The organism is Pseudomonas sp. ACN5 (genome assembly GCF_002303975.1).
In the GTDB taxonomy this organism is placed as follows: Bacteria; Pseudomonadota; Gammaproteobacteria; order Pseudomonadales; family Pseudomonadaceae; genus Aquipseudomonas; species Aquipseudomonas laurylsulfatiphila.
Map to the genome: position 1 here is coordinate 1 of NZ_MRCP01000015.1, position 115343 is coordinate 115343.

Consider the following 115343-nt stretch of genomic DNA (forward strand, 5'->3'; position numbering starts at 1 on the left):
GTCGAGGGCACTGCTGTCTGGGCATGGGTGGCGTCCACCACCTTTTTGTGCACCCGCACCTGATGGTCTGCACCGCTGACGAGCGAGGTAAACCGGTGGTCGTCAATGCGGTCGCCGGTGTAGTTGCACATGGGGAAGTAACGGACTCGACCTGATGGCAGAAACTGCTGATTCATCACCTGATCGAAGTAGCTCACCACCTCCGCGCCGGAGGCCAGCTCATACAAGCCCTCGTTCAGTGCCGTCGTATCTTTCGTTCCGCTACCCAGTTCCCTTGAGTTGACGCCATAGAAGGCCGAGGGCTGGTGCAACCGTACAAAGGGGTAGGCATCATTCCAGTGCCCGCCAGCTCGTTCGTGTCGGTCCACCATCACGATGCGTGCATTCGTTTCCTTGAGTAGCGTATCGACGAAGGCCATGGCCGTCGCGCCAGCACCGATGACCAGGTAATCGGTTTCGATCGGATTTTCGTCCATATGGCTGCACCGCCCTGAAGGTTGTCCCCTCAACTTCCGTAGATTAGCCACCAATGCCGCGCTCAATAGAACGAATGCTGCTCACCTCCATAACCAATGGAATTAATGGCTGCAGCCCGCGCGCCAGACGGACGCCCCATCAACCGCCGGGCTCGAGTGTGGTGAGCGCCGGTCGAATCCATAGCCGATTGCTGCCTGTCACGAAGGACTCGGTCGACTGGCTTGAAGGCACTGATTCACCCTGCATAAAAATCCGTCATGACATGTTATGACCTCCCTGAAAAACGGACTTTAACCAACAAATTCAGGGGTTTTAGGACGAATGGTCGAGAGGCGTCAAGCGCGGGGAATTGCAGGGAGTTTGCAGCCACTACAGGCTTTTCTGACGGGCGCGTTCGTCGCGGTGAAGTGAACTTCACTTTCATGACGTGTCACATTAAGTCCTTGTCAAGTGAACTTCAGTGGAGGTACAGCCTTATGAGCATGGCCACGATAGTCAGTGCCGTGATTTCCAGTCTCGCACCCAGTGTCTTTGACCAGAACAATCTGCAAGACCCCGGTGCACATGTCTCAGCCGTCGAATACCACTACGGTATGGACATCGATGTGAAACGGGTATTGCAGCGCACCGATACATCCGACAAGACCGGCGTCGTACCGGTGACCCTGGTCTACGAAGACAGCGAGGGCGAGATTCACAAGATCCGTTTCCTCGAATGGGGTGGAAGCCCTGCCGACCCTACCAGCATTGCCTGATCAACTCCTCGATCGGGTTCCGGGCCTAGCCGCCCCCTAACAAGAAGCGGAAGTTGAACCTCCTGTGCACTCAGTGCGATTGAGGTTTTGTGTTACCTGAAAATGGACATATTCGAATGACTGAAAGTTCATTCGCGAAACTCACTATTATCTTGGTGGCGTGTTGCCCCAGGATTAATTGATAACAATGGCTGGATCTGAATGGCAGTCAGCAACGGTAATCAAGCCGTGCCAAGAGCCAAGTTGATTCACTATTGAATAAAAGAGGTCACCATGGAACTTAGTATGTTTTCTTCGTCCACCGTGGAATATGTGCGTTTGGGCGTTGTCTATTTTCATCTTATCGCCTGTTGCGTGGCAATCGGGCTGGTCTTGACCAGTGACATCGCAATGGTCAAGCAACTCCTGAAGGGGGATGCGTCAGGTCACCAAGATGACGCGCACATGGAAAGCCTTCAAAAAACCGTATCGCTTGCACTTGTAGCGCTTTGGATTACTGGCATTGGTATTGTCGGGATCGATTATGCCGGTAAAGGGATGGAGTATTTCCTCAATCCAAAACTGCAAGCCAAAATCGGCATCGTCGTGCTGCTGACCTTTAACGGCTTCCTGTTGCATAGCGCTGTATTGCCGGCGCTGAAAAAAGCCGGTTCGTTACTCAAGCTCTCCTTCAGCCTGCGCATGCTGGCGCTGTTCTCCGGCGCTCTCTCCGCCGTGTCCTGGTTCTATGCCGCCATGCTCGGTGTCGGTCGTCCGCTGGCCTGGAAATACTCGCTGGTTGAGTTGCTGGCAGCCTATCCGGTTCTCATCGTCGGCGGTTTCGGGATGATGGTCCTGCTCACTGCCTGGGCAAAAGACAGAGACACCGAAGCGCGTAGGGAGCAAGGCTTCAGGACTCCAGGAAACGCCGCCCTCGCTGGATGGTGAAGCCAGGCTGAACAAGGAAGTTCGGCTTCAGCCAATAAAACTCGCTGTTAGCAGTTCCGAAACGGTGCTGCTAACGCCGGTTTAAACGAGATCCAGCGGCCTCTATCGTTTCCCCTTCATGCAGACTACGGAAAGATAAGCCCCCCAAAGAACACCACATACGGCAAGTATCAGCTCCGGATTGAAAATACTCTGATCGACCGGTGCCACCAGGATTTCGCTGTAAAGGCACAGGGCGCCCGCGATCAACGCAATAAAGTAGCCAGTCTGTGTTCTGGTCCGGCGCAGCAATAGAACCTTTTTCAGACCCTCTTCTTTCCAATCCTGACGGGGCATGAGTTGGATTTCCTCCAGCAGCACCACACCCCACAGTAATGCGCATAACCCATAACCTATCATCATGACGCCCTCCAGTTTGAACGTTGATTCAACATGAATGCAGCGTGCACTCAGTGCTCAACTTGTGAATATCCATTCCGGAGTCTTTTCTGACTCGTTGACGAAGACAACTCCATTGAGCAGACCAATATATTCCGAGGGGTAAATATGCTTGATTGGGACGGCCCCCGCTATCGACGTTAGCAGGAGTTCTTTGTGGAGATATCAGCCAAAAGCTTGTAGTGGTTCCACTACAAGCAGCCACTCTAGGTTAACAAGCCGTTTTCAAGTGCATAGCGGGCCAGTTTCGCGTTGCTGTCCATCCCGGTTTTTTCCAGGATGCGTGCCCGGTACGTCGTGACGGTGCTCGGGCTCAAGTGCAGTATCTGAGCGATGCGCACAATTCTTTCGCCTGCAGCGAGGAGCTTCAGTACTTCAAGCTCCCGGTCGGAGAGCGCTTCGTGGGGTGCCTCGTCGCCTCTGCCAATAGCATTGACCAGTTTTTCCGCCAGCTCGGGACTGACGTGCTTGCCGCCCGAGGCCACCTTGCGAACGGCCGCCACCAGGGTGGCTGCGCAAATATCCTTGGTGAGGTATCCCGCTGCGCCGTGCTTGATTGCGCGTAACGCATAGGCCTCGACCGAATGCATGCTCAACATCAGAACGGCGAGCTTGGGCTTGTGCGCGCGCATGAGTTTGAGGAGTTCGAGGCCGTTCTTGTCGGGAAGCTGAATATCGACCAGCGCCACGTCGAAATCCTGCTCGCGGACCAGGAGCATGGCGTCTTGTGCCGTCTCGGCTTCACCCGTTACGTCGATCTCGCCGGCCGTCTCCAGCATGCGTCGCACACCGCTACGAACGATGCTGTGATCATCCACCAGCAAGACTCTGATTTTGTGGTCAGTCATCTGTTTTTTCCATTCGCACCCGCAAGGCCCTGGCCGTTTCGTGTCTCGATGTACAGATGATGTTGAACCCGCGAGCCCCGCCGACACAGATGCGCGTGCTCATGCATTCCCACACCCACCCTGCGGCCAGTGGCCAGCAAGCCATTGCATCGGCTGTCGGGTTCTACGTTAGCAGGTCGGGATTGCACTGCAAGATGACAATTCCCCCCGGGATCCGGGGCATTGCGCCAACCTTGCTAGTATTTCGTAAGCCAGCGCTCAGTGTTCGACAGGGTAAACACTGCGAAGCCGGCTCCTGCGGCAAGGGGTAATGCCTTGCCCGCGGCATCCATTTTGACTGGACACAGACATGGCCACAGTGACGACACCGATCGAAGTATTGGACATGAAGACATTGCTGGCAGCGCTGAAATCGTTGCGCAAAGGTGACTTCACCACGCGTATGCCGGAAGACTGGACCGGCATGCCGGGCAAGATCGCCGACACGCTCAACGAGATCATCGACATGGCGGCCGAGACCACCACCGAATTCGAACGCGTGGCGCAACTGATCGGCAAGCAGGGCAAGGTCGACGAGCGAATCCAATTGCCGATGATGAAAGGCTCGTGGCAAAAGATCGTCAACTCCAGCAATGCGCTCACCAGTGACCTCATCAGCCCGATGAACGAGATCATTCGCGTGGTCGGTTCGGTGGCCGAGGGTAATCTGAGCCAGCAGGTACCGCCGGTACTCGACGGTCTGAAACTGCGGGGCCAGTTCCTCAAATCCGCCGAGATCGTCAACACCATGGTGACGCGCCTGGGCTCCTTCGCTTCCGAGGTCACCCGCGTGGCGCGGGAAGTCGGCACTGAGGGGATTCTCGGCGGGCAGGCCAATGTCAAAGGGGTATCCGGCACCTGGAAAGACCTGACCGACTCCGTCAACGACATGGCCGCCAACCTGACCACCCAGATGCGCAACATCGCTTACGTGACCACGGCAGTGGCCAAAGGCGATCTGGGCAAGACGATTACCGTCGAAGCCCGGGGTGAGATTCTCGAACTGAAAAACACCATCAACACCATGGTCGGCCAGCTCTCGAGTTTCGCGGCGGAGGTGACCCGCGTGGCGCTGGAAGTCGGTACCGAAGGCAAGTTGGGCGGCCAGGCGGAAGTGCGCGGCGTCTCGGGCACCTGGCGCGACCTGACCGAATCGGTCAACGGCATGGCGGCCAACCTGACCACCCAGGTGCGCAACCTCGCCCAGGTGACGACGGCGGTGGCCCGTGGCGACCTCGGCAAGAAAATTACCGTAGAAGCCAAGGGCGAGATTCTCGAACTGAAAAACACCATCAACACGATGGTCGACCAGCTCTCCAGCTTCGCCTCGGAGGTGACACGGGTCGCGCTGGAGGTCGGTACCGAAGGCAAACTGGGCGGACAGGCCGAAGTCACCGGCGTGTCCGGTACCTGGAAGGACTTGACCAATTCGGTCAACGGCATGGCGGCCAACCTGACCACCCAGGTGCGCAACATTGCCGACGTGACGACGGCGGTGGCCAACGGCGACCTGTCGCGCAAGATCACCGCCGAAGCCAAAGGTGAAATTCTCCAGCTCAAGGAAACCATCAACACCATGGTGGACCAGCTCTCGACCTTTGCCGACGAAGTGACGCGCATGGCTCGCGAGGTGGGGACGGACGGCAAACTCGGTGGCCAGGCCAAGGTGACGGGCGTCGGTGGGACCTGGAAAGACTTGACCGACTCGGTCAACAGCATGGCGGCCAACCTGACCAACCAGGTGCGCAACATCGCCGACGTGACGACGGCAGTGGCCAAAGGCAACCTGGGGCGCAAGATCACCGTGGAAGCCAAGGGCGAAATCATGGAGCTGAAGAACACCATCAACACCATGGTGGACCAGCTCAATAGCTTCGCCGCCGAAGTGACGCGGGTGGCGCGCGAAGTCGGCACCGAAGGCAAGCTCGGGGGGCAGGCACAGGTGCAAGGTGTATCCGGCACCTGGAGGGATCTGACCGAAAACGTGAACTTCATGGCAGCCAACCTGACCAGCCAGGTGCGAGGCATCGCAAAAGTGGTGACCGCCGTCGCCAACGGCGACATGAAGAAGAAGCTGACACTGGAAGCCAAGGGCGAGATCGCCGAACTGGCCGACACCATCAACGGTATGACCGATACGCTGGCGCTGTTCTCCGACCAGGTGACCTCGGTGGCGCGTGAAGTGGGCGTCGAGGGCAAGCTGGGGGGCCAGGCCAACGTGCCGGGTGCTGCCGGCACCTGGCGCGACCTGACGGATAACGTCAACGGTCTGGCCGCCAACCTGACCAACCAGGTGCGTGCAATTGCCGATGTGGCGACGGCCGTGACCAAGGGCGATCTGACCCGTTACGTGGAGGTGGAAGCCAAGGGTGAAGTGGCGGAACTCAAGGACAACGTCAACGAGATGATCCGCAACCTGCGCGAAACCACGCGGCAAAACGCGGAGCAGGACTGGCTCAAGAGCAATCTGGCGAAATTCAACCGCCTGCTGCAGGGCCAGCGCGATCTGGCGGCAGTCTCCAAGATGGTGCTGTCTGAACTGGCGCCGCTGATCAACGCCCAGCACGGTGTGTTCTACATGATGGACGAGAACCCGCCGGATCCGGCGAAACTCAAGCTGCTGTCCGCTTATGCGTACAAGGGCAACATCAATGTGAACGATGAGTGGCGGCTCGGCGAGGGCCTGGTCGGGCAATGCGCCTACGAGAAGCGGCGCATCCTGCTGACCGATGTACCGGCCGATTACGTCGCGATTTCATCCGGTCTGGGTGCTGCCGCCCCGCTGAATATCATCGTGTTGCCGATCCTGTTCGAGAACAAGGTCAAGGCCGTCGTCGAAATGGCTTCGTTCACGCGCTACAGCATCATTCATCAGACCTTCCTTGATCAGCTCGCCGAATCGATCGGTATCGTGCTCAACACGATCGAAGCCAATATGCGGACCGAAGAACTGCTCAAGCAGTCGCAATCGCTGGCGCACGAACTGCAAAGGCAACAGGAGGAACTGAGACAGACCAACGAGGAACTGGAGGACAAAGCCGGCCTGCTGGCGGAGCAGAAAGCCGAAGTCGAGCGCAAGAACCGTGAAGTCGAAATCACCAAACTGTCGCTGGAGGAGAAGGCGGAGCAGCTGACGCTGACCTCGAAGTACAAGTCCGAATTCCTCTCCAGCATGTCCCATGAACTCAGAACGCCCTTGAACAGCTTGCTGATCCTGGCCCGCCAGCTCAGCGACAACGCGGAACACAATCTCACCCCCAGGCAGGTCGAATATGCCAAGACCATCCGCAGCGCGGGCAAAGACCTGCTGGAGCTGATCGACGAGATTCTCTACCTGTCCAAGATCGAGTCGGGTACGGTCACACTGGATCTCAATGAAGCGCGGTTCGCCGATCTGCACGACCAGATCGAACGCACCTTCAGGCCGGTCGCCGAAAGCCGCGGCCTGACCTTCACGATTGAACTGGCACCTACCCTGCCCCCCGTCTTGTGGACCGACGAAAAGCGCCTGCTGCAGGTGGTCAAGAACCTGCTGTCCAACGCCTTCAAGTTCACTGAACAAGGCAGCGTCAAGATCAGCATCGAGCCCGTTGTGTCCGGGTGGAGTGTGGATCACAGCGAACTGAATCGCGCCGATGCGGTGGTCGCCTTCGTGGTCACCGACACCGGCATCGGCGTATCGGCCGGCAAGCAGAAGCTGATCTTCGAGGCGTTCCAGCAAGCCGATACCGGAACCTCACGAAAATACGGCGGCACCGGCCTCGGCCTGTCGATCAGCCGCGAGCTCGCACACCGGCTGGGCGGTGAGCTGCGGCTGATCCCCGGTGAGATCGGCAAGGGCAGTACTTTTGCGCTGTACGTGCCCTTGCGAACACAGGATGCCCAGCGTCAGACGCTGGACGAACCCGCAACAGAGGCAGTACCTGGCCAGGTCAGGCGCGACCTTATGTCCGGCCCTTCTGCACAGATACTCGACGACCGCGAGTCGGTCCAACCCGGCGACCAGGTGCTGCTGATGCTCGAGGCCGCGCATCAGAAGGGATTCAGGGCGATCGTCACGACCCGTGGCGCGGATGCGCCGGAGCTGGTCGAGCGCTTCAATCCCGCCGCAATCACACTGGACCCGGGCCTGACGGACATCGATGGCTGGTTGCTGCTCGAGCAGTTGAAGGGAAATTTCGCCACGCGTCACATTCCGGTCCAGATCATCTCGAACACTGACGACCGCACACGCGGGCTGCGCTATGGCGCATACGACTATCTGCTCAAGCCAGTCACAGCCGACGAGATTCAACATGCGCTGGTGGGCATCGTCGCATTCGCAGGGCGCAACACCAGGAACCTGCTGCTGATCGACGCTGACGAAGCGAACCGCGCCCGCCTCCTCGATCTGCTCGGCAACACCGACCTGAAGATCGAAACGACCGCCAGCGGCGCTGAAGCCTTGAAGAAACTGGCAAAGAAACGCTACGACTGCATGGCAATCCATCTCGAACTGCCCGACGCATCCGGCATCGAGCTGCTCGAGGCGTTGCAGGAAGACCAGGCCAGGCGTGAACTGCCGATCGTCGTCTACGGTGCAGAGACACTGACCAAGCCGCAACACGAGCGTTTCCGGACACTGCTGGGCAAGGGCGTGATCAAGGCCGTTCAGTCTCCCGAGCGCATACTCGACGAAACCGCACTGTTTCTACACCGGGTCGTCGACAGGCTGTCGCAGACCCAGCGCAGGATGCTGGAAAAACTCTATGAGGGGTCGGACAGCCTCGAGGGCAAAAAGGCCCTGGTGGTCGACGACGACGTGCGCAATATCTTTGCCCTGACCAGCGTGCTCGAGAGCAACAACATGCGGGTGGCCACGGCGGAAAACGGCCGGACCGCCATAGAACTGCTGCAGCAGCAGCCCGATACCGACATCGTGCTGATGGACATCATGATGCCCGAGATGGATGGCTTTGAAACCATGCGCCAGATCCGTACCTTCAAACGATTTGAAGCCCTGCCCATGATTGCGCTGACGGCCAAGGCGATGATGGGTGACCGTGAAAAGTGCATCGAGGCAGGCGCCTCGGACTACGTCAGCAAGCCGGTGGATACCGACCAGCTGCTGTCACTGATGCGCAGATGGCTCTATCGATGAAGCAACCTCCGGTATTCAAAGAGAGCGCCCAGGTGCGGCACCCTGCCCCGCCTGATGGCGTGCCAGCATCGGTGTTGCTAGTGGATGACAACCCCGCCAAGCTCACCGCGCTCGCCGCAGTGATTACCGACATGGGCCTCGATGTCGCCACGGCGACTTCCGGACGCGAGGCGCTGCGCCTGCTATTGCAGCGCGACTTCGCCGTCATACTGCTCGACGTGAAAATGCCGGCGATGGACGGTTTTGAAACCGCTGCACTTATTCACGGCCGCCCGAAGTCGGCCCATACACCCATTATCTTCGTCACCGCGGAGGCCGACACCGATTCCGAGCGTTTCCGCGGTTACACGTCCGGCGCCGTGGATTACATCTTCTCGCCGATTGTGGCCGAAGTGCTTCGCGCCAAGGTCCAGGTGTTTGTCGACCTGTTCTACTTGCAGCGCAAACTGACGATGCAGGCCGAAGAATTGCAGCAATCGAAACGGCAGCTGCGTGAACTGGCCTCCTATCAGGAGCACCTCAAGGAAGAAGAGCGAAAGCGCATCGCTCGCGACATCCACGACGAGCTGGGACAAAGTCTGCTGGCGTTGCGAATCGATGTCTCCATGCTGCAGGCGCGCACCCGTACCATGCACCCCAGGCTCAACGAAAAGGCCAGCGATGCGCTGAATCACCTCGATACAGCCATCCGCAGTGTGCGCAGTATCATCAATGATCTTCGGCCCCCCGTACTCGACCTGGGATTGCAGGCCGCGATCGAGTGGCAACTTGAAGAGTTCCGGCAGCGCAGCGCGATCGATTGCACGATGTCGGCCAAAGACGAAAACTTCCGTTGCGACCTGAATGAAAAATCCGCCACGACGCTGTTCCGCATCGTGCAGGAATCACTGTCGAACATTGCCCGGCACGCGCATGCGACACAGGTGCACATCGAACTCTCCAGGGAGGGTCGCCGGCTTTACCTGCAGATCAAAGACAACGGCGTAGGCATGACGGATCGCAAAAAACTGGACTCGTTCGGGCTGGTGGGCATGAAGGAACGCATCAGCATGCTGGGTGGGGAGTTCACGATCGACAGCGCACCGGACAAAGGCACGAGATTGAGCATATCGCTGCCCATCGACTGACGCGGATAACAATTTCAAGCAGTACATCCAGCATCGAAGCTCCATGGCATCATCCATTTCAACATGATGACGATCGTAGTTTGGGACCCGCCGGAGAAAATGTCCGGACCGGACTCGCTCATCCTGCAGCCCTGCCATACTGTTCAGCATGACCAGTGCAACCTTTCGCTTCTACGAGGAGCTCAACGATTTCCTGCCGGCCGAACGGCGGCGGCAGTCCTTCACTTGCAAATGCGCGCGAGGGGCGACGGTCAAGCACATGATCGAGGCGCTCGGGGTACCGCACACCGAGGTCGAGCTGGTGCTGCTCAACGGCGAGTCGGTGGGCTTCGAGCGGGTGATCCTCGACAGTGACCGGCTGGCGGTGTATCCAAAGTTCGAGGCGCTGGACATCAGCCCGCTGCTCAAGGTTCGTGCGCAACCTTTACGGGTGCTGCGCTTCGTCGCTGATGCGCACCTTGGCGGGCTGGCCAGCCTGCTGCGCATGAGCGGCTTCGACACTCTCTATGACAATGGCTTCGAGGATGGCCAGATCGCCGAGATCGCTGCGCAGCAAGGACGCATCGTGCTAACCCGCGACCGCGAACTGCTCAAGCGACGGATCATCAGCCATGGCTGTTATGTGCATGCCCTGAAACCGTCGCTGCAGCTGCGCGAACTGTACGAGCGCCTCGATTTGGCGCGTAGCGCACGGCCATTCAGCTTGTGCCTTCATTGCAACCTGCCGCTGCACGAGATCAGCCCGGAACTGGCTCGGCCGCAGGTGCCGCCACGCGTTGGCGCCCTCTATTCGCACTTCCTGCGCTGCGACGCCTGCAAACGGGTTTACTGGGAGGGTTCGCACTGGCGCGGTATGCGTGCATTGCTGGCACCTCTGCTGGACCGATAGCCGCGCGGGCCGGCTGCGTGCCTGGGATAACTGGCTTTTGCATCAAGCAGATAACGGCCAGAAGCCCATCCCGACTGGCACAACGGCTCCGAACACGATCCCGAGGAATCGGTTCGCGTTCGAGTCCGCCTGCTACAGGAAGCGGCGGCGAGCGGCGAGCTGTTCGCCATTTCTACGCTATGGCGAAGGCCCCCGCTGCAACCCCATGTAGTCAGGGCCCGGCATCCGGGCCCTCAGGCTCAGGCCTGCTTCAAGGCGCCATCGAACGCTGGCGTCAACCCCGACAATTGCAGCTTGCGGACAAAATCGCCAAGACGCTGCTGCTTGTAGGCTTCCACGTCCATGTCACGGTAGTCGTAGAAACCCTGGCCATCTCGCAAGCCATTGCGACCGTTTTGCATGTTGTCGGCGATCACCTGTGGCGATTCGAAGCGCGGTGACAGCGCTCCACTCAGGTAGCGCGAGGCGTAGTACAAAATGTCGCCGCCGCCCCAGTCGATGAATTCAAGCAGGCCCAGCACCGAGAAGCGCAGCCCGAAACCGACGCGCACGGCGGTGTCGATATCTTCTGCGCTGGCCACGCCCTCCTCCACCATCCGTGCGGCTTCGTTCATTACCAATGCCTGAATGCGCGGCACGATGTAGCCAGCCACCGGATTGCACACCACGGGCACCTTGCCGATCCGCTTGAGCAGTTGCAGCAGCCGTTCGACGACCTGAGGGCAGGTCGCTTCGCTGCGGCTGACTTCCACCAGCGGCATCAGGTACGCGGGATTGAGCCAGTGCGCGTTCACGAAGCGCGCAGGCGTGCTGACCATTTCGCTCAACTCGGTGACGAGAAACGTCGACGTCGTCGAGGCGATGATGGTCGACGCCGGGACATGCTCGCTGACCCAGGCGAAGGTCTCCTGCTTGACCGCGATGACCTCCGGCACCGCTTCGAACACCAGGTCGCACTGAGGCAGTGTCGCCGCGGCCTGGGATTTTGATTGCACCGTCAGCCGGGCTATCGCGATGTCCGCCTGATCCCCCTCGAGCACACCAAGGCGTACCAGCATCTGCAATTCGCTGCGGATGTTGTTGCGCACACGCTCGAAGTAGCCATGTCGCTCATCCTCCGCGCGATCCTTTATATCGATGAGGGTGACCGGCAAGCCCGCATGGATGAACGCCAGGGCAATGCCCTCGCCCATCCGGCCGGCGCCGACCACGCTGACGTGGGGCAGCGCGGCGTTCATCAGTTGTAGCCCTTGGTCAGCAGTTCGGTCATCTGCGCCCGACTCAGTTTGGCCAGACCGAGGTTTTCCAGGGTGCGGCCTTCGGCGTAGAGATCCCGTGCAGCAACAACCGAGGCAATGCTCAGCAGACCCTGCGCGACCGGAGTCGGCACACCGGCCCAGCGGCCGACGGACACCAGGAAGGACAGGCCCAGGCGTGTGTCTTCGAGCATGTAGCGGTGCTTCTGCAGGTCGATGTCTTCGCGCCAGTCGCCGCTGTCGGTCAGCTTGCCGTGGGCACCGCGACCGTACATCCACTCATCGCCTTCGGTGGTGTTGTAGTGGTCGGCCAGGGGGAAGTGCGGAGCGCCGTAGGTCAGTGCTTCGCGCACGGCCATGCGCTCGGCATCGAGCTGGTTGGTCACGCGGCGGATCGACGGTTGGGTACCTTCGTTATGAATGTCCCAGGCCTCGAAATGCTCCAGGGGACCGGCGTTCATCATGATCAGCGGCGGATGGATGATGGGGCCAGCGTTCATCAGCGCACCACTCAGGGCGTCTTCAATCGGCTCGACGCTCGGGTAGGCTTCGCGCAGTACCGCGAAAGCATGCTCGGACAGGTTGCTGGGGAATACGCCGGTTGGCAGGCGGGTGGCGTAACCGCTGATCACCAGGTCGCTGGCGCCATGCTTGCGTACCAGATACGGCAACGTACCGGTTTCAGCGAAGGCGACCTTGCTCCGGTTGCCCGCATCGGCCATGGCCTTGGCGAACACGAAGCTGCCGAAAGTGCCTGGCGGCAAGAACACCACCTGACCGTCGTGCAGGTGCGGTGCAACATGTTTAGCCAGGTCTTCGTGGGAGGTCGACGGCAGCGGGATGATCACCAGTTGCGCATCACCCAGGGCTTCGGCCAGGTCGTCGGTGAACGAGAGCTTGTCGCCCTGCTGGCCGACGGACAACTGGCGAGTGCCCTTGTAGTCCTTGATGGTCAGGCTGCCGATGGCCAGCAGCTCCTTGAGCGCGGTGGAGTCTCGACGCCACAGGCGGGTCGGGTGCCCCTTTTCAGCCATTTCGACAGCAGCGGCGTAACAGCCGTGACCACCACCCAGCACAGTAATATTCATGCAGATACTCCTTTTTGTCAGTGACTCGATCCTATCGAGCCGCACCGCCGCAGACTCTTCCGATTGCGCAGCCGACTGACGGATTGCGCAGGAGTCTCAATGCTTCTGCCGCCGCAGGGTGTCCGACGGCAGACAGCCGTAGCGTTGCCGATAGGCGCTGGAGAAATGCCCGAAACTGTTGATGCCATGACGCAACAGGATATCGGTGACGGTTTCACCGGCCCTGCCCTGCTTGAGCGACTCGTGGATCACCGCCAGGCGCCGGTCACGGATGTACTCGACCGGCGCCTGCTGAAGGAACTGGTTGAAACCGTTTTGCAGGGTGCGCACCGAGACGCCACACAGTTCGCTCAAGGTCGTCAGGCTGATCGGTTCGTCGAGGTGTTCCTCGATGTAGTCACGGGCCTTTTTCACGTGGTGCGGCAGCGGCGCGCGCGAGTCGATCAACAGATCCGCCGAGTAGTTGTGCGGCAGCTGTGTGAGCAGCAGTTGCATCAGGTATTCGGACAAGCCGCTGGCGAGACGCGAACCGTCCACGCCGCTGCCGTACAGCCGGCAGATGTAGTCCAGGGTGTGATAGAGGCTGACGACGCCCGCGCCCAGGTGGTCGACGCTGACATCAAAGATCACCGACTGCCGCAGACTGCGGCCAAGCAGGCGTTGCAATTGTGTCTCCAGGGCATCACGGTCGACCCGCAGGATCAGGTTGCGGCACTCGCCATCGGTGACGATGCGGCTTTGCGCGAAAGGTGAGGAAACGCTCAGGTAGCCCGACTGCATCGCCGCGCTGCGCCGCCCGTGGGCCACTTCGCAGTGCCCCTGCAAGGTAATGCGAAACAGGTACTGATCGGCAATGTCGCCGATGGTGATTTCCACCGGCGCGCCATAGCGCAGGTCAAGCAGTGCCGAATCGCCGAAAAACACCCCGTTGAGCCGAGTGTGGATGGGCTCGTCACGCAGCACGTTGAAGCTGTGCGGGCACAGGTATTGGCTGACCTTGTCCTTGATCTCGCGGTAATCGGCCGAGCTGAGCAGGCTGTGCCGTTCCAGCAGGTGTACATCATTCAACATCACGGGTTCTCCTGTCCTGGAGCACCTCGGCCCCGCGCCCTTCAAAGGGAGCGAGGCCGAGGCGCCGATCGTGGACTATGACCAATCAGGCCCGGGTCGGATACTCCCGGGCATAGCTTTCCCGAAAACGACGGCAGCCACGCCAGAGCAGTAGCACCGTCAACGCCGATGCACCGGCGATCACCAGCGACATCGACGAACCCACCGCCGCGGGCGATCCGAAGTAGCGGTCGGTCAACAGCGCCACCAGCGTGGTGCCCAGGCCCAGGCCCAGCAGATTGCTGATCAACAGGAACACCGCCGAGACCTGTGCGCGCACCTGGTTCGGCGCGAGGATCTGCATCGCCGCCGTGGACGCCGGCATCGGGAACGAAGCGAAGAACATCGCCGGCACCAACAGCGTCACCGACAGCCACAGTTGATCGACTTGCGGGAACAGCACGGCCGGCACCGCCATGCCGAGGGCACCGATGACGCCGGTGCGCATGGCGGCGTCCTGATGACCTTTCCTGGCCAGGTAGTCGGTGAGCCATCCGCCGAACAGCACGCCTGCGGTATTGGCCACCAACAGCACGGTGCCGAGCATGTAGCCGGCCTCCATTGGCGACAGGCCGAACTTGCGGATGTACAGCGCCGGGCTCCAGCTCATCATGCAGAACAGGGCCATGGCGTAGAACGAAAAGCCCAGGTAATGGCAGGTGAAGGTGGCACGGTGGCGACCGAGGAAACGCAAGCCATCGCTCATCGCAACCTTCTTGGCCTGACCCTGTGCATCGACCTGCAGCCCCTTGCGCGCCGGGTCGCGCACGGTAAGCCAGATCAACAGGCCGACCACGATACCGGGCAGGCCGACAATGAAGAACGCCAGTTGCCAGGCCTTCATCGCACCGAGAACGGCGACTTCGATGGTGTTCATGTCCTTGAGCATCGCGATCACATAGCCACCCACCAGGAAGGCCAGGCCACCACCGACGAACGAGCCGATCGAGTAGATGCCCACGGCGCGGCCAAGTTTTTCCTTGGGGAACATGTCGCTGAACATCGAGTAGGCCGAGGGCGACAGGGCCGCTTCGCCGACACCGACGCCAATGCGGGCGAGGAACATGTGCAGGAAGTTCTTGCTCATGCCGCAGGCAGCCGTCGCCAGGCTCCAGAACACCACGCCGACGGCGATGATCTTCGGCCGGGAGAAGCGATCCGCCAGGTAGGCGATGGGCATGCCCATGAACGCGTAGAACAACGAAAAGGCCAGCCCGTGCAGCAAGCTGAACTGAGTGTCGCTGATCTGCAGATCGGCTTTGATCGGCTCGATCATCAGCGCCAGGATCTGCCGATCCACAAATGAAAAGATGTAGGCGATCATGCACAGGCCGACCACGTACCACTCGTAAATGTAGGTTTTCTGCTTCTGCTGTTGCAGGACCGCGTTATCGACCTGGATATTCACTCGTGTTTGCTCCTCTTGGAATCCACTCATGGGCGCAGCGCGCCGGGTGACGGTGCACAGGACACCGACTGGGAAGTTGCGGGGCAGATGTAAAGGACAAAGGGTTCGAACATGGTCAGGCCTCTTATTGTTATGGGGTCAAACCCCGGATGGACCGGGCTTACCAGAACTTCCAGGTGTAGGTCGTGGCGAAACGGAATTCGTTGTAGTCGTAGCCGTACTTCTGTTTCACGTCGATGTTGCGCAGGTCCAGCCCCAGGCCTTGCAGCGCCCCGCTCTGCACCACGTAGCTGAGCCCCAGGAAGCGTTCGCTTTCCTGGTTGTCGCTCAGGTTGGCGCCACGGTCCCAGTGGGTTCCCTTGATGTAGCGGGTGTAGAGCTTCAGCCCCGGCATGCCCATCCCGGCAAAGTCATAGCTGTAGCGCGCGCCCCAGGACTTTTCATCCGGGCGGACAAACCCCAGGGACGACCAGTGCACCAGATAAGGTTGCGGGATAAACCCGTTCATCGTCGGGAACACGCTGTCACCGAGCATGCGCTGGTAACTGAGGCCAAACATGTGGGCGCCTTTGAGCAAGGTGAACAAGCCACCGTAGGAACGGTTGTCGATCTCACCGTTCAAGGCACTACCATCTTCATTGTTATTGAAGTAGCGCAAGTCGGTCTTGAGTTTGTAGCCATTACCCAAGTCAGCCATATGCATCAGGCCGAAATAGTGCTGCTGATAAATATCATGCAACACGCCATAGAAATAACTGGCTTGCAGGGTCTTGGTAATGTCGTAAGTGGCGCCGCCAAAGTCCAGGCCGTCACTGTCGAGATTATCGGTGGAGCCAAACTTGTACAGCTTCTCGTGGTTGGAAGATTCCCGCGTCACGGCAGACCAGAACCGGCCACCGGTCATCGTCAATCCATCGACTTCCCTGGACTCGACCACCGCCCCTTGATAGATCGTATCCAGTTGCCGACTGGTGTCATCGTACGCCACCGGCAATTGAGGGCGAAGGTCACCGACCTTCAACTCGGTCTTGCTGTAGCGCATCTTGAAGGTTGCACCGGCGCGACTGTAGTCATCCGCCGTCTGCTGGTCACTGACGCTGAAAGGCAGCGAACCGTCGTTGCCCGATGAATCCAGGCGCACGGCGTATTGCGCATCCACATCAAGGCCGATCGCCAGAGCCGTGTCGGTGTAACCGGACGTAAACTGTGCATCGAAACCCTGAGACCAACTATGCACTTCAGAAACCGGCGCATTGTTATTGGTGTAATTACGGTGCAAATAGAAGTTACGCGTATCCACTTTCAAGTGACTATCATCGACAACATCGGCATAGGCTGCCAATGGCGAACAGATCATTCCCAACACGCCGGCAACACCAAGCCCACGGCAAGATTGTTTTACCTGAAGCATCTAACTTCTCCACATCTGTATGTGCTGGGCACTGTATTTATAGGAGCAGATTCGAACTAAAAGTTAAAAATGCCGGCAGCCGAACACCGAGCCTTCTTGCGCAGGAAGGCGAATTGCATCAGGGATATAAAGAACGATGGGTTCGAGCATTGTCAGGCCTATTGTTGTTATGGGGTAAAACGCCAGGCGGGCTCAATGCAACAGCCAGCCAAGACGACACGCCTCTTGCCTACCCAAGGTAAGTCAGTAGGCGCCGCGCCGATATCGAGATGAACAGCATCCGTTGGGGGGAAAACTTCAACCCGGCTAAAGGTTTCCCTTAGTCAACTCAAAAGCGCAGGGCGAACAGTGCGAGATGGCAAGCCCGTAATGCATAAGCCTTCCTATAGCGAGGTCTTGTGGTTGGATGGGCCCTAAACTAGCGATTGCGCCGCCTGCCAACCTCCCCGATTGCGCAGGCGATTCTCCAATTACGCAGCCTGATGCAGACCCTTGGATGACAGGCGGAAAACGGCCTGAGCAGCCAGTCGCGAATGTCCACGAAACCATGGGCGTTTCACTCTGGGGCGCACAGGTATTCAGCTTCCCTGCGCTCCCGGTTCCCGACTGGGAGCGCGGCGCCTACAAAGTTGCCATTGTCATTTGTCGTCCATCTTTGTTGACGATTGTGGCCGGCGCTCAGTGTTCTCTTCGGCGTTGGGCGCTTCTGGAAAACTCCCTGGCGTGAACACATGGGTCTGCAGGTCGCTGGCATCGACTTCGGCGACACCATGAACCGAACGGGCCAGATCAATGGCCTGTTCACACTGTCTATGAGTGTTGACGCGGCCACTTAACCCCACTATGCCCGCATGGGTTTTGACATTGATATGCAGGCTAAGGGTCGGATCGGAAAATGCCAGGGCCGACTTCACCTTGGCAGTAATCCATGCATCGTGAACGGCCATTTCCAGACCATGAGAGTAATGCTGGAAGGAGTGAATTTTCATGGCTGAACCCTCTCTCGAGTAATCAGACGTATTGTCCATCCCTTTTGCTGTGCTGCCCTTTGCCTGTCAGGTGAACGCTATGGATACCTGATTCGTTTTGGCGCGCTCGCCACACAAACATTGACAGACATTAATTATAGTACGGCCGTTGCCTGCGGTCAGATCGCGGCCCCCGTGAGCGTCCGCCTTGTTCGCTCGGTGCCAGGCGCAATGCCTGCAGAGCCTCCAAACAGTCCTTATCGCGATCAGCCCTGATCAACCCATCGCTGCCGATGTCGACCGACAGAAAACGGCCGATTCTGTTGAAAAAGTCGGTTCGCCCAAACAGCCTGGTCATTGACTGGTTAAAACGCCTTTTTTGCACACCGCTACGTGAAATCTGAGTCCGGAAGCCTCTGCCGAAAGTAAAGATTTCAATCTCGGACGCATACTTTTCTGCTGCGGAAACCATGGTCGACTTTTTCAACAGAATCGGCCAACAGTTGCCGCTGGCTGGAGCGATGGCAAATGTGCACCTATGCTTGGGTCGGCTGGAAGAACTGATCGAGCATTCCGTGCTGCTCCGTCACCTGTGCGCAATTTCCGTCAATGGTCATCCGGGCGTATCAGTTTCAGCACACCTTCGATGATCTGGAACCAGGCTGTGGTTGGCCTGGCTTTCGAAAATCCTTGCGCCATGCCCTTCCTCAGTTTGAGTCATCAATACTTCAAACTTCCCCCCCGGGAGACACCCATGGCGCACCTTCTCAAACCCATCGCCGTACTCACGTCCTTTTTTACCCTGATGTTGCCGGTGCTGACCTCGGCGCAGGCGGCCACCGACACTCCACCCGCCGTCAAGACGCCGGACCGTGTCGAGACCCGAATCGGCGTGCTGGAATTCAAGGATGGCGCGCCAAGCGCCGAAACCGCCCGGAATGTCTATGACACACTGGCGTTCACTCGGGGTGTCGATGCCTTCGTGAACAGTTTTTCGGGTGCCTCGGCCTATGCGATTCGCGAGGGCTTCCACAGCATTGGCGCTGAAGACAACTCGGTGGTCATTTTCTCCGAGCTGATGGACTCCAACTCGCTCTTTCTCACGGCCAACGCCGATACGATCTACTCGGTGGCAACGCTCGACCTGACGAAAGGACCGTTGGTGATTGAAGTGCCACCCAAGGCCCTCGGCACGCTGAATGACATGTGGTTTGGCTGGATCATCGACATCGGCGCGCCCGGACCCGATCGGGGTGAAGGGGGTAAATACCTGGTTCTGCCACCCGACTACGAGGGTCCTGTTCCTGATGGCGGCTACTTTGTCGGTCGCTCCAAGACCAACCATGTGCTCTACGCCGTTCGCGCCTTTATGGAGAACAACGACCCGAAACCTGCCGTTGATCTGATCAAGGACAAACTGAAGATCTACCCCTACACACCGGGTGGCCACGGCACCAGCATTGCCACGGCACTCGAAGGCAACATCCGCTTGGAGCCCATTCCCCCGATCCCGCCAACGAAGTTCATCGAGGGCAGTGGCAAATCCTTCAACACCATCCCGCCCAACGATTTTTCCTACTTCGAGATGCTCGACAAGCTTGTACAGCTGGAACCCGCCACCTCGTTCAGCCCGGAACTCATGGGGCAATTGGCGGCCATTGGTATCGTGAAGGGCAAGCCCTTTGCTCCGGACGAGCGGATGAAGAAGATCCTCAGCGACGCGGCCGCCGTGGGCAACGCCGCTGGACGAGCGCTGAACTGGCGGGCCGCCGAGTATCCCGGCTGGTCCTATTACCCGAACTCGATGTGGGCCAACATGCTGTGGCAAGGCGGTTTCAATTTTGAAACACCGCCGCCGTTGATCACCAAGGAAGGCCTGTTCAAGCCATTGCCACCGACTGGCGCGCGCACGCTTGATTCGCGCACGGCGTTCTACTACGGCTACACCATGGATTCGCCGGGCATGATCATGCGCGTGCCCAACGTGGGCTCGCAGTACCTCATGGGTTTCACTGACGCCGACAAGAACCCCTTCGATGGCGCAAAGACCTATAAGGTGACCCTGCCACCCAAGATCCCTGCGGCGAAATTCTGGTCCTTCACCGTCTACGACAACCAGACGCGCTCCATGCTCCAGACACCACAGCGCTACCCCCGTGCCGGCAGTCAAACCTACCCTTCACCGGCGGCCGTCGAAAACGCGGATGGTTCCATGACCATCTACTTCGGCCCTTCCAGACCCGCGGACGCCAAAGCCGGCAACTGGATACAAACCATGCCGGACAAGGGCTGGTTCATGCTCCTGCGCCTCTACAGCCCGCTTGAGTCGTTCTTCACGAAAGCGTGGCGCCCGAGCGAGGTCGAACTGGTTCGGTGAGATAAACACCGGCCGGTCAGCACTACTTCCCAGTCGGTGCTGACCGCCCTGTTAATGCCGACGCAATCAACTGTCCGGAATGTGCTTTTTTCGAAAAAAAATGGCAGTGCATTGCACTGGTTTTTTACCCCGACCAGGGCTTTTTTGATGGCTGATTGGCTTATACCCCCCGATTTTTACCCTGGAATATGCAAAAAAAGACGAAAAAATCGACGGGGCTTTTATCCGCCCCCCGACTCGCTGAAAGCCAGTCATGGTGCTGGCTGCGCCCTCCTGTGATAGCAATATGCGACCAGTTTCGGCACTGCCGTTGGTCAGCAAAATTGATCAAAAAATGAACGGAGACGGCTTTTTTCGTTCAGAATACGCAACAGGTCACACGGGCTCCGATGCTCAGCTGACTCAAGAAGCGGAAGTTAAACCTCATATAGACGCCCAGTGCGAATGAGGTTTTTTGTTACCTGAAAATGGAACTAACCGAATGATAAAAAAGTTCATTCGCTAAACTCGCTTTTTTCTTCGCAGCACAACGCCGCAAGATTAAACAATAGAAATTGCTGGATCCTGACTGCAGTCAGCAACGGATAAATTCAACTAGCCGTGCTGAAGTCATGTTGATCCACTAAGAGTACAAAGAGGTAATCATGGAACTTGGTATACTGACTTCGCCAGCCGCGGAATATATTCGCTTGGGCGTTGTATATTTCCATCTTATCGCCTGCTGCGTGGCAATCGGGCTTGTGTTGACCAGTGACATTGCCATGGTCAAGCAACTCCTGAAGGGGGATGTGTCGGGTCACCATGATGACGCGCATCTGGAAAGCCTTCAAAAAACCGTATCGCTTGCACTTGTAGCGCTTTGGATTACGGGCATTGCTATTGTCGGAATAGATTATGCCGGCAAGGGGATGGAATATTTCCTCAATCCAAAGTTGCAAGCCAAAATCGGCATCGTTGTGCTGTTGACCTTTAACGGTTTCCTGTTGCATAGCGCTGTATTGCCGGCACTGAAGAAAGCCGGTTCGATACTCAAACTCTCCTTCAACCTGCGCATGCTGGCGCTGTTCTCCGGCGCGCTCTCTGGTGTGTCCTGGTTTTATGCCGCCATGCTCGGTGTCGGTCGTCCGCTGGCCTGGAAATACTCGCTGGTCGAGTTGCTGGCGGCCTATCCGGTTCTCATCGTCGGTGGCTTTGGAATGATGGTGCTGCTCACCGTCTGGGCGAAAAACAAAAACGCTGAAGGCCGTATGGAGCAACGCACCTGGGGAACCGGAAACGCTGCTCTGGCTGGCTGGTGAAGTCAGGTTGAACAAGCCCGTTCAGCCTTTGCCAATGAATTCCGTTTTTAACTATTTACCCATCTCACTTTTCTCACTTGAGGATATCCAAATGAAATCCATGAAAGCTCTCTTCGTAATCGCCGCTCTGACCGCTTCTTCTCTGGCGATGGCCACCGGTGGTGGTGACAAGACATTCAATCGCATGGAGTCGGCCCGCAAGGTCTCGATGGAAGCCTTCCAGGTTGCGCAGAAGCAGAAGGCTGAAGCCGCTGTCGCTCAAAGCAAGGCCAAGGCGACCAATCGCAGCAACGGCTGATCGGTGTAGCGCGACCGCGCAACACGATGGCAAAAAAGGGACTTCACGGAGTCCCGGGGCACACAAATAACGAAATATCTGTAGGAGCGAGCTTGCTCCGGGCGGCGTTCCGACGAAAAACCTGAGAGCACCGCGGGGTGTCAGGCTCCCCGCATCATCGTTGACCTCCATCGCGAGCAAGCTCGCTCCTACAGGTATCGGTGTTCCCCGCCATTACGTGAACAACCAAAAAAAGTCGCAAACCCTGCAGGGTTTGCGACTTTTTTTTCGATACGTCCTTCAAATTCCCGGGACGTTTTCTACGGGTATGCCTGCCATGTGTAGCGTGCAGGCCTAGTTCTGTACCTCAACCACGTCGACATCCGGCGCGTCTGGGGCATCCGGAGCATCCGGGGCGTCTGGAGCGTCAGGGGCATCCGCCACATCCTCTCTGGCGTCCCTCTTCTGGGCCTTGGCCGCCTCTCTGGCCGCGTTCGCATCAGCCTTGGCGTCGTTCCTGGCAGCATCTGCAGCAGCCCGGGCTGCATCTCTGGTAGCATCCGCGTCTGCCTTGGCAGCGTCCCTGGCGGCATCTGCGGCGGCCCTGGCAGCATCTCTGGTTGCATCTGCACCCGCTACACCTGCAGCTTTTGCAGCGTCACGGGCAGCATCCGCCGCAGCTCTGGCGGCATCTCGGGTTGCATCTGCATCCGCTTTCGCAGCATCCCGGGCTGCGTCTGCATCAGCTCTGGCAGCGTCTCTGGCTGCATCTGCGTCATTTTTGGCAGCGTCCCTGGCTGCATCTGCGGCATTGTTGTCAGCCCTATTAGCCTTATCGGCTCTATCGGCTCTATCGGCTCTATCGGCTCTGTCGGCCTTATCAGCCCTATCAGCCTTATCGGCTTTATCGGCTTTATCGGCCTTATCGCCACGGGCATTGCCTTGGCCTGCGTTTCCGGCAACACCACCATGGTCAGCATCGCCGCGGCCCATGCCACCATGTCCTGCGCCACCGTCACCGCCACCATCGCCATGGCCACCGCCAGCGTTACCGCCTCCGCCATTACCACCGTGACCACCGCCTCCGGAGCCACTGCCGCCACCGTGACCACCACTGTTACCACCACCGCCGCCACCGTGGCCGCCTCCGCCGTCACCACCATGACCGCCGCCTCCGGAGCCACCGCCGCCGCCACCACCGTGACCGCCACCGCCACCGCCTCCGTTGCCTCCTCCGCCTCCTCCGCTGCCGCCACCACCGCTGCCGCCATCTTTGGCATGCACGCTGGAGAAGCTACCGACATAATCGGGCACCAGCACAGTCGATGCAGACAGGACTGCGCCAATTGCCAGGGCCAACAAACATTTTTTGAGAAGCATGATGCACCTCCGCTTGGAGTTGCGTAGTCATGTCCGTATCGAACGCAATGTCCAGTGAGTTCCCGGCCGCCCATTGGAGCGGCCAGCCAACCGGCACGGCCATTAATTTGCAGCAAAAACAAGCAACTGCGGTTTCCGAACGATCCTTCAGAGCCAGTCGGCATCTGTGCGTGGGAAATATTCCCACACCTATAGATTAGTTCTGTCAGCCCGTGTGTCAACGACCGAACATCAGGACTGGAGCAGGCGCAGGCCTGGGTTGAAACGACTAAGCGCATCAGGGCCGGGAAACAGGCGAGTATCAGTAGGTGTGGGTGAACACCAGTCCAGCCTCGCCATCCGGGCTCGCATCGGAATACCCCTTGACGGCATACAACTGAAATTTCCAGTTCTGATTGAGCTTGTGCGTGAGGAAGAGGGTGAGTTCCTTGATCTGGTCGCCCGTGGATACGACCTTCTGCCGCCAGTCGTAGGACACCCCCGCCGAAGTGCGCGCGAACACGGGCATGGCGAAGCCGAGGCCGGCGAATATCGGGTTGTCGAAGTCGGAGCCCGACGGATCGCCGAATTTTTTCCAGCCCAGCGTGGCGAACCCGGTCACCCGGCCGAAGGCTTTGGCGACATCGACCTGGGCGGAATAGTCGGTTTTTCCGGTGCCCAGGCACTTGTCTTCGTCGGCGGTGGGCAACTTGACCTTGCCGATCAGGTCCACGAACAGCCCGCCAATATTGCCGTCAAGCACGGCATAGTCGGCACCGGCAACAGTGTCGCCCAAACCGCTTTCCACTTTGTCGCAACCGCCGGGCAACGGCTCGCCGTCAGGGCCGACCGAAGGATTGGTGATCCGCAGCCAGGGCACCGTGAGCTTGTAGGTCATGGGACCGGTTTCGTATTTGCCCACCAGCGGGACGTACCAGGTTTCGGAAGTGGTGCCGGTGCCATAATCGCCCCGGGAGTAGTCGGTTCCGATTGAGGTCGAGAAGGTATCAGCCAGGGCCGGCAAGGCCAGGCTGGCCAGCCAACCGACGAGCAGGATGCGCTTGGGGTCCATGTTCACCTCGTGTCTTGCGTCATCGAAGTTCACACGCAGGCTTTGTTGCGTGACTTACACAGCCTAGTGACTTATGGCGCAAGTGCATCATGCCTTCACTGTTTAACCCGACTTGCCAGAGCGGTCGACTTTTTCAACAGTCTCGACTTTTTCGACTTTTTCGACTTTTTCTGGCCGATCAACCTTGTCTACTTTCTCAACCTTTTCTGGCCGATCGACTTTCTCGACTTTCTCCGGACGTTCAACTTTTTCGACTTTTTCGACTTTTTCGACTTTCTCTACCTTCTCTACCCTCTCCACTCTCTCGACTTTGCCGGATTGCTCGACCTTCTCGATTCGCTCCGACTTGCCGGACTTGTCCACGTCCACATCCACGCGTTCGATCCTGTCGCCACCGCCATGACTGTCATTGCCCCCGTGGCGAGTATCGTCGACGACGCTGCCACCGCTCTCGGAACGGCCGCTCCTGTCACTGCCCGAGTTCCCCGAATCCCGCGAGTTGCCGGAGCTGTTGGAGCCGCTCGAGTCGCCGGCGCTGTTGAAATCCTCCGAGCGGCCCGAATTGCCCGGGCCACTTGAGTCGTCCGTGTTTTGCTCGCTGTTTCGAAGCCGCCCGTGCTGGTTGCCGGCTGGCGAATCGGAGCGCTCGCGGGGCAATTCGATACGCGTGGCCTGCACGTCCCGTGCGCCGCTGAAGACGCCGGTGATCCGCACGCGTCGATCCAGCGTCAGCTGCGATGACTGCACACCGACAAACACGGTGTCGCGCGCCATCGTCACGTTAAAGCCGCCCACCACCAGGCGACGGTCTTGTCGGCCCTGTACCAGGCCCTCGATCACCGCATTGTGTGCACGGCCAATGAATGGCAGGCTCGGGTCGGGGCGACTTTGGCTCACCTCCAGCTCGCGGCCCGACCAGTGGCCGCGCACCAGCATTTCCTGCGCCGGTCCCGGATGGTTGCCGAGTTTGAGGCCCTGCAGATAACCGCTGCGATCGACCGGGCCGATGGCGCTGGCCTCCTTGAGGCCGGGCGCACGGTCGATGCGGCTGGCCACCACTTCACCCCGGGCATCGCGCAGCCCACTGACCCGAACAGGATCACCTGCACGCAGACCGGGAGCGACTTGAGCACCGTTGGCCAGGCGTACCGGTTGACCCATGACACGCATAGGCAGGGAGTCTCTGGGCAGGGCAGTCAAAGGTCCTTCGTAGACATGCAGGATAGCAATGCGCCCGGCCTCCAGACCGCGCCGGGAATTGAACGCTTGCACGGCAACCACTTGGCCAACTGCCAGGCGGGTGCTGGTGGCGGCAATGCCGTTCTCGCTGACAGGGACATTTTTGTTGAAGTGCACTTCCATGCCATTGACGCAGATCGAGGCGAACCCGGTGATGGTGCCGACAATCCCGGTGCCACCGATCCCGCCGTTGTCGTTGTCGTTGTTGATGCCCGTGCCACCCACGCCGCCGGCAACGGCACCGGTGCCGCCAATGCCGCCGGGGCGTTTGTTCAGCGGTGCGCCGGTACCGCCCACCCCGCCGTTGTCGGTACCGATGCCCGTACCGCCCATGCCACCAGGCGCCGCGCCCGTACCGCCGGTGCCACCCGGAGCCTGGATGAGCGGCACTTCACTGCTGCCCGCGTCATTCTGGCTGACACAGGCCGGCGCGGCTTGCAACACAATCGCATGCCCGAGGCCCAGAGCGAGGGCGGCTGCTCGAATCAGGCGCAGATTGATGGTCATGGCTTGGGAGCCGTCGGTGAGTTGGGGTCGCAAGCTTCAGTGTAGAAGTACAGGCCGACCGTAATGCGCTGACGCGGTTCGAGGCTGGGCAGGTCGCGAAATTCCAGCTCGGCGGCGAGTCGGTTGAAGCTCAACAGGGCCTGCATTCCCTCGCTGGCAACGGCCTCGCGCAGCGCCTCGACGCTCATCGGGGCCAGTGCGTCATAGTGGACGCTGCGTTCAAAAAAGGCCGGGGCTTCGCCGCTCAAGTTGTGTACCGCAGCGCAGGCATGATCGTGCAGGTTATGCCCCAGGTAAGCCGCTTTCTCATCGAAGCCCTTTTGCGGCACGAAGGCCTGGGCTTCCAGGTGTACACGCTCCTGTTCGTCAAGGCGCACGACGCCCAGGCGCAGCCATTCGTCCAGTACCACCCGCGCCCGGATGTCCGTGCTGACCTTCGCCACCAGCGCATCGAAGGAACAGTCGCCGCCGACACTGGCCAAGCGAGGCAGCGGCAACGGCTGGCCGGCGTCGTTGCAGAAGGGTGTGCGGGTCCAGGCGTTGACCAGTTGCGCACCGAAGGTGATGTTTTCCGGAAGCGTGGAAGTAGCGGGGTCGCCGCTGTTGCGCAAACGCCGTACGTCCTTGCGATGCACGCCGGTGAGCAGGCTGATGCGGCTGTCGGTCGGTGCCTTGTCGTCCAGACGGAACTCACGGTCCGCCACATCGACGAAAACCTCCTTGAGCAGGTCGGCGAAAACCAGGTACGTGACGCCTTTGCGCAGCATCAGGCGTACCAGCGGCCGCATGACATGGCGCAAGGCTTTGAGGAGCGAGGTGGGCAAGGTAGACGATTGCATTCAGCGCATTCCTGGACAGTTAACCCAAGTATAGCTGCGTGGGAAATATTCCCATGAATGCAGGCAGTATCTTTTGCGTGCTCCCTTGCAGAACCGGTTCCCCGGGTTTTGCATGGGGCATCAGGCCGCTTCAGGTCCGGCTGTCGTCGTCGCCGCCGACGTGGACACCATGATCGTCCCCCGCTTCTGCATGGATACCCACTGCGACCTGTGGCGGGGGAGCAAGCTCCCTCACCACAGGTTCAGGGTCTCGGCTTAGTCTCGGCTCTCGGCACCCGCGATCAGTCGTGATGTTTGTGTTTATGTTTATTCTTGTGTTTATTCTTTTGCTTGTAGCCGGAATCGTGGTGGTCGTCGTCATCGGCCAGATTGTTGCCGATCGCACCACCTGCTGCGCCGCCCAGACCCGCACCGATCAGGCCGCCGGTGGAACCACCGACACTGTTGCCGATGACCTGGCCACCCGCTGCACCGAGACCTCCGCCAATAGCCGACTCGGTCTTCTTGCCACTCTTGGCGGTCATTGCGCCCCCGGCCGCGCCACCGACGCCGGCTCCGATTGCAGCGCCGGTGCTACCTCCCACAGCCTGACCGACCACGCTGCCAAGGGCGCCGCCGACACCGCCACCGATAGCCGTATTGGTGGTTTCGCCAGCGAGGGAGTACTGCGATACAAGAAGGCTTAATGCCACGACAGTGAATGACTTACGCATCAGACAGACCTTTAGGAATACACAAAAGGGGAAAGTCTGTTGGTACGAAACAGTCTGGTCAACAGATATTCGGCCGGGCTTTACAAACAAAGGCGCCCCGCCACTGCGGGGCTCCCTTCGGTCTAGCCCCTGGGCTGCGGATTGAGCACCGTAACGGCCTTGGTTTTCCTGAAGAAAATACCGTAGACAACCGACAGCACCAGCAAGAACGGCACACCGAACACCAGGGTCATCTTGAAGGCTTCAGTGAAGTAGGTCGTGACCATCACGGCCCCCATCAGGACCAACCCCAACAATGTGCTGTAGGGAAACAGACGCATGCGGAACGACAGTTTACGGTTGCCATTGCGTTCATGAAAACGACGGAAACAGTAGTGAGTGAGGAAGATCATGAACCAGGTAAAGATCGCGCCGAACATCGAGATTGCCATCATCAGGGTGAACGAACTTTCCGGGTACAGGATGTTGAGCAAGGTCGCCAGGGCGATCCCTGAACTGGAAAGCAACAGCGCGTTCAACGGGATCCCGGTCTTGCTCAATGCCCCCATGGATTTTGGCGCGTAGCCGGCTCGAGACAGGCTGAACATCATGCGCGTGGTGATGTACAACTGGCTGTTCATCGCCGACAACGCCGCAATCAGGATCACGAAGTTCATCACACCGGTGGCGCCGGGAATACCGATGGCCTGCATGACCGTGACGAACGGACTCTGGGCATGGCCAGCCTGGACCCAAGGCACGATCGCCAGCATCAATGCCAGGGTCAACAGGTAGAACACCACCAGGCGCACAATAGTCCCGCGAAAGGCTTTCTTCACCGCCTGCTCCGGATCCTTCGCCTCACCGGCAGCCACCGCGATCATCTCCACGCTCAGGTAGCTGAAGATCGACACGATCACCGCGATCCACATCCCTTGCAGGCCATTGGGGAAAAAGCCGCCGTGAGCGGTGTAATTGTGCACACCGTATTCCGGATTGCCGGAACCGAACACCACATACACCGCCAGGATAATGAAGCCGACAATCGCGCCGATCTTGATGGTCGAGAACCAGTACTCGAAGGTACCGAAGGTCTTCACGCTGATGGCATTGAGCACGATCAACACGCTGGAGAACGAGACGATCCAGATCCATTCCGGCACGTTGGCAAACCAGTACTTCATGTACATCGCCACCGCCGTCACTTCCGTACCGACCGCGAGCACAATCGCCGCCCAATAGGCATAGCGCACCAGGAACCCGGCCAGCGGGCTGACATAAAATTCGGCATAGGCGCCGAACGAACCCGAGGTCGAATGGGCCACGGTCATTTCCGCCAGGCAGCCCATCAGCAGCAAGGTGATGATTGCGCCAATGGCATAGCTCAACAGCACGCTCGGCCCGGCATAACCAATGGCATAGGCGCTGCCCATGAACAGCCCGGTGCCGATTGCACCCCCAATGGCGATCATGCTCATCTGCCCCGACGTCAATTGACGCCGCAGGCCATGTTCACGGTTGGATATCGTTTCGAAACCGCAGTTATCGGTCATTTCTATGTCCTCTGGATTTTGTCTTTCTTGAAGAGCACGTCGTGGGTTTAACGGTGGGGATCAGCCACGCACAGCAGGACACGGATCAGAAAATACTCAGTGGATACTCGACGATCACCCGGATTTCGTTGTTGTCCGTGGTGTCGGCCCGGGCGACTTGCGCGGTGGAGCGCACACTGGCCTGACGCACGCGTATTGATAGGTCCCTGGCCTTGCCCGACTGCACGACATAGCGCGCCTCGAGGTCGCGTTCCCAGCGCTTGCCGTCATCGCCGTAACGTCCATAGGCGCCATTGGGGCCGCCGTCGTAATGGCTGTCATCGATGTGGTCGCCACTGACGTAGCGCGACATGAAGCTCAGCCCCGGCACGCCGAAAGGCGCCATGTCCAGGTCATAGCGCAGTTGCCAGGAGCGTTCGTTGGGGGCGTTGAAGTCGAGGACCTGAATCGAGTTGGCGAGAAAAATCGACGTGCCCGGTTGCTGGTCGAAACCCAGGTAATCGAACGGCTCTTCGCCATCGACCCGCTGGTACGCCAGGGTCAACCGATGGGCGCCGAACCTGTAAGCGGTGGCAAACGACCAGGTGGTGTTGTCGATCCTGCCGGCCAGGCTGTCGCCGTTATCGTGGGTGCGGTAGAGATTGAAATCCAGGTTCAGCGACTGGTCTGGCGTCAGCACATGGGTGTAATTGACGTTGCCGTAGTACTGCCGCCAGATGTCGGTGAACTGCGAACCGTACAGGCTGACACTCAACTGATCGCCCAGCGCATAGCTGCCGCCCAGGTAATCGACGCTGCGGGTTTCCACCCCGGCGTACAGCGCTTTAAGGGCGCCATCGGCATTGGTCGAATTATTGTCGTTGCCGGCAGTGAAGTGGCCAATGTCCAGTTGCAATGCCTTGAGCTCATTGCTGGTCAGCTGGAAGCCGGTGGCACTGCTGGTGAACAGTCGCGCATTGCCGGTGCCGAACACCGGATTGAGCGGTGTCAGGTTGCCGTACTTGAGCTCGGTCTGCGAAATCCGCGCCTTCAGCGCACCACCGGCTTCGGAGTACTCATCCTCGGGACGGCCATCGGAATCGACCGGCAACAACCCTGTGCCCGTGCGCCCCTTGCCACTGTCGAGCTTGATGCCCAACTGCGCGTAGGCATCGACCCCAAAACCCACCGTTCCCTGGGTGTAGCCGGAGCGGTAGTCGAGGATGATCCCGTGGGCCCACTCGTCCCGATAGTTCTGACCGCCCGGGTTGTTGAGGTTGTTGCGGTAGAAATAGAAGTTGCGATTGGTCAGTGTCAGGCTGCTGTCTTCGACAAATCCGTTGTCAGAGGCGGCACAGGCCATTTGGCCAAGGCAACTGGAGATGGCGAGCGGCAAGGCAGGCCAGAGGGACAGTTTCATTCTGCGTGCTCCTTATTATTGTGATTGCAGAACTGGTTATTGCCGGCGACCGAACGCCCGCCGCGGGAAAATGCCCGCAGCTGGACCAGGACGCCGCAGGTTTCAAGTCACGCTGTGGCGAACCTGGTATCGCGCTTGCGACCAGATGTTCCGGTCGAGGATCTCGCCGAGGATCTGCACCGCGTCCCAGACTTCGGTGAAGGTTGTGTACAACGGGGTGAAACCGAACCGCATGATGCGCGGCTCGCGATAGTCACCAATCACGCCACGGTCGATCAGGGCCTGGATCACCGCATAACCTTCGGGGTGTTCGAAGCTGACATGACTGCCGCGTCTGGTGTGCTCACGCGGGGTGATCAACTTCAGTTCGTGAGCCGCGCAACGCTGCTCGACCAGTTCGATGAACAGGTCCGTCAGGGCCAGGGATTTGCGGCGCAGGCTGGCCATGTCGGTCTGGGCGAACACGTTCAGGCCGCACTCGACCATCGCCAATGAGGTGATCGGTTGAGTGCCGCACAGGTAACGCGCGATGCCGCTGCTTGGCTCGTAATGCGACTCCATGGCGAATTGCCGCGAGTGGCCGAACCAGCCGGACAAGGGTTGTGGCACCAGATCGCACAATGACGGCGAAACCCAGACAAAAGCCTGCGAGCCCGGCCCGCCATTGAGGTACTTGTAGGTGCAGCCGATGGCGTAGTCGGCACCGGCCTGGTGCAGGTCGACCGGTACTGCGCCTGCGGAATGCGCCAGATCCCAGATGGCCAGCGCGCCACATTCGTGGGTCAGCGCGGTCAGGGCCTGCATGTCGTGCATGTAGCCGGTCTTGTAATTGACGTGGGTGAGCATGACCACCGCCGTGTCCTGGTCAATGGCTTGCGGCAAGGCTTCAGGACTGTCGACCAGGCGCAGGGTATAACCCTGCTGCAGCATCTGCGCGAGGCCTTCGGCGATGTACAGGTCGGTGGGAAAATTGCTTGATTCGCTGACGATCACTCGCCGCTGCGGTGACCTTGTGGCCTGTACGCGCAAGGCAGCGCTCAGCACTTTGAACAGGTTGATCGAGGTGGTATCGGTCACCACGACCTCCCCCGCCCCCGCGCCGATCAAACCCGCCAGGCGGTCGCCCAGACGCTCGGACAGCTCGCGCCAGCCGGCACTGTTCCAGCTGCGGATCAAGCCATTGCCCCATTCCTCGGCGACCACCGCTTGTGCCCGCGCCAATGCCGCGACCGGCCGCGCACCGAGGGAATTGCCATCGAGATAGATAATCCCTTCGGGGAGCGCGAATTGCTGGCGCAGGGGCGCCAGAGCGTCCTGGGCATCAAGCGCCAGGCAACTGTTTCTTGTCGTCATCGGGTGTCCTGTTTTTTGTTTTGGGACGCCATCCGGGCGGGTTGCATCAGCCGGATCAGGCGCCCTGGTTCAAGGCGATCAACCTGCCTTTGGGTAGAGAGATAATGAACGAATCTTTGGAGAATTTTCGTGCAAAGTAACCAGCCATGTAGTAGTTATTTCGCAGATAATTCGAACCTGACCTCAATAAACGCGGATTTATTCAAACCATGAATCTTGACTCGACAGACCTGCGAATCCTGCATCAGCTGCAACAGGATGGCCGAATCAGCAATCAGGAACTGGCGGAGAAAGTCGCCTTGTCACCGTCGGCCTGTCTGCGTCGGTTGCGCCTGCTGGAAAGCGAAGGAATCATCACCGGCTATCGCGCGGTGCTGAATGCCGAGCGGTTGGGCATCGAGCTGGAAGCCATCGTCCATGTGTCGTTGCGACAGGACGTCGAGGACTGGCACGAGACCTTCATCAAGAAGGTCCAGCAGTGGCCGGAGGTGGTCACCGCCTATGTCATTACCGGGGCGAGCAACTATGTGTTGCGGGTCCAGGCCCGCAACCTCAAACACTTCTCGGATTTCATCGTCAATCACCTCAACCGCACCGCCGGCGTCACCGACATACGTTCGGAGATCGTCCTGCAGAAAATCAAGGAGCGCGAGCAGTTGCTTGATCTGGTGGTACGCAAGTAAGAGCGCAGCGTTCTTCAGAGCCCGTGCAGGCGCCGGGCCTCCTTGCGCTGCAACGTCATGCTCGGGGTCTCGTCGAACAGTTTGCGGTACTCGGTGGAAAAACGCCCCAGGTGCATGAACCCCCAGCCCATGGCTATCCCGGAAATGTTGCGTGACGAGCCGTGCTCGAGAATCTCCTGGCGTACGGCATTCAGGCGATACTTTTTCAGGTAGGCCATGGGCGACAAGGCGAAGTACTTCCTGAATGCGTCGAACAATTTGAAGCGTGAAACGCCGGCTGCGGCTTCGATGTCCTCCAGGTGCAACGCTTCGCGGGCGTTGTCATGGATGTACTGTCGAGCCCTGACCAGGTAGTGCGGCAACTTCACGCCCAACGCGTCCCGCAGTTCCTGCGAATAGTTGTTGGGCTGGGCGAGGATCAAGCCTTTGATCAGCGAGCTTTCAATGTCCCGGGTGAAGGCCACCTGCTCGAAGAGTTCACTGCTTCGTTCCATCTCGTCGATGAAATAACGCGCCATGCGCCACCACGACGCCGATGCCCCTTCGATCGCATCCATCATCGGTTCGAAGCGCAGCGGCGCATCCAGCGGCCGTTGCAGCATCCCTTCCAGAGCCTCGCTCATCGCCACTCGGGTAATCACCACCTGGACCTTGCGACAGTCACCGGAAATTGCCAGCAGTTGGTGTTCATTGGGGGAAATGATGACCCCTTGATCGCGGTCGGACCTGACCACGCTGCCCGCCTTGCTCAGCTCCTGTTCGCCCGACAACGGCAGGCTCAGGCTATAGCTGCTGAAGTGCTCGGCGTCTTCGATATCGATGGTGACGTCGGTACCGTATTCGATGGTGCCCAGGGTGGTGGCCATCGATTTGAACATGTTGGCGTTGTGATGAAAGCGGATCCGTTCGGGGGTCGCGCTCACGAGTCGATGGGGTCCGCAGATACCGGACATCCAGCTTCTGGCAGCCTCCAGGTCATCGCTGTCGACACGAATGTCGCGAAACTGCGGATCCACTTTGCTACTCATCAGGGTGCACTCACGGAGTTTGGTTCTGCGCGCTCTGGGGGCGCTTGTCAGGCTGCAAAGGAGCAACTTCCACGCCATAAAACGTCGGCGCCCACTTAACGGATAGTGATTGGCAACTAAGCGGACAAGACATGGCTGGCGAAGCCGCAAAAGCCCTCGATCCGCACTCGACGTCGTGCAAAACAGTATCTGATTGGCGCCATCAGGTGCAGCCGTTTATCACCTGGTGGCGGATTTGTGTCATCGCTGCCCAATCGACTGTTACCTGCCCCCCAATTTTACGGACTGCCTTCGCCAACTTATCGGATAGACCATCACCCGCCCCGCTTCTCTAATGAGCGCACCGATTAGCCGAATAAAAAAAGGTGCACACCATGAGTGGCGAAAGAAACGTCGAGCAATGGAAAACGTTTATCGAAAGCTGCCTGGACTTCCGTCCCGCAGAAGGTGTTTTCCGCATCGCCCGGGAGATGTTCACCGAGCCGCAGCTGTTCGATCTGGAGATGGAACTGATCTTCGAGAAGAACTGGATCTACGCCTGCCACGAAAGCGAACTGGCCAACAACCACGACTTCGTGACCCTGCGCGCCGGCCGCCAGCCGATGATCATTACCCGCGACGGTGAGGGTCAGCTCAATGCACTGATCAATGCCTGCCAGCATCGCGGCACGACGCTGACCCGCGTGGGCAAGGGCAATCAGTCGACCTTCACCTGCCCGTTCCATGCCTGGTGCTACAAAAGCGATGGCCGCCTGGTCAAGGTCAAGGCACCGGGCGAGTACCCGGAAGGCTTCGACAAAGCCACGCGCGGTCTGAAAAAAGCCCGCATCCAGAGCTACAAGGGTTTCGTCTTCATCAGCCTGGATGTGCACGCCGACAACAGCCTGGAAGACTTCCTCGGCGATGCCAAAGTGTTCTTCGACATGATGGTCGCCCAGTCGCCCACCGGTGAGCTGGAAGTACTGCCCGGCAAATCGGCCTACACCTACGACGGCAACTGGAAGCTGCAAAACGAAAACGGCCTCGACGGTTATCACGTCAGCACCGTCCACTACAACTACGTCGCCACGGTGCAGCATCGCCAGCAGGTCAACAGCGAAAACGGCAACGCCGCCAGCAGCACCCTCGACTACAGCAAGCTCGGCGCCGGCGACGCCAATACCGATGATGGCTGGTTCGCGTTCAACAACGGTCACAGCCTGCTGTTCAGCGACATGCCCAACCCTTCGGTACGCTCCGGCTACGCGACGATCATGCCGCGGCTGATCGAAGAACATGGCCAGCAAAAGGCCGAGTGGATGATGCATCGCCTGCGCAACCTGAACATCTATCCAAGCCTGTTTTTCCTCGATCAGATCAGCTCGCAATTGCGCATCATCCGTCCGGTGGCGTGGAACAAGACCGAAATCATCAGCCAGTGCCTGGGGGTCAAGAACGAGTCGGACGCCGACCGCGAAAACCGCATTCGCCAGTTCGAGGATTTCTTCAACGTCTCGGGTTTGGGCACGCCGGATGACCTGGTGGAATTCCGTGAAGCCCAGCGTGGCTTCCAGGCGCGCCTGGAACGCTGGAGCGATATCTCCCGCGGCAGTCACCGCTGGGCCAGCGGCGCCACGCCCAACAGCGAAGCGATCGGCATTGCCCCGGCCATGACCGGCACCGAATTCACCCATGAAGGGCTTTACGTCAACCAGCACAGCAACTGGCAGACATTCCTGCTCGACGGCCTGGACGCCAAATCCCTGAAACTCCGTGAGGTGCAATGATGAATGCGCAACTGCAGTACCGCATCGAACAGTTTTTCTATCGCAAATCCGAACTGTGCGACGCCCAGGACTGGGATGCCTATGTCCAGCTGTTCGCCGAGCACAGCGAGTTCCACTTGCCGCAATGGGACTCCGAACACGTCTACACCCGCGACCCCAAACGCGAAATGTCGCTGATCTACTACCCCAACCGTTCAGGCCTGGAGGACCGCGTGTTCCGCCTGCGCACGGGCAAGTCCGCGTCCTCGACGCCGATGCCGCGCACCCTGCATCAGATCAGCAACGTGCGGATCGCCCCCCTGGAAAACGATGAACTGCAAGTGCAGTTGAACTGGCACACCCTGTATTACCGCCTGGCCACGGCCGAACAGTTTTTCGGCCGCGCGACCTACCGCCTCAAGCCCCACGCCGATAGCTGGCTGATCGTTCGCAAGCATGTGTTGCTGCTCAACGACACCATCAATTCGGTACTCGACTTCTATCACCTCTGAACCCAGGGAGACCGGGCATGAACCATAAAGTCGCGTTCAGCTTTGCCGACGGCAAAACGCTGTTCTTCCCTGTGCAGGCCAATGAAATCCTGCTCGACGCCGCCCTGCGCAATGGCATCAACATACCCCTGGATTGCCGCGAAGGCGTCTGCGGAACCTGCCAGGGGCGCTGCGAGTCGGGCGATTACAGCCAGGACTATGTGGATGAGGAAGCCCTCTCCAGCCAGGACCTGCAACAACGCAAAATGCTCACCTGCCAGACCCGGGTCAAATCCGACGCCGCGTTCTATTTCGACTTCGCTTCCAGTCTGTGCAACGCCGCTGGCCCCGATCAACTCACGGCAACGGTCACCGAGGTCAAACAGGTGTCGGCCAGCACGGCGATCCTGCATCTGGATCTGGGCGATGTGGGCCAGTCGCTGGATTACCTGCCCGGGCAGTACGCCCGGCTGCAGATTCCGGGGACCGAGAACAAGCGTTCCTACTCCTTCGCCAACCGGCCGGGCGTCAGCAATCGGCTGCAGTTTCTGATTCGCCTGCTGCCCGATGGCGTGATGAGCAACTACATCCGCGACCGCTGTCAGGTGGGTGACCCCATCGTTCTGGAAGCACCGCTGGGGGCTTTTTATCTGCGGCACGTCGCCCGGCCACTGATCCTGGTGGCTGGCGGCACCGGACTGTCTGCCTTGCTGGGCATGCTCGACGAACTCGCTGAACGCGGCTGCGAGCAACCCGTGCATTTGTACTACGGCGTGCGCGATGCGGCCGACCTGTGCGAACAGGCGCGCATCCAGGCGTATACGCAACGCCTCCCGGGGCTGCGATACACCGAGGTGGTCAGCGAACCGTCGCCGCACTGGACCGGCAAGCGCGGCTACATCGCCGAACACTTCGACGTCGCCGAACTGCGCGACGGCCCGGTCGACATGTACGTCTGCGGGCCGCCGCCGATGGTTGAATCGATCAAGACCTGGTTGCAGGCACAAGCACTGGAAAGCGTGCAGCTGTACTACGAAAAATTCACCGAGAGTAACGCCTGACACCCGCTACCGGAACCGGCGCCCGGTTCCGGTGGCCGAAAGGGTCACTCGCGTTGATGTGTACCCAACGGCCGCAAAATCGCCCGGACCGGGCTGGCGTCGAGGTTGGCAAAACGTAGCGGCAACGCGATCAACTCGTAATCCCCTTCCGGCACGTCATCGAGCACGACCCCCTCAAGAATGGCCATGCCGTGACGGGCCACGGCTCGGTGCGAATCCATCGTTTTGGATTGCTGCGGGTCCAGTGACGGCGTATCGATGCCGATCAACCTCACACCCAGGCTGGCCAACAAATCGATGGTTTCCCTGGCAACGGCCGTGAACGCCGGATCCCAGGCAGCCAGCGGTGCCTGGCGATAGGTCCGCAGCAGCACACGCTCGGGCACATCGTGCAAACGCCCTTCCAGTTGCCCGGGCTGCACCAGGTCGCCGCTGTCCAGACAATGCAAAACGCGGCAAGGCCCGATATACACATCCAACGCGACCTCACCAATCGCCGCGCCGTCAGCGCTGTAATGCAGCGGCGCATCGACGTGGGCACCGGTGTGCGGTGACAGGGTGATGCGTCCGACATTCACCGGGCACTCGGGACCGTAGGTCCAGACCCGCTCTTCCAGAAAAGGCGTGTCCCCCGGCCAGGTCGGTGTTTTGCTACTCAAGGGTGGACTGATGTCCCACAGTGTCGTGTTTTTTGTCATCGCAAATGCTCAGCGTTTTTACCGAGTGAAATGATACGAGCGACAACGGTGCAGATTCGTGCAAAAACCCTGGGCAAACGAGCGGGTTTTCGCACAAAGCGCCATGGATGAGTGTGATGGCGGCAGGAAATTTCAACGTGCACCCTTCGACGAGGCGGTCTTCACCGGCAGCAACGCGCGATGAAAGATCGGATGACTGTGGTTCAGGCTGACCGGGTCGCCGCCCCGCCAATACCCCGCAGCGTCATGGCCTTCAGTCCGCGACACCCTGACGTCGCTTGCGGAATTCGGCGACCTTATGCCGGTTTCCGCAGAGCGCCATGCTGCACCAGCGTCGTTTGTGCGATTTGGTGCGGTCGTAAAACATCAATGAACATTCGGCGCTTTCGCATTTGCGGACCAGGCTGAAATCGCCTTCGGCCAGCAACTGCGCGGCGGCGTAAGCGAGCCTGCCCAGACGCTGGTGGCCGGCATCGCCCTGGTGCAAGCGATCCAGCACCGGCGCGCCCGCCTCCTCCCACACCAGTTGCGGCACGACCCGCAGCAGAAAGGCATTAAGCACTGCCGGATCCGCCACGCGGTTCTCTCGACGGGCGGCGAGCAGGCCCTCGATGCAGTCGCGCAGCTTGCGCAACCGGGCAAGCAACTGCCCGTCACCCACCGCCACGTCCGTCGCCAGACCGAAACCGATCTGCTCCAGCCAGCGCGCCGCGTCGGCATCGCTGTTGAGCAGGTCGCGCCGCTGGCCATCGACCACCCTTCGGGTGTTCAGCAGATCCAGCGCCGGATGGTCGGCCAGCACCAACGGTACAGGCAAGTCAGGCGTGGCGACGGCGTCAATCATGGAAATCTCCCGGGAATCGATGCACGGATTGTAACCCACAAAAAAGATTTGACCAGTTACAAAGTCTGTGCAAAATGAAAATATGTAACCCGTATAAATAACTTTAAACAGTTACAATGGAGATCCGCCATTACCACGCTCCCGCACACCACCGTTGTCTGCAAATTCGTCGAAGCCGACGGCATCAGGGTTTTCTACCGCGAGGCCGGTGCTGCCGACGCTCCCGTACTCTTGCTGTTGCACGGCTTTCCCAGCTCGTCCCACCAATTCCGGGACCTGATCCCGCGGCTCGCCGACAAATACCGCCTGATTGCGCCGGATCTGCCCGGTTTCGGTTTCACCGAGGTGCCCGCCGAACGCCACTACGTCTACACCTTCGATGCCATCGGCGAGACGATCCGCCAGTTCGTCGATGTGCTGGGCCTCAAGCGTTACGGGATGTACTTCTTCGACTATGGGGCGCCGGTCGGCCTGCGCCTGGCGCTGGCGTACCCGGAGCGGGTTAGCGCGATCGTTTCGCAGAACGGCAATGCCTATCTCGAAGGCCTGGGGGATGCCTGGGCGCCGATCCGCCGGTATTGGGACGAGCCGTCCCCCGGCAACCGCCAGGTGATCAACGATGCCATCCTGCACCTGGAAGGCACGCGCTGGCAGTATGTGGAAGGCGTGAGCAACCCCGATCTCATTGCACCCGAGGGTTATCATCTGGACGCGCTATTGCTGGAACGGCCCGGCAACAAGGGCATTCAGCTCGATCTGTTTTATGACTATCGGAACAACCTGAAGCTGTACCCGGCGTTCCAGCAATTCTTGCGCGATGCCCAAGTGCCGACGCTGGCGATCTGGGGCAAGGGCGATCCGTTTTTCATTCCGTCGGGTGCCGAGGCCTACAAGCGTGACAACCCCAATGCGGTGGTCGAGATGCTCGATACCGGCCACTTCGCGCTGGAGACCCACGCCGTGCAGATTGCTCAACGGATAGTCGACGTGGTGGGCAGTCATCTCGACTGAGAGGTGCACAGACGAGGCGTGGTCCACATCCACTCGACCCACCGGGTGGCATTGACGCTAGCCGGTGTCTGGCATGAGGATGACATCCTGTCGCCGCTGCCCCAGGCGGTGGATGAATTGCACGAAGCCTTTGGTGTGCAGTGGTAACCCACAGATTGATTTTTTGACCGCAGGAGTCTTCATGCCTCGTTTCGCTGCCAACCTCAGCATGCTCTACCCCGAACATGACTTTCTTGACCGTTTCGCCGCCGCCGCCGCCGATGGATTTCAGGCCGTGGAATACATGTCCCCCTACGACTACAGCCCACAGCAATTGAAACAGCGGCTCGACGACAATGGCCTGGTCCAGGCCCTGTTCAACGCACCGCCTGGCAATATCGCGGCCGGCGAAAAAGGCACCGTGTCCTTGCCAGGCCGTGAGTCGGAGTTCCGCGCCGGTTTCGACAAGGCCCTGGAATACGCCACGGTACTGGGCAACGACCGCATCCATGTCATGGCCGGCCTGCTGGCCAACGAAGCGGATCGCGCCAGGCACCAGCAAACCTACCTGGAAAACCTCAGCCACGCAGCGACACAAGCGGCCAAGGCTGGCATCACCGTATTGCTGGAGCCGATCAACACCCGCGACATGCCGGGGTTCTTCCTCAACCACCAACATCAGGCCCAGGCCATCTGCAAAGAGGTCGGCCAGGCCAACCTCAAAGTCCAGTTCGACGTCTACCATTGCCAGATCGTCGAGGGTGACGTGGCGACGAAGCTGCGACGGGATTTCGCCAACATCGGCCATATCCAGATCGCCGGCGTGCCGGATCGCCACGAACCGGACATGAACAACGAGCTGAACTATCCCTACCTGTTCGAGCTGATCGATCAACTGGGGTACACCGGTTGGGTGGGTTGCGAGTACAGGCCGCGCGGCGACACCTCCAAGGGCTTGCAATGGCTGCGCGATTGGCAGGGTCGATCAAGCCAAGGCCAGGCATAGACAGCTTTTCATCATTGGGACACCAGGACACCAGGACGCCGGGGCAGCAGGAGGCATGCAATGGAACTGAAGTTCAGTCACATCGATGTACTGGTCAAGAATCTCGACGAAGCCTGTGCCTACTACGCGCAGATACTGAACGCCAGGATCTCCAAGACACTCGTCTGGGAACGAGGTGGCCTGCACGTGCGCTACGCGATTGCGCTGATCGGTCAAGAGCGTTTCATGCTGGTACAGCCGCTGGCCGGGAACCTGAGGGAGCTACTGGACGCCTCGGGTGAAGGGATGATTTATCGCCACTGCTATTCGACCCCCGACATCGAGAAGGCCTATGACGAATTGATGGTCGCCGGTGTTCAGCCAGAAGATGAAAACGGCAAGCCATTGGCCCGCGCGAACCTGCAATCCCCGTCCGGGACACGCATCATCTGGTTGCCCAAGCGCTTCGGGCACTTCTCTATCGAAATCCTGGAAGACAAGGCGCTAGAGGCATTTGTAGAGGCTGCATTTGCCTGAGTGACGGGGCAATGAACGTCTGCTTGCGGCTGTGGGTTCTTCCAATACGCCCCTTTGACCAACAGGCAGATTAAGTGTCATGGGTTCTGGAGAATCTTTAAACCTGTTGGCTATGTAGACAAGGAGCAACTGTTCTTTTACGACGAGCGAAAAGAACTAGCCTGATTCGATGGAGGAGTACTTTCAACCTTCATTAGGGCATTCCAATGAACACAACCACCCTGGAGACGGACTATCTGGTTGTTGGCGCGGGGGCAACCGCCATGGCCTTCGTCGATACGTTGCTCGATCAATCGGATGCGAGTGTGCTGATGGTGGATCGACACGCTCAACCGGGTGGACACTGGAACGATGCCTACTCGTTCGTCCGCCTGCACCAGCCGTCTGCCTTCTATGGCGTCAACTCCTGCGAGTTGGGTTCCGGGCAAAAGGACGAATCCGAATGGGGCGGTGGCTTATATGAATTGGCCTCAGGCAGCGAAGTTGTCAGTTACTTCGATCAGCTCATGCAGCATCGATTCTTGCCATCAGGTCGGGTGCACTATTTTCCGATGCACAACTACGAAGGTGATCGCAGCGATAGTCATTGCATCACCTCCTTGCTTACCGGCGAAAGCAAGGCTGTCCGGGTACGAAGGAAGCTGGTGGATGCGACTATGGCACAGACAGCCGTTCCTTCGACCCATCCACCGCATTACCGGGTCGAGCCCGGTATACGGTGCATACCGCTCAACGACTTGCCAAAGGTCGGACAGCCTTGCTCGCGTTACGTGGTGGTGGGGGGAGGAAAGACCGGTATCGATGCCTGCCTGTGGCTGCTGCAAAATGGCGTGGCACCCGGCAGGATTCAATGGATCGTTCCAAACGCCCCCTGGCTGTTGGATCGCGCCAACTTTCAACCCGGCCAGGAGAATGTTGTACGAACGATCGGCAGTCTCGCGAACCAGTTCGAAGCGATAGGTGCTGCAGATTCGATCCCGGACCTCTTCCTCAGACTCGAAAGTGCCGGCGAACTGTTGCGCATCGATCAAGCCGTCGAGCCCACCGCCTTCCGCGCTGCGACCATTTCACAGGGGGAATTGCGTGCGCTGCGGCGCATAAGCAATGTCGTGCGCCTGGGGCGGGTTTGCGCGATTGAAGCCAGCCGTATATCCCTCGAAAGGGGCAGCATCGCTGCAGATCCCGACGCCCTTTATATCGACTGCAGCGCCAGCGCTGTCCCGATTATTCCTGAGGGAAGCGTGAAAGCGTTTGATGGCAATCGTATCAACCTGGTGACAGTCAGCAGTTATCAGATCCTGTTCAGTGCCGCAGTCATCGCCTACGTGGAAAGCCACCTCGACGATCAGATGCAGATGAACAAACTATGCGGGTTTGTCCCATTGCCACGCTCACCGGTGGACTGGGTCAGGATGTGGGCCGCTTATCTTGGCAATCAGCGGCAATGGAAGCACCATGCGGGGCTGTCCAACTGGCTTGCGCAGTGCCACTTGCACCTTTTGCCAACCGTGTTGAGAAGCCTGCAGGAGGGGGATCCTGAAAAGCTTGCAGTGTTGAACCGATTTACTGAAGCCAGAAAAAAAGCCCTGGAAAACATGCCCAGACTCTTGCAGGCCGTAGCAGGTTTAGCGCAGGAGTCCTGAGCGACTGTCCACCTTGAGTGACCCAGCCCCCGCGTTTGACATGGCCTATGTTCGCTAGCGAACAGACTTCACCGCGATGAATCATCCACACTCGTCGGTGGAATGCAGCGCCCGGCGGCGCAATGCCCCGCACACCTGGCCTGGCGTAGAACCGCCTTCATTCCACAAGCGACCTGCCCGGCGCGGGTCGTACGAAGGAATTCATGCAAAGTATCCTGACTCGCACACTGTCCCACCGACTCCATCGTGTCGCTGTTGTATGTGATGGAGAACGGCCAAAAGCAGACGGTCACCTTTGGGCAACTCCCAGCTAACAGCAATCGTTGGGCAAATGGACTGAATTTGTTGAAGGCTGCGCAACGCCGATACGCCGGTTGAGTTGCTTCGGACGCTCTGACCCATTTTCGGAGGGTGTTTCTCGTTAGTCGGCAACATAGCCTTTATTGGGGTGGTTTTTCTGCAGTGGCACCAGCCAAAGCATCATATGTTCACTATTGCTCGTCATAATGACCAATAACTCGTCAAATCAACGCATTCTGCGTCTTATTGTCGTACACGATTGCCTCTAGACTCCTCTCCCCGGGTGCACTAGCTCCTTGTTCGCCAAGAGCGCGAGCTGTTGGGTATTGCTTTTTCCAAAGTGAGATCCATAGCCGTGCTCATGTGCCACAAGCGCTTATTTTGGTCCTTAGGAATAAAAACAATGAAAAAAACATTTCTGACCTTTTCTGCATTGGCTTTGTGTGTGACTGCCGGTTCTGCACTGGCGAAGGAGTACAAGGAGTTGCGTTTTGGCGTCGACCCTTCTTATGCGCCGTTCGAATCCAAGGCTGCCGATGGCAGCCTGGTGGGTTTCGATATCGACTTGGGCAACGCGATCTGCGCTGAGCTGAAGGTCAAGTGCAAGTGGGTCGAAAGCGACTTCGACGGCATGATTCCCGGCCTCAAGGCCAACAAGTTCGACGGCGTGATCTCCTCCATGACCGTTACCCCGGCGCGTGAGAAGGTCATCGACTTCTCGAGCGAGCTGTTCTCTGGCCCGACCGCGCTGGTATTCAAGAAAGGTGCGGCCGTCGGCACCGATCCGGCCTCCCTCAAGGGCAAGAAAGTCGGCTACGAGCAAGGCACCATCCAGGAAGCCTACGCCAAGGCGGTGTTGGACAAGGCCGGGGTAGAAACCCAGGCGTACGCCAACCAGGACCAGGTCTACGCTGACCTGATCTCCGGACGTCTCGATGCCTCGATCCAGGACATGCTGCAAGCCGAACTGGGTTTCCTGAAGTCGCCACCAGGCGTCGACTTCCAGGTCAGCGAGCCGGTCGAAAGCCCGCTACTGCCAGCCAAAACCGCCGTGGGCCTGACCAAAGGCAACGCCGAGCTCCAGGCCTTGCTGAACAAAGGTATCAAGGCGCTGCACGACAATGGCACCTATGCGGCCGTCCAACAGAAGCACTTTGGCGATCTGAATCTGTACAGCGGCAAATAATGACCCTGCGCCCATTTGCGGATGGGTCCTTTTTTGATTGATGTAGGGCTGCCCAATGCTAGAAAACCTGTTGACGATTCTGGGGCTGTCAGGCTTCAGCCTCAAGGGCTTCGGCCCGCTGCTGCTGCAAGGCTCGTGGATGACTGTCAAATTATCCTTTCTGTGCTTGCTGGTAAGCGTTGGCCTGGGCCTGATCGGCGCCAGTGCCAAGCTTTCAAGATCGGCACTGCTACGCGTCCCTGCGCAGGCCTACACCACGCTGATCCGCGGAGTGCCGGACCTGGTGCTGATGCTGCTGATTTTCTACAGCCTGCAAACCTGGCTGACCTCGTTCACCGATTTCATGGAATGGGAATACATCGAGATCAACCCCTTCAGCGCCGGGGTCATTACCCTGGGTTTCATCTACGGGGCGTATTTCACTGAAACCTTCCGCGGCGCCATCCTCGCCGTACCGCGAGGGCAGATGGAAGCGGCCACCGCCTACGGCCTGACCCGAGCCCAGCGCTTTCGCTTAGTGGTGTTCCCGCAAATGATGCGCTTTGCCCTGCCGGGCATCGGCAACAACTGGATGGTGATTCTCAAGGCCACCGCGCTGGTGTCGATCATTGGCCTGGCCGATCTGGTCAAGGTGGCTCAGGACGCGGGCAAGAGCTCCTATCAACTGTTCTTCTTCCTGCTGCTGGCCGCCCTGATCTATCTGGTGATAACCACCGTTTCGAACTACGTCTTGCGCCGGATGGAAATCTTCTACGCCGCAGGCACCCGGGAGGCCGTGCGATGATCGAGCTACTGCAGGAATACTGGAAACCGTTCCTGTTCCAGGACGGCAATCACATCACCGGGCTGGCCATGACCCTCTGGCTGCTCAGCGCCTCGATCTTCTTCGGCTTCGTGATGTCGATCCCGCTGTCGATTGCCCGGGTCTCAACCAATGTCTGGGTGCGCTGGCCGGTGCAGTTCTACACCTATCTGTTTCGGGGTACGCCACTCTATATTCAGCTGCTGATTTGCTACACCGGCATTTACAGCCTGGCCGCCGTGCGCGCTCAGCCAGTACTGGATGCGTTCTTTCGCGATGCAATGAACTGCACCATCCTGGCCTTCGCCCTGAACACCTGCGCCTACACCACGGAGATCTTCGCCGGGGCCATTCGCAGCATGAACCACGGCGAAGTCGAGGCCGCCAAGGCTTACGGCCTGACCGGCTGGAAGCTGTATGCCTATGTGATCATGCCATCGGCCCTGCGTCGTTCGCTGCCTTACTACAGCAACGAAGTGATTCTGATGCTGCACTCGACCACCGTGGCCTTCACCGCGACCATCCCGGACATCCTGAAAGTCGCACGGGACGCCAACTCGGCGACCTTCCTGACCTTCCAGTCGTTCGGCATTGCCGCGTTGATCTACCTGGCCGTCACTTTCTCTCTGGTCGGCCTGTTCCGCCTGGCAGAACGCCGCTGGTTGTCTTTCCTCGGCCCGGCTCACTAATTCAGGATGCTTGTTCATGTACAAACTGACCGTTGAAAACCTGCACAAAAGCTACGGCAACCATGAAGTCCTCAAGGGCGTTTCGCTAAACGCCAAGACCGGCGACGTCATCAGCCTGATCGGCGCCAGTGGTTCGGGCAAGAGCACCTTTCTGCGTTGCATCAACTTCCTGGAAACGCCCGACGACGGCGCCATGAGCCTGGACAACCAGCCGATTCAAATGGTCCATGACCGCCACGGCATGCGGGTGGCCGACGCCAATGAACTGCAACGCCTCCGTACTCGCCTGGCGATGGTGTTCCAGCACTTCAACCTGTGGAGCCACATGACGGTGCTGGAAAACATCACCATGGCCCCACGCCGGGTGCTGGGCGTCAGCAAGAAAGATGCAGAGGAACGCGCCCGGCGCTACCTGGACAAGGTGGGCCTGCCGTCGCGGGTGGCCGACCAATACCCGGCGTTCCTCTCGGGTGGCCAGCAACAGCGGGTCGCCATTGCCCGTGCCCTGAGCATGGAACCGGAGATCATGCTGTTCGACGAGCCGACTTCGGCCCTGGACCCGGAACTGGTGGGCGAAGTGCTCAAAGTGATCCAGGGCCTGGCCGAAGAAGGCCGCACCATGATCATGGTGACCCACGAAATGAGCTTTGCGCGCAAAGTGTCGAACCAGGTGCTGTTCCTGCATCAGGGGCGGGTCGAAGAACAGGGGGCGCCCGAGGACGTATTGGGCAACCCAAAAAGCGAACGCCTGCAGCAGTTCCTCAGCGGCAATCTGAAATAAGGGGCGCTATTGGCACAACTCACCATTTGAGCGACTGGCCAGCCGCTCAAATGTGCGCTGAAGATGCTTAGGTATGGTCAGCGGTGTGATCATTCTGATGTACCTGGCCTCCAGATTACTGGCCTTGGCCTTACTTTCCGGACATATGAGACTGGATCAAGCGCCCGTCAAAAGACTTAGTGGCGAAGGGCTTTCTGACTGGTTTTCTCAATCCGTAGGGTTGCTGGTCTATTTAGGGGGCTACGCAGCATGCGCCCGTAGCGTAGAGGTACCAGACTGGGTTGCCGGTAACGGTTTGACTCTTCCAACGTTTCATTGGGGTCATGATGCTTACGCGCAGTTTCCATTCGGCGTGTAACGAATACGGCAGGCTCTATCTCAATCGCTCCCCAGCGCTCATACGCTCTTTACGCGAGCGAAAAACGGGTTCATTTATTGTGGCGGTGAGTTTGTTGACTGTTACGTTGGCTGGCTTTTTCTTACGGGGCGACATCTCCACTCCTTTGCAGCAAACTGACAGATGCCCAAGCGTATCGATACAAGCATAGCCCCCCTGACTCCACCCAAAAAAAAAGACGGCCCGAAGGCCGCCAAAGTACTGCATGGAGTTAGTTTGCGGGTGGCTGTTCAGGATGCTTGCCAGCCTGCACCGGCGGTAGCAGCCATGCCGCCAGTGCCGGTAGCAACAGGATGGCGCCCCAGACATTGACCAGAAACATGAACGCCAACAGCACGCCCATGTCGGCCTGGAACTTGAGGGTGGAAAACACCCACGTGGACACGGACACCGTCATTGTCATGGCGGTGAACAACGAGGCAGTGCCACGCTGCTTTAGCGCTTCGACAAACGCCTGACGCAGGTCCGAATGACGTGAATGCATTTCGTGCTTGATCCGCTCGAACAAGTAAATGCCGTAATCCACGCCGACCCCGACGCCCAGAGCCACCACCGGTAGCGTGTTGACCTTCAGACCAATACCCAGCCATGCCATCAACCCGTTGCACAGCACCGTGACCAGCGCCAGTGGAAGGATGATGCACAGGGTGATACGCAGCGAGCGAAAGCTCAGCAGGCAGAGTAAGGTCACCGAGCCGAAAAGCGCGAGATTCACCCACTTGTCCGCCGCCTCGACCGCCTCATTGGTCGCGGCCATTACCCCGACATTGCCACTGGCCAGCTGAAAACGAAGATCATCGCCGTCGTGGGTTACCTTGAACGCTTTTATCCTTTCGATGATGTTGCTGATAGTCGAGGCCTGGTGATCTTCGGTGTACAGCGAGATCGGCATGGCACTGCAGGTGGAGTTCATCAGTTCATTGCCAAGGCGCGTAGCGAACCCCACGCCTTGGGCAATTTGCGCCTGCTCCTCGGGAATGGTGCGCCATTTGATGAAGGTTTCCGCGTAGCCCTGGGTGATCTGCCCGACATAGCCCGCCAGCCCTCGCACCGTACCGACACCCGGGGTCTGCTTCATCTCGAATTCGAAATCTTCGACTTTGCCCAGAATGTTGCGATCAACACAGGGCGACTCGTTGCCCTTTGCCTCAACCACCACCTGCAACAGGTCAACGCCGATGGCGAAGTTACGGGTGACCATCGCCACGTCCTGGTTATAACGCGAATCGGCACGCAGCTCCGGGACACCCTGCCCCGTGTCTCCCACCTTCAACTTTCCCGCCTGCCACATGCCGACGCCGAGCAGAACCATCGCAATCAGGATGACCGGCACACTGCCCTTGCGGGTTGCCAACCCCCCCAGGTGCTCCCACAACCAGTCCCCAGAGGTTTCCTTGCCCCGCAGGCGCTCGGCATCCTTGGCTGAAATACGCATGTAAGACAGCAGGATCGGCAACAGCAGTTTGTTGGTGAGGATCATCAGGCTGACCCCCAAGGTAGCGGTGATGGCCAGTTCCCGCACCATCTCGATCTGCACGAAGGCGATTACCAGGAACCCCAGTGCATTGGCCAGCAGCGCCATGGCACCTGGTATGAAGAGTTTCTGGAAGCAATTGCGCGAAGCGGTAATGCTGTCGTGACCATGCAACACTTCCAGTTTCCAGGCGTTGGTCATCTGCACCGCATGGGAGACACCAATGGAGAAAATCAGGAACGGCACCAAAATCGACATGGGGTCGAGGGCCAACCCCAACAGCGGCAGTAGACCCAGTAGCCATACCACCGGGACCATGGCGCAAACCAATGCCCAGGACGTCAGCATCAGCGAGCCGCAATACCAATAAAGCAACAGTGCGGTGATCACGAAGGCCACGGCGAAGAACAGCAGGACCCCGGCGGCACCGTCCGCGATATCCCCGGTCGACTTGGCGAAGCCAATGATGTGCACGCTGACGCCATCTTTTTCGTGCTTGGCGCGAATCGCCTCCAGGGACTGGCTGACCGCTTGCAGATCCAGGCGCAAGCCGGTCTCCGGGTCCACTTCCTGCAAGTTCGCCACCACCATGGCGGCGCTCAAGTCATTGGAGACGATACGGCCGACCCAATCGGACTTCAGCACATTTTCGCGCACTGCCTTCAGTTGCTCTGGAGTACCGGAGAAGTCGGCCGCAACAATGTTGCCGCCCCTGAAGCCGTCTTCTACCACCTCGTTGTAGCGCACATTGGAGGTGAACAACGAAGTGACCGAGCTACGCTCGACGCCCTTGATGTAGAAAACTTCCTCGGTGACCTGATGCAAGCTCTCCATGAATCCGGGGTCGAAGATCTCGCCCTTTTCGTTCTTCAACGCCAGCAATACTTTGTTGGCGCCGCCGAAAACCGACTGATACTTGAGAAAGGACTGCATGTACTCATGCTGCAGCGGGATCATCTTGGAAAAGCCCGCCTCCACACGCAGCCGTGTGGCGGTGAAGGTAAACAGCAGCGTCAATAGAATGAAAAAAATCAGAAGCGGGCGACGCCAGTGAAAAATCCACCAGGACACCTGACCGACCAGACTACGGGAGAAGTGGTGGCGGTCGAGCACCTGAACGTCGCCCACAAGCTCGAGCCCCTGATTGTCGTGGTACTTACTCATAGAAACCTCAATTGGCTGTCGCTTGCGTCAAGCTCAGAGACTGAACACCGGCATCGCCCACGGCCAGGGCACCGCCGGTCACCGCAACGATCTGCGAGAGCCCGCCACGGGCGGTGTGACTCAGCTCAAAGCTTTTGCCATCGTCGTTACTCAGTGCCAGCAGCCCGGCATTGCCGACCAGGGCGATACGCCCGTCAGACAAAACCTGCCCCCCTTGCAGTGCAACCTTGGCGTCCAGGGGAATCAGCTGCCAGGTATCTCCCTGATCGTTTGAGCGATACAGATTGCCGCGCATGCCGAAAGCCAACAGCGCACCACTTGGCGTCTGCAGTCCGCCAAAAAAAGAACCCTCGTAAGGGGATTGCAACGCGTCCCAGTTCAGCCCCAGGTCACGCGAGCGCAGCAAGGTGCCGGACTCGCCGAAAAGGAACAGGTCACCACCGACCTTCAGCACTTTGGCGATGTGCCGATCAAAGTCCTCCCCCATCACCGTTTTCTTGCTCCAGCTCAAGCCAGCGTCGACGGATTCCAGATAGTGACCGAATGCGCCATAGGCGACGAAATGCTGGCCGCCCAGGTAGGTGACACCGAACAGCGAATCATGACCGATACCGTCCACCCCTACGGCTGTCCATTGCTGACCGCCATCGGTGGTGCGCAACAGGGTCGCGCCATGTCCAACGGCGATGCCCAGTCGGTCGTTGGCGAACGCAAGCCCGGTCAGCGTTCGATCGGCTGGCGTATGAATGCCCTGCCAATGTTGCCCTTCATCCGCGGAACGAAGGATCCAGCCGCGCTCGCCGGCACTGAACAGTTGACTGCCCACGCGCTGGATATCGAGCAGGATGATTCGCTGTGAATTGATCCCGGTCTGGATCGAGCCAGGCGTCTCGGCATGTACAGCAGATGCCGCGATGAGTGCCGCCCACAACACCCTGTGAACGGACTTGCCCAAAATAGCCATTGGCCGCTCCTCTCTTGTATTTGTAATCGACGACCCGCAATCGGGTCGCCTTGAGACTGCCTGAGGGCTTAGTGACCAGCGCGACGCAGGGCATCGGGCTGGAAGTCGGCCTGACGTCCCTTGACGCCGAACTTCCAGGGTTGCTTGACCTCATTGTCCAGGCCCGAGACCATGTAGTTGCCGTTGCTCAGGTCATGGAAGATGTTGGCGCGGTACCACGGCACACCGACGTCGTAGAACTGGATCGTCGGGTGCACGCCAATGCGCCATAGCTGGCCGCGGGTGTCGTAGGCGTCTTCGAGCAACACGGTCCAGCTGTCCTCGTCGAGATACATCACGCGCTTGCCGTAGATATGCTTCTGCCCGGCCTTGAGCGTGCCCTCGACGACCCAGGTACGGTGGAGTTCGTAGCGCATCAGGTCGGCATTGACGGTGCCTTTTTGCAGGATGTTTTCGTATTTCAGCGACTTATCGGACAACTTGTAGTCGTTGTACGGAACATAGATTTCCTGCTTGCCGACCAGTTTCCAGTCATAGCGGTCGGGCGCGCCGTTATAGCCGTCGTACTGGTCGGTCACCCGCATGCTCTCGGTGCCATCGCTGACGTTGTCATACGCCAGATCCGGGGCGCGGCGCACACGACGTGCACCGGCGTTGTAGATCCAGGCCGAGCGCGCTTCCTTGACCTGGTCCACCGGTTCGCGCACCAGGTAGACCGTGCCCTGCAACGTGGCCGGTTCGAGGAAGTAGCCCAGGAAGGAAAACAGGTGGTTGTCCATACTGCGATCCATGTTCTGGTCGAACACGCGGTTCTCGCGGAAACCGACCTTGTAGAACTCGCCGCTGCTACGTACCGGGAACCAGTGATAGGTCCGCTCGAAGCCACCGCCCAAGTAGCGAACCAAGTGGTTCCAGATTGCTTCCTGACCGTTCTTCGGGATCGGGAACGGTATGTTCGAGCCATTGAGGTTGCTCAAGCCGAAACCCTGCAACTCGACCTGAGTGGACTGAGTCTTGGCTTTGGCGGTGACTTCAGTCGGCAGTGCGGCGGTGCGCCGGGTCTGGTAGATCGGCATCTTGAAGTTGTCATACTTCTTCAACAAAGCCAGGGTGCCGGGAGACAGCTTGTCTTTGTATTGATCGGCATTGGCCGCAGTGATCACCATCTGCGGCTTGTCTTGCGGGAACGGATCAACGTAGCCCTTCTCCGGACTCCAGCCTGCCGGAGGAGCCGTCAGGCCGCCCTGCCAGGCTGGAATGCTGCCATCGGCATTGCCGGCCTTCTCGGCGCCAACCGGAGTGAGGTCGTTACCAAGGCGCGCAGCCTCTGCGTCGGTCAATTTGGCGAAAGCGTCGTTCCCGCCAAGCAACAGTGCGATGGCAATAGCCAGGGCACGCGGGGTGTGGCAAGTCTTTATTGTTTTCATGCCTTGTTCCTCATCAGAACTTGTAGCTGTAATTCATCGAGTAGTAGTCCCGGTCACGCAACGGGTCGTACTTGGCGTCGTTGTTGTACGTCACATAGTTGAACTCCAGGCTGTGGGCCTTCAGGTAGTCGAAACGAACGCCGGCACCGACGGTAAACCGGCCTTCGTTGAACTGACCGTCCATCGAAACCCCTTCCACGTCCTGCCCCAGAAACAAACTCGGGTAAGTGCTGACGCCTACGCCCAACAGGTCCGGGTACTCCAGTTGCCCTCGCAATCTGTAGCCCCAGGCGAAGTCGGTGATGTAACCGTCGTTCTTGCAGCCGTCGGGTTGCGGGTTGGTCGCAGTGCCGCAGAGGTTCCCGCCATAGCTGGGCGCCGAACCCGGGCCAAAGATGAAACCGCGACCGTAACGAATGTCGCTGTCACCCTGAGGGATGTCGTTCCACTGGAAGGCCACTTCACCGGCCACCTGCAGGCTCGATGCGCCCAGAACGTTGGGGAACAGGTTGATGCCGTTGATCTGCAGCTGGGTTTTGTCGAAGCGGTCATACCCGGTGATATAGGCATTCGGGCCAGCGGCTCGCGCGCCCGCACCTTGCGGCCCCACCCCTTGGGCAGCGGCGGCAAGCAGGTCGTTGCCGTTACGTTGTACCGGCGTGTTTGGCGAGTAGCTCAGTTCCGCACCGACCGACCAACTGGCCAGCGTGGTGGCGGCGCTCAGGCCATACAGGTGGATGTCTTCGGGATACTCCCAGAAGGCAGTCGTCGAGGTCGCACCGAACGGCAGATTTTCATGGACCTGCACCGGGTTGAGGAAGGGTGCTCGCGCCCCGGCGGGAATTCGGCCCCAATCGCCGCTTTGGGCGGAAATGATTGGCGTACGCGAGTGGATGGTCATGGCGTAGGCACCAAGCTCCGTGTCGATCGATTCGACCAGATAGTGCAGCGCCACCCCCCATTGCCCCGAATCCCGGGCTTCATCGCCAGTGCTCAGTGGGACGTTCATGCCATTGCGAAAGCCGACCGGGTTGCTGACGTTAGGCAGCGACGTGGCCATGGTGCAACCACCCGGATGAGTCGAAATGATGGTTTCGGTGGTCGACCAGTAGTTGCCACAGCCCTCAACGGCAGTAGGCTCCCACTTGAACTGGTAGAACGCATCCAGCGACAGCCCGTCACTCAAGCCGAAGCTGCTGGAAATCATCCACACCGGCAGCAACGCTTCCTTGACCTCGGTGCCCGGACGGCGCAGTGAAGGAACGTCGATCGGGTTGATCTGGTTGAGCCCCTGAACAAAGATGCTCTCGCCCCAGTTCAGCACCTGGCGACCCAGGCGCACCTGCAGCGGGTGATCGTCCAGGTGGTAGGTGTCGTAGACGTAGGCGTCGAGCAGGTAAACGCCTTTGTTCCTTTGCAGGTCGTCAAAGCCGTTATCGGACAATGGCTTTTTCTGGTAACCATTGGCCTGGTTGCCAAAGTGCACGTCTTCGTCTTCCAGCGCCTGGTCGTACCAGCCCTTCACGCGCAGCATGCCGCCCATGTCGCCGTTGTGCAGGTTCAGTTCGGTGAGGAACTTGCCGATGGTAGAAAACCGGTCGCCGCGATCGTAGTTGAGGTTGCCGCCATCGGTATTGGAACCGCCCAGGCCGTCGGTCTTGCCGATCACCTGTCCGTCGAGTCGACTGTACAACTCGTTATCACGCCCTTCGGCGCGCCAGCTGCTACCAACGGAAAGTGTGGTGTCGAGGCTCCCCGACCAACCGCTCTCGGTATCAAAATTGAATGCCTGGGCATTGCCGGCGCCCACTCCGAGAATTCCAAGCACGACTGCCTGACCAAGCTGATGCCGGACAAAGCCTGTTTGTGGCGAACTTATTCTTATCATTGTTCACATTCCTAAATAATCCCGACGCTACGGTTCAACCCACCACTCTTTGGCTCTTGGATTCCCTGTGAAAAAACCTCCCTCCCCAACCACCCGGCCGCCAGAGACTGGCCGGACAAGTAAACATTGACTGCGCAGCGCTTAACCCTCCCGAGATGGGAGGGGGTTGGGAGGGAGACAGGAAAGGGAGTCACACCGCACTGGCGAATGGGGAATGCAGGCGCACGCCGCTGCCGGCTGTTGCGCACAACAGCCGGGGCGAATCAAGCAGGAAGGGAGAAACAACCGGGGCGCAAAGCCCGTCCACAAGAGCTCATCAATGACTTGGCAGTTGCCAGCTCAAGTCATCCATGGTCGATTGCACCCGGAGATGGATCGCTCAACCAACACGCCGTGAACTGCCCTGCCAGAACGGTTCACGCAGTTCACTCTTGAGCACCTTGCCAGCGCCCGACAGCGGTAACGCAGCACGGAACTCCACGCTTTTCGGCGCCTTGTAGCCAGCGATCTGACGCTTGCAATGGGCGATCAATTCTTCGCCATTCGGTTCGGCGCCAGGCTTGAGTACCACCACGGCATGCACCGCCTCGCCCCATTGCTCGCTAGGGATCCCGATCACCGCGCACATGGCGATATCCGGGTGGCTGCACAAGGCATTCTCGACCTCCGCCGAGAACACGTTTTCGCCACCGGTGACGATCATGTCCTTGAGGCGGTCGACAATGAAGATGTAGCCATTTTCGTCCATCCTGGCCCCGTCCCCCGTACGCAACCAGCCATCGCCAGGCAGAGCCGCCAGGGTTTGCTCGGGTTTGTTCAGGTACCCGCTCATTGCATTCGGACCCCGAACGACGATTTCACCGATGCTGCCACGTGGCACCTCACAGCCATCGTCGTCGACGATCTTGACTTCCACCGCCCGGGTGGCACGACCACAGGAGCGCAGCATGCCGGCAGCGGCGGCCGCCGCGGTGTGCTGAGCCGGGCCGAGCAGCGAAACAATGGGCGACATCTCCGTCTGGCCATAAGCCTGGAACAGCTGCAGTTGCGGCAGCATGGCCTGCAGGCTCCACAGCGTCTGCTCCTGAATGGGCGAAGCGCCATACACCAGGTGCTGCAAGGAGGACAGGTCGTAATTGCCCACCTCGGGATGATTGATCAACAACTGAATCATGGTCGGCACCAGCATGGCCACCTGAATGCCGTGACGCTGAATCGCCGCCATCGCTTCGGCCGGCTGGAACGCCGGCAGTATGACGTGCGTCGCGCCTTCGAGCACACCGACATAACCGGTGGACATGTCCGCAAGATGGAACATCGGTGCTGCGCGCAGCATGACCGAATCAGGCGGTACCAGGCCCTCGACATCCAGCGCAATCTGGCTGCTCCAGAAGGCCGTATGACTGATCATCACGCCCTTGGGAAAACCCGTGGTGCCACCGGTATAGAACACACCAAGGAGTGAATCGCCGCCACGGCGGGCATCCTCCATGGGCGAGGCCCGGGCAATCAGCGTTTCGTAATCCAGCATCGCATCCGGCGTGGTGCCGTCACCGACGTAGATGACATGACGCAACGAAGGAACCTGCCTGGATAACCGCAGACCGATGTCCTTGAAGGTCTCGTCAACCAACAGTACCGAGGTTTGCGAATCGGTCAGGGCATAAGCGTTCTCCTCCGCACTCCAGCGTGTGTTGCAAAGATTGAGAACGGCATCGGCCCAGGGCACGGCGAAGCAATATTCGAGGTAACGATCAGAGTTCAAACCCAGCATGGCGACGCAATCGCCACTCTGTACGCCAAGCTCACGCAACGCTCCGGCCAGTCTCGCAACACGCTCGACAAACTGCTGCAGAGTGCGACTGCGATCGCCGTAGATCGTCATTAATCGCTCGGGCGCGCACTGTAGATTACGGTGCAAGGGCTGAGTGAAGTACATGGTCTCTCCTGAAGTTGCAGCTATTGTTATTGTCCGTGCCTTGACGGCAGGAGACGGCAATGCCGGGCGCTCACCACTTGGGGGCAGGAGCATTGCAGGTCTGGAGCCATCAGCGCTCACATGAACCCTGCATGCACGGTTTCACCACCGTTACCCGGCACCCTACCCCAAGGTGAATGCTGGTAACCCTCCCATCTAGGGAGGGGTGGTGGCGCGGTTCGCCGGTTCAATACCTGGACTTTTGCGAGGGTGCCAAGGCGATGCTGCGTTAGTTAAGCAAGCCGACTTGCCGCGCCTTGCTCACTGCATCCTCGCGAGAAAAGGCACCCAACTTGCCGAAGATATTCTTCAGGTGCCACTTGATGGTTCCAGGCGAAAGATCGAGGGCCTTGGCGATGCTCTTGGTTGACAGTCCACGGGCCAGATGTTCGACCACTTCAAGCTCACGGGGCGAGAGGATATCGCTGCCGGGCGCAGGCGCCCGACCACCCTCACCTGTCCCGCTCGAGAGGCTCTGCGAATCGGCACCGTGCATCAGACAGTGTTGAATGTAGTCACGCTCCAGCGCTGTCAGTGCATCGACACTGAGCGATTGCAGCAGGCGCAGCCCCGCCGCTCCTTCATCAAGAAACACCCGGAACATCCCGTATTCGCAGGCATTGCGCAGTGCCGTGGACATGTGGCGCTGGGCCTCTTGTGGTTCATGGAGCGCTGTCCTGGCAATGGCGACACGGATACGCAGCACGGTAGCTGGTTGTAACTGCCCCCACTCCTGACAGACCAGTGCCCAGCTTTCCCCTACCTCGATCGCGCATCGATAGTCGCCTTCGGCCAGGGCCAAGGCCGTGTGTGCCATTGCGCAGGCCAGGGGGATCTCCGCCCAGGCACAACCGCGCTTGTCCAGGTAAGGCATGGCCAGCGCGCGCAGTCTGCGAAACAGCTCGCGCGCGCGGGCCAGATCATGCTGATGGCAGGCAATACGTATCTGCTCGGCAAAACGCCACGCCTGCAGGCGATCAAGGCCAATGCTTTCGGCGATCTCGCCCAATCGATCGAGGGTGGCGTGGGCCGCCTCCAGCCTGCCCGCAGCACACTGCAAATGCGCCTGGGCAAGGTAGGTATACAAAATGCAGTCAGAGGTCCCCAGGACCTCGGCGACCCCGAAACAGCCTTCAACGTAATCCCCGGCGGCTTCCAGGCTGTTCAAGTGATAGCAGGTCAAGGCCAGGGTGGACTTGATGAAGATGGCGACATCCTGCGCCAGTGACTCGTTGCGCGTCACTTGCACCAGGACACCTTCGAGATCGCGCCGGGCCTGGTTCATATCGCCCTGGACAAAAAAACTGAGGCCACACAGCGCATCGAAAAACGGCCGGGCCCGAGGACCTTGCGCGCGCCGGAGCAGACCTCGCGTGCTGTAGACCAGATCCCGTACAAACACTGTTCGACCCGCCTTGAGCAATGCCACGCCGCCAAGGGTATAGAGCATCAGCAGGTGAAAGTGGCGCTGGCTGGGCGGCTGCGCCATCAAGGGCTCGAGCAGCGCCAGTACAGCTGTCGTATCGTCCCTCCTGAGCAGGTACATGGCCCTCAGCAATTGCAACTCAGTGTCTATTTCCGACCGGCTGACTTCCGGGTGAGCTTCGATCGAGGCGAGTGTGAGCTCGAACCTTTCCATGCGATTGCAGGTGAGTTCTGCCCAGGCAACCGCCAGGAGCAGGTCAATCTGCTTGGACCAGGCCTCACGCGGCAACTCGTCGGCCAACTGCAGCAATTGTGCAAAATGCGCGTCACCGATCAGCGACCTCGCCGCCCGTGCCAGCAACTGCACGCTGCCCTCAAGATCCTGGGCTGCCTGAGCATGACGAATCGCCTCGACGTACAAACCGTGGTCAGCAAACCATTGGCTGGCGGCATGATTGACCCGGATCACCTCCACAACCGGCAGCTCATTGCGGCGCCGTTGCAGATACCCGGAAAACATCTGGTGGAAACGGAACCACTGCAGGCGACCCTCGAGGTCGATCGGCAACAGGAACAGATTCTGCTCGAGCAATATGTCAAGCACCGCCGCGTTTTCCGGGCTGCCCGTCAATGCGACGCACAGCTCGCGATTGAATCGTCGGCAGGTCGAAACCTGGACCATGGCAGCGATTTGCCCGGCAGAAAGCACACGACTGATGCAGTCATCCAGGTAGGCATCGAGACCTGATTCATCGATCGCCATGACCATGCCGCCACAGGCTCGCAGGCTCTGTTCAAAATTACCGCTGTGGCGAAGTGACAGGACACCGATCTGCAGGCCCGCGGCCCAACCGTCCGTCAGCTCATACAGACGCTGTTGCTGCTGGCCGGACAGGTTTTCGAGACCATTGAGCTCAAGCAGACTGAACTGCTCCTGGGCCGTCAGGCGCAAGTCGGCAAAATCAATCTGGGTCAACTGCCCCTTGATGCCGATCGCCAACAGATTGAGCGCCGGACGCTGGCGTGTGGTAATCACCAGATGGAAATTGTCCGGTGCCAGATCGATCAGGCGCTGGATCATCGCCAATGCCGGCTGCGCAGAGAGGAAATGCAGGTCTTCGAGGAACAGATAAATGGATCGAGGATGCTCGTAGAGCGCGTTGACCAGCAGTGACAGCAACACCTCCAGCGAACGCTGGTCAGTGCGCTCGCTCAGGCCAATGATGTCGTCGCCGACAGCCAGGCCCGCGGCCCCCAGGCTGGCGACCAGATACGCCGCCCAGAGCGTCTCGTCGTCGGCCCCCAGGTTGAACCAGGCGACGTCCAGCCCCGCACCGATCAAGCGCTGGCGCCATTGCGCCGCCAGTGTGCTCTTGCCACTGCCCGCAGGTCCCAGGATCAAGGTCAACTTGCGCTCGCGCCCTGCCTCGATCAGTTCCAGCAGACGCTCGCGCGGCAGCGACCGGGGATCGATTCGGGGCGGCGACCATTTGGTGCGGATGAGTATCGTGTTGGAGGATTTCATAAGGCTAACGAACCAATGAACTGCTCATGTCACGCTTGATGAATTCTAGCGCGCTGCCGTTCCTGCGCGAGGAAGGACGAGATGATCGGTGCAACGGTTTGCGCCCGGGCCACCAGGAACAGATGGCCATCGCCGATCACATGCAACTGCGAATTGGGAATGCGCCTGGCCAACAGGCGCATGTTGGGCAACGGAATGATCGGGTCGTCATCGCCGGCCAGAATCAGGGTCGGCTGATGGATCCGATGCAGCCAGTGGATGCTGGTCCAGCCCAGGCCTGCCAGCAGTTGCAGGTAGTAACCGCGCCTGCCGCCGGAGCGCACCTTGCTGGCGAACGCTTGTGCCAGTGCCGGGTCATGGCGAAAAGCGCCGCCATAGATGTCCGGCGCGATCCGCGCGCCGTAGGACGGCTGGATGTAACGGCGCGGAGTGGCCATCCTCCAGAGCACTTTGGGTTTGGCCGGCAGCATGGCCATACCCGCGCACGTGGCGGCCAAGATCAGTTTCTTGCAACGCTGCGGAAAATCGTGGGCGAACTGTTGTGCCAGCGCTCCGCCCCAGGACACGCCGATCACGTTGACCTGGCCAACGTCCAGATAATCGAGCATGCGAGAAACCAGCTTCGCCAGGTCAGAAAACCGGTAAGGCAAGCTCGGCAGGGAGGAGCCGCCGACGCCGGGCACGTCGAAGGCGATCACTTCCATGTCCGGATCAAGCGCCCGGACGAATGGAAACAAAAGCTCCAGGTTGGCGCCAATGCCATTGAAAACTAGCAACGGCGGCAGATCGGCCTTGCCTGGACGAATGGCAACGCGCAGATGCCCGCCCTCCAGTTCGATGGTGCGATAGACAAAGGGCTGTGACATGTTACGGAGGTTCCTTCTGCGGCGCCGGGCCAAGGGATCTGGAACGTGGACAGGACGGGACGCAAGCGCCCGTCCGGCTACAGCGAGTCAGCGCACGTGCACGTAGGTGCCAGGAGCCGCTTCAGCCGCGACATAAGCCTTATTGCCAAGTTTGACGGGGGCCTTCCTGCTCTGACCGGAGCGTGCTTGCAACCAGGCCAGCCAGTGAGTCCACCAGGAGCCGGTCTCTTTAGTGGAACCTTCCAGCCAATCCTGGGCATCAACCGGCAAGCTGCTGCCGGTCATGAAGCGGGCCTTGGGGTTACCCGGCGGGTTGAGGATGCTCTGGATATGCCCGCTGTTGGACACCACGAACTCACCTTGGCCGCCGAACAGGTGCATCGAGCGGTAGCAGGCATCCCATGGGGTGATGTGGTCGGTCAGGCCCGCCATGCAATAGAAATCGCTGGTGACCTGCTTGAGATCTATTGGAGTGCCACAGACCTCCAGGGCGCCGGCACGGGCCAACGGGTTGGTCTGGTACATCTCGATGAATTCGCCGTGCAGCGCGGCCGGCAGGTTGGTGGTGTCGTTGTTCCAGTAGAGGACATCGAATGCAGGCGGCTCGTTACCGAGCAGGTAGTTGTTGATCCAGTAACTCCAGATCAGGTCATTGGGGCGCATCCAGGCGAAGACTTTTGCCAGCTCACGACCTTCCAGCACACCCGCTTGATAAGAACGGCGCTTGGCCGCCTCCAGGGTTTTCTCATCAGCGAACAGCGAGACCTGGGTGTCGGGGCGAATATCGAGCATGCTGACCACCAGGGTGAAGGCATTCACCTTGCTCTCGCCCAGTGCCGCGTAGTGGCCCAAAAGCGATGACATGGTACTGCCTCCGGAGCACGCTCCAAAGGTGTTCAGATCAGTGCTGCCGGTAATCGCCAGCACTGCGTCGACCGCCTCTTTCAGGGCTTCGACATAGGTGGACAAGCCCCACTCGCGCTGCGCCTTGCCCGGATTGCGCCAGCTGACGGCAAAGGTCTGGATGCCACTGTCGAGAAGGAAACCAATCAGGCTCTTCTGCGGCGCCAAATCAAACAGGTAGAACTTGTTGATCTGGGGCGGCACCACCAGCAACGGGCGTTCCAGCACCTGCTCGCTGCGAGGTTTGTACTGAATCAGCTCCAGCACCTCGTTTCGAAACACCACCGCGCCAGGCGTCGTGCCCAGATTGCCGCCCACCTCAAAGGCCGTCTTGTCCACTTGACTGGGCATGCCACCATTTTCAATCAGATCGCGAGTCAAGTGCGCGAATCCATCCAGAATGCTCTTGCCACCGGTTTCAAAGAAACGCTTGAGGGCCGCAGGGTTGGCCAGGGTGTTGGTCGGCGCCATCGCCTCGGCCAGCAGGTTGATGACGAACTGGCCACGGCTGGCATCCTGATCGCTGAGGTTGCTGCTACTGATCCAGTCGTTCATTTCCCGGCACCAGGCCAGGTAAGCCCGCATGTAACGACGATACAGCGGGTTGCCCTGCCAGGCTGGCTCATCGAAACGCTTGTCCCCCGCCGCCGGCTTGAGTTCCGAACGGTCGAGCAGGATGTTTTTCAGTTCCATGCCGAACGCAGCCATGTGTCGGGCGCTGTGCACGGGTTGCTTCAACACTTGTTGCAGGACCATGCGAGCGCTGCTGAGTATGTCGCGCCCGCGAGGGCCGAACGCTGGATTCAGGCTAAGCGTGTGCTTGGCGGCTTGCAGGGAGAGCTCTTTATCATTTTTATCCATTGTGACACCCCATGCTTGACACTAGGCCCCTTGGTGGATCGGGGCCTTGATCGCTTCGTGGAAGTAACTCGAATCACAGACAGGCTCACAGGTGACGCGCGTCTTCCTTGAGCATGGCGGCGGCCTTTTCACCGATCATGATGGTCGGCGCGTTGGTATTGCCCCCGGGAATGGTCGGCATGATCGAGGCGTCGGCAATCCGCAGGCCTTCGACACCGCGCACTCGCAGACGCGCATCGACTACGGCCAGCGGGTCACTGTCAGGACCCATCTTGCAGCTGCCTACCGGGTGATACTGGGTATCCGCGCGACGGCGGATGTCCTGCTCGATCTGCCGGTCGTCATTCCAGTCGACGGGATAGATCAGTTGCGGCCCGAAACGGGCGAAATGGGTGGACTCGAGGATCCGGGCCTGGGTCTTCGCCGCCTGGATCAACAACTCGATGTCTTCACGCCGATCAAAAAAGCGTGGATCGATGACCGGCGCGTCGAGCGGATCGCGGCTGCGCAAGGTCACGGTGCCTGTGCTTTTCGGGCGCAGTACCTCGATATGGCAGCTGTAGCCATAACCCCAATGCAGGTGACGACCATGGTCGTCGACCACGGCGGTCACGAAGACCATCTGCAGGTCGGGCTTGTCCAGCGCCGGATCGGAGCGCAGGAAGGCGCCGGCCTCGGCGAAATTGGTGGTCAGCATGCCGCTGCGCTTGCTCGCCCACTCCACGGCAGCAGCCGCCAGCTTGACGCTGGAACCCACGGTGAGGCCCAGGCAACCCTCCGGATGACTGACCTTGTAGGGCACCGTGTAGTCGATGTGATCCTGCAGGTTCTGGCCTACGCCTGGCAGGTCCACCAGCACCGGGATACCCAGCCGGGACAGCTCCCCGGCCGGCCCGATGCCCGACAGCATCAAGGCCTGTGGAGTACCAAAGGCGCCAGCGGCGAGAATCACTTCACGGCGGGCACGCACTTCCTGCACATCCTTGCCGTTGTGGTAACGCACACCTACGCAGCGCTTGCCCTCGAAGATCAGGCTGTGGAACGGAGCATTGAGGAAAAGCTGAAGATTTTTCCGATCAAGAATCGGCCACAGGTAGCCCTTGGCCGCGCTGCAGCGTTCTCCGTCCTTCTGGGTCACCTGGTAGCGGAAACAACCGTCCTGCTGGCGACCGTTGTAGTCGTCAGTACGCGCGATGCCCTGCTCCTCGGCGGCGCTCATGAAGACTTCGCACAGAGGGCTCGGCGACTTCAGTTCAGCGACATTCAGCGGGCCACCAGCGCCATGGAACTCGCTCTCGCCAAAGCGCTCGTTGTGTTCCGACTTCTTGAAAAACGGAAGAACCTCTTCATAACTCCAACCGGGGTTGCCGAGGCTCTCCCAATGGTCATAGTCCCAGCGATGGCCGCGGACGTAGACCATGCCGTTGATCGAGCTGGACCCGCCCAACGCCTTGCCACGCGGCTGGTAGCCGTTGCGCCCGTTGAGCCCCGGTTGGGGCACGGTTTCGTAGGACCAGTTATGGAAACCTTCGCGCATCATCACCACTACGCCCGGTGGTGCCTGAATCAACACTTTCTTGTCACTGCCACCGGCCTCGAGCAGGCAAACACTGACCTGAGGATCTTCACTGAGGCGCGCCGCCACCGGACAACCACCCGAGCCGCCACCCACCACCACGTAATCGAACACACTCTGACTCATATCAATCTTCCTCAAGACTTCACATCCGCATCCGGCTTGCCCAGGTAAAACGCCAGCGCCAGGCTCTGAAGCCGGCCGCCAAAGGGTGGATGGAAGAGATGGGTGGGGAACCAGGTTCGCCTCTTGAACACGGTGCGTGCGTGACTGAGTTCGCGAAACCCTTCTTCTGCGTGATAGTTGCCCATACCGGAATTTCCCGTGCCACCGAAAGGAGCACCGTGGTTGAAAGCGTGCCAGCCCCAATCGTTGATGGTCACGCCACCGGAATGGGTCCGTTTGAGCAATCGATCGATGCTCGTCGTGTCGGTTGAAAAAATGTACAGCGCCAGGGGACGTTGCCCGCTGTTGATGTGAGCCACCACACCAGTGAGGCTGTCATAACCCAATACCGGCAGCAGCGGGCCGAAAATTTCTTCCTGCATCACCCGCATTTCCGGCGTCACACCCGTCAGGATGTGCAACGGCATCCTGCGCCCCGGGGCAACCTCGCCACAGACAATGATCCGGGCGCCCTTGGCCCGCGCATCTTCAAGCAGGCCCTGGAGGCGCTGAAACTGACGATCATCGATGATCGAACTGTAGTCATCGTTAGCGGCCGGCTGCGCGCCGTACAGCGCCTGAAACTGGCCGCGGACTTCGCCGACGAAGCGCTCGATATCGTCCTGGGGAACCAGGGCGTAGTCCGGTGCGATGCAGATCTGCCCGCCATTGGTGCCCTTGCCGTGAACGATACGTCGCGCGGCATCGCTCAGGTTGTAGTCAGCCAGTACCACCGCAGGCGACTTGCCACCCAACTCCAGTGTTACCGGTGTCAGGTTGGCTGCGGCGGCACGCATGACCAGACGCCCGACCCCGGGGGATCCGGTGAAGATGATGTGGTCGAATGGCAGCGAAGAGAAAAAGCCCGGATCTTCAAGCTCACCACCGACCAGGGCCACTTGCGAGTCGTCGAACACCTCTGCCAGCAGACGCTTGAGTACCTCGTTGGTGTGCGGGTTGAACTCGGACATCTTGAGCATCACCCGGTTGCCTGCGGCGAGCGCACTGACCAGACCCGCAATGGCGATGTAAACCGGGAAGTTCCATGCCGATATGACCCCCACCACGCCTTTTGCCTGATACTCCACCCACAACTGATTGCCTTTGAACAGCAGCTCTGTGGGGCGTCGGCTTGGCTTCATCCAGCTCCCCAGATGCTTGAGGGTGTGATTGATGTGCAAGATGCAACCCATCAGGTCAAGGAACTTGGTGTCGACGGCGGAGCGATGGCCAAAATCGGCGCTCATCGCCGCGACAATGGCGTCCTGGTAACGCCGTAGCTGGGTGCGCAGTGCGATCAGATTGGCCTGGCGCTCAGCCAGCGAGGAATGAGGTTGAGCACGGAAAGCCTCACGCTGGGTATTGAACACGCGGGCCACTCGCTGAACCGCCATTTCCTGGATCATGCCTTGATTCCTCTGAACTGAAGACCACCAACACCCACTGTCGCGTTCAACCATGCAGGTATCGCTGCGTGAGCAGAGGGTATGGCCGTCACTGTGGACTTCAAATAGCCGAAGACATCAAAGCTATTGCACTTGACCTCAGTTGCTGCCCGCCTTGCCTGGCACAACACGCGGGTGAAATCTTCGTCGCGCAAACAAAGATGCCACCCGGAGGTGGCATCGATGGATTACTGCTGTTTCTGCTGCCGCGCGTTCTCTTCGATCTGCGCATCCACCCGCTTGCGTACCTGGTCGATACTGAAGCTGGCCGGTTTCTGGCTGGGCGGGTACTCGACGAAAGTTTGCAGAAACTTCGCGGCTTTCATCGTGGCCACACCAAGCAGGTAGGCGTTCTTGATTATCCAGTCGTAGTACTGATTGGAAACAACGTCCGCCCTTTCATAGGGGTCCATGCGCAAATTGAAGATCTTCGGCGCCCGCAGACAGACGAAAGGTTCGCTCCAGACCTCGAAACCTCCTGGCTTGCGCTGCTCGCAGAACACCGCCTTCCAGTCACCGAAACGCGACGCGACCAGCACGCCGTCGTCGTTGAAGTAGTAGAACTCCTTGCGCGCACCGCTCTTGGCCTTGCCGGTCAAATAATCGAGCTGGTTGTAGCCGTCCAGGTGCACCTTGAAGTTCTTGCCCGCAAAATTCGCCCCCTTGAGCAGGCGCTCCTTGACGTCGGTATCACCCGCTACCGCCAGCAAGGTCGGGAACCAGTCGAGACCGGAGAACATTTCAGTGGACACTTCACCCGCCTTGATCTTGCCCGGCCAACGAACCATCGCCGGCACACGGAACCCGCCTTCCCAGTTGGAGTTTTTTTCGTTGCGAAACGGTGTGGTTGCCGCGTCCGGCCAGGAAAACTGATTCGGACCATTGTCGGTGGTGTAGACGACGATGGTGTTGTCGGCGATTTTCAGGTCGTCGAGGGTTTTCAGCAGTTTGCCGACGTCACCGTCGTGCTCAAGCATGCCGTCCGCGTACTCGTTGCCGGGCATGCCACTCTGGCCTTTCATCGAGTCGCGCACATGGGTAAACAGGTGCATGCGGGTGGTGTTCATCCACACGAAAAACGGTTTGTCTGCCTTGGCTTGTCTCTCCATGAACGCTTGAGCAGCGGCGGTGGTTTCGTCGTCGATGGTTTCCATGCGCTTGGCGGTCAGTGCGCCGGTGTCTTCAATCTTGCCGTCGGCATAGGAATGGATGACCCCACGCGGTGCGGCGGCCTTGACAAAGTCCGGATCATCTTTAGGCCAATTGGCACGCTCGGGTTCTTCCTCGGCATTGAGGTGGTACAGGTTGCCGAAGAACTCATCAAAACCGTGATTGCTCGGCAGGAACTCATCGCGGTCACCCAGGTGGTTCTTGCCGAACTGACCGGTCGAATAGCCTCGAGCCTTGAGTGCCTGCGCAATGGTAATGTCGCGCGCCTGCAGGCCGACTGGCGCCCCGGGCATTCCGACTTTGGTCAGGCCCGTACGCAACGGCGTCTGGCCGGTGATGAACGAAGAACGTCCTGCGGTGCAACTGTTCTCCGCGTAGTAGTCAGTGAACATCATGCCTTCGTTGGCAATGCGATCGATGTTCGGTGTCTTATAGCCGACCACGCCATGGCTATAGGCACTGATGTTGGTCTGGCCGATATCGTCGCCGAAGATCACCAGAATATTGGGTTTATCCGCCGCCCCGGCTGTCGCCGAAAGGCCTATCAACGAGACGCCCACCAGGGCCATCCGCGACAACCACGCGCGCTTGTCTTTCATGATTTGTCCTTGTTGTTTTGACTGAATGCTTCGGATTGTCCGGACAGCGGTGGCGCTTAGATTCCGGTCAGACCGCCGCTACAGATCAACGTCTGGCCACTGACATAGTCGGATTCGGGAATGCAGAACATGTACACCGAACCGGCAGCTTCTTGCGGGGTGCCGGCACGCCCCAACGGAATGCTGCGCTCGAGCATGGTCATCAGGTCAGGGTTGATACCGACCTTGATCTCGCGACCTTCGATCTCGGCGGTGGCGTTACCGTCGGCGGTGGCTTCGGTCAGACGAGTCTTGATAAAGCCGTAGGCCACGCAGTTGACGGTGGTGTTCAGGCGCCCCCACTCCTTGGCCAGCGTCATGGTCATGCCGGTGATACCGGCCTTGGCGGTGGAGTAGTTGGCCTGACCGGCATTACCGAACAGCCCGGCAACGGAGGAAATGTTCACCACTTTGCGAATGTTACGCAGGCCGGCGTCCTGTTCAGCCTTGACCAGGCTGCGGATGACCGGCTGCGCCGCGCGCAGGATGCGAAAAGGCGCGGTAAGGTGCACATCGAGCATGGCGTACCACTGCTCGTCAGTCATCTTCTGGATCACGCTGTCCCAGGTGTAGCCCGCGTTGTTGACGATGATGTCCAGCCCCTTGTAATGCTCGACCGCGGTGCCGACGAAGCGCTCGGCGAAGTCAGGCGCTGAAACGCTGCCGATACAGGCGACGGCTTCACCGCCCATGGCCTTGATGGCCTCGACCACTTCCTGAGCCGGCTCGGCGTCAAGGTCATTGACCACCACGCGGGCACCATCGGCTGCCAGCTTCAGGGCGATGGCACGGCCGATTCCACGACCGGAACCGGTAATCAGGGCAACTTTACCTTCGAGTTTCTTGCTCATCTGTCTCTTCCGCAAAAGGTTGAAAAAAGGGGGTTAGCCAATGGCGATGGCGATCAACGCGTCGCCGACGATCTTGACCTGGCCGTATTGGTTGACCGTGGCCACCTCGACCCTGGCGCAGCGTTCGCCATTGACTTCGACGATCTCGGTTACCTGGCCCTTGCAGGTGATGACGTGCCCCAGGTGAGTGATGCCCTGGAAGCGCACGCCAAAGCTGCGCAGCCGGCTTTGCGGTACCCATTGGGTCAGCAGGCGACCCAGCCAGGCCATACTCAACATGCCGTGGGCAAACACGTCCGGCATGCCGGCCTTGCGGGCGAAATCCACGTCGATATGAATCGGGTTGAGGTCGCCCGAGGCGCAACCGAACCGCGCCAGCGTGGTGCGGTCGACCGCCGCCAGCGTCAGGGGTGGCAGCCGGTCACCGACCTTCACGTGTTGCAGTGAATGACTCATGGTCGGGACTCCTCAGTTGCGGACCACGAGCACGGTGCGCAACTCGGCGACCAGCTCGTTTTTGTCGTTGTGGACTTGCGAGGTCTTGACCAGAAACTCCAGCGCGCCGTTTTTCTTGTCGAAAATGTCAGCGATCCGCGACTTCACGGTGACCGTTTCCCCGGCGCACACCGGCTTGTGATAGGTGAAGCTCTGTTCACCGTGAAGAATCTTCGCGATCGGGATTTCCAGATCCGCCAGCATGCTGTCCACGGTGCCAGCATCCAGCTCGGCACCGAACAGGAATGTCGGCGGGACCAGCACGTCGCAGAAACCGGCTCCTTGGGCGGCAGCGAGATCGGTGTACAACGGATCGGTCTCGCCAATGGTCCGGGCGAATGCGCAAAGACGCCCGCGCTCAAGCGTCATGGTGGTGGCGGCCAGTTCGTGGCCGATCCACTTCTTGTCGATCATCCGTCGCCCCTCAGACTTTTTCGTAGAGGGTGACGACGCAGGCGCCGCCCAACCCGAGATTGTGTTGCAGAGCCAGACGCGCGCCGTCTACCTGACGTGGACCCGCCTCGCCACGCAACTGCTGGACCAGCTCGGTGCACTGGGCCAGGCCGGTGGCGCCCAGTGGATGGCCCTTGGAGAGCAACCCGCCGGAAGGATTGGTGACGAACTTGCCGCCATAAGTGTTATCGCCGTCCTCGACAAAGCGCTCCGCCCCGCCGATCGGGCACAGGCCCAGCGACTCGTAGGAGAGCAGCTCGTTCTGTGCGAAACAGTCGTGCAACTCGACGACCTGGATATCTTGCGGACCGACACCGGCCGCCTCGTAGACATTCTGCGCGGCCGTGCGGGTCATGCTGAAACCGACCACTTCGCGCATGTCTCTCGCGTCGAACGTCCTGGACGTGTCGGTGGTCATGGATTGCGCACGAATGCGCACTGCGCCCTTCAGGCCGTGGCGCTTGAGGAAGTCCTCCGAACAGAGGATCGCCGCCCCGGCGCCGCAGGTCGGCGGGCAAGCCATCAGGCGCGTCAGCACGCCGGGCCAGACGGCGGGCGAGTTCATCACGTCTTCGGCGCTGACGACGTTACGGAACAACGCCATCGGGTTGTTGGCGGCATGGCGGCTGGCTTTGGCGCGGATCTTGGCAAAGGTTTCCAGGCGGGTGCCGAACTCCTGCATGTGCGCCAGGCCAGCGCCACCGAAGTAGCGCAGCGCGAGCGGGATGCCGGCGTGCCCGACCAACTCATCGGTGGCCAGGTCGAAGCGCTCGAAGGGGCTGGGGCGGTCGCCAAAGAGCGTGCCCAGCGCACCCGGACTCATTTGCTCAAAACCCAGCGCGAGGGCACATTCCGCCGAACCGCCGCTGACTGCCTGGTTGGCCAGGAACAGCGCGCTGGAACCGGTGGAGCAGTTGTTGTTGACGTTGACCACCGGGATACCGGTCATGCCGACTTCGTATAGCGCGCGCTGGCCTGCAGTGGAGTCACCATAGACGTAACCGACGTACGCCTGCTCTACCTGCGCGTAACCCACGCCGGCATCGACCATCGCGGCACGCAAGGCGGCAGCGGCCATTTGCGGATAGGGCGCGTTGGCGCCCGGCTTGACGAAAGGGATCATGCCGACCCCAATCACATAGACATTGCGACTCATAGCGGCTTTCCTGAATTTAAGTTGCGGCACGGTGTGACTTTGTGGGCTTAATGTGATGGCCGTGCGCAAAACCGCCAATGTCATGGCGCCGCAAATGACTTGCAGAATCCACCAATGTCGAATCCAACCCCCGTTACCTTCGCCTCCGTTTTCGTCTCCTCCCTGCTCGCTGCAGCCCGTGATCGCGGCTACGAGATCGAGGGTTTTCTACGCGACGCAGGGATCGATCCACAGCAGCCTCAGGACCTGGACCACCACGTCACCGTCGACCAGTACGTTGCACTGCTGCGCAAGACCATCAAGGGTCTCGATGACGAAGGCATCGCGCTGTTTTCGCGAAAATTGCGCCGCGGCAGCTTCATGCTGATGATGCGTTCAGCCCTGACCGGCGACACTCTGTTCGGCGCCCTGCGGGAATTCACCCACACCCTGCGGCTCCTGCAAGACGACCTTGACCCGGTGCTGCTGGACGACGGTCGGCACGTACGGGTCGAACTGCACTTCCTCACCACTCAGGTCGAGTCCCGCGATTTCGCCCATGTGCTGTTTCTGCGACTGATCTGGCGCGTCATGGCCTGGCTGGAAGGCGGGAGCCTGCGCCCCGCCGGTATCGACGTGGCATTCACACAACCTGAATCGGTTGGCGACTACCGCAAGCTCTTCCCTACGGAACTGCGCTTCGGCACAGCCTTCTCGACTATCTGGTTCGACTCCCAGGCACTGCAGGCCCCCGTGCGCCGTGACAGTTCCCATCTGCATGAATACCTGGCCAAGGCCCTGCTCGACCTTCTGGTGCCCGCCATACCCGCACGCGTCAGCGACCGGGTGCGGGTCTATCTGCGTGAAGAACGCGCGCGCCATAGCGGCTGGCCAGACCTTGAACAGACCAGTGCCGCCCTGCACTGCTCGGCCAGTTCATTGCAACGCCACCTGGCTCAGGAAGGCGCCTCTTTCCAGAACATCCGCGATAGCCTGCGCCGCGACTGGGCGATCTACCGACTGAAAACCAGCAAACTGCCGACACCGGTGCTGGCCGAGGAACTTGGCTTCGCCGACAGCGCCAGCTTCCAGCGCGCCTTCAAGCGCTGGACCGGCCAGACCCCGGGCCAGGTTCGCAAGGGCAACTGACAGATTGAGGCCAAGTGCAACAGCTTTGGGGCCAGCGGCTATGTGCGCTCACGGCCCCTCGTTCTAGGCTCGCATTTCGCTCGCTGCCATCGGTGGCGAAGCCCAAAATTGCGGAGATCGAGCTTATGCTGCCCCAACTGCACCAACATTCCTGGATGGATAGCGACATCGAGGCCTATCGCGACCAGGTACGTCGCTACATCGCCAATGAGATGACACCGCACAACGATGCCTGGCGCGAACAGGGCTACGTGCCGCGCGAGATCTGGCAGGGCTTTGGCGAGATGGGCTTTCTGCTGCCGGAGATCAGTGAGGAATACGGCGGTGCCGGCGCGCCGCTGTCCTATCAACTGGTCGCCCTGGATGAACTGGCTCGCGCAGGAATGCCGCCCAGTACTGCGGTTCACTCCATCGCCACCCACTACATCCTCGACTACGGTACCGAAGAGCAGAAGCAAAAATGGATTCCCCGCCTGGCCAGCGGCGAGCTCTTCGCCGCCATCGCCATGACCGAACCCGATTGCGGCTCCGACCTCAAGACCCTGCGCACACGCGCCCGCCGTGATGGCGACGAGTACGTGATCGATGGTTCCAAAACCTTCATCACCAACGGCTACAGCGGCAACCTGGTGGTGATCGCCGTGCGCACTTCCGACGATGGCGCCAAGGGTATTTCGCTGGTGGTGATCGAGACCGAGAACCTCAAGGGCTACAGCGTCAACAAGCTGAAAAAGATCGGCCTGCATGGTTCGGACACATGCGAAATGTTTTTCGACAGCGTGCGCGTACCGGTCGCCAATCTGCTCGGCCCGGTCGAAGGCAACGGGTTCATCCAGCTGATGAGCCAACTTTGCTATGAACGCATGTTGCTGGCTGTGCCCGCCGTGGCGGTGATGGAGCGTGCGCTGGAACTGGCCACGGACTACGCCAAGGAACGCCGGATGTTCGGCCAGAAACTGTTCGACCTGCAGAACACCAAGTTCAAGCTGGCCGAGTGTGCCACCATCACCCACATCGCCCGCACATTCGTCAACGACTGTACCCAGCGCTTGCTCGACGGCAAGCTGGATCCTCAGGCCGCCTACATGGCCAAGTTGTGGTGCAGCGATATGCAGTGCAAGGTCACCGACGAACTGCTGCAACTGTTCGGTGGTTACGGGTATATGGACGAATACCCTATCGCCAGGATGTTTGTCGATTCGCGCGTACAAAAGATCTATGGCGGTGCCAATGAAGTCATGAAGGACCTGATCGCTCGTCAGCTGTAGGTCTCGGCTGCGCCTTTTACTTTCTTGAATGAAAAGCCCGCTCATCGAAGCGGGCATCCATTGTTCTTGCCTCCCTCCTCCTGCTCCGAAAGGCAGCCTTCAGGCCAACACTCCCGACCGACGCAGTTGCTCCAGCCGCTCTACTGCCACCGTCGCTAAAAGCGGTGCTTGTTCCTGACGATCGATTTGAAGAATCGCACCAGGGGTACGAGAGAAGCGTGGCGCCGGGTTGGCCTGGACAATCGGCTGAGTCTGAAAAACATTACGTGCAACATTGTGCGAATGAACGGCCGCTTCCATGGGTGAAAGCACGGGAGCGAAGCACACATCACTGCCTTCCAACAACGCGCACCAGTGCGCACGCGGCTGGCTGCGGAACATCGAGGTCAGGCGCTCCTTGAGCGCTGGCCACTGAGCAACGTCATACTGAGCCTTGACCACGACATCCGATAGTTGCAACCGCTCCATCAGCTGCGCATAGAAGTGAGGCTCCAACGGCGCCAAGGAGACCCACTCGCCGTCAGCGCACTGAAACAGGTCATAGAATGGCGAATCGTAGAACGCGCTGGGTTGCGGACCACCGATCTGCCCAGCGGCATGAATGAAATGCGCAATTGAACCGAGCACCGCAACCATATCGACGATCGCTGCATCGACGACCTGCCCCTTGCCTGAACTGCGCGCCTCAAAAGCTGCTGAAACGATACCGAAAGCCATGCCAAGAGCACCAATGGCATCCCCAGCCAAGGTCGCCGGGGGACGTTGCGGATCACTGCGCCCACCGGTTAGACCGAGCAACCCGGTCAGTGCTATGTAATTCAGATCATGACCCGCGGCCTGGGCCAAGGGGCCGTCCTGCCCCCAACCAGTCAAGCGACCGTAGATAAGACGCGAATTCTTCGCCAGGCATTGTTCAGGCCCGAGCCCCAGACGCTCCATGACACCGGGACGGTTGCCCTCGATCAAGGCATCAGCCTCGCCCAACAAATCCAGAGCCAGGGCGACTCCTTCCGGCTGCTTGAGGTCGACGACTACCCGATGCTTCCCGCGCTGGAGGATTTCGAAATCGACGTCCCCACCCAATTGCTTTGTGAGGGCGACGCCCCCCTTACGGGCAATCACTGTAACTTCGGCGCCCATGTCGGCCAGGAGCATCCCCGCCAGCGGCCCCGGCCCTATCCCTTCAAACTCTACGATTTTCAGCCCGGCTAATGGCCCCATCACTTTCCCCATCAGTATTCACAATTCAATTCACTCGCAAGGCCTACCCTGTCTATGACAGGCCGGAGATCATGGCGACAGGGAAGCCTATGGAGGAGACGGCACGCTGCCTATAGCCGCACAACCCAAGACGTTTGCATTAAACTTCAACTGAATCGCCCCAAGATTTGTAGACATATTTGAGCGGCCGCTTCTGGCCGTTTTTTACCTTATGCGAAGGGCAGCCATGAATCGACAGCTGCCCTTCGTGACAGGCAGAAAACGGCCGATTGTGTTGAAAAAGTCGACCATGGTTTGCGCATCCGAAAAGTACGCGTCCGAGATTGAAATCTTTACTTTTGGCAGAGGCTTCCGGACTCGGATTTCACGTAGCAGCGTGCGAAAAAGGCGTTTTCACGAGTAAATGATCAGGCAGTTTGGGTAGACCGACTTTTTCAACAGAATCGGCCAGGAGCCGCCATTCAACGCGACTCGATAATACTCACCCGACCGTGCATCATGATGCTCGCCATCATCTCCTGTGGCACCAGGGCCAGAAGAGCAGAACACTGTTACCGCGAATCAGGTATTTACACTGCCCGCCCCTGGCGAATGAGCCTATTGAAATGGAAGTCATCTCATGTTTGAACGTAACAAACTGGTTCCAGAGTTAATGGTCACTGACCTGGATAGCAGTCTGGCTTTTTGGGTGTCTTGCCTAGGGTTCGAAGTAGCTTATCAACGCCCAGAGGATGGATTCGCTTACCTCGACTTGAACGGTGCTCAAGTAATGCTTGAGCAGGTTGATCCGGACGCAGGCCAATGGCTGACTGCGCCCCTGACCAAGCCGTTTGGAAGAGGAATAAACCTGCAGATTGACGTTATGGCCGTAGTACCAATCATCCAAAAACTTGGCCAAGCTGGATTTCAACTCTATCGAGAATGCAAAGACACCTGGTATCGGGCTAGCAATGTAGAAGTAGGCCAGCGCGAATTCATCGTCCAGGATCCCGATGGTTATCTCGTGAGGTTGGTAGAGCGGTTGGGTGAGCGGCCGGTTTGATCAATCTGAACACAGACCAGGGCGACCGTCCGTTTAGGGTCGTCTCAGCCGGGGACGACAGGCAGAAAACGACCAAAGCGGACGCTCGTTATCGGTTGTGATCGACTGTTTGCTGTCCGAATCCCGTCTCTCCAAGAAGCATAGTGTGAGTGGCGTGGGTGTGATCTGTTCGCTGGAAACCACAGCGCAGATAAAAGGAGTCGCCTTCAGATGTATCAGTGCAAAGGCGCACGATGCGGAAATGTTTCGCGGCGTGTTTAAGAAGTGTTTCTACTAAGGTTCGCCCGATGTTTCGTCCCCTTAACGACGCTGCGACATACACTCTACGCAATCTGCCCGTACCATTCTGAGCATACGGATCAACTGAAAGTCCTCCGATACCAATCAGACAGTCGTCCAGATAGGCTGCTATCAGTAATTCGCCTGGTGCATCGAAGCGATTCGCCCCGGTATTCCAGTCCGCAATCAAGCGTGTGAGAAACCTGAATCCCTCAGCGGCCGCTGCTTTTTCCAGTGTCAGAAGCTGTGGAGGAAGATCCTTGATTTGTTGAAACTGTACCTGTTTCATCCGTCGTCCATGATTTGTGTCTAGCGAGAGCAGTCGTCGACCCAAAACTGCATTTTCAATACACGCAGCAAGTTAGTGCACCAATGGTTTCGCCATGATGATAGTGCGCTCGGATTCGTGAAATTCGTCTCGAATTTTTTTAAAGCCAAGCGAAGCGTAAAAACCTTCTGCGGTGATTGAAGAGGGGACACGCAGCAGGGTGATACCATCTTTTATGGCGATCGATTGAATCCTTGCCATCAGCTCTCTTCCAATGCCTCTCCCTTGATAAATCGGGTCGACAAACACGCTGCGGACTACGTCCCGATCAAGACTGGCTGTTGCGACGATATGCCTGTCAGATGTCGCTACAAGCACCTGACGCCGGGTCAACAAATCAAGAATCGCCTGTGGAGAAAAGCTCAGTTCCACTTGATCGATGATTTCGGATGAATAGTCCTGAGCATTGGACTCGCGGAGGGTGCCAATGATGATCCGACTGATGGCTGAGGCATCCGCGTTCATCGCGTTTCGAATTAGGCAATCCATTCAAGCAGCTCCTTCTGTGTGATTACCTGATCGTAGTGAGATGCGGCCCTACTCGCTAGCATGAAGGGCTGCTTTTGACTTTGTTTTCAACCAGTCGACATGTTTTCAGATTCTCTTCTCTTCATGTCTGACTGTTATGGCCAAATCTACCCCCACTGTACCTGCGTCTGCCTAACCACCACCGGTTAGCATAACTTCTTCCCGAAGGACGTACTTTTTATGCCGGACGCCACTAATCTCTACCTTTTCGTTGTTGCAGCCTTGCTGTTGCTGATAGTGCCTGGCCCTAACATGGCTATCGTCACCAGCCATGCAGTTGCCCACGGCTGGCGCGCGGGTATCGCCGCAGCTCTGGGAATAACCCTGGCCGATGTGTTGATGACCATCATTGTTAGCACGGGTCTTGGCGCACTGGTAATGAGTTGGGCTCCTGCATTTGACCTGCTGCGGTGGGCAGGCGCTTGTTATCTAATGTGGTTGGCCTGGCAAGCATTGAAGGCTCCTCCTGTCGATACGGATGCTCAAGCAACACAGGCTTCGATGCGCAAGATCTTTACCAGAGCCACGCTCAACAGTCTGTTAAACCCCAAAGCGCTGTTGTTCTTCATGGTATTCCTGCCGCAGTTCGTCACCGTGGGTGGCAGCAGCGTTACCTCGCAATTGATATTCTTAGGATTATTGCTTGCGCTGATCGCACTGATCTTCCACTCCCTGCTCGGACTCTTCAGTGGACAACTGCATGGTCGTCTCCGGGAGGGCATAATCTCTAAACGCCTTGGCGCTTATACCTTTGCTGCGGTAATGACTGCTCTGGCAGCACGTTTGCTAATGCTCAACCGGTCGGCTTGAAGGCTCGAAGCACGCCAGTTTGGCAATAATCTTCTTGCGGACAGCAACGGCGAACAACATGACCTGGCTCACGCCTCTTCTTGGTCGCACCCTATTCGTCTGATAGATTTCTCTAAATGTGATTACAGCGAAGAACACGTCTCTATAAAACGCCCAAGCAAGGAAGCGCCTTCATGAACAAGCCCCCTCTTTTCACCCTTTGTCTGCTCGCAACGGCGATGTTGCTCGGCGCGACTGCCGTGCAGGCGCAGAGTGAGCCGGTGGCTCAGGTGTCCGGGCCTGAGGCCGATGTGAAGGTGACCGAAACCTATGTGCGCATGATGGCGCGCGAAGCGTATTTCTGGGGTTGGCCGATGGCCAACATCTATAACCGGCGGCTAAAATTCAAGGATCTGCCGCAAGCCGGCCTGATGGGCGGCATCGTGCCCGTGGCGCCGATCAATCATCTGTCGATGCTCACCGATTACATCTCGCCGGGTGAACGCCTGGTGGCCTGCCCGAACCAGGACGTGGTCTACGGCGCCGGCAGCATCGCGCTGGATCTGGAGCCGGTGGTCTTGCAGGTACCGGATTTCGGTGACCGGTTCTGGGTGTATCAGGTCGTGGATCTGCGCTCCGACAGTTTTGCCGAACTGGGCAAAATGTACGGCACCAAACCCGGTTTCTACCTGCTGGTTGGCCCGGACTGGAACGGCAAGGTGCCTGAGGGCATCACTCAGGTTTTCCGCGCAAAGACCAACACCGGTTTCGTGATTCCACGGGTGTTCCAGGACGATACAACCGAGGATCGCAAGGCGATCCAGCCGTACCTGTCCGGCATCGATATGTACCCGGTGTCCAAATACGACGGCAAGCTCAAGCAGCGTGACTGGAGCAAGTCGCCGAAATTCCCGGCAGAAGCGGCAGGTGCCGAAGAAACCCGCTGGGTGCTCCCGGAAAAATTCTTCGATGAACTGCCGGCACTCCTCAAGGACGCCAAGCCATTGCCCGGCGAAGAAGCCCGTTATGCGCAGTTGTCGGTACTGGCACAGATCGCCCAGCGTGATCCGGAGCTGAAAAAGGCCATGATCGACGAGGCGCAAAAGTCTGATGCAGAGGTGGTCAAGCCGCTGTTGCAGTTCCGCAACTATGGCAAGCAATTGCCCAATCACTGGAGCACCATCGACAACGGCGCCGCGTTCGGCACCGACTACTTCCTGCGCACGGCGGTGGCCCGCTCGAACATCTTCGTCAACAAGCAGATCGAGACCAAGTACTTTTACCAGGACCTGGATCAGTCCGGCGCGCGCCTCAATGGCGGCCAGCGCTACAGCGTGACCTTCCCTAAAGATGCCTTGCCGCCGGTCAAGGGTTTCTGGTCGCTGACTTTGTATAACGAACAGCATTTCTTCGCAGATAACCCGCTGGGCCGTTATTCCCTGGGCACCAAGAACAAATCGCTCAAGCCCAATGCCGACGGCTCGCTGACGCTGTACGTGCAGAGCGAATCCCCGGGTGCCGACAAGGAAAGCAACTGGCTGCCCGCGCCCAAGGGCGCCGTCTTCTCCCTCTACGTACGCGCCTATTGGCCTGAAGCCGCTGCGATGAACGGCCAGTGGACGCCGCCAGCGGTGGTCAAGCTCAACTGAAAACCACGCCGGGTTTTATCTTCAAACTGCGCCACATAAGGACATCCCATGAGCAGCTTGCGTAACACCCTGACCGCCCTGGCAGTGGCGGTCTCCCTGAGCGGCGTCGCCGATGCCGCCACGCGTTACGAAGAGCTGGCCAACCAGCCCTTCGAAAACGGTTTCCCGACCGAGGCCACCGCACGCAGCCTGATCGACGAGCTGATTTTCCAGCGTGCTGTGCAGTCGTATCTCTGGTCGTTGCCAGCCATCAACATCTGGTCGATGAAGGAGGCGTCGGAGAAACAATTCGGCGCCGGCTACAACATCCTGCCGACCTGGAAAAAGCGCATCAACGCCAAGACCTTGGTGACCACGCCGAACTCCGATCTGGTCTACGCCATGAGCTATCTGGACCTGGCGAAGTACGGTCCGCTGGTGGTCGAAGCACCGCCCGGCGTGCAGGGCATGTTCGACGACTTCTTCCAGCGGCCGATTGTCGGTCCGACCATTGACGGCAAGACCTGGCGCGGCGACGTCGGCCTGGCCGGCCCCGACAAGGGCAAGGGCGGCACCTATGTACTGTTGCCGCCGGGCTACACCGGCCCGGAGCCCACCGAAGGTTTCGTCTACCGCTCGCGCACCAACAACGTGTTCCTGTTCTGGCGCACCTTCTTCAAGGACCCGAAAGACCTGAGCGTGCCGGTGGCCGAAGTCGAGCGCACGAAGATCTATCCGCTGGGCAAGAAGGATTCGGCGCTGCCGATGCAGTTCCCCGATGCCACCGGTGCACCGATCAACATGCTGTTCCCCGAGGACGGCCGGTACTTCGATTTGCTGTCGCGCTTCATTGAAGCCGAAGCGGTCGATCCGGCGGACATGGACATGCGCGGCTTCCTGCACACCATCGGCATCGAAAAGGGCAAGGCCTTCGCCCCGGATGCCGAGCGGCGCAAGCTACTGGATGATGCAGCGCGCACCGCCTTCAAGATGAGCAAGGTGGTCACCAGTCATCTGCTGATGAAAGAGCCGGGCGGCCTGTACTACACAGATCGCCAGTACGTGAACACCTTCGCCGGGGAAAACACCGAGTTCCAGTCCAGCGGCACGTTCACCAACCTCGAGCAGCGTGTGGCTTTCTTCACCTCTGCCTACTCGGACAGCCCGGGCATGGTGATGAACATGGTCGGCGCCGGCGCCAAATATCCCGCCACCACCCGCGATGCCGACGGCAAGTTCCTCGACGGCGCCCACACCTACAAGCTCAACCTGCCCGCCAATGTGCCGGCGGCGTTGTTCTGGTCGGTGACTGCCTACGACAACCTGACGGCATCGGGCCTGGACAACGGCCAGCCGTTCCCGTCGCTCAACCAGATGGACAAGCCGGCGCAGAACAGCGATGGCTCGACCGACCTCTACTTCGGCCCCGAATCACCAGGTACGGGCAAGAATTGGATTCGTACCGTACCGGGCAAAGGTTTCCTGGTGATCGTACGTTTGTATGGTCCCAAGCAAGCGTTCTTCGACCAAAGCTGGAAGCCCAGTGATTTGATCAAACAGTAACGATGAACTGCATTGCCCCGTGATTTAGCGGGGCAATGTGAATAAGCTAGAGCAGAGTGAAGATTGTTCATTGATCGACACCGATGCTTGGACTTATTCAGTCCCAGCTTCCATATTCTGTAAATAACGCGGATCGCTCGGTCAGCTAACCGCAGGGGCTGAGCAACTTTCACTGCCTCAGCGGTCATCATCCGAGGTGACCTCGCCAGAGTCGCGAAAACAAGAGCCGCAACCGGACGTTGTGTTCATTGAACCGCCAGTGATCGTTTGGCGCAGTTTGATGCTTGAGCAGCAGGAAACCGGTTGCATGGCTGCTTGACCTGGTGCTTCTCCCTTTTCAATGGTTCCCTTCAGCAGTTTCACCCCAGCCTGAGGATGACGGAAGAAAGCACTACTGAGCAGGCCTTATCAGTAATGAAGGCTCACCATCATACGCTTTCAGCTATTGCGTAACGGGTGTGGGATTGCATCGTGATTGTCAGCCTGGGTCGCAAGCAGCCCGTACGTCAACGCAAGTTCCAAGACCGGTAACAAGGGGTATAACTATCAAAACAAAAGGCGGGCCACCCGGAACAAGCCCTCCAACGGCAGCGCCCGGGCCAGGCGCCCCGAGCCTGATTGGCGCCTGCGGCGCGGAGCGATGTGATGAAATCCAGTGCATGGCGATGGGCTCGCAAGAGCCTTCTTGGCTGCATCGGGCTGACCTTGCTGGTCGCTCCACTGTGCGCCAGCGCCATGTACAAGTGCCAGGCCAGGGACGGAGCCATCAGCTACACCAGCCAAGCCATCGCCAGCGCCCGCTGCACTCGTCTCAATGGCATGGCGGGCGCCGGTGTCGGCGCCAAGGCAAAGGCCCTGCCCCGGCTTGTGCAGGACGACAACTCAGGCGCGGTGCGGGTTCGGGTGTTCACCTTCATCCACAGGGGTGTTCGTCAATATGTGAGCCGGCGCCCCGTCGGGATTTCCGCACGGGTCGATGTCATTGATCTCTATTTCATCAAGGGCTGCTATCTGTGCAGGGCGCCGAAGGATTTCAAGGTCGCCTCACTGCGCCTGGACACCCAATCCTATCGGCGGGAGATCGAAGCCGCTTCGGGTCTTTATGGTGTCGACCGGGCGCTGGTCCGCGCCGTGATACATGCCGAATCGGCGTTTCGCCCCTACGCCATTTCCGAAGCCGGCGCCCAGGGGCTGATGCAGTTGATGCCCGCCACCGCCGCGCGTTTCGCCGTGGACGATCCGTTCGACGCACGACAGAACATTCGTGGCGGCGTGCGCTACCTGGCCTGGCTGCTCAAGCGCTTCAACGGCAACCAGGTGCTGGCGTTGGCAGGTTACAACGCCGGCGAAGCGTCCGTGGTCGAGTACAACGGGGTGCCTCCCTACGCCGAGACGCAATCCTACGTCACCCTCGTGCAGTCCTTGACCGAACGCTATCGCAACCATCGTTAGTACCGGGAATGGCTCAAGCGAACGCTCACACTCACCGGTCGCTATTGGCTGTGGGTTCAACCGGTCGATGCAACAGATTGGCTGAATCGTTCAGCGGGTGTTTCGTAGTGTCGTGTGTTCCGGGGGCGGCTATTGAGCGGCCCTGGTTCTCCATCAGCAATTGCCATGAATAGAGCTACGCTTGTCTGCAATGGAGAGACTGTGCGCAATCCTTCATAGGGCAGCGGAGCCAAAAGACATGGGAATTGAACAGGATGTTTATCCTGCGGCCACCGTTCTGGTGGTCGATGACACGCCAGACAATCTGATGCTGATGGCCGACCTGCTCAAGGACAGGTATAGGGTCAAGGCCGCCAACAGCGGCGAAACGGCGTTGCGCGTGCTGCAAAACAATCCACTGCCGGATCTGATCCTGCTCGACATCATGATGCCGGGGTTGTCGGGTCATGACGTCGCCCGGCTGCTGCAGCAAGATCCGCGCACCCGCCAAATTCCGATCATTTTTCTCACTGCACTGGCGTCAATGGAAAACGAAATCCAGGGCCTGGAGCTGGGCGCGGTCGACTACATCACCAAGCCGATCAGTCCGCCACTGGTTCTGGCCCGGGTGCAGACCCAACTGAAGATCAAGGCCGCGGCTGACTTCCTTCGCGATCAGAACGACTTCCTTGAACAGGAAGTCCAGCGCCGCACCCGTGAGGTCATCGCCATTCAGGACGTCACGATCCAGGCCATGGCTTCACTGGCCGAAACCCGCGACAACGAGACGGGCAACCATATCCGTCGCACCCAACATTACGTCAGGCTGCTGGCCGAACTGCTGCGTGATCATCCGCGTTTCAGTCAATTTCTGAACGATGACAGCATCCGCCAGCTGTTCAGGTCGGCACCGCTGCACGATATCGGCAAGATCGGCATTCCTGATCACATCCTGCTTAAACCGGGGCGATTCACCCCGGAAGAATTTGAAATCATGAAGACCCACACCACCCTGGGACGCGATGCCATTCAGCGTGCCGAGGATCAGTTGGGCCTTTCGGTGGACTTTCTGCGCATGGCCAAGGAAATCGCCTACAGCCACCAGGAAAAGTGGGATGGCAGCGGCTACCCGCAGGGACTGGTTGGCGAAGAAATCCCCATGAGCGCCCGATTGATGGCGGTGGCGGATGTCTATGACGCGCTGATCAGTCGTCGTGTGTACAAGGCAGGAATGCCGCACGACCAGGCCGTGCAGATCATTCGGCAGGGGCGCGCGAGCCATTTCGATCCAGACGTCTGTGATGTGTTCCTGGCCAATGCCGAGCAATTTCATGTCATTGCCGAGCGCTTTGCGGACAGCGATCAGGACATGGCCAGGCTGGTCGACCTGCATCGCACTACCCAGAAACCCTGAACGTTCAACACGCCGGTTTTTCATCAACGGGAATGGCCATGACCCGAGTGCTCGCTCTGCTGGAACGTCTGCCTCTTCGTATCAAGCTGATCCTCGGTTTTGCGACATCAGGGGCGCTGGTTCTGGTGCTCGGCGTGCAGAGCCTGCGTACCCAGGATTTGTTGAAAGCGGACATGCAGAGGCTGTACGAGCATGAGTTGGCGGGCATCGAACCCTTGCAGGAAGCACGGGTGCAGATGTCGCATCTCATGCAGGGATTGCAGCATGCCGTCGGCAGCAACAGCGAAGATGATCGTAGCAAGGGCGTCGAGCAATTTCGTGAGGCTCGACAACATCTTCAAGAAGCGTTGCTGCAAACACAACCGACCCTCTGGCGCGAGGAGAATCAAGAGCGATTCGCCACCTTCGAGGTTTTGTTGAAGCGTTTGCTGCACGACGGTGAGACAGCTCTGGAACTGGCCGATGAAGGGGAGCAAGCGCAAGCCTTGCGGCTGATCAATAGCGTCGGGTTCCAGGGGGTGGATGAGCGAGGGGACAACTTGCTCAAGCAGATGGCGCAAATCAAACAGGCGTCCATTCATGACACGGCCAAACAGATCGCAGAATTTGCCGGGCGCAGCACCCGGCTCACTTATCAATTACTGCTCGGTGGCCTGGCACTGGCGTGGTTGATGGGCTGGTTGATCAGCCGTTCGATTCGCCTGCCCCTTTACCGGGTTCGCGCCGCCGTTGACGAGCTGACCGCCGGCCGACTGGACGGGACGATTCCCCATACCGATCTGCAAAATGAAACCGGTGATCTGGCGCGTGCCATCGCGACGCTGCAGACCGAGTCGCAACAATTGGAACGCCAACGCTGGGTCAAGGCGCAAACCGAGCAACTCCAGGCTGACTTGCCACAAGCGGAAACGCCACGGGAGCTGGCCCAGGTCTTTTTGCGCCATATGGCGAGCATGCTCGGCATCTGCCGAGGCGTGCTCTATAGCGTGCAAGAGCAAGATGAAAGCCTGCAACTGATTGGCGGTTACGCGACCGATCCTGATTACCCGCCAGCGCCGACGGTGGCTCTGGGAGCCGGCCTTCTAGGGCAATGCGCCCTGGATCGTGCGCCCCGTGAATTGCAGGGGCTGACGCAGTCGCTCGGACGGTTGCATTCGCAGTTGGGTGAAGTGCCGGCCAGCTATCTGCTGGTGCAGCCGGTATTGCGTGGTGAACGTCTGCTCGGCGTGCTCGAACTGGCGGGTCATCAACCGCTGGGGGCCCGTGAACAGTCGCTGTTGCAGGAGGCCATGCCACGCCTGGCCGGGGCCTTGGCGGTGATGGAGCGTCATCTGGCGGTGCAATCCTTGCTGATCGAGACCCGGCGCCAGGCCGACGAAATGGGTCAGCAGGCCTTGCGGCTTGAGCTGCAATCGAAGGAACTGGAGGCACAACAGACTGCGTTGCGTGCCACCAAGGCCTGGTATCGCGCGATCCTCGAGGCGGCACCGGACGGCATGATCGTCATCAATGCCGAGGGCGAAATCCTGATGACCAACCCGCAACTGGACACGCTGTTCGGTTATGCCACGGGTGAGTTGGTGGGCGAGACCATCGAGCGGCTGGTGCCTGACGCGGCGCGCGGCCGGCATGTAACGTTGCGCAATGGCTTCATCGCCCATGGCAGCACCCGGCAGATGGGCGCGAAACTGGATGACCTCAAAGGCCTTCGCAAGGATGGCAGCCAGTTTTCCGTGGAGATCGGCCTGTCGCACTTGCCGCTTCTGGAGGGGCGAGGCACCTGTATCTGCGCTTCGGTTCGCGATGTCAGCGAGCGACGGCAGATGCAAGCGGCACTCAAATCCAGCGAAACGCAGTTGCGTGCAGTATTGGACAGCAGTCCGGTGGCCATGCTGATCCGTGGCGATGATGGCCGCCTGAGCTACTGCAACCCGGAGCTGGAGGGCCTGTTCGGCGTCAGCCGCGAGCAACTTGGCGAGATGGACGAGAGTCGCTTCTGGTGCGATGCACAAGCGCGCGGCCGCTTCCTGGACGCGGCCGCCAAGGGCGCGGTTTTAAACTTCGAGGCCAGCCTGCAGCGCGATGGTGGAAAGCGTTTCGAGGTCTTGCTCTCGGCCGTCCCCCTGACACTCGGTGAGCGCAACATCAGCGCCAGTTGGTATTACGACATCACCGACCGCAAGGCCGCCGAGGCGCTAGTACAGCACGCCCGGGAGATCGCCGAAGAGGCGACACGGGCCAAAAGCGAATTCCTCGCCAACATGAGCCATGAAATCCGCACGCCGATGAATGCCATTATCGGCATGAGCCACCTGGCGCTGCGCACCCACCTCGATAACCGGCAACGCAACTACATTGTGAAAGTGCATCGTTCGGCGGAGAACCTGCTGGGGATCATCAACGACATCCTCGATTTCTCCAAGATCGAAGCCGGCAGGATGGACCTGGAGCGTATTCCGTTCCGCCTGGAAGACGTGCTGGAGAACTTCACCAATGTGGTAGGCCTGAGGGCCGAGGATAAAGGCCTGGAGCTGCTCTACAGCACGGTTGCCGATCTGCCGACCGCACTGATTGGCGACCCGCTGCGGCTGGGGCAGGTCCTGGCCAACCTGGGCAACAACGCGACGAAGTTCACCGAACAGGGTGAAATCGTGCTGGGCATCGAGCGCCTCGGGAGTGACGAGGGCAAGGTCGAGCTGCATTTCTGGGTGCGCGACACGGGCATCGGCATGAGCGAAGAGCAATGCCAGAGAATTTTTCAGTCTTTCATCCAGGCCGATAGTTCCACGACTCGCAAGTACGGAGGGACCGGCCTGGGACTGGCGATTTCCAAGCGACTGGTGGAAATGATGGGAGGCCGCATCTGGGTCGAAAGTGTGCTGGGAAGTGGTTCGACGTTTCACTTTTGCGTGAGTCTGGACATGCAGGCAGATGCTCCTGCGCGACGCATGTTCACCGCCGATGAGCTGCTGGGCATCCGCGTGCTGGTGGTCGATGACAACGCCAGTGCCCGGGAAATTCTTTCGGGCATGGCGCACAGCTTCGGTGTCGAAGTGGACGTCGCCGAAAGTGGTCGCATGGCCTTGCGCATGCTGGCGCAGGCCGAGAAAGATTCACTGCCTTTCGACCTGGTCCTGATGGACTGGCGGATGCCGGGCATGGATGGGGTGGAGACGGTCCGCCAGATGCGCTGCGCCAACCTGGCCCGCACACCGTCAGTCATCATGGTCACCGCCCTTGATCGCGAGGAGTTACTTGAACAGGCCAGGCACCAGGACGTCCATCTGCCGGTGGTGCTGACCAAGCCGGTCACTCCGTCCACCTTGCTGGAAGCCATAGGCACAGTGTTCGGCAAAGTGCCGCAAACCGGTACCCGCGCCCATGAGCGCAACGAGCAGAGCGCTGACAACATGGCACGCCTGAAGGGGGCGCGCCTGTTGCTGGTGGAGGACAACGAACTGAACAGGGAGCTGGCGTGCGACTTGTTGCAAGAGGCAGGCATCGAGCTCGAGCTGGCAGATGATGGCCAACAGGCACTCGACAGGTTGGCCCGGGACAGCGATTTCGACGGTGTGCTGATGGACTGCCAGATGCCGGTGATGGACGGCTATACCGCGACCCGCAGGATTCGCCAGCAATCGAACCTCGCGGCGTTGCCGATCATCGCCATGACCGCCGACGCCATGGCCGGGGACCGCGAACGCGCCCTGGCCTGCGGCATGAATGACCACCTGTCCAAGCCATTGGACGTAGACGGCATGTTCGCCACGCTGGCCAGGTGGATCAAGCCACGGCCCGGGCGCGGGGGCCGGGCGCGGGAGGTGACCGTTGCCAAGACATCCGGACAGTTGCCCGCCGAGCTTGCAGGTATCGATCAGGTCGCCGGTCTGGCTGCCTGTTCGGGCAAGACGACCCTTTACTTGCGACTGTTGCGCACATTCCATGCGACCCAGAATAACTTTGTCGAACAGTTCAAAACGGCAATCACCGATGCCGATCCGACGGCGGCTGTTCGCATGGCTCACACGTTGCGTGGTAACGCGGGGAACATCGGTGCCAGGGCGCTGGCACAGGCTGCAGCACGGCTGGAGCAAGCGTGCCGGGTTGGCGAGCCGAGCGACGGCGTGCAAGCTCACTTGACCGAAGTCAGGCGGTGTTTGAAACCCGTGTTGAGCGCGCTGGCGCTTTTGCCCGAGGAACAAACGGCTTCAGGGGCGCAGCCGCCGCAGCCCGAGGCGGAGCTCAGTGACCGGCTCACCCGGCTCGGGCAATTATTGGCCGAGAGTGACACCGCAGCCATTGAGGCGCTTGATGAGTTACGGCGGCTGTCTCTCGGTGATGCATTGGCCAGGCGTCTGAGCCGGGTAGCGCAGCAGCTTGAGCGCTTCGACTTCGATCGGGCCCTGGCGTTGCTGCAAGGGGAAATCGAACGCTCCGCCCTGCCCCCCGAATGACCGGAGTGCACCGACAGCAAGGAACCTGGTGTCGCTTAGTACCGATAGGTTGCCTGCACTGAAATGCCATTCGCACTATTTTGGTAGTTGGCACTGTATTGCGGTTGAAGACCGGAGTTGTTCGACTGCTTCACCGAGACTTTGGAATCCCAGAGATAACCATAAGCAAAGTCTATCGTCAGATCCGGACTCGGCGAATAAGCACCTCCCAGGGTCACGGCCTGGCGATTGCCAACCGGAACGCGCACGCTGCGATCGGCATTTCTGATGGGCGAAGGATCATAGGCGTAGCCCGCGCGCAGCAGCCATTGTTGGTTCAATTGATACGAGGCGCCAACGGCGGTGCTCCAGGTGTCCCGCCAGTTCATTTCTTCGATCACATGCCCCAGGCCAGCCGCCTGGCCCAAGGGGGTAAGACCGCTGTTGACGGCCTCGACCTTCTTGATCCGGCTCCAACGTTTCCAGGTGGTCCCCAGGTAGCCCGTCCAGCGACTGTTGAAATGATGGGTGATAGAGGTGTCCACGGATTCGGGCATCGTGAGGTCTATCTTGTTGTCATACTTTCCGTCCAGCGGGACAACGCTCGGGGAGCCGGAAATCTCAGTATGCCCTTCGAGTTCATAGTCCACCTTCGAGTGATAGTTAATCCCCCAACGGGTAGCCTCGGTAAAGTCAACCAGGATGCCGACGTTGTACCCAAGTGCCGTGTCATCGCCTTTGATGGTGACCCGTGTGTCCTCGCCGTTGTTCAGGGCGCCGGTGGCCAGGTAGTTCTGAAGTTTTGCATTGAAACGGTTGATGGTCGGTCCACCACCAATGGATGCGTAATCGTTGATCCGCCAGGCAATGGTGGGCTGCAGGGTTATTTCCCTGGTCGTGCTATAGGAGCCATGGTAGCGGCCCTGAAAAGTGCTTTCGTAATCATTGATCAGACCACTCGGAGCATAGAGACCCAGTCCAATCGAAAATCGATCATCCAGCGGCGTCGACATATAGGCAAAGGGCACAACGCCCAACGGTACCGAGTCCCCTTTGTTCGTTCCCGGAGCACTGCTCTGCGCATCGCTGATGTCATCGCTCACCGAGACAACCGCGGCTCCGCCGGAAATCTCACTGCGCTTCAGTTTGGTCAAGCCCGCTGGGTTGCCAAAGATGGTGCTGGCGTCCAGCGCGGAAGATGACCGTCCCGCATAAGCAGTTCCCGCACTGCTTGCACTTTGTTCGTTAAGGGCAATGCCATTGGCGCTTGCGCTTGTTGAAACGCTGAGTATTACCGCGGCACCTGTGAATCTGATCCAGGAAGACACTTCTTGCACAGCTGAGAGACACGGGGTTGCACGCTTGCTCAGTTTCATTTCCCACCTCGAATTGTTTTTATTGATTGGTGCGCAGGCAAAGCTTCGCCTTCCGGTGCACTTGGCAGTGCCGGCAGGCGTTGATCGAAGTTGTGAAAGGCCCTGGCTGACGACTATCAGGGCCCAGGCGCCGAACTTACGAAGCCGGGATCATTTGAGCCACTCCACTTGAAAGCTATAGCGACCAAGAAGGAGGGCCAAAGACGCTTGATCTGTTCCGGCGCGGATGCACGCGACTAACCCACGTTGTTCATGCTGGATGACCTCGACCGCAATGTCCTTCAGACACATGCGTTGCACTTCCTGCCGAACGACTCGGGTTACTTCGCGCTGCTGCAAGGCGGGCTTGAAGATTTTGCCAACGGCCGTCAATGGTAGTGCTTCGAGGATTTCGATCCGCTTGGGAATGGCCGCCCGCTCACTGATGTGGTGCTGAGCAAATTGCTCAAGTTCTTCGATATTGCAGACGTGGCCTGGTCGCAGTTGCACGTAGGCGACCGGCACTTCGCCCGAATAGGCGTCCGGGCTGCCGATGGCCGCCGCCAACGCCACCGCCGGGTGGGCTTGCAGCGCCTCTTCGATTTGCTTGGGATCGATATTGTGGCCGCCGCGGATAATCAGCTCCTTTTTGCGCCCGGTCAGCCAGAAGTAGCCATTTTCATCCTGGCGCCCCAGATCGCCCGTGTTCAGCCAGCGCTGACCATTGATCTCAATCCACAGACCCCGGTTATGGCTTTCCTCAACGTAGCCCTCGAACAGGTTCGGACCCGTGATGGTGATCACGCCAATTTCGTTGGGGTCAGCGTCGCGCAGATACTCTCCAGCGTCATCGAGCATGACTGTGCGCATGTCCTGATAGGCAATCCGTAACCCGATGGAGCCGATGTAGCGTTCGCCATGGGCCGGGTTGACCGAGGACACGCACGCGCCCTCCGTGAGTCCATAACCTTCGAGGATCTTCACCCCGGTCCGGCCTTCGAACGCCCGGAAAAGTTCGACCGGCATCGGCGCGGCACCACACATGGCATAACGAAGGCTGGACAGGTCGCGGCCTTCCAGCTCGTTTTGCAACAGTGCGCAATAGACGGTTGGAACACCGGAGAAGAAGTTGATGCCGAAGTACTCAACCATCTCCCAGAAGCGTGGCATCACACCCTCACCGCGATAACCCTGCGGCGTGCCGAGGATGACATGATCACCTTGGCTCCAAGGCATCAGGCCTGTCACCAGCTGTGCATTGACATGGAACAGCGGCAACCCACAGAAAATGACCTGGCCACTCCCGTGTGGCTGCAGGTGCGTGTCCATGGCCCACGCGTTGAACACCTCCGCCCCATGGGTACGCATCGCTATCTTGGGCAGGCCGGTGGTGCCGCCGGTGCAGAAGTAAGAGGAACGATCCTCCGGACTGAACAGCCGGGCACTCTTCAAGTGCGTGCCTGGCTGAGCGTCCATCAGCGTGCGTAGTTCGTGAATCGTGACGCCCTTGTGCAACTCACGTTCTTTTTCTGCCAGGGATTCAAGGGATTCACGCTGAGCTGCATCAACGTAAGGCCCCATGCCAACCCACACGACGTGCTTGATCCGGGGAAGTTGATCAAGCTCTGAGGCCAGCTTGGGCCACAGGTCACTGCCCGGAGTCGGCGCGAGCGTTACCACCACGCTGGCGTTCGCGGCCCGCAGCAAGGTCGCTATCTGTTTGGCCTCTTGCAGCGGATTGATCGCCATGACGATACCGGCCGCTTCACCCCCCCAGATGGTGAAGTGGGTTTCCGGCAGGTTGGGCAGGATGAAGGCCAGCACTTCACCCGGGGTAATGCCCAGGTCGTGGAAGGCATTCGCCGCGCGAGTGATGTCTTTGACGAGTTCGGCATAGCTCCAGTGGTGGGTGTTCCTGAAACGGGTAGCGTCGGCGAAGAAACTCAGTGCCGGCGCGTTGGGGCCAAGCCCGGCTGTCCGGGTCAGTGCTTCATAAGTGCTTGAAGCCAGGCCACGCTCTGCCAGCGGGACCTGCTCAATACGTTCAATGTCGCCCAGAGATCGCACCATCATTTTCAGGCCTCCTCTACGACTCGGTTGCGTTGCACACCCAGGTCGATCACGCCATCGGCACTGCGAATGCGCGCCTCGACCACGTCGCCTGCCTTGAGATACTGCGTCCGTCCTTCCTGCGCCTTGAGGAATAGCTTCCACTTGGTGGCTTCGGGCATCAGGGCGGCAATGCGCTGTTTGGCCGGCGAAGGGATGGTCAGTGCGCATCCCGCAGGCGTACCGGTGGCGATCAGGTCGCCGGGGGCGAGATCCTGGACGGTGGAGAGTTCGGTCAGGGTTTCAGCGGGGCCATACACCAGGTTGGCCGTGCTGTCGCTTTGTCGGACTTCGCCGTTGACCGTCAGGCGCAACTGCAAGGCTTTCAGGTAATGCATGTCCTGGGCATCCAGCAGGCAGAGATACGGACCGACCGGGCCGAAAGTACGGAAGCTCTTGCCCTTGTAGAACTGCATCTGAGGGATCTGGATGTCGCGTGCCGAGTAGTCGTTGACAATGACCACACCCGCAACGAACTCATGCAGGTTGGCGTCATTGACGGTCACTGCGCCGCTGATTGTGCGTTTCATCACCAGCCCGAGTTCGATCTCATAGTCAAGGAAACGCACGGTGCGCGGCTTGATCAGAACGCTGTCTGCGGCCACCAGGCAACTGGTCGCCTTGGTGAACATCATGTTGTATTTCTTCGCATCCGGGTCCATGCCCGACTCGATCATGTGCTGCCGGTAGTTGGCTCCCTGGCAGACGAACTGTTGGTTGCGGGTCACCGGCGACAGCAGCTTCACTTCGTGCGCCTCCAACTGCTTACCTTCGAGTTGAGCGAGGTCGTCGATACTGTTCTGGCAGATGAAGTCACCCGTGGTCTCAAAAGTGCCCGGGACAATCGTGATACGGTCTTGGCGCAGCACGCCCCAGTGGATACCGTTCTCAAACTCAAAGCGGACGACGTGTACAGCGGACATTGAAGGTACTCCTGGGGCAGCGTTTGTCCCGCGCTCGACGGCGCGAGAACTGTGGTGTTGTTCTGAGAGTGGGCTGGCGACGCGGTAGATCAACGAGCCGCTGGCGATCAAGGCTCCGGCTTTGAGTAGGTCTCGCCGGCTATACCGGGTAGCGATGCCCGACATGGCGGCCGCTCTACCCGAACATCCGCATCAGCGTGATCAACTTGCGAATCGTCAAGTCCGGGCTGCGTCGCAGGTTGCGGACCAGCGCTCGCATGTTGCTAAAGCTCATCTTGGGTTTGGTAAAACGCTTGGGCATGCGCTGCCCCCACTGCGCCATTGCTTCCGGGCTCACGGGATGGATGCCCGTAGGCCGAGTGGCCGTGAACACATCCCCGTCGCAGTAATGCTCGTGCTTGTCGCCCCATGGGTCTTGCCAGTAATCGAAGATCTGACTGCCCAGAATGTGCCGACCGATCCCCCATGAGTGTTCCCACCCCTGCTCCCGCAGGACGCGCTGCCCCATGCCCACCGCATCTGCATCGACGACCTCAAAGGCACTATGGCTATAGGCAGCCATGAACCCCTGCGCTATCGCGAGCGTATGATGGGCGGCGGGCGTTTCGCCGAGGTCAAGGCGCATGAAGGCGACGATAGGCGAGCCGTCGGGCAGTACCTGCACATCGCTGGGAATAAATCCGAAATGCCGGGTATACCAGGCACAGGTCGACTGGTAGTCGGCCACTTCAATAACGATATGACCGAGTTTGAGTACCTCAGGCGGACCATTCGGCGGGCGTTGTGTGGCGTTGATTCGCAGTTGCTGCTGCGCCAGATTCCAGGATAGAGGCGCCCTGTGTTCCAAAGGTTTAGCTGGCGTCCGGTCGCAAACAGCCTCCACGATGAAACCGGAAGGATCCTTCAGTTGGACGCAATACCCGCCACCAGGATGGTCCGACTTCTCGATCGATGACGCGCCCGGGATTTGGGTCAGTTTTTCCAGATCGTCGAGAGACTCTACAGCCAGACCGAACCCGACAAACCGTGCCTGCTCGGCACGCTGGACGCGGTAACAGTATGAACTCGCTTCAGTCGCGCGCAGATAGAGCGTATCGGCGTCCTGCTGACCTACCGTCAGGCCGAAGTCCGTCAGGAAGCACGCCGCCTGGTTCAAGTCCGGCCGTTGAAAGATCAGGTGCGTCAGATCCTGCGCCTTCACTGTCGGCTGCGGATGCCGGGCCGGTTGCGGAGTTGCCAGCCGGTGCCGTTCTTTTTTGTGGGTCATTGTTGTTGTTTTCCGGTTTTTTAGGGCAAAGCTATCCCGCCCCCTGAAAAACCGGGGGGGTGTTATCGGGTCGAGTGGGTTACGTGATCAGTCTGGAGACGGCAGTACCGGCAACTCCGAGGTTGCCAGCGCACGAGCCTCTTGCGGTGGAATGCCTAATGCCCGCAGCACCAGCTCGGCCGTGTCAGAGCCCGCTTCGCGCCACGTTCTATGCCCTTCCAGCACCAGGAAAATCGAGCCGAGGACGCTGCTCGATATCAGCGTGAGTATCGAGAGCAATTGCTCCTGGCGAAAGGTGTAGCGCCCACTGGAAAGTCCGTTCAGAAGATCGGTAGTCGCCTGGCCGCTGAACATTTCGCGCAATGCCGGGTTGCTCATGGCGAACTTATGGATAAAGGCCCCCCATTGGGAGTCCTCATGCGCTCGACGGATGAAGAACCGGATGCCATTGGCAAGGCGCTGAGCGGGGTCGGACAGGGAGTTGAAGCTCTTGCTGACGCGCTCATGCATCTCCGCCGCAAGCTGCCCGGCAACTGCCTCGAACAGGCTTTCCATATTGTCGATGTTGCTATAGACCGTTCCGCGAGCCACGCCGGCCTCTTGTGCAAGGTCCAGGATGTTCACTTGCGAGGTACCTCGTTCCGCGAACAGGCGAAAAGCGGCTTGATGAAGGCGGCGTTGCGTTGGATTCAGGGATTCCACGGTTCTCTCTCCAGGATTACCTTTATGACGTCAATTGAACACGCGTGTTCAATTGACGTCAACAGTGGTTTTTGAATTAAATCCGTCAATCCCCATGAAAAGCGTTATAACTCTTGAAAACAGGGTGTACGAAGCCATAAAAGGCTCAAAGTGAGCTCTTCGCACAGCAGGCAAATGAACATGCATGTTCAGCATTTTCGGGCAGTGGCTTCGGCCTGATAGTCACTGGCAACGTCGGAATGACATCCGATCAGGCGGGAAGCGGCTTGCTGGCAATTTTCCTGGCTCTGGCAGGTGTTGCGCCCAGCGCCTGGAGAATCATTTCGCTGACCCGCAGATCGTGCTCCAGCGCTGCACGGCCCTCGACAACCGCGCGCATTGCTCCAGTGGTGCATGACAAGACCATGTCCAGGGCAACGCCTTCGTCCACGTAGGCGAAAGTGCCCGCACGCAGCCCCTCGCGCAAATCGTCAAGGACATGGGTGGCCAGGCGCGAGCGCATTGCCTGATCGAAATGGATGATGCGCAGCAGCGCATTTGCCCATTGATGGTCGGTAGCGGCCCGACAGATAAACATGCGAACACCAATCGAAAGCCGCTGCGCGCCGCACTGCACGTCCGAGGTCAACACGGAAATGGCGTCAGAGAACTCGGTGGCCATGGCGATGCCCACCGCCTCCAGTACTTCGTCGCGCGTGCGGAAATAGTTGTAGATGGTCCCGTTGGATACCTCCGCTTCCGCGGCCACCTCCAACAGTGCGATCTCCCCCACCTCTTTGCGTGCAACCAGGCGCAACGCCGCGTCCACCAGGCCGCGACGGGTGCGCTCACGCTTCTTGTAGCCCCTGGTAAGAGGTTGGGGCGCGGCATCTTCTAAAGAAAGTGTGGGGGAAGGCATGATCAAGCTCGCAATCGGGTGGGCTCATTGATAGTAATGGAAACGCGGTCAGGCGTGGCGTCATCACTCATCAGCAGACCCCAACAGTCTCCTAGGAGTCTACTGGCCTCTGTGCCAGGGACGTGATGCATGATGATACGGTCAGGGCGAACGGCGACCAGCGTTCCTTTTGCAGCCAGCGGCAGGATGTCATGGTTCATGTCTTCGATGAAGTCACAACGGCCGCCGGAACGTTGACCGCGGGGTCTGACCGCCAGGAAGTGGCCCCCCATCTTTTCCCAGGAAACGATCTGATCAGTGGTGAGCAGCGACAACGGGTCAACACCGAATCCAACCAGGGTCAGGTTGTCTCCCAGTGCATCGTCGCTCAGCTTGATCTGCTTTTGCAGGGTGCGAACCCAAGCCTGGGGAAACAGGCTGCCACGGACCAACTTGTCACCCCTGCGATGCTGCACGAACAGGCCGTGCTTGAAGATGTTTTTCGGCTTGATGTCCAACTGCTCGAAGTACCTTCTGGTAGCGGGGGTCAACGCCAGCGTGCGCATCAGGCCGTGGATGAAGAATGCGGCGATCCTGTTCTTTGGCATCACCAGGCGGCCCATGAGCTTTGCCAGATCGATCATGGCCCGGGCATGCGGGCGGCGCTCTGCATCATAGGTATCGAGTATCGCAGGCGCGGCATGGCCACGAAGAACCCAAGCCAGTTTCCAGGCAAGGTTGGCGCCGTCACGAAGGCCCGCTACGAGACCTTGTCCCACAAAAGGAGGGGTGATGTGTGCGGCGTCGCCGACCAGGAAAGTACGTCCCTTGCTGAATCTATTGCAGCAACGCGCGTGGAATCGATAGACCGCCTTGCGCTCGATTTCCAGTTCCTGCGGATCGACCCATGGCGCAATGAGACGCGCGATGCTTTCCGGGCTTTCCAGCTCCTCCCGGGATTCGCCGGGCTGCAGCATGAATTCCCAGCGCTCCCTGCCACCGGGGGCGGGCATGTGCGGCGTGGGCCGCCGTGGATCACAGATAAACTCGATGTGATCGATGGCTGACTGATGCCGGTTCCTGGCATCGACAATCAGCCAATCCTCTGCATAGGTTTGCCCTTCGAACTCCTGGCCGATCAGAGCCCTGACCCTGGAGCTGGCGCCATCCGCGCCGATCAGGTACTGGGCGCGAACGGCATGCGACTGCCCATTTTCATCCCGTACGGTGGCGACCACGCCGTCCGCTTCTTCAACCAGACTCTCCAGCTCGAAACCACCCAGGCTGGTCACTGATTTGAGTCGGGCAACCTGGCCACGCATCGCTCGTTCGAGGTCGGGTTGATAGAACGTCACAAGCTTGGGATGGCCATCGATGCACCCTTGAGTATCGGCTCGACCGAATTGCCCGAGGACCGGAGAGTGCATTCTCACTTCAGGGATAGCGATCTTCTCGAAAGCGTCCTCCGACAATCCGGCGAGTTGCAGGATGCGCAGGGCCTCGTTGTCCAGAGCAATGGCACGAGGCATCAGGACGATTTCATGGAGCTTGTCCAGCACCAGGGTCGTAACCCCGTAGCGGCCGAGCAGCGCCGCGATTGTCACCCCTACCGGACCGTTACCGACGATCAGTACATCGACGGTGGAGGAAGGCAATTCGCAAACTTTCTTGTTGTTGTTCATCTCGAGCCCTTGTTGTGATTGAAGTCGTGAGGCGCACAGGTCTCATCGTCAGGCAGGGTCAAGGTATGCAATATTGATGAATATTTCAATATTGACGTAATTTTCATTTTTAGCTTCAAGCCATTGCCAGACCACATCGGGAGGCATGCCGAACAGCCCTTCGCAACGGGCAGCTTTCGGCCAGGCGCTGTCGCCGACGAGCGGCAGCCTTGCGGTGGCCCAATGCGCTAGCCTTTAAACGCGCTGTGATTGATGAAGCGAAAACCGCCGGTCTCTACGTCTTCGGCGGCGGAATCGACGACGACGTACCGCCCATACTCGTCTCTGCTGACGGCGCGGTTGCAATGGGCGGCCATCCTTGGGCGACCAGGAACTGCGCGTCTTCGGGTTCGACCCGCAGTCCTGAGGGCAGCACTGAAACCGGCAAATGCGGCCTGACACTTCATTCATTGCAGATCATCACAGGTACGCCCCACCATGCGAAATCCACTCAAGCATTCAAGAGTTCGTTCTGGTTTTTTACTGGGTGTTATCTCAATGGGGCTGACCGCTTGCACCAGCGACGAGAACATGACTGCAGCGACCAAAGAAATTACTCGACCACCTGTCGATGACAGCGAGACGTCGTCTGTGCGAATCACAACCAGTTGGCTGCAACACTCACTTAGCCAAACGGGTTGCCTTCAGCACGCCAGAGCGGCGCTTACAAAAGCGAGGTATTTTGTTGAAGCCGGAGACAGATCAGTCTATGGGTTGCGTGAAGGCATGACTTTTGCGATTCGCTGCGACTACGAAGGCGTTGCTTTTCTCGCAGTAGCTTATCGCCACAGGCCAAGTACTCAAACCCAGGATCGGATCCTGAATGAAATCACCAGGCTATTTTAAGGGAAACCGGGCCCCTGCTACCGCCATAAATGGGGCACTACACCCACCCAGCCGGGCGTTTACCACCAAACCTGAGGAATATTCCCCACTCCCCTTCTCTGGCTTGAAAACACACAAAAACTGCCTGTTAATTGCATTGAACTTTTTCTTCACCCCAAGGTAGTGGCTCATTAGTTGCACACCCCCTGATACCCGCAACAGTTCGTCCCGGCCATTGAAACGACGGGACATCACGCGAGGGGTGAAAAATGAAACGCGCGACTCCACCTTGCGATTCCTTCGGCTTACTGCGCAAATCAAGCCTGCCTTGTGCGATGTTCCTTACCCTGGCCATGGCAGAAGCCGCGCCGCTGGATGATTTCGGCCCGCCACCACCGACAGACCCCTCGGCGTTTACCAACCCACCGGCCGACCCCAAGGCCGCGCTGGAAGCCATAGAGGCCATGCCACCCGCCAACACGGGCGCCTTTGCCCTGCCCAATGGCGTTTTTGGCACTCGCACCACGCCAACGGTCGACAACGTACTGCCGCCAAACCTGCAGACCTCCTTCAAAATCCCCACCAACGGCAAGCCCAGCCCGTTGTTCGGGGCCCAGCCGTACACCCAGCAATTGCTGCTGTTCGAAGAATTCGGCACGGAAAAACTCGACCCGACACTGCCGCCGCCCACCCTGACCTTCCCGGTACCGATCGTCGGTCCGGCGCCCCAGCAGGATCCGAACAATATTGCCCGCAGTGGTCCTTCGGCCGCGGCGCTGGAAGCCTTCATGCGCCAACCGGGGCTGTACCCGTTTCCGTCGCAGTTTTCCAACGTGCTGGACCGCAACCCGTGGAAAGCGCAGATCGAAGCCTTCCTCAACCGCCATCCGGTCGGCTCGCCGGCCGAGGGGCGTCCGCCAGGAAAAGGCTGGTCGCACCAGCGCTGGAACGAGTTCTACCCACAGGTCGCCTTCAAGACCGCCCAAGCAGGCGCCAAGCTCAACGGCGGCATGCGCGACCGTCGGCAATTGCACAACTATGCGGTCGGTGAGTTCGGGCCAGGCGGACTGTACAACCAGACCTCGGACAACCCGATCATCGCGGGCACCACCAAAAGCATCGACACGCGCTTTCATCCCAACATGCCGATCCAGAATCACAAGGCGCTCTGGACCTTCGACGGTACCTTTCCGCCAAAACTGTTGATGGTGCGCTACGGCCAAGCGGTGCTGATGCGTCACTATAACGCCCTGCCGATCGATCCATCGGCCAACATGGGGTTTGGCCTGCACACCCTCAGTACCCACGAACACAACGGCCACTCCCCCGCCGAAAGCGACGGCTTTGCCAATGCGTTTTTCTTTCCGGGGCAGTACTACGACTATCGCTGGCCGATCCAGTTGGCTGGTTACGACAGCATCAATACCAGCGCCCAGGATCCCCGCGCGGCGTTCCCCTGTTCCCCGGGGGAAACCCTGTATGTCAACGATGCCACGCCGGGCCTCAAGACCTGCAACAACGGCACCATCAAGATTCGTGGCGACTGGCGCGAAACCATGAGCACCCACTGGTTCCACGACCACATGCTCGATTTCACCGCGCAGAACGTCTACAAGGGCAGCGCGACGATGATGAACTACTACAGCGCCCTGGATCGCGGTAACGAAGCGTTTGTAGACGGCGTCAATCTGCGCCTGCCCAGCGGCTCGGCCTTGCCCTGGGGCAACCGCGACTACGATGTGAACCTGGTTGTGGCCGACAAGGCCTGGGATCAGAACGGCCAACTGTGGTTCAACCCCTTCAACACCGATGGTTTTCTCGGTGACCAGATGCTGGTCAACTGGCAGTACCTGCCGCGCCTGAACGTGCGGGCGCGCAGCTATCGCTTCCGCATCCTCAACGGCTCGGTGTCACGTTTCTTCAGGATCGCACTGGTGCGTGAAATCATCGGCACCGGTGGCGAATTCCCTGGCCCCACAGGTTCCGGCCTGTCTTACACCCGCGTGCCGTTCCACTTGATCGCCAACGACGGCAACCTCATGGAACACGCCGTGCCGTTCGACGGCAGCATGGATCTGGACGCCGACGGCGACCTGCAGGACCACAACGCCATCCTGCCCTCCATGGGTATCGCCGAGCGTTTCGACATCATCGTCAACTTCTCGAAATACGGGATCAGGACTGGCGACAAGCTGTACTTCGTCAACCTGATGGAGCATCACGACGGCAAGGGGCCGGAAAGTCTGCCGCTGAGCCTGGCCGATGTCCTGTCCGGCAAGTACAAGGCGGTGCTCAAGCTGGGCAGTAACGGCTTGCAATGGGAGAACGGCGACCCGGCGGTGGGCAAGTTCATGCAGATGGTGGTCCAGCCTTATGCCGGCCAGGACGTGAGCATGAACCCCGCCGACTTCGAACCCGCCAAGCCGGGCAAGCCGGCGGGTAAAAGCATGATCCCGCTGCCCCTCAACCGTGACGACCCGGTGGTGCAGGCCAAGCTCAACGCCGCGCGGCATCGCGAGTTCATCTTCGGCCGTTCCGACGGTACCGACGAAGAACCCTGGACCATCAAGACCGACGGCGGTCTGGGCTTCCAGATGGACCCTCGGATCATCAGCGCCGCTCCGCAACTGGCCACCGGTCCGACCCCTGCCGGATTCTCCGGCGACGGCACCCTGGAAGTGTGGAAAATCAGGAACGGCGGCAACGGCTGGAGTCACCCGGTGCACGTGCATTTCGAAGAAGGCGTCATTCTTAACCGTGACGGCAAGGCGCCGCCGGAATGGGAAAAATGGGCGCGCAAGGACGTCTATCTCATCGGCCAAGGCATCGACAGTACGGAGGCCGTGGACATTGCGATCCGCTTCCGCGAGTTTGCCGGGACCTACCTGGAGCACTGCCACAACACCCAGCACGAGGACACCTCCATGCTGCTGCGCTGGGATGTCGAGCACCCCGGCCAGTTCCAGTTGATGCCAACCCCCCTGCCCGGATGGGACGGCGTCACCTACGTCAATTCCGCTGCGCTGCCGACCTTCCGCACTGGCGATAGACGTGAAGAGGACGGCGATAACCAAAAACCGATTGCCAACCCCGACAGCGCCATCAGTAACACCGGCCAACCGGTGATCATCAACGTGCTGGCCAACGACACCGACCCTGACGGTAACGTGCCACTCAAAGTGGTGGGACTGGAGCAACCGGACTCCGGCAAGGGCGTGGTCAGCACCGACGGTCTGCGCGTGATCTACACACCACCGGCCACGGTCCCCGCGCCGTTCACCGCGACCTTCTCCTATAGGGCCAGCGATGCCAGGAACGCGGAATCGGCACCGGCGACGGTGTCCGTGGCGGTCTCGGCAGGGGTCGTCGAGAACCTGATCGTCACCAGTGCCACCGTCACCGCCCGCAGCAACAGCCGCTGGTATTGGGTCCTGTCCGGCACCACCTCCCGTGGCACGGGCAATAGCATCACGGCGACGGCCACGACCACAACCGGCACGGTGAACCTTGGCACCGCCACCCTGACCATTACGCCGACAGGCGCGCGCTGGAATATAGCGGTGACAACCGTCGGCAGCGGCCCGTCGGCTGCCCCGACGGCGACCATCAAGTCGGCCTTAGGCAAAACCGTGACGGTGCCGGTCGTGAAGAACTGAGTACAACCACGCTTTAGCGACGAGGGCCTCCCTGAGGCCCTCTTGCTACAAGCACATTGACAACTGACCTGGTTGTAAATCTCAAGAAGACCGACATTTCAAGCCGTAGCTCGAAGGATGTCCGCTTTGGGTTGTCGCCCCCCCTCCGTGACCGAGCGCAATCAGCCAATTGCAGACTTCAACGCCGGCGCGCGGTTATGATCGGGGATACCCAGGCGCCCTTGGACCCACGCTCATGCCAGCCTCGAAAACCCTCCCCTCCCCCGCGCCGCTGCTCAAACCCGGTGAGACGGTGGTGTTGTTCGACGGTGTCTGCAAGCTGTGCAATGGCTGGGTGAGGTTCGTGATTCGCCATGACCGTCAGCGGCGCGTGCGGTTGGCGGCGGTTCAGTCACCCGAGGGGCAGGCGCTGCTTGCCTGGGCAGGTCTGCCCATGGATCAATTCCACAGCATGGCGGTGATCCGCGACCGATACTACTGGGAGCGTTCGCAAGCTTTTTTCGAAGTCTTTGCCCAGTTGCCCGCCATCTGGCGCCCCGTGAACCTGTTGCGCATCATCCCTCGCCAACTTCGAGATTGGGCCTACGACCGCATTGCGCTCAATCGCTATCGGCTCTTCGGGAAATACGACACCTGCCTGTTGCCGGATCCGGATCATGAACAGCGCTTTTTGAAAGCGTCCCGGTGAACGCCTTAGGGCGACATCACGAGCTGGATCATTACCCGGCTTGAAGCTATACCGAAAGGGTTCCGGGCGGGGATGGACCACACGCTCGATTAGCGACTGAGGAGAATTTCACGGTGTCGAATCAGCTGGTCATACGCAACATGACCCGTCCCGAACTGGACGAACTCGTCGAGTGGGCTGCCCGTGAGGGCTGGAACCCCGGCCTTCACGATGCCGAGCTGTTCTGGGCCACGGACCCTGCCGCCTTCATCGCGGCGTCCCGGGGCGAGGAATTGATCGGCGGTGGCGCCATCACCTCCTACCATGGCGAATTCGGTTTCATGGGTTTTTTCATCGTCCGGCCCGAGTATCGCAGCCAGGGCCTGGGCAATACCCTCTGGCACGCACGCCGCGAGCGACTCCTCGCCCGCCTGCGCCCGGGCGCGAGCATCGGCATGGACGGCGTCTTCGCGATGCAGGACTACTACGCCAAGGGTGGTTTCGTCTTCTCCCATCGCAACCTGCGTTTTCGTGCCGAAATCACCGAGCGCCCGACGACCTCCCAGGCAGACGACCAGGACATCGTCCCGTTGGCCGCTTTCCCGTTCGATCAGGTGGTCGATTACGACCGCACCTGCTTCCCCGCCCCGCGCGCAACCTTCCTGAGCGGGTGGATAACCCAGGCCGATGCACTCGCCGTGGGTTGTCGGCGCGAAGGCAGGCTGAGCGGCTATGGCGTAATAAGGCGCTGCCGGGAAGGCTGCAAGATCGGTCCCTTGTTCGCCGATGACGCCCTGGCGGCCAATGCCCTCTACGCGCGCCTGGCGGAATTTGCGCAGGGTGGCCCGCTGTTTCTCGATGCCCCGGAGAACAACCCCGCCGCGATGGCGCTCGTGCGCCAACAGGGCATGACCGAGGTGTTCGGCTGCGCACGCATGTACCTCGGCCCGCCTCCGGCGATCGCGCACGAACGTGTGTTCGGCGTCACCACCTTCGAGCTGGGCTGATGTCCGCCCGCGACCTCATCGGTTATGGCGGCCGTCCACCCCACCCGCGATGGCCCGGTGAAGCGCGCGTCGCGGTGCAGTTCGTACTCAACATCGAAGAAGGTGCGGAATCCTGCCTCGTCAATGGCGATCCCCAGTCCGAAGCCTGGCTTCACGAGCTACCCGGCCGCCCGCCGCGTGTAGGGGAACCGGACTTGAGCGTCGAGGGCATGTACGAATACGGATCGCGCGCAGGGGTGTGGCGCATTCTGGAACTGTTCGGCGCCCGAAGCCTGCCGCTGACCGCCTTCGCCGTCGGCCGGGCACTGGAGCTCACCCCGGCGATCGGCCAGGCGCTCTGCGCGGCCGGGCACGAGATTGCCGGGCATGGCTACCGTTGGCTGGACTATCGCGACATGCCTGAAGATCAGGAGCGTCGCCATATCCGCCTCACCCTCGACGTGATCGAACAGGCCTGCGGCAAACGCCCCGTCGGTTGGTACACAGGAAGGGTCAGCCAGAACACCCGTCGCCTGTTGCGTGAGGAAGGCGGGTTTCTCTACAGCTCGGACGCCTACAACGATGACCTGCCCTACTGGCTCCCGGGCTCGCCCGCCCACCTGGTGATCCCCTACACACTGGTCAACAACGACGCCCGCTATCTGCTGCCGAACGGCTTCGCCTGCGGTGAAGACTTCTTCCGGCTGCTCAAGGATGCGTTCGACCTGCTGTGGCAGGAAGGCGCGCAACACCCGAAGATGATGAGCGTCGGCCTGCATGGGCGGATCAGTGGCCATCCTGGTCGTGCGATGGCGCTGGCGCGCTTTCTCGATTACGTGCAAGGCCACGACGCGGTGTGGATCTGCCGGCGCGAAGAGATTGCCAGGCACTGGATAGCCCGGTTCCCCGCCTGAGTGGGGTTCGCAACGGCCTGAGCCACGCAGGCTTGTCAAAATCCCCCGTTCTGCATCAGGCGCCCTGCTCCGCCTTGAACATCGCCGAGGCGGTGCCTGCCACTGATGTGCGTTTTGGGTCGGTTTCAGCCGATCATGGAAGGCAAAAACCGACCCAAAGCTGATGGTGGCGACAGGCAGAAATCGGCCATTTGCGGACATGCCATTGCTTTCCATCACCGTGCGCTAGCCTTGGGACTCAGCTAAATTACTGATTCATGGAGCTTAGAGACGAGCAATGAAACTGAACCACAGGCCAGTGAAGGCTAGCGACGTAAAAATGATCTGCGGCTTTCCTCAGAACGCTCAAGAGTTGTTTTTCATGTTTCCGAAGGCGCACTTCCCGCTGACGGAAACGCAGTTGATTACCGCAATCTCCCAACGCTTCGACTCTACCGTCGTGGAGATCAATGGGACTGTCGTTGGGTTTGCCAATTTCTATCGAGCTGAACGCAATGGCGTTTGCTGTATCGGCAATGTCATCGTCTCGCCGAGCGCTCGGGGCGAAGGAGTGGCCACGTTTATCGTGGAGACGATGACCGGCTTGGCATTCGAACGTTACGGAGCCAACGAGGTGCAGATTTCCTGTTTCAACGAAAACACGGCAGGGCTGCTGCTCTACCCCAAGCTTGGATTTGTGCCTTATGCCATTGAGGAACGACCCTCTTTGGGAAACAGCCGATCGGCCCTCATACACATGACGCGTAGCAGAAGATCGACCGGTTGAACACACGGTCGATTGCTACCCTGATGACAGGCAGAAATCGGCCGATTGTGTTGAAAAAGTCGGCCATGGTTTCCACGGCAGAAAAGTACGCGCTTGAGATTGAAATCTTTAATTTGAGCAGAGGATTCCGGGCTCGGATTTCACGTAGCGGCGCGCAAAAAACGCATTTTCAGCGATCAGTATGTGAGCGATCTGGAAGAACCGACTTTTTCAACAGAATCGGCCAAAAGCGGACACTGTCTTTGTGCATTAACCTCTCAATCAAACCTCCCTGCGGCTTGCCCTGAAGCAAGCAGCGAGAAGGCGATCAACGGGATTCAGGTTCCGCTTTTAACCTTGCTCCAGACCCGGGTACGAATGCGCTCAATTTTGAGAGGAAGAGGCTGGTCGGGGAACAGCGTGGCCAGGGTTGCTGCCGGAGGATAGACGTCAGGATTGTTTCTCAGCCCCTCATCGACATAGAGCATGGCGCTCTTGTTGCCGTTGGGATAACCCAAGTAATTGGAGCTTTTAGCGATGATCTCGGGACGCATCATGTAGTTGATGAAATTCATGCCTTGCTCCGGATGGGGAGCGTCCTTGAGCAACACCAGAGTTTCCACCCATACCGACGAGCCTTCGCGCGGAATGCGGTAGGCCAGTTGGCGACCGTTATTGGCCCGTTCGGCGTTGACCTTCGCGTCATATACCCCACCCGACCAGGCCACCACGGCGCAAATATTGCCGTTGGCCAGGTCAGTGATGAACCGTGACGAATCAAAGTAGGTGATGTAGGGACGGATTTTGAGCAGTAGCGCTTCGGCTTTTGCATAGTCATCTGGGTTCTTGCTGTCGGGTGGCAAGCCGAGATAATGCAAGGCGATCGGAATGATCTCGCTTGGGGAATCGAGCATCGCAACACCGCATTGGCTGAGCTTGGCGATGTTTTCTTCCTTGAAGATCAGATCCCAGGAATCCACCGGGGCAGCCGCACCCAGTACCTTGGCCACCTGATCCACGTCATAGCCGATGCCCGTAGTGCCCCACATGTAGGGGATCGCATAGCGATTACCGGGATCGTTCTGCGCAACCTTGGCGAGAATCTCGGGATCAAGGTTCGACCGGTTGTTCAATTGGCCGCCATCCAGTTCCTTGAGTACGCCCGCCTTGATCAGGTTGGGCAGCGCACTGCTCGTCACCACCACTACGTCGTATCCGCTCCGTCCAACCATCAACTTGCTCTGCATCACTTCAGAGCTGTCAAAGGTATCAAGCACCATGGGTGTACCGGTTTCCTTCTCGAATTCCTTTGGCGCTTCGGGGGCAATGAAGTCATACCAGTTGTAAAAGTTCACACTTGGGGCCTGCGCCCAACTGGCGCCCATGCCCAGCCCGAAGAAGGTAAACAGGCTAACGTGCAGCAAACGCATAGATTTCATGGGGTGCTCCTGGCGAATCGGCCTTCGATCGGGGATCCGCTGCAAAATTGTTCTTATTTGAAATCGAAACAGCATTCGCCGCTCAGGGAATCAATAACTCGCGGCGACCATCCGGCTGTACATTGAGAGCACCGTGTAATTGCAAGCGTTTCTCCGTGCGATAGTCATAGAGTGCGCGTGCCGGGATGATCCGCGTCATGTCCAATTCCACGACATGTCGACACTCCTGCGATCCGGCTTCAAACAGTCGCTGGCCGAACGGGTCGACCACCGTACTGCCCCCTGCGAAGATTTCACCTGCGCCCTCGCCGACCCGGTTAACCATGGCGGCGAAGACCTGATTTTCCTGGGCTCTGGCGGCAACGGCGGTATGGTGCACGTGGCCGTAAGGCTCCATGTTGCCATCAGTGATTAGAATCAGCTCAGCGCCGAGTGCCGCCAATGCGCACGCACTTTCCGGAAATTCGATGTCATAGCAGATCAACAGCCCGATACACACGCCGCGCCATTGCACTGTCGAAAAACGGTCGCCTGGCAGTACGAGGGCGGGTTCGCCAACCCACAAGTGAGTCTTTCGATAACTGAGCGCCACGCCTTCCGGGGTTATGAATAACGTGGTGTTGTAGAAGCTCTCGCCATCGCGTTCGATCAAACCCACAACCACCGCGATATCTCGCTCCCGGGCGACAGCGCAGATCGCCTGGACGCTGGGCCCGGAAACGGGCTCGGCGAACCGGGCAATATTCTCGTGGCTTAGAAAGCCGGTGATATACGACTCGGGGAAAATTACGATATCGGTGCCAGGTGCGCTTTCGGCAATCGTTCGCAGGATGCGTTCCAGGTTGTAAGCGACATCGCCATCGCGACCCGCCAACTGTACGAGTTCAAGTTTCATTGTCAGACCTTCAGGTAAATAGCGTCCTGGCCAGGAAGCGGATGACTTTGTCAAAGGCCCAACAAGTATGCGTATCGTGAAAAAAGTTCCTATCACGCAGAATAAGTACCCCCAAAGGGGTAGAAGACGGAAATGACAGGGAAGTACCGCTGAAGAATCCAGGCGATCTTTTGCATCGACCGATTGAATCCACACTCGATTGCAGACCTTCAGGAGGGGCAGCTATCGGCCGACACTGTGTAAAAACGTTTTCGACCAGTAATAGCGGGCTGAGTCGTGTCAAATAACGCACGCCAATTTCAGGTCTTCCGACTGACCGCAACACCGGCTGATTTCACGTAGCAACGCAGACTTCAAAATGGCACCTGCGTTTTTACACAGCCTGGGCCATTTGCAGTCGTTAGCGAACGTCTGCAATGGTCGGTTGCAGCCCTTCGTTACAGGCCTCAACCGACCCTAAGCGATCACTCGAAACATTGATCAACGTAAACCCGTAGGAATGTATCCTCTATGGACACTCTGAATTCCGAGGACTTGTTGCCGGAGTTTTGCACTCGGTTTTTGCCGCCGCCCCCCCATTAAAATCACCAGCCCAGCGCCGGCGTTTTCGTTTTCGTCACCCAGCGCACAGCCAGCCCCTCAGGCTCATTGGCCTGGCTGCTATTCACTGCGCAGAGCCGCCACCGGATGCAGGCGGGCCGCCCGCAGTGCCGGCGCCAGGCCGGCGAGAATGCCGAGCACCGCCGCCAGCAGCAGCGCCAGCAGCAGAAACATTGGCTGCAGCGCCAAGGGCAGGCTCGGCATGGCCAGGTGCAGTAGCCCGAGCAGCAGGCCCATCAACAGCAGACCCAGCAGACCACCGGCCAGGGACAGCAGCGTCGCTTCGGCGAGAAACAGCCCGAGCACCTGCCGCGGACTGGCACCAATCGCCCGCAACAGGCCGATTTCCGCCGTGCGCTCGCCCACAGTGGTGGTCATGATGGTGAGAATGCCGACGGCGCCGACCAACAGGGAAATGCCCCCCAAGGCACCGATGGCCAGGCTCAGGGTGCCGAGAACGCGGTTGAAGCCGCGCAGCATGTCGTCCTGGGTGCTCAGGCTGAAGTCCTCCTCGCCGTGCCGTTCGCCGAGCACCTGGCGAATCTGCCCGCTCAGCGCCCGCGAAGTGGTGCCGGCGCCGAACACCACATGGACTTTGACCACCCCGGTGCGGTTGAACAGGCTTTCGGCCCAATCCACCGGGATGTAGGCGATATCGTCGAGGTTGAAGCCGAGCAACTGGCCCTTCTGCGCCATCACGCCGATCACCCGGAAACGCACGCCACCGACGCGGATCAGCTCGCCCAGCGGATTGCGTGCACCGAACAGCTCGACTCGCAGCTGATGGCCGAGCACCACATAGGGCGGCGAACGACCGTCACGGGCCACGGGCAGGAACTCACCCATGCTCAGCCGCATGCGCCAGGCCTGCGCCAGCTGATGGCCGCCACCGAGAATGTCGCTGCGCCGGCTCAGTTGACCGAACTGGACATCCCCGCTGCCCGGAATGATCGGCACCGCCGCCTCGACATGCGGCAAGCGCCGCAGGGCGTCGGTATCACTGAGGGTCAGTGGCCGTACGCTGCCGAGCAGACCGCCGAGGCCACTGGTCTGGGTCTTGCCCGGGCGCACAGTGATGATCCGCGTACCAAACTGCGAGAAGTTCTCCAGCACATAGCCGCGCACGCCTTCGCCTATGGCCGTGAGCAGCGCCACGGCGGCTATCCCGATCGCGACCCCGAGCAGGGTCAGCAGGCTGCGCAAGGGTCGACAGGTCAGCGCCGAGCTGGTCAGCCGGAAGCCATCTTGCCAGCGCATCAGTGCGCTCCCGGCGGGCGTAGCGCCGCCACCGGCTCCAGCGCTGAGGCCCGCGCGGCCGGCAGCCAGGCAAACAGCAGCGCCGTGACGAGAGCCAGCAGCACCGCGCTGGCCCGCGCCCACCAGGGTGCATAGAGCGGCAGATCGAACGCCAGGCGCCCCAGCCAGAGCAAGGTTTCGGCCAGCAGCAGCCCCGCCAGCGCCCCCGCCAGGGCGAGCAGCGCCGCCTCGCCGAGGAACAGCAGACGCAACTGCGCCGCCGTCACACCTATGGCTTTGAGCAGGCCGATCTCGGCGCTGCGCTGACTCACCGCAATCCAGGTCACGTTCATGATCAGGATGCCTGCCACCAGCAGGCTGATCGCGGCAATCCCGGCCACCGCCAGGGTCAGCACCGTGAGTATCTCGTCGAAGGCGCTGAGCAGGCTGTCCTGGCTGATCAGGGTGATGTCTTCCTCACCCTCGTGGCGCTCCTTGAGCGCGGCGAGTATCTGCCGCTTGCTGCGCTCGAGAAAGCTCGGTCCACGCACCTCGACAAACACTCGCAACAACCCCTCGCGATTGAACAAGGCCTGGGCATTGGCCACCGGGATGATCAACATTTCGGCGAAATCCATCCCCAGGGATTCGCCCCGCTCACTGAGGATACCGACCACCCGAAAGCGCCGGTCGCCGGCGCGCAACCATTCACCCAGGGCCGGGCCCGCACCGAATAGCTCGCGCCGGAGTTTGCCGCCGATCACGCAGACGGCCTCGGTCTGCTCAGGGTCCAGCTCGGGCAGGGGCTGGCCCTGGACGACCGTCAGTTGGCGAATCGCGAAGAAGTCCCGGGTGGTGCCCAGGGTCAGCACCTCACGATTGCGATTACCGACTATCACCTCCATCTGCCCGGCCTGCATCGGCGCGACCCGGCGGATGCCCGGCAACCGGGTGATGGCCTGGACGTCCTGCAAGGTCAACTCGTGCGGCGTCAGTCCGGTGAGCGGCGGCATGCGCCCCGTGGTTTCCTTGCGGCCCGGGAAAACGATCAGGATGTCGCGCCCGAGCAGCGAGAACTCGTTCAGGACGAAGGCCCGCGCGCCCGCGCCGAGACCGGTGAGCAGATTGACCGCCACCACCCCGATAGCGATGGCCAGCAGCAGCATCAGACTGCGCGAGCGATGCCCGCGCAAGGCGCCGAGCCAGAAGGCCAGGGCATCGGCGGCGCGCATCAGGCCAGCGCCTGCTGCGACGCGGCACTGTGGATCCGCCCGTCACGCATGTGCAACTGGCGCTGCGCGCGGGCGCCCAGGCTGGCATCGTGAGTCACCACTATCAGGGTCAGCCCCTCCTCGTTGAGCTCCTCCAGCAGGGTGAAGACTTCGGCGCCGGCCTGGCTATCGAGATTGCCGGTGGGCTCGTCGGCCAACAACAGCGCCGGTTGCATGACCATCGCCCGGGCGATGGCAACGCGCTGACGCTGACCACCGGACAGCTCGCCCGGGCGGTGGGCAATGCGATCGCCCAGCCCCAGGCGCGCCACCAATTGGCTGCTGCGCTTGCGCCGTTGCGCCGCGCCGATGCCGGCGAGGACCATCGGCAGTTCGATGTTTTCCAGCACCGTCAGCCGTGCGATCAGGTGGTAGGACTGGAACACGAAACCTATCAGTTGGCTGCGCAATTGGGCGCGCCGCGCCTCGCTCAGCGTCGCCGTGGCCTCGCCCTGCAGCCAGTATTCGCCGGCGCTCGGCGCATCGAGCAAACCGAGGATGTTCAGCAGGGTCGACTTGCCCGAGCCCGACGGGCCCATCACCGCCATGTAATCACCGGCGGCGATGTCCAGATCCAGGCCGTCCAGCCCCATCACCTGCTGCTCGCCCAACTGGAAGGTGCGGCTGCCGCCGCGCAGGCGGATCATTGCTGAGTCTCCGCCGCATCCACCGGGATCACCGACACGGTGTCCTTGAGCCCTTCCTGCTCGAGGCTGGCGACTATGCGCGCGTCCTCGTCCAGCCCTGCGAGCACTTCGGTCCAGCGCCAGTTGCTCAGCCCGGTTTGCACCTCCACCTCGCGCAACACCCGGGCGCTCGGGTCATAGCGCAGCACGCGCTGCCCCTCCAGCAGGGTCTCGGTGGGGATGCGCAAAGCACGTTCGCGCTGCTCCAGGAGGATCTCGACATCGGCGCTGTAGCCGGTGAGCAGGACCAGATCGGCCGGCGGCTGGTCGAAGCGCACCTCGACATCGACGGTGCGCGCCTGTTTCTCCAGTTCACGCACATAGGGTGCGATGCGGCTGACGCGGCCGGCGAATTGCTGGCCACGGAAGGCATCCAGGGTGATCCGCACCGCGGTTCCGGGGCGAACCCGGGCAGCGTCCACCTCATCGATCGGTGCCTCGACATACAGGCAGCTGTCGTCGATCAGGTCGACTGCCGGCGGCGTGGGAATACCCGGCGGCGAAGGGGTGACGAACTCGCCGAGTTCGCCGTTGATTTCTGCGACTATGCCGGCGAATGGCGCACGCAGGGTCGTCTGCTCCAGCAGTGAACGCTGCAACTGCAGGCTGGCGTCGGCCTCGCGGATCAGCACGGCACTGGCATTGCACATCAGCTTCGCCAGGTTAGCCTTGGTCTCGGCCTGATCGAGGCGATCGGCGGCAACCAGCTTGCGGTCGGCCAGTTGGCCCAGGCGATCGAGGTCGCGTCGGTCCAGATGAGCCTGCTGACAGCGCTGTTCGCGGGCGTTGCGTTGGGCCTCCAGTCGCGCCTCGGCCTCCTGCAACCGGGCCTGCTGCTCGACCTGCCGCAAGCGCATGAGCACCTGACCCGCCTCGACCCGCTGGCCCTCGGCGATCAGCAACTCGGCAACCTGGCCGCCGACATTGAAGGACAGATGCGAGCGCCGACAGGACTTCAGCGTACCCGCGCGGGTGTTGGCCACCAGCGTCTCCACCGGCCCGCGCTCAACCTCCAGCAGCCTGACCGGCAACGGCTGTGGTCGACTCAACCAGCCGCCCAGTACCACCAGACAGGCCAGAATCGACGAGCCAATCAATAATCTGCGCATGGACTGTACCTCCTCCCCACATGGCTTGAGCCTAGGTCAGGAGGGTAAAAGCTCAACGCAAAACGTCATTTATCCGACGTTTTTCAGACGAGCGTCAGACTAGCGCCAGATAAATGGCGAATGAGATTTATTTCTCTCGCAACGGCTGTTCGCCAGCCATGCCAACTCAATAGAATTCCTTGCCGCGGCGACGCTGCGACGTCGAAATATCTCCGCAAACTGTGCCACGCTTTGCCCATACCCGAATGTCTTCAAGCCGCCAGGAGCGGTCATTCCAGTCCTGTTTGCGCGAAACCTTGGAATTGGCCAACACGCCCTCATAACAGTGGCTATACACAACGTCCCCGAGAGGAAGGACAGACCATGACCAGACAAACCGAAACTGCCATTCTCGCCGGCGGCTGCTTCTGGGGCATGCAGGATCTGCTGCGGCGCTATCCTGGTGTGCTGCACACGCGGGTCGGTTATACCGGCGGCGATGTGCCGAATGCCACCTATCGCAACCATGGCAACCACGCCGAAGCCATCGAGATCGTCTTCGACCCTGCCGTGATCAGCTACCGGCAGATCCTTGAGTTCTTCTTCCAGATACACGACCCAAGCACGCCCAACCGTCAGGGTAATGACCAGGGCCCCAGCTATCGTTCGGCGATCTATTACCTCAATGAACAGCAACGCGACATTGCCGAGGACACTGCTGCCGATGTCGATGCTTCACACCTATGGCCTGGCCGAGTAGTCACCGAAATAGAACCGGCCGGGCCTTTTTGGGAAGCGGAACCAGAGCACCAGGATTACCTCGAACGCATACCGAATGGCTACACATGCCACTTCATCCGCCCGAACTGGAAGCTCCCCAAGCGCGCCTGAACGTCGAGTTTATGAGGCGCAGAGGAGACCGATTCTGACCGCTAGCTGCCTTTCGCGAAGGGCAGCTCTGGATTGATGGATGTCTCCTCTCGGCAAAATTTTCGGGCGCTGTGGACACTATCGAGCCATTAGACACAAAGCGTCCCCTCTATTTGTCGTCCCTGCCTTGCGGTCGCAACCTGATAATCGTGGCGCATCTCCGTCCAGCCGCACCGAGTCCCCCGACCTTATTAAAAGCCCCCTCAATGAACCGGGATGATCACCCTTGGCCGCGTAGTGACTCGTTGGTTTTCATCGTGAACACAATGACTTCCCGTGTCGATATCAGACACGGATGTGGCGTGATCAGATAACTGAATCATCGGACAGGCCGGGTAAGGTGGCGCACCTTTTCATCGAAACGACCACGTCACGATGATGGGCTTGATAAGAACTGCAGCGTTTGAAGGGTGCTTCTTTCCGGAAGCCCGGAAGGCAGCAACGATGATCTGTTGCCCTAACCATCCGCTTAAATGTCGATCGGCAGAGAAAAAAAACCAATGATTAGCCCGAGCTCCAAGGATTCGAGTGGCCAATTGGCGCAGGGCTTCAAGCCTCGTCACGTAACAATGCTGTCAATCGCCGGTATTATCGGCGCCGGTTTATTCGTTGGCTCAGGACACGCCATTGCGGCGGCCGGCCCGGCGGTCCTGCTGGCCTATCTATTCTCTGGCCTGCTCGTCGTCCTGGTCATGCGCATGCTCGGTGAAATGGCAGTGGCCAACCCGGACACCGGCTCTTTCTCCACCTATGCCGACCAGGCCATCGGCCGTTGGGCCGGCTTCACCGTCGGTTGGCTCTACTGGTGGTTCTGGGTGCTGGTGATCCCTATCGAAGCGCTGGCCGCCGGTCATGTATTGAACCAGTGGTTTCCCCAGATCGATGCCTGGCTGTTCGCCCTGGTGTCGATCATTGCACTGGTGGTGACCAACCTGTTCAGCGTGTCCAAGTACGGCGAATTCGAGTTCTGGTTCGCCATGGCCAAGGTCGTGGCGATCATCGGTTTCATCGGCGTAGGTTTTGCCGTGTTGATGGGCTGGGTTCCCGATCGGGAAGTCAGCGGATTGAGCGGCCTGATGGCCGCGCACGGCGGGTTTGCTCCAAACGGGCTGTCGGCGGTAGTCGGCGCCTTCATCACCATCATGTTCAGTTTCATCGGTACCGAAGCGGTCACCATCGCCGCCGCCGAATCCGACAACCCCTCGCAGAACATTGCCAAGGCCACCCGTTCGGTGATCTGGCGCATCGGGGTGTTTTACCTGCTGTCGATTTTCGTGGTCATCTCCGTGGTGCCCTGGAATGACCCGCTGTTGGCTTCGGTAGGCTCCTACCAGCGGGCCCTGGAAATCATGAACATTCCCCACGCCAAGTTCATGGTGGACGTGGTGGTGCTGATCGCCGTGGCCAGTTGCATGAACTCCTCGATCTACATTGCCTCGCGCATGCTGTACTCGCTGGGCCGTCGCGGTGATGCGCCGAAGGCGCTGAAGGCGACCTCCTCCGAAGGCGTGCCGCGGGCAGCCGTCATCGCCAGCACCGTGTTGGGCGCGGCGATCACCGTGTGGAGCTACTTCATGCCCGCCGGGTTGTTCGAGTTCCTGCTGGCCAGTTCCGGCGCGATTGCCCTGGTGGTGTACCTGGCCATTGCAGTGTCGCAGCTGCGCATGCGCCGGATGTTGCGTCGGCAGAACGTCGAGCTGACCTTTCGCATGTGGCTGTTTCCCTGGCTCACCTGGTTGGTGATCCTGTTCATCTGCGCGGCGCTGGCGGTGATGATGGCCTCCCCTGATCACCGTACCGAAGTGAGCACGACCATTGGCCTGGCGCTGGCGATTTCCTTTATCGGCCTGGTGACATCGCGTCACCCCGCGCAGGCTGCAAGCGTGACGTCGGCGGGATAAACCAGCGAGGTCGTTGCGCCGAACCTGATACCCCCTTCGCCAGGACAGGGGGTATTACCCGCTCCTGTGTCACAGGCCGTCATCGCTTTTTGTGAGGACATGACCACGATGTCATCGAACTCCACCGTGTCCGACGGGAAGACTCAATCCGTCGGTTTTCTGCTGCTGGACAAATTCACACTCATTTCCCTGGCGTCGGCAGTAGAACCACTGCGCATGGCCAATCAGTTGTCGGGGCGAGAACTGTATCGCTGGCATACGTTCAGCCCCGGTGGAGAGCCGGTCTGGGCCAGTGACGGCGTGCAGATCACTCCGGATGCTTCATGGAAAAATCCATTGGTGGCGGACACTGTAATCGTGTGCGGCGGTATTGGAATCCAGAGCGTGATTACCCGCGAGCACATTACCTGGCTGCAAGCCTTGGCGCGTCAATCCAGGCGGCTGGGAGGCGTGTGCACCGGTAGCTGGGCGCTCGCAAAAGCCGGGCTGCTCGACGGCTACGAGTGCAGTGTGCATTGGGAGTTTCTGGCCGCCATGCAGGAAGCTTTCCCGCGAGTCAGCATCAGCGCGAGCCTGTTCACCCTCGACCAGAACCGCTTTACAAGCTCCGGCGGAACGGCCCCCATGGACATGATGCTGCACCTGATCGGTCGCGATCATGGTCGTGAATTATCCGCAGCCATCTCCGAGATGTTTGTTTACGAGCGCATACGCAACGAACAGGATCATCAGCGCGTTCCACTCAGACATATGCTCGGAACTCATCAGCCCAAACTGCAAGAGATCGTCGCGTTGATGGAGGCCAATCTCGAAGAACCGATCGACCTCGATAACCTTGCAGAATACGTTGACCTGTCACGTCGACAGCTGGAGCGGCTGTTTCAGAAATACCTTCACTGTACGCCGTCACGCTACTACATGAGGTTACGTCTTGTTCGAGCGCGACAACTGCTCAAGCAAACATCATTGTCGATCATTGAGCTGGCGTATGTATGCGGTTTCGTGTCGACACCCCATTTTTCCAAATGCTATCGCGAGTACTTTGGTGTTCCACCCAGTGAGGAGCGTTCCGGCTCTGAAACGAGTCGCAAACTGGCAACGCTTGCGACTACACAGCCGTCATTGACCAAACCGCTGACAGCGCTCGACCAGGCGCGAAACGAATCGACCTTTGCCAGTGTTCGAATGATGGATCGTTCCGGTTTGGCAGAGTCGTACTGATCGGCCGCCCCGGCCGCATCTTCCGTAGTGCATGAGCTTACTCAATAAGATCACGCAGCAGATTTGACGTGCACATGGGTGTTCCACCCAAAATCCAGGTCGGTGAAACATGGGTTTCTTGGCGATCCTGCACCTCTATGGCCCGACCAAGGGCTTCTTCGACAAGACGTGGAAACCTCGCCCCGTAAGTAACCGCTTCCAAGTCGCCCCGTGCGGCGTACCAAATCGCCCGCCAGCGAGCACTCAAATCTGGCCTCAGTCGCTTACACAGCACCCATCTGCGCGGTACTTGAATAAGTGCCTGACTCCGACATCCTCTGCCGGCAGCCGACAAACACTCTGATTCTATTTTCGTACTCTCCACTGGCCCGACGCTCATCCCTTGACGTCGGCCCAGTCAGTCCTACCACTGCCCTGCCATAGGCTCTAGCCGAGCGGACTATAGGTTGGGTTTAAGGAGAATAAAAAATGAATCCAGGTCTTACATCATCACTCAACCACTTGCTCGATACCGTCACGGCTGGACAGCAACGCGTCCCAGGCGTAGTCGCAGCAATAACCGGGCGCGACGGTTTGCTCTACGAGGGTGCATCGGGACAACGAATGTCCGGTCAAGCAGGTGCAATGACGACCGACAGTGTTTTCGCCATGTATTCCACGACGAAAGCGATAACCGCCACGGCAGTGCTGCAGTTGGTCGAAGAAGGTCGACTCGACCTCGATGCGCCTGCCAGGACCTATGTACCGATGATCGGCGAACTGAAGGTGCTCGAAGGGTTTGATAGCGACGGCACTCCACGGCTTCGCGCTCCCAAAAATCACATTACAACCCGAATGCTTCTGCTTCACACGGCAGGCTTTGGTTATGAGTTTTTCAACGAAAACTACAACAGACTGGTTCAGGAACAAGGACAACCCAGCGTCATCGGCGGGTCGCTGGCAGCACTGAAAACACCCTTGCTGTTTGAGCCCGGCGAACAGTGGGAATACGGCTCCAGTATGGATTGGGCCGGCCTGGTGGTGGAGGCCATTACTGGCAAACGTCTGGGTGACGTTATGCGACAGCGTATTTTCGAGCCACTGGGCATGACCGATACCGCGTTTACCATGACCCCGTCGATGCTCCAGCGACGGGCTGGCATGCATC

Annotated in this window: 90 protein-coding genes and 2 pseudogenes (1 of these 92 running past the window's edge); 41 read left to right on the forward strand and 51 right to left on the reverse strand. The window is 59.5% G+C overall.

All coding sequences use genetic code 11. From position 1 onward, the window contains the following. The coding region (locus BSF40_RS24230; RefSeq protein WP_141249791.1) for an NAD(P)-binding protein at positions 1-476 on the reverse strand (476 nt) is incomplete at its 3' end. Between the two features lie 477 nt (positions 477-953). On the opposite strand from BSF40_RS24230, the gene BSF40_RS24235 reads away from it, so the two are divergent. Beyond that, the gene (locus BSF40_RS24235; RefSeq protein WP_095967106.1) at positions 954-1232 is read left to right on the forward strand and encodes a DUF2790 domain-containing protein; all 279 of its coding nucleotides are present in this window, start codon (positions 954-956) and stop codon (positions 1230-1232) included. Positions 1233-1505: 273 nt separating this feature from the next. After that, the gene (locus BSF40_RS24240; RefSeq protein ID WP_095967107.1) at positions 1506-2159 is read left to right on the forward strand and encodes a hypothetical protein; all 654 of its coding nucleotides are present in this window, start codon (positions 1506-1508) and stop codon (positions 2157-2159) included. A 102-nt stretch (positions 2160-2261) separates the two neighbouring features. On the opposite strand, the gene BSF40_RS24245 is transcribed toward BSF40_RS24240, so the two are convergent. Then, on the reverse strand, positions 2262-2561 hold the full coding sequence (locus BSF40_RS24245; RefSeq protein WP_095967108.1) for a hypothetical protein: 300 nt from the start codon (positions 2559-2561) through the stop codon (positions 2262-2264). A gap of 242 nt (positions 2562-2803) precedes the next feature. Next, on the reverse strand, positions 2804-3445 hold the full coding sequence (locus tag BSF40_RS24250) for a response regulator transcription factor (protein WP_095967109.1): 642 nt from the start codon (positions 3443-3445) through the stop codon (positions 2804-2806). A gap of 349 nt (positions 3446-3794) precedes the next feature. On the opposite strand from BSF40_RS24250, the gene BSF40_RS24255 reads away from it, so the two are divergent. The 4 genes and pseudogenes from BSF40_RS24255 to BSF40_RS33160 form a co-directional block, all read left to right on the forward strand. Further along, positions 3795-8624 (forward strand): HAMP domain-containing protein, encoded by a 4830-nt coding sequence (locus tag BSF40_RS24255; protein WP_095967110.1) that lies wholly within the window; start codon positions 3795-3797, stop codon positions 8622-8624. Continuing rightward, positions 8621-9751 (forward strand): response regulator, encoded by a 1131-nt coding sequence (locus BSF40_RS24260; protein ID WP_095967111.1) that lies wholly within the window; start codon positions 8621-8623, stop codon positions 9749-9751. Before BSF40_RS24255 ends, BSF40_RS24260 begins: the two co-directional genes overlap by 4 nt. Positions 9752-9899: 148 nt before the next feature. Further along, positions 9900-10640, forward strand: coding sequence for a Mut7-C RNAse domain-containing protein (locus tag BSF40_RS24265; protein ID WP_095967112.1), 741 nt, complete (start codon positions 9900-9902; stop codon positions 10638-10640). A gap of 66 nt (positions 10641-10706) precedes the next feature. Continuing rightward, positions 10707-10820 (forward strand): annotated as a pseudogene (locus tag BSF40_RS33160) (MBL fold metallo-hydrolase); the annotation flags it as partial. A 59-nt stretch (positions 10821-10879) separates the two neighbouring features. Here BSF40_RS33160 and BSF40_RS24275 read toward each other — a convergent pair. The 6 genes from BSF40_RS24275 to BSF40_RS24300 all read right to left on the reverse strand — a co-directional run bounded on the left by BSF40_RS24275 (position 10880) and on the right by BSF40_RS24300 (position 17902). Further along, positions 10880-11878: a 3-hydroxybutyryl-CoA dehydrogenase gene (locus tag BSF40_RS24275; protein ID WP_095967113.1), complete on the reverse strand. Its 999-nt coding sequence runs from the start codon at positions 11876-11878 to the stop codon at positions 10880-10882. After that, on the reverse strand, positions 11878-12984 hold the full coding sequence (locus tag BSF40_RS24280) for an NAD/NADP-dependent octopine/nopaline dehydrogenase family protein (protein WP_095967114.1): 1107 nt from the start codon (positions 12982-12984) through the stop codon (positions 11878-11880). Before BSF40_RS24280 ends, BSF40_RS24275 begins: the two co-directional genes overlap by 1 nt. 96 nt (positions 12985-13080) lie before the next feature. Then, positions 13081-14055 (reverse strand): AraC family transcriptional regulator, encoded by a 975-nt coding sequence (locus tag BSF40_RS24285; RefSeq protein WP_095967115.1) that lies wholly within the window; start codon positions 14053-14055, stop codon positions 13081-13083. A gap of 85 nt (positions 14056-14140) precedes the next feature. Continuing rightward, entirely contained in the window at positions 14141-15502 is a 1362-nt protein-coding gene (locus tag BSF40_RS24290; protein ID WP_095967116.1) for an MFS transporter, read from the reverse strand. Between the two features lie 160 nt (positions 15503-15662). After that, positions 15663-16913 (reverse strand): OprD family outer membrane porin, encoded by a 1251-nt coding sequence (locus BSF40_RS24295; RefSeq protein WP_095967117.1) that lies wholly within the window; start codon positions 16911-16913, stop codon positions 15663-15665. Positions 16914-17551: 638 nt separating this feature from the next. Next, positions 17552-17902 (reverse strand): BON domain-containing protein, encoded by a 351-nt coding sequence (locus BSF40_RS24300; protein ID WP_095967118.1) that lies wholly within the window; start codon positions 17900-17902, stop codon positions 17552-17554. A gap of 733 nt (positions 17903-18635) precedes the next feature. Between BSF40_RS24300 and BSF40_RS24310 the strand changes: the two genes are divergently transcribed. The 3 genes from BSF40_RS24310 to BSF40_RS24320 all read left to right on the forward strand — a co-directional run bounded on the left by BSF40_RS24310 (position 18636) and on the right by BSF40_RS24320 (position 21854). Further along, positions 18636-20258: a DUF1254 domain-containing protein gene (locus tag BSF40_RS24310; RefSeq protein WP_095967120.1), complete on the forward strand. Its 1623-nt coding sequence runs from the start codon at positions 18636-18638 to the stop codon at positions 20256-20258. A gap of 644 nt (positions 20259-20902) precedes the next feature. Next, positions 20903-21556, forward strand: coding sequence for a hypothetical protein (locus tag BSF40_RS24315; RefSeq protein ID WP_095967121.1), 654 nt, complete (start codon positions 20903-20905; stop codon positions 21554-21556). Between the two features lie 91 nt (positions 21557-21647). Further along, entirely contained in the window at positions 21648-21854 is a 207-nt protein-coding gene (locus BSF40_RS24320; protein WP_095967122.1) for a co-regulatory protein PtrA N-terminal domain-containing protein, read from the forward strand. 614 nt (positions 21855-22468) lie between these two features. On the opposite strand, the gene BSF40_RS33165 is transcribed toward BSF40_RS24320, so the two are convergent. From BSF40_RS33165 to kynU, 8 genes are all read right to left on the reverse strand, one after another. Further along, a complete protein-coding gene (locus BSF40_RS33165; RefSeq protein ID WP_172435748.1) occupies positions 22469-23137 on the reverse strand; it encodes a hypothetical protein in 669 nt (222 codons plus the stop codon). A gap of 377 nt (positions 23138-23514) precedes the next feature. Further along, the gene (locus BSF40_RS24330) at positions 23515-24264 is read right to left on the reverse strand and encodes a hypothetical protein (RefSeq protein WP_095967124.1); all 750 of its coding nucleotides are present in this window, start codon (positions 24262-24264) and stop codon (positions 23515-23517) included. Positions 24265-24366: 102 nt separating this feature from the next. Next, the gene (locus BSF40_RS24335; RefSeq protein WP_095967125.1) at positions 24367-26010 is read right to left on the reverse strand and encodes a DUF5666 domain-containing protein; all 1644 of its coding nucleotides are present in this window, start codon (positions 26008-26010) and stop codon (positions 24367-24369) included. Next, positions 26007-26849 (reverse strand): DUF6502 family protein, encoded by an 843-nt coding sequence (locus BSF40_RS24340; protein WP_095967126.1) that lies wholly within the window; start codon positions 26847-26849, stop codon positions 26007-26009. The genes BSF40_RS24335 and BSF40_RS24340 overlap by 4 nt, the downstream gene beginning before the upstream one ends. Positions 26850-27130: 281 nt before the next feature. Then, positions 27131-27562, reverse strand: a complete 432-nt coding sequence (locus BSF40_RS24345) for a glycine zipper domain-containing protein (RefSeq protein ID WP_095967127.1) — start codon at positions 27560-27562, stop codon at positions 27131-27133. 122 nt (positions 27563-27684) lie between these two features. Further along, positions 27685-29094, reverse strand: coding sequence for an amino acid permease (locus BSF40_RS24350; protein WP_095967128.1), 1410 nt, complete (start codon positions 29092-29094; stop codon positions 27685-27687). A gap of 85 nt (positions 29095-29179) precedes the next feature. Further along, positions 29180-30493 carry an OprD family porin gene (locus BSF40_RS24355; RefSeq protein WP_095967129.1) on the reverse strand — a complete coding sequence of 438 codons (1314 nt, stop codon included), beginning with the start codon at positions 30491-30493 and terminating at the stop codon, positions 29180-29182. Between the two features lie 102 nt (positions 30494-30595). Beyond that, on the reverse strand, positions 30596-31846 hold the full coding sequence (gene kynU / locus BSF40_RS24360; protein WP_095967130.1) for a kynureninase: 1251 nt from the start codon (positions 31844-31846) through the stop codon (positions 30596-30598). Positions 31847-32055: 209 nt separating this feature from the next. Between kynU and BSF40_RS24365 the strand changes: the two genes are divergently transcribed. After that, the gene (locus BSF40_RS24365) at positions 32056-32529 is read left to right on the forward strand and encodes an Lrp/AsnC family transcriptional regulator (protein WP_007971266.1); all 474 of its coding nucleotides are present in this window, start codon (positions 32056-32058) and stop codon (positions 32527-32529) included. A 14-nt stretch (positions 32530-32543) separates the two neighbouring features. Here BSF40_RS24365 and BSF40_RS24370 read toward each other — a convergent pair whose 3' ends face one another. Further along, positions 32544-33557 carry a helix-turn-helix domain-containing protein gene (locus BSF40_RS24370; RefSeq protein WP_095967131.1) on the reverse strand — a complete coding sequence of 338 codons (1014 nt, stop codon included), beginning with the start codon at positions 33555-33557 and terminating at the stop codon, positions 32544-32546. A 374-nt stretch (positions 33558-33931) separates the two neighbouring features. On the opposite strand from BSF40_RS24370, the gene antA reads away from it, so the two are divergent. From antA to antC, 3 genes are read left to right on the forward strand one after another with little or no spacing between them, the layout of a single operon-like run. Next, complete coding sequence (antA, locus tag BSF40_RS24375; RefSeq protein WP_095967132.1) at positions 33932-35323, forward strand: anthranilate 1,2-dioxygenase large subunit; 1392 nt, start codon at positions 33932-33934, stop codon at positions 35321-35323. Next, positions 35323-35814, forward strand: a complete 492-nt coding sequence (gene antB / locus BSF40_RS24380; protein WP_007971272.1) for an anthranilate 1,2-dioxygenase small subunit — start codon at positions 35323-35325, stop codon at positions 35812-35814. Before antA ends, antB begins: the two co-directional genes overlap by 1 nt. A gap of 17 nt (positions 35815-35831) precedes the next feature. Beyond that, complete coding sequence (gene antC / locus BSF40_RS24385) at positions 35832-36854, forward strand: anthranilate 1,2-dioxygenase electron transfer component AntC (RefSeq protein ID WP_095967133.1); 1023 nt, start codon at positions 35832-35834, stop codon at positions 36852-36854. Positions 36855-36898: 44 nt separating this feature from the next. On the opposite strand, the gene kynB is transcribed toward antC, so the two are convergent. Both kynB and BSF40_RS24395 read right to left on the reverse strand, forming a co-directional pair. Continuing rightward, positions 36899-37552 (reverse strand): arylformamidase, encoded by a 654-nt coding sequence (gene kynB, locus BSF40_RS24390; RefSeq protein ID WP_095967134.1) that lies wholly within the window; start codon positions 37550-37552, stop codon positions 36899-36901. Between the two features lie 253 nt (positions 37553-37805). Then, on the reverse strand, positions 37806-38396 hold the full coding sequence (locus BSF40_RS24395; protein WP_095967135.1) for an ABATE domain-containing protein: 591 nt from the start codon (positions 38394-38396) through the stop codon (positions 37806-37808). A gap of 129 nt (positions 38397-38525) precedes the next feature. Here BSF40_RS24395 and BSF40_RS24400 point away from each other — a divergent pair, with 129 nt between their 5' ends. From BSF40_RS24400 to BSF40_RS24435, 9 genes and pseudogenes are all read left to right on the forward strand, one after another. Further along, entirely contained in the window at positions 38526-39407 is an 882-nt protein-coding gene (locus BSF40_RS24400; protein ID WP_095967136.1) for an alpha/beta fold hydrolase, read from the forward strand. A 15-nt stretch (positions 39408-39422) separates the two neighbouring features. Continuing rightward, positions 39423-39506: pseudogene (locus BSF40_RS33605) on the forward strand (aldolase); the annotation flags it as partial. A gap of 82 nt (positions 39507-39588) precedes the next feature. Further along, positions 39589-40392 carry a 2-oxo-tetronate isomerase gene (gene otnI, locus BSF40_RS24405; protein ID WP_095967137.1) on the forward strand — a complete coding sequence of 268 codons (804 nt, stop codon included), beginning with the start codon at positions 39589-39591 and terminating at the stop codon, positions 40390-40392. Between the two features lie 60 nt (positions 40393-40452). Further along, on the forward strand, positions 40453-40908 hold the full coding sequence (locus BSF40_RS24410) for a VOC family protein (RefSeq protein ID WP_095967138.1): 456 nt from the start codon (positions 40453-40455) through the stop codon (positions 40906-40908). Between the two features lie 206 nt (positions 40909-41114). Then, positions 41115-42551: an FAD/NAD(P)-binding protein gene (locus tag BSF40_RS24415; RefSeq protein ID WP_095967139.1), complete on the forward strand. Its 1437-nt coding sequence runs from the start codon at positions 41115-41117 to the stop codon at positions 42549-42551. 703 nt (positions 42552-43254) lie between these two features. Continuing rightward, on the forward strand, positions 43255-44037 hold the full coding sequence (locus tag BSF40_RS24420) for a transporter substrate-binding domain-containing protein (RefSeq protein WP_095967140.1): 783 nt from the start codon (positions 43255-43257) through the stop codon (positions 44035-44037). Positions 44038-44092: 55 nt separating this feature from the next. Continuing rightward, positions 44093-44821 carry an ABC transporter permease gene (locus tag BSF40_RS24425; protein ID WP_095967141.1) on the forward strand — a complete coding sequence of 243 codons (729 nt, stop codon included), beginning with the start codon at positions 44093-44095 and terminating at the stop codon, positions 44819-44821. After that, entirely contained in the window at positions 44818-45528 is a 711-nt protein-coding gene (locus BSF40_RS24430; protein ID WP_007994172.1) for an ABC transporter permease, read from the forward strand. Before BSF40_RS24425 ends, BSF40_RS24430 begins: the two co-directional genes overlap by 4 nt. 16 nt (positions 45529-45544) lie before the next feature. After that, the gene (locus BSF40_RS24435) at positions 45545-46309 is read left to right on the forward strand and encodes an ABC transporter ATP-binding protein (protein WP_095967142.1); all 765 of its coding nucleotides are present in this window, start codon (positions 45545-45547) and stop codon (positions 46307-46309) included. Between the two features lie 608 nt (positions 46310-46917). Here the strand turns inward: BSF40_RS24435 and BSF40_RS24445 are convergent. The 15 genes from BSF40_RS24445 to BSF40_RS24515 form a co-directional block, all read right to left on the reverse strand. Continuing rightward, complete coding sequence (locus BSF40_RS24445) at positions 46918-49344, reverse strand: RND family transporter (RefSeq protein WP_095967143.1); 2427 nt, start codon at positions 49342-49344, stop codon at positions 46918-46920. 7 nt (positions 49345-49351) lie between these two features. After that, positions 49352-50308, reverse strand: a complete 957-nt coding sequence (locus BSF40_RS24450) for a YCF48-related protein (protein WP_095967144.1) — start codon at positions 50306-50308, stop codon at positions 49352-49354. Positions 50309-50376: 68 nt separating this feature from the next. Continuing rightward, complete coding sequence (locus BSF40_RS24455; protein WP_095967145.1) at positions 50377-51735, reverse strand: DUF1329 domain-containing protein; 1359 nt, start codon at positions 51733-51735, stop codon at positions 50377-50379. A 13-nt stretch (positions 51736-51748) separates the two neighbouring features. Next, complete coding sequence (locus BSF40_RS24460) at positions 51749-53563, reverse strand: DUF1302 domain-containing protein (protein WP_256585695.1); 1815 nt, start codon at positions 53561-53563, stop codon at positions 51749-51751. Positions 53564-54002: 439 nt separating this feature from the next. Further along, positions 54003-55562 (reverse strand): long-chain fatty acid--CoA ligase, encoded by a 1560-nt coding sequence (locus BSF40_RS24465; RefSeq protein ID WP_095967147.1) that lies wholly within the window; start codon positions 55560-55562, stop codon positions 54003-54005. Positions 55563-55830: 268 nt separating this feature from the next. After that, a complete protein-coding gene (locus BSF40_RS24470) occupies positions 55831-58551 on the reverse strand; it encodes a LuxR C-terminal-related transcriptional regulator (protein WP_095967148.1) in 2721 nt (906 codons plus the stop codon). A 29-nt stretch (positions 58552-58580) separates the two neighbouring features. Beyond that, on the reverse strand, positions 58581-59417 hold the full coding sequence (gene phaZ, locus BSF40_RS24475; protein WP_095967149.1) for a poly(3-hydroxyalkanoate) depolymerase: 837 nt from the start codon (positions 59415-59417) through the stop codon (positions 58581-58583). A gap of 87 nt (positions 59418-59504) precedes the next feature. After that, positions 59505-61181, reverse strand: coding sequence for a class II poly(R)-hydroxyalkanoic acid synthase (gene phaC, locus BSF40_RS24480; protein ID WP_095967150.1), 1677 nt, complete (start codon positions 61179-61181; stop codon positions 59505-59507). An 85-nt stretch (positions 61182-61266) separates the two neighbouring features. Continuing rightward, positions 61267-62883 carry a GMC family oxidoreductase gene (locus BSF40_RS24485; protein WP_095967151.1) on the reverse strand — a complete coding sequence of 539 codons (1617 nt, stop codon included), beginning with the start codon at positions 62881-62883 and terminating at the stop codon, positions 61267-61269. An 11-nt stretch (positions 62884-62894) separates the two neighbouring features. Then, on the reverse strand, positions 62895-64328 hold the full coding sequence (locus BSF40_RS24490; protein ID WP_007973376.1) for a coniferyl aldehyde dehydrogenase: 1434 nt from the start codon (positions 64326-64328) through the stop codon (positions 62895-62897). A gap of 227 nt (positions 64329-64555) precedes the next feature. Next, positions 64556-66136 (reverse strand): arylsulfatase, encoded by a 1581-nt coding sequence (locus BSF40_RS24495; RefSeq protein ID WP_095967152.1) that lies wholly within the window; start codon positions 66134-66136, stop codon positions 64556-64558. Between the two features lie 56 nt (positions 66137-66192). Beyond that, entirely contained in the window at positions 66193-67026 is an 834-nt protein-coding gene (locus BSF40_RS24500) for an SDR family NAD(P)-dependent oxidoreductase (protein ID WP_008059174.1), read from the reverse strand. A gap of 33 nt (positions 67027-67059) precedes the next feature. Continuing rightward, a complete protein-coding gene (locus tag BSF40_RS24505) occupies positions 67060-67482 on the reverse strand; it encodes a MaoC family dehydratase (RefSeq protein WP_095967153.1) in 423 nt (140 codons plus the stop codon). A gap of 12 nt (positions 67483-67494) precedes the next feature. Beyond that, on the reverse strand, positions 67495-67935 hold the full coding sequence (locus BSF40_RS24510) for a MaoC family dehydratase N-terminal domain-containing protein (protein WP_095967154.1): 441 nt from the start codon (positions 67933-67935) through the stop codon (positions 67495-67497). Between the two features lie 10 nt (positions 67936-67945). Next, a complete protein-coding gene (locus BSF40_RS24515; protein ID WP_095967155.1) occupies positions 67946-69130 on the reverse strand; it encodes a lipid-transfer protein in 1185 nt (394 codons plus the stop codon). A 114-nt stretch (positions 69131-69244) separates the two neighbouring features. Between BSF40_RS24515 and BSF40_RS24520 the strand changes: the two genes are divergently transcribed. Beyond that, on the forward strand, positions 69245-70258 hold the full coding sequence (locus tag BSF40_RS24520) for an AraC family transcriptional regulator (RefSeq protein WP_007973383.1): 1014 nt from the start codon (positions 69245-69247) through the stop codon (positions 70256-70258). Positions 70259-70383: 125 nt separating this feature from the next. Continuing rightward, a complete protein-coding gene (locus BSF40_RS24525) occupies positions 70384-71526 on the forward strand; it encodes an acyl-CoA dehydrogenase family protein (RefSeq protein ID WP_095967156.1) in 1143 nt (380 codons plus the stop codon). A 99-nt stretch (positions 71527-71625) separates the two neighbouring features. On the opposite strand, the gene BSF40_RS24530 is transcribed toward BSF40_RS24525, so the two are convergent. Next, positions 71626-72759: a CaiB/BaiF CoA-transferase family protein gene (locus BSF40_RS24530; protein ID WP_256589583.1), complete on the reverse strand. Its 1134-nt coding sequence runs from the start codon at positions 72757-72759 to the stop codon at positions 71626-71628. A gap of 607 nt (positions 72760-73366) precedes the next feature. Here BSF40_RS24530 and BSF40_RS24540 point away from each other — a divergent pair. Beyond that, the gene (locus BSF40_RS24540) at positions 73367-73789 is read left to right on the forward strand and encodes a VOC family protein (RefSeq protein ID WP_095967158.1); all 423 of its coding nucleotides are present in this window, start codon (positions 73367-73369) and stop codon (positions 73787-73789) included. An 88-nt stretch (positions 73790-73877) separates the two neighbouring features. Here the strand turns inward: BSF40_RS24540 and BSF40_RS24545 are convergent, their stop codons facing one another. After that, positions 73878-74357, reverse strand: a complete 480-nt coding sequence (locus BSF40_RS24545) for a GNAT family N-acetyltransferase (protein WP_095967159.1) — start codon at positions 74355-74357, stop codon at positions 73878-73880. Positions 74358-74429: 72 nt separating this feature from the next. Next, the gene (locus BSF40_RS24550; protein WP_095967160.1) at positions 74430-74885 is read right to left on the reverse strand and encodes a GNAT family N-acetyltransferase; all 456 of its coding nucleotides are present in this window, start codon (positions 74883-74885) and stop codon (positions 74430-74432) included. A 219-nt stretch (positions 74886-75104) separates the two neighbouring features. On the opposite strand from BSF40_RS24550, the gene BSF40_RS24555 reads away from it, so the two are divergent. The 6 genes from BSF40_RS24555 (at position 75105) to BSF40_RS24585 (ending at position 86203) form a co-directional block, all read left to right on the forward strand. Further along, positions 75105-75734, forward strand: a complete 630-nt coding sequence (locus BSF40_RS24555; protein WP_095967161.1) for a LysE family translocator — start codon at positions 75105-75107, stop codon at positions 75732-75734. Positions 75735-75907: 173 nt separating this feature from the next. Continuing rightward, a complete protein-coding gene (locus BSF40_RS24560) occupies positions 75908-77362 on the forward strand; it encodes a DUF1254 domain-containing protein (protein WP_095967162.1) in 1455 nt (484 codons plus the stop codon). 48 nt (positions 77363-77410) lie between these two features. Continuing rightward, complete coding sequence (locus BSF40_RS24565) at positions 77411-78904, forward strand: DUF1254 domain-containing protein (RefSeq protein WP_095967163.1); 1494 nt, start codon at positions 77411-77413, stop codon at positions 78902-78904. A 645-nt stretch (positions 78905-79549) separates the two neighbouring features. Further along, positions 79550-80356, forward strand: a complete 807-nt coding sequence (locus BSF40_RS24575) for a lytic transglycosylase domain-containing protein (RefSeq protein WP_095967164.1) — start codon at positions 79550-79552, stop codon at positions 80354-80356. Positions 80357-80594: 238 nt separating this feature from the next. After that, positions 80595-81749, forward strand: a complete 1155-nt coding sequence (locus BSF40_RS24580) for a two-component system response regulator (RefSeq protein ID WP_095967165.1) — start codon at positions 80595-80597, stop codon at positions 81747-81749. A gap of 38 nt (positions 81750-81787) precedes the next feature. Then, positions 81788-86203, forward strand: coding sequence for a response regulator (locus BSF40_RS24585; protein ID WP_095967166.1), 4416 nt, complete (start codon positions 81788-81790; stop codon positions 86201-86203). Between the two features lie 35 nt (positions 86204-86238). Here BSF40_RS24585 and BSF40_RS24590 read toward each other — a convergent pair whose 3' ends face one another. The 7 genes from BSF40_RS24590 to BSF40_RS24620 form a co-directional block, all read right to left on the reverse strand. Next, complete coding sequence (locus BSF40_RS24590; RefSeq protein WP_095967167.1) at positions 86239-87558, reverse strand: outer membrane protein transport protein; 1320 nt, start codon at positions 87556-87558, stop codon at positions 86239-86241. A gap of 150 nt (positions 87559-87708) precedes the next feature. Beyond that, positions 87709-89610, reverse strand: a complete 1902-nt coding sequence (locus BSF40_RS24595) for an acyl-CoA synthetase (protein WP_095967168.1) — start codon at positions 89608-89610, stop codon at positions 87709-87711. 2 nt (positions 89611-89612) lie between these two features. Next, positions 89613-90569 (reverse strand): fumarylacetoacetate hydrolase family protein, encoded by a 957-nt coding sequence (locus BSF40_RS24600; protein ID WP_095967169.1) that lies wholly within the window; start codon positions 90567-90569, stop codon positions 89613-89615. A gap of 175 nt (positions 90570-90744) precedes the next feature. Beyond that, complete coding sequence (locus BSF40_RS24605; RefSeq protein WP_095967170.1) at positions 90745-91836, reverse strand: VOC family protein; 1092 nt, start codon at positions 91834-91836, stop codon at positions 90745-90747. An 87-nt stretch (positions 91837-91923) separates the two neighbouring features. Further along, on the reverse strand, positions 91924-92538 hold the full coding sequence (locus BSF40_RS24610; protein WP_095967171.1) for a TetR/AcrR family transcriptional regulator: 615 nt from the start codon (positions 92536-92538) through the stop codon (positions 91924-91926). A 250-nt stretch (positions 92539-92788) separates the two neighbouring features. Continuing rightward, positions 92789-93436, reverse strand: coding sequence for a TetR/AcrR family transcriptional regulator (locus BSF40_RS24615; protein WP_095967172.1), 648 nt, complete (start codon positions 93434-93436; stop codon positions 92789-92791). A 2-nt stretch (positions 93437-93438) separates the two neighbouring features. Continuing rightward, on the reverse strand, positions 93439-95097 hold the full coding sequence (locus BSF40_RS24620) for a bifunctional 3-(3-hydroxy-phenyl)propionate/3-hydroxycinnamic acid hydroxylase (protein WP_095967173.1): 1659 nt from the start codon (positions 95095-95097) through the stop codon (positions 93439-93441). A 477-nt stretch (positions 95098-95574) separates the two neighbouring features. Here BSF40_RS24620 and BSF40_RS32780 point away from each other — a divergent pair, with 477 nt between their 5' ends. The 6 genes from BSF40_RS32780 to BSF40_RS24650 all read left to right on the forward strand — a co-directional run bounded on the left by BSF40_RS32780 (position 95575) and on the right by BSF40_RS24650 (position 102950). Further along, positions 95575-95982, forward strand: coding sequence for a hypothetical protein (locus BSF40_RS32780; protein ID WP_172435749.1), 408 nt, complete (start codon positions 95575-95577; stop codon positions 95980-95982). A gap of 248 nt (positions 95983-96230) precedes the next feature. Then, positions 96231-99617 (forward strand): Ig-like domain-containing protein, encoded by a 3387-nt coding sequence (locus tag BSF40_RS24630; protein WP_095967174.1) that lies wholly within the window; start codon positions 96231-96233, stop codon positions 99615-99617. A 235-nt stretch (positions 99618-99852) separates the two neighbouring features. Further along, positions 99853-100305: a thiol-disulfide oxidoreductase DCC family protein gene (locus BSF40_RS24635; protein WP_095967175.1), complete on the forward strand. Its 453-nt coding sequence runs from the start codon at positions 99853-99855 to the stop codon at positions 100303-100305. 113 nt (positions 100306-100418) lie between these two features. Continuing rightward, positions 100419-101291, forward strand: a complete 873-nt coding sequence (locus BSF40_RS24640; RefSeq protein WP_095967176.1) for a GNAT family N-acetyltransferase — start codon at positions 100419-100421, stop codon at positions 101289-101291. Beyond that, the gene (locus tag BSF40_RS24645; RefSeq protein ID WP_095967177.1) at positions 101291-102184 is read left to right on the forward strand and encodes a polysaccharide deacetylase family protein; all 894 of its coding nucleotides are present in this window, start codon (positions 101291-101293) and stop codon (positions 102182-102184) included. Before BSF40_RS24640 ends, BSF40_RS24645 begins: the two co-directional genes overlap by 1 nt. A 277-nt stretch (positions 102185-102461) precedes the next feature. Continuing rightward, positions 102462-102950, forward strand: coding sequence for a GNAT family N-acetyltransferase (locus BSF40_RS24650; protein WP_095967178.1), 489 nt, complete (start codon positions 102462-102464; stop codon positions 102948-102950). Positions 102951-103267: 317 nt separating this feature from the next. Here BSF40_RS24650 and BSF40_RS24660 read toward each other — a convergent pair whose 3' ends face one another. From BSF40_RS24660 to BSF40_RS24685, 6 genes are all read right to left on the reverse strand, one after another. After that, positions 103268-104368, reverse strand: a complete 1101-nt coding sequence (locus tag BSF40_RS24660) for a polyamine ABC transporter substrate-binding protein (RefSeq protein ID WP_095967179.1) — start codon at positions 104366-104368, stop codon at positions 103268-103270. Between the two features lie 82 nt (positions 104369-104450). After that, positions 104451-105263, reverse strand: a complete 813-nt coding sequence (locus BSF40_RS24665) for a carbon-nitrogen hydrolase family protein (RefSeq protein WP_095967180.1) — start codon at positions 105261-105263, stop codon at positions 104451-104453. 660 nt (positions 105264-105923) lie between these two features. Then, complete coding sequence (locus BSF40_RS24670) at positions 105924-107120, reverse strand: ABC transporter permease (protein WP_095967181.1); 1197 nt, start codon at positions 107118-107120, stop codon at positions 105924-105926. After that, complete coding sequence (locus tag BSF40_RS24675; protein ID WP_095967182.1) at positions 107120-108331, reverse strand: ABC transporter permease; 1212 nt, start codon at positions 108329-108331, stop codon at positions 107120-107122. Before BSF40_RS24675 ends, BSF40_RS24670 begins: the two co-directional genes overlap by 1 nt. Next, positions 108331-109017: an ABC transporter ATP-binding protein gene (locus BSF40_RS24680; RefSeq protein ID WP_095967183.1), complete on the reverse strand. Its 687-nt coding sequence runs from the start codon at positions 109015-109017 to the stop codon at positions 108331-108333. Before BSF40_RS24680 ends, BSF40_RS24675 begins: the two co-directional genes overlap by 1 nt. Beyond that, the gene (locus tag BSF40_RS24685; RefSeq protein ID WP_095967184.1) at positions 109014-110165 is read right to left on the reverse strand and encodes an efflux RND transporter periplasmic adaptor subunit; all 1152 of its coding nucleotides are present in this window, start codon (positions 110163-110165) and stop codon (positions 109014-109016) included. The genes BSF40_RS24680 and BSF40_RS24685 overlap by 4 nt, the downstream gene beginning before the upstream one ends. A gap of 363 nt (positions 110166-110528) precedes the next feature. Here BSF40_RS24685 and msrA point away from each other — a divergent pair, with 363 nt between their 5' ends. From msrA to BSF40_RS24705, 4 genes are all read left to right on the forward strand, one after another. Then, positions 110529-111035: a peptide-methionine (S)-S-oxide reductase MsrA gene (gene msrA / locus BSF40_RS24690; protein WP_007973026.1), complete on the forward strand. Its 507-nt coding sequence runs from the start codon at positions 110529-110531 to the stop codon at positions 111033-111035. Between the two features lie 539 nt (positions 111036-111574). Further along, positions 111575-112975: a GABA permease gene (gene gabP, locus BSF40_RS24695; protein ID WP_095967185.1), complete on the forward strand. Its 1401-nt coding sequence runs from the start codon at positions 111575-111577 to the stop codon at positions 112973-112975. 99 nt (positions 112976-113074) lie between these two features. Beyond that, positions 113075-114196, forward strand: a complete 1122-nt coding sequence (locus BSF40_RS24700) for a GlxA family transcriptional regulator (RefSeq protein WP_095967250.1) — start codon at positions 113075-113077, stop codon at positions 114194-114196. Between the two features lie 468 nt (positions 114197-114664). Next, positions 114665-115343, forward strand: partial view of a serine hydrolase gene (locus BSF40_RS24705; protein WP_095967186.1) — the 5' portion only. It continues 518 nt past the right edge of the window; the window shows 679 of its 1197 coding nt (coding positions 1-679); its start codon is at positions 114665-114667; the stop codon falls past the right edge of the window.

Bases quoted from the DNA above. Each gene is read 5' to 3' on its own strand.
- BSF40_RS24235 (WP_095967106.1), top strand. From the start codon at position 954: ATGAGCATGGCCACGATAGTCAGTGCCGTGATTTCCAGTCTCGCACCC.
- BSF40_RS24240 (WP_095967107.1), top strand. From the start codon at position 1,506: ATGGAACTTAGTATGTTTTCTTCGTCCACCGTGGAATATGTGCGTTTG.
- BSF40_RS24245 (WP_095967108.1), bottom strand. From the start codon at position 2,561: ATGATGATAGGTTATGGGTTATGCGCATTACTGTGGGGTGTGGTGCTG.
- BSF40_RS24250 (WP_095967109.1), bottom strand. From the start codon at position 3,445: ATGACTGACCACAAAATCAGAGTCTTGCTGGTGGATGATCACAGCATC.
- BSF40_RS24255 (WP_095967110.1), top strand. From the start codon at position 3,795: ATGGCCACAGTGACGACACCGATCGAAGTATTGGACATGAAGACATTG.
- BSF40_RS24260 (WP_095967111.1), top strand. From the start codon at position 8,621: ATGAAGCAACCTCCGGTATTCAAAGAGAGCGCCCAGGTGCGGCACCCT.
- BSF40_RS24265 (WP_095967112.1), top strand. From the start codon at position 9,900: ATGACCAGTGCAACCTTTCGCTTCTACGAGGAGCTCAACGATTTCCTG.
- BSF40_RS24275 (WP_095967113.1), bottom strand. From the start codon at position 11,878: ATGAACGCCGCGCTGCCCCACGTCAGCGTGGTCGGCGCCGGCCGGATG.
- BSF40_RS24280 (WP_095967114.1), bottom strand. From the start codon at position 12,984: ATGAATATTACTGTGCTGGGTGGTGGTCACGGCTGTTACGCCGCTGCT.
- BSF40_RS24285 (WP_095967115.1), bottom strand. From the start codon at position 14,055: ATGTTGAATGATGTACACCTGCTGGAACGGCACAGCCTGCTCAGCTCG.
- BSF40_RS24295 (WP_095967117.1), bottom strand. From the start codon at position 16,913: ATGCTTCAGGTAAAACAATCTTGCCGTGGGCTTGGTGTTGCCGGCGTG.
- BSF40_RS24300 (WP_095967118.1), bottom strand. From the start codon at position 17,902: ATGAAAATTCACTCCTTCCAGCATTACTCTCATGGTCTGGAAATGGCC.
- BSF40_RS24310 (WP_095967120.1), top strand. From the start codon at position 18,636: ATGGCGCACCTTCTCAAACCCATCGCCGTACTCACGTCCTTTTTTACC.
- BSF40_RS24315 (WP_095967121.1), top strand. From the start codon at position 20,903: ATGGAACTTGGTATACTGACTTCGCCAGCCGCGGAATATATTCGCTTG.
- BSF40_RS24320 (WP_095967122.1), top strand. From the start codon at position 21,648: ATGAAATCCATGAAAGCTCTCTTCGTAATCGCCGCTCTGACCGCTTCT.
- BSF40_RS33165 (WP_172435748.1), bottom strand. From the start codon at position 23,137: ATGTCGGTAGCTTCTCCAGCGTGCATGCCAAAGATGGCGGCAGCGGTG.
- BSF40_RS24330 (WP_095967124.1), bottom strand. From the start codon at position 24,264: ATGGACCCCAAGCGCATCCTGCTCGTCGGTTGGCTGGCCAGCCTGGCC.
- BSF40_RS24335 (WP_095967125.1), bottom strand. From the start codon at position 26,010: ATGACCATCAATCTGCGCCTGATTCGAGCAGCCGCCCTCGCTCTGGGC.
- BSF40_RS24340 (WP_095967126.1), bottom strand. From the start codon at position 26,849: ATGCAATCGTCTACCTTGCCCACCTCGCTCCTCAAAGCCTTGCGCCAT.
- BSF40_RS24345 (WP_095967127.1), bottom strand. From the start codon at position 27,562: ATGCGTAAGTCATTCACTGTCGTGGCATTAAGCCTTCTTGTATCGCAG.
- BSF40_RS24350 (WP_095967128.1), bottom strand. From the start codon at position 29,094: ATGACCGATAACTGCGGTTTCGAAACGATATCCAACCGTGAACATGGC.
- BSF40_RS24355 (WP_095967129.1), bottom strand. From the start codon at position 30,493: ATGAAACTGTCCCTCTGGCCTGCCTTGCCGCTCGCCATCTCCAGTTGC.
- kynU (WP_095967130.1), bottom strand. From the start codon at position 31,846: ATGACGACAAGAAACAGTTGCCTGGCGCTTGATGCCCAGGACGCTCTG.
- BSF40_RS24365 (WP_007971266.1), top strand. From the start codon at position 32,056: ATGAATCTTGACTCGACAGACCTGCGAATCCTGCATCAGCTGCAACAG.
- BSF40_RS24370 (WP_095967131.1), bottom strand. From the start codon at position 33,557: ATGAGTAGCAAAGTGGATCCGCAGTTTCGCGACATTCGTGTCGACAGC.
- antA (WP_095967132.1), top strand. From the start codon at position 33,932: ATGAGTGGCGAAAGAAACGTCGAGCAATGGAAAACGTTTATCGAAAGC.
- antB (WP_007971272.1), top strand. From the start codon at position 35,323: ATGAATGCGCAACTGCAGTACCGCATCGAACAGTTTTTCTATCGCAAA.
- antC (WP_095967133.1), top strand. From the start codon at position 35,832: ATGAACCATAAAGTCGCGTTCAGCTTTGCCGACGGCAAAACGCTGTTC.
- kynB (WP_095967134.1), bottom strand. From the start codon at position 37,552: ATGACAAAAAACACGACACTGTGGGACATCAGTCCACCCTTGAGTAGC.
- BSF40_RS24395 (WP_095967135.1), bottom strand. From the start codon at position 38,396: ATGATTGACGCCGTCGCCACGCCTGACTTGCCTGTACCGTTGGTGCTG.
- otnI (WP_095967137.1), top strand. From the start codon at position 39,589: ATGCCTCGTTTCGCTGCCAACCTCAGCATGCTCTACCCCGAACATGAC.
- BSF40_RS24410 (WP_095967138.1), top strand. From the start codon at position 40,453: ATGGAACTGAAGTTCAGTCACATCGATGTACTGGTCAAGAATCTCGAC.
- BSF40_RS24415 (WP_095967139.1), top strand. From the start codon at position 41,115: ATGAACACAACCACCCTGGAGACGGACTATCTGGTTGTTGGCGCGGGG.
- BSF40_RS24420 (WP_095967140.1), top strand. From the start codon at position 43,255: ATGAAAAAAACATTTCTGACCTTTTCTGCATTGGCTTTGTGTGTGACT.
- BSF40_RS24425 (WP_095967141.1), top strand. From the start codon at position 44,093: ATGCTAGAAAACCTGTTGACGATTCTGGGGCTGTCAGGCTTCAGCCTC.
- BSF40_RS24430 (WP_007994172.1), top strand. From the start codon at position 44,818: ATGATCGAGCTACTGCAGGAATACTGGAAACCGTTCCTGTTCCAGGAC.
- BSF40_RS24435 (WP_095967142.1), top strand. From the start codon at position 45,545: ATGTACAAACTGACCGTTGAAAACCTGCACAAAAGCTACGGCAACCAT.
- BSF40_RS24445 (WP_095967143.1), bottom strand. From the start codon at position 49,344: ATGAGTAAGTACCACGACAATCAGGGGCTCGAGCTTGTGGGCGACGTT.
- BSF40_RS24450 (WP_095967144.1), bottom strand. From the start codon at position 50,308: ATGGCTATTTTGGGCAAGTCCGTTCACAGGGTGTTGTGGGCGGCACTC.
- BSF40_RS24455 (WP_095967145.1), bottom strand. From the start codon at position 51,735: ATGAAAACAATAAAGACTTGCCACACCCCGCGTGCCCTGGCTATTGCC.
- BSF40_RS24465 (WP_095967147.1), bottom strand. From the start codon at position 55,562: ATGTACTTCACTCAGCCCTTGCACCGTAATCTACAGTGCGCGCCCGAG.
- BSF40_RS24470 (WP_095967148.1), bottom strand. From the start codon at position 58,551: ATGAAATCCTCCAACACGATACTCATCCGCACCAAATGGTCGCCGCCC.
- phaZ (WP_095967149.1), bottom strand. From the start codon at position 59,417: ATGTCACAGCCCTTTGTCTATCGCACCATCGAACTGGAGGGCGGGCAT.
- phaC (WP_095967150.1), bottom strand. From the start codon at position 61,181: ATGGATAAAAATGATAAAGAGCTCTCCCTGCAAGCCGCCAAGCACACG.
- BSF40_RS24485 (WP_095967151.1), bottom strand. From the start codon at position 62,883: ATGAGTCAGAGTGTGTTCGATTACGTGGTGGTGGGTGGCGGCTCGGGT.
- BSF40_RS24490 (WP_007973376.1), bottom strand. From the start codon at position 64,328: ATGATCCAGGAAATGGCGGTTCAGCGAGTGGCCCGCGTGTTCAATACC.
- BSF40_RS24495 (WP_095967152.1), bottom strand. From the start codon at position 66,136: ATGAAAGACAAGCGCGCGTGGTTGTCGCGGATGGCCCTGGTGGGCGTC.
- BSF40_RS24500 (WP_008059174.1), bottom strand. From the start codon at position 67,026: ATGAGCAAGAAACTCGAAGGTAAAGTTGCCCTGATTACCGGTTCCGGT.
- BSF40_RS24505 (WP_095967153.1), bottom strand. From the start codon at position 67,482: ATGAGTCATTCACTGCAACACGTGAAGGTCGGTGACCGGCTGCCACCC.
- BSF40_RS24510 (WP_095967154.1), bottom strand. From the start codon at position 67,935: ATGATCGACAAGAAGTGGATCGGCCACGAACTGGCCGCCACCACCATG.
- BSF40_RS24515 (WP_095967155.1), bottom strand. From the start codon at position 69,130: ATGAGTCGCAATGTCTATGTGATTGGGGTCGGCATGATCCCTTTCGTC.
- BSF40_RS24520 (WP_007973383.1), top strand. From the start codon at position 69,245: ATGTCGAATCCAACCCCCGTTACCTTCGCCTCCGTTTTCGTCTCCTCC.
- BSF40_RS24525 (WP_095967156.1), top strand. From the start codon at position 70,384: ATGCTGCCCCAACTGCACCAACATTCCTGGATGGATAGCGACATCGAG.
- BSF40_RS24530 (WP_256589583.1), bottom strand. From the start codon at position 72,759: ATGGGGAAAGTGATGGGGCCATTAGCCGGGCTGAAAATCGTAGAGTTT.
- BSF40_RS24540 (WP_095967158.1), top strand. From the start codon at position 73,367: ATGTTTGAACGTAACAAACTGGTTCCAGAGTTAATGGTCACTGACCTG.
- BSF40_RS24545 (WP_095967159.1), bottom strand. From the start codon at position 74,357: ATGAAACAGGTACAGTTTCAACAAATCAAGGATCTTCCTCCACAGCTT.
- BSF40_RS24550 (WP_095967160.1), bottom strand. From the start codon at position 74,885: ATGGATTGCCTAATTCGAAACGCGATGAACGCGGATGCCTCAGCCATC.
- BSF40_RS24555 (WP_095967161.1), top strand. From the start codon at position 75,105: ATGCCGGACGCCACTAATCTCTACCTTTTCGTTGTTGCAGCCTTGCTG.
- BSF40_RS24560 (WP_095967162.1), top strand. From the start codon at position 75,908: ATGAACAAGCCCCCTCTTTTCACCCTTTGTCTGCTCGCAACGGCGATG.
- BSF40_RS24565 (WP_095967163.1), top strand. From the start codon at position 77,411: ATGAGCAGCTTGCGTAACACCCTGACCGCCCTGGCAGTGGCGGTCTCC.
- BSF40_RS24575 (WP_095967164.1), top strand. From the start codon at position 79,550: ATGAAATCCAGTGCATGGCGATGGGCTCGCAAGAGCCTTCTTGGCTGC.
- BSF40_RS24580 (WP_095967165.1), top strand. From the start codon at position 80,595: ATGGGAATTGAACAGGATGTTTATCCTGCGGCCACCGTTCTGGTGGTC.
- BSF40_RS24585 (WP_095967166.1), top strand. From the start codon at position 81,788: ATGACCCGAGTGCTCGCTCTGCTGGAACGTCTGCCTCTTCGTATCAAG.
- BSF40_RS24590 (WP_095967167.1), bottom strand. From the start codon at position 87,558: ATGAAACTGAGCAAGCGTGCAACCCCGTGTCTCTCAGCTGTGCAAGAA.
- BSF40_RS24595 (WP_095967168.1), bottom strand. From the start codon at position 89,610: ATGATGGTGCGATCTCTGGGCGACATTGAACGTATTGAGCAGGTCCCG.
- BSF40_RS24600 (WP_095967169.1), bottom strand. From the start codon at position 90,569: ATGTCCGCTGTACACGTCGTCCGCTTTGAGTTTGAGAACGGTATCCAC.
- BSF40_RS24605 (WP_095967170.1), bottom strand. From the start codon at position 91,836: ATGACCCACAAAAAAGAACGGCACCGGCTGGCAACTCCGCAACCGGCC.
- BSF40_RS24615 (WP_095967172.1), bottom strand. From the start codon at position 93,436: ATGCCTTCCCCCACACTTTCTTTAGAAGATGCCGCGCCCCAACCTCTT.
- BSF40_RS24620 (WP_095967173.1), bottom strand. From the start codon at position 95,097: ATGAACAACAACAAGAAAGTTTGCGAATTGCCTTCCTCCACCGTCGAT.
- BSF40_RS32780 (WP_172435749.1), top strand. From the start codon at position 95,575: ATGCGAAATCCACTCAAGCATTCAAGAGTTCGTTCTGGTTTTTTACTG.
- BSF40_RS24630 (WP_095967174.1), top strand. From the start codon at position 96,231: ATGAAACGCGCGACTCCACCTTGCGATTCCTTCGGCTTACTGCGCAAA.
- BSF40_RS24635 (WP_095967175.1), top strand. From the start codon at position 99,853: ATGCCAGCCTCGAAAACCCTCCCCTCCCCCGCGCCGCTGCTCAAACCC.
- BSF40_RS24645 (WP_095967177.1), top strand. From the start codon at position 101,291: ATGTCCGCCCGCGACCTCATCGGTTATGGCGGCCGTCCACCCCACCCG.
- BSF40_RS24650 (WP_095967178.1), top strand. From the start codon at position 102,462: ATGAAACTGAACCACAGGCCAGTGAAGGCTAGCGACGTAAAAATGATC.
- BSF40_RS24660 (WP_095967179.1), bottom strand. From the start codon at position 104,368: ATGAAATCTATGCGTTTGCTGCACGTTAGCCTGTTTACCTTCTTCGGG.
- BSF40_RS24665 (WP_095967180.1), bottom strand. From the start codon at position 105,263: ATGAAACTTGAACTCGTACAGTTGGCGGGTCGCGATGGCGATGTCGCT.
- BSF40_RS24670 (WP_095967181.1), bottom strand. From the start codon at position 107,120: ATGCGCTGGCAAGATGGCTTCCGGCTGACCAGCTCGGCGCTGACCTGT.
- BSF40_RS24675 (WP_095967182.1), bottom strand. From the start codon at position 108,331: ATGCGCGCCGCCGATGCCCTGGCCTTCTGGCTCGGCGCCTTGCGCGGG.
- BSF40_RS24680 (WP_095967183.1), bottom strand. From the start codon at position 109,017: ATGATCCGCCTGCGCGGCGGCAGCCGCACCTTCCAGTTGGGCGAGCAG.
- BSF40_RS24685 (WP_095967184.1), bottom strand. From the start codon at position 110,165: ATGCGCAGATTATTGATTGGCTCGTCGATTCTGGCCTGTCTGGTGGTA.
- msrA (WP_007973026.1), top strand. From the start codon at position 110,529: ATGACCAGACAAACCGAAACTGCCATTCTCGCCGGCGGCTGCTTCTGG.
- gabP (WP_095967185.1), top strand. From the start codon at position 111,575: ATGATTAGCCCGAGCTCCAAGGATTCGAGTGGCCAATTGGCGCAGGGC.
- BSF40_RS24700 (WP_095967250.1), top strand. From the start codon at position 113,075: ATGACCACGATGTCATCGAACTCCACCGTGTCCGACGGGAAGACTCAA.